At 68.8% G+C, this 82,531-nt stretch carries 44 protein-coding genes and 1 pseudogene; 31 read left to right on the top strand and 14 right to left on the bottom strand.

Annotated elements, in window-relative coordinates; all coding sequences use genetic code 11:
• Together ACN469_RS16000 and ACN469_RS15995 are read right to left on the bottom strand one after the other, a co-directional pair.
• Window positions 1-205 (bottom strand): annotated as a pseudogene (locus tag ACN469_RS16000) (iron-containing redox enzyme family protein); the annotation flags it as partial.
• 84 nt (window positions 206-289) lie between these two features.
• On the bottom strand, window positions 290-1,096 hold the full coding sequence (locus tag ACN469_RS15995; RefSeq protein WP_498768794.1) for a GNAT family N-acyltransferase: 807 nt from the start codon (window positions 1,094-1,096) through the stop codon (window positions 290-292).
• Between the two features lie 269 nt (window positions 1,097-1,365).
• Here ACN469_RS15995 and ACN469_RS15990 point away from each other — a divergent pair, with 269 nt between their 5' ends.
• From ACN469_RS15990 to ACN469_RS15970, 5 genes are read left to right on the top strand one after another with little or no spacing between them, the layout of a single operon-like run.
• Window positions 1,366-1,965 carry an RNA polymerase sigma factor gene (locus tag ACN469_RS15990; protein WP_498768792.1) on the top strand — a complete coding sequence of 200 codons (600 nt, stop codon included), beginning with the start codon at window positions 1,366-1,368 and terminating at the stop codon, window positions 1,963-1,965.
• Window positions 1,952-2,326 carry a hypothetical protein gene (locus tag ACN469_RS15985; RefSeq protein ID WP_498768790.1) on the top strand — a complete coding sequence of 125 codons (375 nt, stop codon included), beginning with the start codon at window positions 1,952-1,954 and terminating at the stop codon, window positions 2,324-2,326. The genes ACN469_RS15990 and ACN469_RS15985 overlap by 14 nt, the downstream gene beginning before the upstream one ends.
• Complete coding sequence (locus ACN469_RS15980; protein ID WP_498768788.1) at window positions 2,323-3,051, top strand: M78 family metallopeptidase domain-containing protein; 729 nt, start codon at window positions 2,323-2,325, stop codon at window positions 3,049-3,051. The genes ACN469_RS15985 and ACN469_RS15980 overlap by 4 nt, the downstream gene beginning before the upstream one ends.
• 2 nt (window positions 3,052-3,053) lie before the next feature.
• Window positions 3,054-4,235, top strand: coding sequence for a hypothetical protein (locus ACN469_RS15975; RefSeq protein ID WP_498768786.1), 1,182 nt, complete (start codon window positions 3,054-3,056; stop codon window positions 4,233-4,235).
• Between the two features lie 11 nt (window positions 4,236-4,246).
• A complete protein-coding gene (locus ACN469_RS15970; protein ID WP_498768784.1) occupies window positions 4,247-6,448 on the top strand; it encodes a helicase HerA-like domain-containing protein in 2,202 nt (733 codons plus the stop codon).
• A 111-nt stretch (window positions 6,449-6,559) separates the two neighbouring features.
• On the opposite strand, the gene ACN469_RS15965 is transcribed toward ACN469_RS15970, so the two are convergent.
• A complete protein-coding gene (locus ACN469_RS15965; protein WP_498768782.1) occupies window positions 6,560-7,012 on the bottom strand; it encodes a hypothetical protein in 453 nt (150 codons plus the stop codon).
• Window positions 7,013-7,303: 291 nt separating this feature from the next.
• Between ACN469_RS15965 and ACN469_RS15960 the strand changes: the two genes are divergently transcribed.
• From ACN469_RS15960 to ACN469_RS15950, 3 genes are all read left to right on the top strand, one after another.
• Window positions 7,304-9,091: an NBR1-Ig-like domain-containing protein gene (locus ACN469_RS15960; RefSeq protein ID WP_498768780.1), complete on the top strand. Its 1,788-nt coding sequence runs from the start codon at window positions 7,304-7,306 to the stop codon at window positions 9,089-9,091.
• Window positions 9,092-9,190: 99 nt separating this feature from the next.
• The gene (locus ACN469_RS15955; protein WP_498768778.1) at window positions 9,191-12,280 is read left to right on the top strand and encodes a S8 family serine peptidase; all 3,090 of its coding nucleotides are present in this window, start codon (window positions 9,191-9,193) and stop codon (window positions 12,278-12,280) included.
• 162 nt (window positions 12,281-12,442) lie between these two features.
• Complete coding sequence (locus ACN469_RS15950; RefSeq protein WP_498768776.1) at window positions 12,443-13,597, top strand: alkaline phosphatase PhoX; 1,155 nt, start codon at window positions 12,443-12,445, stop codon at window positions 13,595-13,597.
• A gap of 67 nt (window positions 13,598-13,664) precedes the next feature.
• Here the strand turns inward: ACN469_RS15950 and ACN469_RS15945 are convergent, their stop codons facing one another.
• Complete coding sequence (locus tag ACN469_RS15945) at window positions 13,665-14,291, bottom strand: hypothetical protein (RefSeq protein WP_498768774.1); 627 nt, start codon at window positions 14,289-14,291, stop codon at window positions 13,665-13,667.
• Window positions 14,292-14,762: 471 nt separating this feature from the next.
• Here ACN469_RS15945 and ACN469_RS15940 point away from each other — a divergent pair, with 471 nt between their 5' ends.
• The 3 genes from ACN469_RS15940 (at window position 14,763) to ACN469_RS15930 (ending at window position 18,150) form a co-directional block, all read left to right on the top strand.
• A complete protein-coding gene (locus ACN469_RS15940; protein ID WP_498768772.1) occupies window positions 14,763-16,481 on the top strand; it encodes a B12-binding domain-containing radical SAM protein in 1,719 nt (572 codons plus the stop codon).
• Window positions 16,482-16,565: 84 nt separating this feature from the next.
• Entirely contained in the window at window positions 16,566-17,453 is an 888-nt protein-coding gene (gene folD / locus ACN469_RS15935) for a bifunctional methylenetetrahydrofolate dehydrogenase/methenyltetrahydrofolate cyclohydrolase FolD (RefSeq protein ID WP_498768770.1), read from the top strand.
• Between the two features lie 142 nt (window positions 17,454-17,595).
• Window positions 17,596-18,150, top strand: coding sequence for a hypothetical protein (locus ACN469_RS15930; protein ID WP_498768768.1), 555 nt, complete (start codon window positions 17,596-17,598; stop codon window positions 18,148-18,150).
• Between the two features lies 1 nt (window position 18,151).
• On the opposite strand, the gene ACN469_RS15925 is transcribed toward ACN469_RS15930, so the two are convergent.
• A complete protein-coding gene (locus tag ACN469_RS15925; protein WP_498768766.1) occupies window positions 18,152-19,039 on the bottom strand; it encodes a cupin-like domain-containing protein in 888 nt (295 codons plus the stop codon).
• Window positions 19,040-19,071: 32 nt separating this feature from the next.
• Complete coding sequence (locus ACN469_RS15920; RefSeq protein WP_498768764.1) at window positions 19,072-21,189, bottom strand: M28 family metallopeptidase; 2,118 nt, start codon at window positions 21,187-21,189, stop codon at window positions 19,072-19,074.
• Between the two features lie 236 nt (window positions 21,190-21,425).
• Here ACN469_RS15920 and ACN469_RS15915 point away from each other — a divergent pair, with 236 nt between their 5' ends.
• From ACN469_RS15915 to ACN469_RS15890, 6 genes are all read left to right on the top strand, one after another.
• Window positions 21,426-22,715 carry an MFS transporter gene (locus tag ACN469_RS15915; protein WP_498768762.1) on the top strand — a complete coding sequence of 430 codons (1,290 nt, stop codon included), beginning with the start codon at window positions 21,426-21,428 and terminating at the stop codon, window positions 22,713-22,715.
• A gap of 123 nt (window positions 22,716-22,838) precedes the next feature.
• Window positions 22,839-24,080, top strand: a complete 1,242-nt coding sequence (locus ACN469_RS15910; protein WP_498768760.1) for a 50S ribosomal protein L11 methyltransferase — start codon at window positions 22,839-22,841, stop codon at window positions 24,078-24,080.
• Between the two features lie 33 nt (window positions 24,081-24,113).
• Entirely contained in the window at window positions 24,114-25,514 is a 1,401-nt protein-coding gene (locus ACN469_RS15905; protein ID WP_498768758.1) for a hypothetical protein, read from the top strand.
• 57 nt (window positions 25,515-25,571) lie between these two features.
• Window positions 25,572-37,298 carry an amino acid adenylation domain-containing protein gene (locus ACN469_RS15900; protein WP_498768756.1) on the top strand — a complete coding sequence of 3,909 codons (11,727 nt, stop codon included), beginning with the start codon at window positions 25,572-25,574 and terminating at the stop codon, window positions 37,296-37,298.
• The gene (locus ACN469_RS15895; RefSeq protein ID WP_498768754.1) at window positions 37,291-44,775 is read left to right on the top strand and encodes a type I polyketide synthase; all 7,485 of its coding nucleotides are present in this window, start codon (window positions 37,291-37,293) and stop codon (window positions 44,773-44,775) included. The genes ACN469_RS15900 and ACN469_RS15895 overlap by 8 nt, the downstream gene beginning before the upstream one ends.
• Window positions 44,772-45,410, top strand: coding sequence for a CmcI family methyltransferase (locus ACN469_RS15890; protein WP_498768752.1), 639 nt, complete (start codon window positions 44,772-44,774; stop codon window positions 45,408-45,410). Before ACN469_RS15895 ends, ACN469_RS15890 begins: the two co-directional genes overlap by 4 nt.
• Window positions 45,411-45,454: 44 nt before the next feature.
• On the opposite strand, the gene ACN469_RS15885 is transcribed toward ACN469_RS15890, so the two are convergent.
• A complete protein-coding gene (locus ACN469_RS15885; RefSeq protein WP_498768750.1) occupies window positions 45,455-46,246 on the bottom strand; it encodes a GNAT family N-acetyltransferase in 792 nt (263 codons plus the stop codon).
• Between the two features lie 50 nt (window positions 46,247-46,296).
• Between ACN469_RS15885 and ACN469_RS15880 the strand changes: the two genes are divergently transcribed.
• The gene (locus tag ACN469_RS15880; protein WP_498768748.1) at window positions 46,297-47,121 is read left to right on the top strand and encodes an aspartyl/asparaginyl beta-hydroxylase domain-containing protein; all 825 of its coding nucleotides are present in this window, start codon (window positions 46,297-46,299) and stop codon (window positions 47,119-47,121) included.
• A 2-nt stretch (window positions 47,122-47,123) separates the two neighbouring features.
• Here the strand turns inward: ACN469_RS15880 and ACN469_RS15875 are convergent, their stop codons facing one another.
• Window positions 47,124-48,131: a zinc-binding alcohol dehydrogenase family protein gene (locus ACN469_RS15875; protein ID WP_498768746.1), complete on the bottom strand. Its 1,008-nt coding sequence runs from the start codon at window positions 48,129-48,131 to the stop codon at window positions 47,124-47,126.
• Between the two features lie 326 nt (window positions 48,132-48,457).
• Here ACN469_RS15875 and ACN469_RS15870 point away from each other — a divergent pair, with 326 nt between their 5' ends.
• Window positions 48,458-48,874: a peptidase inhibitor family I36 protein gene (locus tag ACN469_RS15870; RefSeq protein ID WP_498768744.1), complete on the top strand. Its 417-nt coding sequence runs from the start codon at window positions 48,458-48,460 to the stop codon at window positions 48,872-48,874.
• 59 nt (window positions 48,875-48,933) lie between these two features.
• Here ACN469_RS15870 and ACN469_RS15865 read toward each other — a convergent pair whose 3' ends face one another.
• Window positions 48,934-52,974, bottom strand: a complete 4,041-nt coding sequence (locus tag ACN469_RS15865; protein WP_498768742.1) for a PPC domain-containing protein — start codon at window positions 52,972-52,974, stop codon at window positions 48,934-48,936.
• Between the two features lie 579 nt (window positions 52,975-53,553).
• Here ACN469_RS15865 and ACN469_RS15860 point away from each other — a divergent pair.
• The 9 genes from ACN469_RS15860 to ACN469_RS15820 are packed head-to-tail and all read left to right on the top strand — an operon-like array spanning window position 53,554 to window position 65,043.
• Complete coding sequence (locus ACN469_RS15860) at window positions 53,554-54,396, top strand: enoyl-CoA hydratase-related protein (protein ID WP_498768740.1); 843 nt, start codon at window positions 53,554-53,556, stop codon at window positions 54,394-54,396.
• Window positions 54,393-55,079: a TetR/AcrR family transcriptional regulator gene (locus tag ACN469_RS15855; RefSeq protein ID WP_498768738.1), complete on the top strand. Its 687-nt coding sequence runs from the start codon at window positions 54,393-54,395 to the stop codon at window positions 55,077-55,079. Before ACN469_RS15860 ends, ACN469_RS15855 begins: the two co-directional genes overlap by 4 nt.
• A complete protein-coding gene (locus ACN469_RS15850; protein WP_498768736.1) occupies window positions 55,076-55,903 on the top strand; it encodes an SDR family oxidoreductase in 828 nt (275 codons plus the stop codon). Before ACN469_RS15855 ends, ACN469_RS15850 begins: the two co-directional genes overlap by 4 nt.
• Before the next feature lie 49 nt (window positions 55,904-55,952).
• Window positions 55,953-57,791 (top strand): AMP-dependent synthetase/ligase, encoded by a 1,839-nt coding sequence (locus ACN469_RS15845; RefSeq protein ID WP_498768734.1) that lies wholly within the window; start codon window positions 55,953-55,955, stop codon window positions 57,789-57,791.
• Window positions 57,792-57,823: 32 nt separating this feature from the next.
• Complete coding sequence (locus tag ACN469_RS15840; RefSeq protein ID WP_498768732.1) at window positions 57,824-58,963, top strand: acyl-CoA dehydrogenase family protein; 1,140 nt, start codon at window positions 57,824-57,826, stop codon at window positions 58,961-58,963.
• A 29-nt stretch (window positions 58,964-58,992) separates the two neighbouring features.
• A complete protein-coding gene (locus tag ACN469_RS15835) occupies window positions 58,993-60,141 on the top strand; it encodes an acyl-CoA dehydrogenase family protein (protein ID WP_498768730.1) in 1,149 nt (382 codons plus the stop codon).
• 34 nt (window positions 60,142-60,175) lie between these two features.
• Window positions 60,176-61,387, top strand: coding sequence for an acetyl-CoA C-acetyltransferase (locus ACN469_RS15830; RefSeq protein ID WP_498768728.1), 1,212 nt, complete (start codon window positions 60,176-60,178; stop codon window positions 61,385-61,387).
• Between the two features lie 41 nt (window positions 61,388-61,428).
• Window positions 61,429-63,606 carry a 3-hydroxyacyl-CoA dehydrogenase NAD-binding domain-containing protein gene (locus tag ACN469_RS15825; protein WP_498768726.1) on the top strand — a complete coding sequence of 726 codons (2,178 nt, stop codon included), beginning with the start codon at window positions 61,429-61,431 and terminating at the stop codon, window positions 63,604-63,606.
• Between the two features lie 30 nt (window positions 63,607-63,636).
• Complete coding sequence (locus ACN469_RS15820; protein WP_498768724.1) at window positions 63,637-65,043, top strand: aldehyde dehydrogenase family protein; 1,407 nt, start codon at window positions 63,637-63,639, stop codon at window positions 65,041-65,043.
• A gap of 89 nt (window positions 65,044-65,132) precedes the next feature.
• Here the strand turns inward: ACN469_RS15820 and roxA are convergent, their stop codons facing one another.
• Complete coding sequence (gene roxA / locus ACN469_RS15815; protein WP_498768722.1) at window positions 65,133-67,154, bottom strand: rubber dioxygenase RoxA; 2,022 nt, start codon at window positions 67,152-67,154, stop codon at window positions 65,133-65,135.
• A 122-nt stretch (window positions 67,155-67,276) separates the two neighbouring features.
• Complete coding sequence (locus ACN469_RS15810; RefSeq protein WP_498768720.1) at window positions 67,277-70,375, bottom strand: amino acid adenylation domain-containing protein; 3,099 nt, start codon at window positions 70,373-70,375, stop codon at window positions 67,277-67,279.
• Between the two features lie 322 nt (window positions 70,376-70,697).
• Between ACN469_RS15810 and ACN469_RS15805 the strand changes: the two genes are divergently transcribed.
• Both ACN469_RS15805 and ACN469_RS15800 read left to right on the top strand, forming a co-directional pair.
• Entirely contained in the window at window positions 70,698-71,819 is a 1,122-nt protein-coding gene (locus ACN469_RS15805) for a hypothetical protein (RefSeq protein ID WP_498768718.1), read from the top strand.
• 135 nt (window positions 71,820-71,954) lie between these two features.
• A complete protein-coding gene (locus ACN469_RS15800) occupies window positions 71,955-72,923 on the top strand; it encodes a class I SAM-dependent methyltransferase (protein ID WP_498768717.1) in 969 nt (322 codons plus the stop codon).
• An 81-nt stretch (window positions 72,924-73,004) separates the two neighbouring features.
• On the opposite strand, the gene ACN469_RS15795 is transcribed toward ACN469_RS15800, so the two are convergent.
• Both ACN469_RS15795 and lysW read right to left on the bottom strand, forming a co-directional pair.
• Window positions 73,005-73,868 (bottom strand): family 3 encapsulin nanocompartment shell protein, encoded by an 864-nt coding sequence (locus ACN469_RS15795; protein ID WP_498768716.1) that lies wholly within the window; start codon window positions 73,866-73,868, stop codon window positions 73,005-73,007.
• Window positions 73,869-73,881: 13 nt separating this feature from the next.
• A complete protein-coding gene (gene lysW, locus ACN469_RS15790) occupies window positions 73,882-74,079 on the bottom strand; it encodes a lysine biosynthesis protein LysW (RefSeq protein WP_498768714.1) in 198 nt (65 codons plus the stop codon).
• 218 nt (window positions 74,080-74,297) lie between these two features.
• On the opposite strand from lysW, the gene ACN469_RS15785 reads away from it, so the two are divergent.
• A complete protein-coding gene (locus tag ACN469_RS15785; protein ID WP_498768712.1) occupies window positions 74,298-75,554 on the top strand; it encodes an MFS transporter in 1,257 nt (418 codons plus the stop codon).
• A 7-nt stretch (window positions 75,555-75,561) separates the two neighbouring features.
• Here ACN469_RS15785 and ACN469_RS15780 read toward each other — a convergent pair whose 3' ends face one another.
• Window positions 75,562-82,524, bottom strand: a complete 6,963-nt coding sequence (locus ACN469_RS15780) for an amino acid adenylation domain-containing protein (RefSeq protein WP_498768796.1) — start codon at window positions 82,522-82,524, stop codon at window positions 75,562-75,564.
• Window positions 82,525-82,531: the final 7 nt, after the last annotated feature.

The following is an 82,531-nucleotide window of genomic DNA, read 5'->3' as shown; positions in this document are numbered from 1 at the left end:
GCTCCCCCGCGCCCTTCAGCAGCGGCGTGCTCCAGCGCGCGTAGTGGTACGTCTGCACCAGGTAGTGGACATAGCCCGCCCGGTCCAACGTGCCCGCGAACAGGCGGCTCGCGTCGGGATGCGCATCCAACGTCGCCACCAGCGCGCGCGCCTCCTGCTCCAGCAGGTCCACCCAATCCATCGACTTCGAGCACTCCAGCGTCATCTGCACGGACGTCTCCTGTCCGGGGCTCGCGCTCCCGGCTGTTGCGAGTTGAAGGTGAAGGAAGAAGGCCTGCGCGGCCTGGGGTCAGCCGGCGCGACGCAGGATGCCGTCGACCGCGCGGAACCGCTCCAGGGTGCTGGCGGGAATCTCGTCGAGCGCGGCGATGAGCGGCAGCGTGAAGCGACGGAAGCTCGCGTCGTAGAGCGGCCCCGAGACGAACCGCGCGCCCATCTTCCGCGCGAACAGGCAGGGCGCCCTCGGCATCCGCAGCCCGTCCAGGCGCCCCCGCCGCGCGCGCTCACGCTCCGCGGGCGTATAGAAAGGACTGCTGGGGAGCACCGGCGACTCGCTCGCCTCCGAGACGCTCACCCGCCAGCGTGGGCTCGTCCATCCCCGGTGCGCCGCGACCCGAGCGCTGAGACTCGCGTCCTCCCACGAATCCGTGTCCAGATTCGCCGCCGCAATCCAGTGCGTCACGCCTCGCCGCCGGCTCTCCGCATGGATTGCCGCCTGCAGGTGCGCCACCGCCTCGGAGTGCCGCCAGCGCTCGAGTACGCAGAAGCGCGCCGTCTCCGCGAACACCATGCCCGGCCCGCCCAGGTCCGACAGGTCCAGCTTCTGCTCCAGCTCGATGCCCAGCCGCCCGCCCGTGGCGAGCGCCACCTCGGGGTTCACCATCAACATTCGCAACGTCGCCACCGGCTCACGGTCCGCATAGACGACCAGATGCACCGTGGTCTCCAACGTGTCGAAGCAGCTCACCTCCCGCCTCGACGGCGAGGCCTTCCCGGTCATCAGCTTCAGCTCTCCTCCAAAGACAGCCCAGCGGACGCGAAGCGCGTCATCGAGCTCTCGCTGGGTGGTGGCAACTCGGCAGTGCATGGACGTCATGGTTCCCTCACGAACTCGGGTCGGTCGCGGCGGCTCGCCGTCTCCCGTCCATTCATTCGTCGCCGGGATCCAAAGTGCGCTCGGCGCTCATTTTCACAGCGCAAGCGCGGCGACATACCACCTGGGAGGTACAGACAGAGGGACTGGCCTCCAGCACCCTTCCATGGCGTTTCACAAACCCGCCTCCGTCGAACTCGCCAGAGCGGGAACGAACACACATGTCGATGTCAACCCGAGAGCGGGCAGGAGTTTCCCGGCGAGGAGTGGGGATGAGGTTTCCATCACAAGCGGAGGAACAAGCACTTCACGAGCGCGTCTTGAGACGCGAGCCGTTGGTCTCCGAGGATGTGTTCAGGGTCTTCATGGACCCCATCATCCGGGCCCTCTGCAAGAAGCGCAGTGAGCTGTACGAGGAGGCCCGGGATGCAACCATCGATGTCATCTACACCTATCTGGACAATCCCGAACAGTACGTTGCCCGGAAGAGTCGGTTGTCCACGTACCTGACGCGGGCCGCCAGGATGAACGCCCTGGACCAGTACCGCCGCCATGAAGCCCGGCAACGCAGAGAAAGGAAATTCGGGGAGGTTTTCGTACTTCGGACGCCGGCTCCGAAAGACACGATGGAGATCATCGTGGAGACACGAATCGTCTTGGAACAAGTCGAGCAGGCCCTGCTCGAGGAGAAGGACCGTATCTTCCTCGGGCTCGTCCTCCAGGGTGAGCGCTCCACCCTGGTCCTGGCGGAGGCCATGAACCTGCCGCCGTTGTCGGAGATAGAGCGTCGCCGAGAGGTGAAGCGAAATCGAGACCGCCTCATGAAGTTATTGGGGCGGCTCGGGAAGGAGGACCGAGATGTCAAACCCTGAGTGGCTCGAACATGCGGCCCGGCGAGGCCAGAGCGAGTCCTGGACGCTGGCCCATACCTTCGCGCGATACCGGCAACTGGAGGAGCGGACCGAAGCGGAGCTGGCCCGGGAGTTGGGTTGCACGCGCGAGGTGCTCCTGTGGCTGAGTCTGTGCCGACGCCCCCAGGGCGCTGACTTCGATGCGGAGCTCACCACCATCGCCCAACGTCATGCAGTGGATCTCCTGGCGCTCGTCCGGGTGATTCGTCATGTCGAAATCGTGGAGGCGATGTCCCATTCCACGAGGGATGTCGGCGCGCACGCGCATCCCATCCTGATAGCGGCGAGAGACCGGGTCCGGGACGGAGACAAGAGCTCATGACGGCGCGGTGGCTGGAGGAGGCCGTGGAAGCCAGTGGCTTGACGGCCCCCCTCCGGTTTCCGCGTGACCTGGCCATGGAGATTCCCCGGCGCCTGCCCGTCATCGTGGTGGCGCTGATGGAGCTGACGCCCCAGGCCGTGGGCGACTGGCTCCTGCGCCGGGGCATCTACGTCCCGGTGCCGACAGACGGCCATGACTTCCATGGCTGCATGGTGGCGGATGCCGGGCGCGGCTTCCTCTTCCACGACAGCTCGGAAGGACGGCCCGAGCAGCGCTTCACCGTGGCCCATGAGCTGTCGCACTTCATCCTGGACCAGTGGCTGCCACGCGTCCGCGCCGTGCAAGTGTTTGGCGAGGCCATCCTCCCCGTGCTCGACGGCCAGCGAGCCCCCACGCCCGAGGAGTCGCTGACCGCGCTTTTCGAGAAGCTCTCCCTGGGCCCTCCAGGGGAGCTCATGGCGCGCGATGCCTCGGGGCACTACGCCCGCCGAGAGGTGATGGAGTCCGAGCGGCGCGCGGACCTCCTGGCGTTGGAGCTGCTAGCGCCGGAGGCGCTCGTCATTCCCTGGGTGAAGGACGTGCCCGAGGAGGAGGCCGTCGGCCGGGTGGTGTTCCGGTTCGGGCTCCCCTGGGAAGTGGCACGTGCGCATGTCCACGGACTGCGCCGCCGCCTGCGAGTCCCACGTTTTTCCATGGAGCGATTCCTGGGAGTGGAGGAGGGGTAGATATGTCGAGCGGGTTTCCACCGGATGACGATGAAGAGCTGTATGGGGACGGCGACTACGAAGAGGCCTTCGGGGAGAGCATGGCCTCCACGTTGGACCTCGACCGATGGTCCACCGGGCTCGACCTCGACCAGGTCATGGAGCGCTTTCGCAACGAGATTGCCGGCGCCGTCCACAAGGAAGGGCGCCTGCGCACCCTCGTCCGCAATGAAATCCTTCCCCGGCTGTCCACTCGCCACGCGGCCCTTCCCGAAGCGGGTGTCTACAAAGTCACCCCGGAGGAGCTGTCCCTCATCCACGAGCGACTGCTGTTCCGAGGCAAGGTCGACGCCGTGGCCGGCAGCTCCGCGAACCACGACAGCCTGCCCATCGGCATCTCCCAGATTGGCGTGGGCGTCGTGGGCTACCAGGGGAACTCCGGCGCGTTCTCCACGCGCCTGTTCCGCAAGGAGATGGCCGCACGCAACACGGACCCCATGAAGGAGGCGATGGACTACATCAACATGCGCCAGAACCGCTTCAGGGGACACAAGGACTCCCTGTCCCGGATGGCGCGCCGAGGCATCCGGACCTATGCGGAGCGAGCCGCGCTCCTGAGCAAGTCCACCGCGGAGTGGCGCATGGGTATTGGCAATCCCTGTGCGCATGAGCTGCTCTCAGGCTCCGGGTACATGACGCTGCTGGCGCGCTCACTGTCCGTGCTCCAGCGCCTCATCCATGAGCACAAGAAGTTCGTCTTCGTCTCCGGCGCGCTTCAGGATCGGGGGTTCCTGACGATGGGGTTCGCGCTCGACGCGGGTGAGTACGCCCTGCTCGAGACGCTCCAAGCGGAAGGCGAGTACATCGTCGACGGCTGGGAGTACGGGGGCCGTAGCAAGCGCATGGCCTGGGAGTTCGTGCGCGACTCGAGCTCCTGTGTCGTGAAGGGGCTGTTCCGGATTTCGGACCACTCCCCTCCCCGGCTGTTCTACGCGCACCGCGAGCACGTGCACGAGGCGGCCTGGGTGGCCATGGCCGACAGCGTGCTGCGCCCCGAGCGGGGCTTTCCCCTGCTGCTCGACGTCGCGGAGATGTCCTGCCGCAGCGCCTTTGGCGACGACGGCTTCCTGGGGCTGGTCCACGACGCGTACGCCCAGGCGGGCGCCAACCTCCAGTTCTTCAGTGAGCGCAGCATGCGCCGGTAGGGGGAGACACCATGTCCCATGATGGCAAGGGTCCGAGGTCACCAGCTCCAGGGCTATTCGAGAACACTCCGGGTCGTCCACCGCAAGGCCTGAACGGCCACCCGGTGCCGCTCCAGGGGCTCGGAGGACCTCGAGGAGAGCCGCCGCGTCAGGCCCCGCCGCCCTCCGGCGGTGAGGCTCGAAGGCCGGCGCCCCCGGGACCATCGCCCCGCGCGGCACCGTTGCCGCCGGCCAGACCCCCGGTGTCCCCGCCCCCGGCACCGCCTCCACCAGCGACCGCGCGCGAAGGGCGCGGCGATGTGGCCCGCTCCATACCGCCCGAGGCCCGCGCCGCGCTCGAGGGGCTGAGGAACGACACGACGGCGTCCCAGCTCGACCCCGAGCTGGAGCTGGCCGCGGGCTTCACCCACTTCGACACCGGGTCCAGCGAGGACAACCTCCTCACGGTCCTGCTGGCCCGCGACGACATCCACCTGCTCGCCTCCCAGACGCTGGTGCGGGTGAAGTCGCGCGAGGACAAGCGCACCTACCTGGGCGTCGTCGTCCGAGGCCCCTTCGCGGAGCCCAACGCCGTCCCCGCCAACTCCACGATGGCCATTGGCGTGGTGACGCATGGGAAGAAGCTCACGTACACGTTCGACTACCACGGTCGCGCGGAGGTGGAGCTGCTGGGCGAGGAGGTGGAGGGCACGCTGAAGCCTCCCCGCTTCCGGCCGCGCCCCCAGAGCCCCGTGTTCGTGCTGGATGACAAGGAGAGCGAGCGCGTGCTCGGCGTGGGCGGTGACCTGTGCCTGGGCGTCGTCGTGGGTTACGAGCGAATGGAGGCCCGCCTCAACGCGCGCGACAAGTCCGTGCTGCCCCGCCACACCGGCATCATCGGGACGACGGGCGGCGGCAAGTCCACGACGGTGGCCACGCTCATCCACCGCGCCCAGGCGGAGGGCATCGCCACCGTCATCTTCGACGTCGAGGGCGAGTACACGCACGTGGATGAGCCCACGGACCACGCCGCCATGCTGGAGGCCCTCAAGCGCAGGGGCCAGCGGCCCCAAGGCGTCAGGGACCTGCACCTCCATCACCTGACGGGCCGCTCCAGCCGCAACCCGCACCACAAGAACCTGCACCGCTTCGCCCTGAACTTCTCCAGCCTGTCGCCCTATGCGCTGGCCGAAATCCTGGACATGTCAGACGCGCAGCAGGAGCGCTTCCTCAAGGCCTACGATGTCACCAAGCTGCTCCTGGAGGACTTCAAGATCTTCCCGCTGAGTGACTCGGAGAAACAGCAGGCGCTGGACGTGGACGAGCTGTCGACCGGCTACCCCCGGATGACCATCCAGCATGTGTTGGATGTCGTGAGCGCCTACATCTACAGCCTCAGTGACGAGGGCCGCGCGGAGACCAAGGCACGTCCTCGTGCCGCGGCGCGACGCCAGGAGCCCTTGCTGGACATGATCACGGTGCTGGACGCCCCGGCCCCGGAAGACGCCACGGCTCCGCCGGGCAACGCGCTCACCCTCAGGAGCGAGTTCAAGAGCAACCCGGGCATGGTCATGCGCCGGGTGATGGCACAGAGCAGCCGGCACGAAATCAGTTGGAAGGCCCTGTCCAGCAAGCTCCACCGCCTACGGCGTCTCAACATCTTCGACGTGGGAACTGCTCCAGGCGTGGCCTACGGCTCGATGCTCACGCCGGGCCGGGTGTCGGTCATCGACCTGTCGGACACGGACTCGCCCCAGCTCAACAACCTGGTCATCGCGGACATCCTGCGAGGACTCCAGGAGGCACAGGAGGCGCGCTACGAGAAGGCGAACCACCAGGACCAGGCCGTCACCCCGGTGCTCATCATCATCGAGGAGGCGCACGAGTTCCTGTCGGCCAGCCGCATCAGCCAGATGCCCGTCCTCTTCGAGCAGGTCGCCCGCATCGCCAAGCGCGGACGCAAGCGCTGGCTCGGGCTCGTCTTCGTCACGCAACTGCCGCAGCACCTCCCCAATGAGGTGCTGGGCCTGCTCAACAACTTCATCATCCACAAGATGACCGACAGCTCCGTCATCTCCCGCATGCAGCGCACGGTGGGCAGCATCGACGAGAGCCTCTGGAACCGGGTGACGCGGCTCGCGCCAGGACAGGCCCTGGTCTCCTTCAGCAACTTCGCCCGTCCGCTGATGGTGGCCGTCGACCCCGCCCCCGTGAAGCGCTTGCTCGTCGACTGAGCCGGGACGCGTAGAGCCGAGCGGGAGTTTCCTTTCCCGCTCGCTTCGCGCACCGGGTTCGAGCACGCCTATTCTTGAGTGTCGAACGCACTCCACCCCGGAAGTGAACAGCTATCGGGCACGACAGTATATCACCTGATTGAAGCAGCCATTCGACCAACCCGTGACGATTGAATTATTGGCATCCAGATGCCAGTAACGCTGCCTCCAAGTCCCCGCCAGACAGGTATCATCATCCGTTGCACTGGTTCCCATGTAAAACATGAAACCACCCCACTTCGTACCAATGGTCGGATTATCACTATGGATGAAGTGCGGCTCCTTGTTGTGAATCCTCCAGCCGATATTCCAGCCGAGGCAAGCAACAGGTTGCGGCTCTGGCGTATCATTATAGACCGCCATTCCATACTCGTAACGAGTACTCGGGTAGTTTGGCAACTGGCAGGCCACCAACTGATCCACGCGGCCACAGCCAATCCATTCCGCTGCGCCAGAAACACCAGACAGCCCCACAATCAACAGCGGAACAATCCGAGTCAGCAGACACATCCACAGACCATTCATGCAACCCCCTTGGACAGACGCCGGGTCGAACAGTGCGCCAACTTCACTCCCCTGTAAAGAATTCGCAACCAACCGGCAGCACCGTCCAGAGCGCCTCACTCCTCCGCGCGGATGCGGGTCAATCCCTCATCAACGCCATGATTCTCGCGCACCACCCCGGGTGGCATTCGACTCCCTGACTCCGCGCCTGCCTCCGGAGTCCTGAGTTGCGAGGATTCGGAATTCATCAACCAGGTTCACGGCATCGACCGTAACGGCTCTCGGACACCGAAGTCTTCCGAGGCCACAGCGATGCTTCACCTTCGAAACGTTCTATTGACGGGCCTGCTCCTCGCGAGCCTCGGGCGCGCCGAGGCGGCGCCTCATTCCGAGCGCGGCGGACTCCAGGCCACGGCGCTCGCCGACACACCCTCCCCCACCGCGGCGACGTTGGAGCCGTATCGCTCGCTGGTCATCGTCGACGAAGCGTCGATGGCGACCATCACCCTGCGGATGGTGCTCGACCAGCTCGTCAGCCAGGCCGGCAACACCGGCTTCACCGCCGAGCAGCTCTACCGCCAGCTCTGGGACACCCAGAACCCCGCGCCTGGACAGCCCGACCTGCCGGGTGGCGCGCACTGCACCGACAACAACAACACCCTCCACGGCGCCCCCTACGTCTGTCGCCCGAATGAAGGCACCGAGGCCATCGCCACCCTCGAGCCGACCCTCAACCGCTACTCGCTCGTCGGCCTCTTCAACCGCTTCGACCTGACGCCTCCGGACGGCTCGAACTGTGGCGAGTACCGCCTGGTCTTCGCTCGCGACTCCAGCAGCCGGAACCTCGTCATCTTCGAAGCCGTCCTCCCCAATCCCAAGCCCGAGCTCGGACTGGAGGGCTGCCGCCCCATCGCCCGCACCTGGGAACAGTTCTCCACCCCTCAGGACCCGGTCATCCGCCGCGCCCTCGTGAAGTCGTTCTTCTTCGACGGTCCCAACCCCGTCATCCACTTCAACAACTACGGCGACAACCCCGCCAGCGCGGGACAGGTCCGCACCAACCAGTTCATGCAGAGCCCTCCCGGCGAGCCCTCCAGCGTCTGGATGCTCCGTGAGTTCAAGCTGAAGCGGGAGTGCGGGCTCTCCAGATGCACCCTGCGCTTCGTTCCCACCACCGTGAAAGCCAACCCGCGCGGCGAGTTCTTCAACATCGCGAACACCGACCCGCTCGCCGTCAGCTTCCGGAGCCACTTCCTCAGTCAGGTGGCCAGCCTCGCCGTCGATGACATCAATCGCTTCAATCATGACGTCCCCGACGCCTTCAATGCCGCGCAGAGCGACTCCCAGAACCTCAACGTCGTCGACGACTACGTCGCGCAGTTCCTCAGCGCCCCGTCAAACAACTCCTTCGCCAACGCCATCCGCGTGGAGCTGCAGCGCATCGGCAGCCCGCTGACGCCGACGCAGCTCGTCTCGCGCGCCCAGTCACTCTCCTGCGGTGGCTGCCACAACCGGAGCAGCAACGCCGACATCGGTGGAACCGCCGGGTTCTTCCCGGAGGCAAATCCGAACTTCGTGCATGTCAGCGAGACCTGGGAGTTCGCTCCCTCCATCGGCGAGTGGGTCCACCATCTCTCCACCGCCCTCAAGAGCACCTTCCTCCCGTTCCGCCGCCAGCTCCTGGGCGCCTTCCTCGACACGCCCGCCCTGGCCGCCACTCAGATATCCCTCGACCGCGTTCCCTACGTTTCGGCCGGACAACCCTTCAGCGGCTCGGTCACCGCGAAGAACACCGGAACCACCTCGTGGACCGCCGCCAATGGCCTCCGCGCCGTATCGCTCGACGGCCTGGGTGACCTCGTCCTGGACACGCGTGACGCCATCCACCTGGGGCAGCAGAAGAGCTTCTCTTTCACCGCCACCGCGCCCCCTTACGCCGGCCGCGCGAACTTCCGTTGGCGCATGCAGCGCAACGGCATTCCATTCGGTCCCGAGCTGGTCTTCACCGCCAACGTGAAGTCACCGCCCCTCTCGTGCGACTCCTGCGCGCCCGGGCTCGACTGCCCGCAGTCCTGCGCCCCACCGGCAGAGCAGCAGTAGGCGAACCCCGTCCACCTGTCCTCTCAACACCTCAATCGCAGTCATCCCCAGGAAACACCTGTGAACCCATCTCGACTTTTGCGCTGTCTTCAAGCCTGCTTGTTCCTGGTCCTCTGGGCCAACTGCGGAGAGCCGCCTCCTCCGGACGTAGAGCCCGCGCCCCTGCCCGCGTCCACCCAGAAGCTGGAGGAGTCCCAGGTCGCCCTCCCGCGATTCGTCCCGGGCCGGGTCATCGTGAAGTTCCGGCCGTCCGCTCAGGGAAAGTCCTCCACCGTCAGCGCCCCAATGACGCTCAATGGCCTGACATTCCAGCAGGCGGACGTGCTTCCCGTGGGCGCGGAGATCTGGACCCTCTCGTCCACCGAAGCGCTGACGAACAAGTCCGTGTCCGAGCAGGAAGCCCTCACCACGGCCGCCGTGGAGGCGCTGCGCCTGCGCTCCGACGTCGAGTACGCGCACGTGGACCTCTACCTGCACTACTTCTCCGTACCGACCGACCCCTACTACGGCCTGCAATGGCACTACCCCGCCATCCACCTGCCCGAGGCGTGGCAGACCGTCACCGGCAACGTGAAGATCGCCGTCCTGGACTCCGGGAAGCTCGCGCACCCGGACCTCGCGGACCGCTGGGGTGTGGGCCATGACTTCGGCTACGAGACGCCAGGGGCCTCTGACGCGGACCCGACATCGGAGGGTCGGTGGCACCACGGCCTGCACGTCGCCGGAATCCTCGGAGCGAAGTGGGACCATCAAGGCGTCGCGGGCGTCTGCAAGGACTGCACGCTGTTGCCCGTGAAGGTCTCCTCGACGACCGACGCGCCCATCTTGAGCAACGTGGGCCGAGCCATCGCCTGGTCCGTCCAGAACGGCGCCAAGGTCATCAACATGAGCTTCGGCACGCTGGCCCCTCATGAGGAGAGCTGCCTCGAGTACCCGTCGATTCAGCGAGCCATCACCGACGCCATCAACGCGGGCGTCGTGGTGGTGGCCGCCGCGGGCAATGACAGCCGAGACCCCGGCGTGGTCGTCCCCGCCTCCTGTGTGGGCGTCATCTCCGTGGCCGCGACGATGCCGAACGGGCAACTGGCGCCGTACAGCAACAGGGGCCCCTCGGTGACCCTCACCGCGCCGGGTGGCGGTCCGGAGGCGTTCGGCGATGGGCTGGCCTGCAACGACCTCACCCCCATGGCGCCCTACAGCGGGACGGGCGGAGCCGTCTCCGCCTGGGCCGTGTCCAAGCCCGGCCCCACGGTGTTCGGGCAGGACTTCTGTCACCGCTACCTGTCCGGCACCTCGCTGGCCGCGCCGCACGTCGCGGGCGTCGCCGCGCTCCTCATGACCCAGCGGCCCCATTGGTCCTCGGCCAAGGTCACCCAGCGGCTCCTCCAGGCCGTCAACACCGTCCCGGGCTGCGTGCCCGGAACCTGCGGCGCCGGCATGCTGGATGCCTCCAAGGCCATCATCACCGCCCTGCACCTCCCCACCCCCACGTGCGGCCCGGGCACGCTCCCAGGGACCTTCACCTGCGCCAGCACCCTGGCCTCGGGCGGAGTCAGCCCCTACCACCAGACCTGGTCCTCCCTCGCGAACGCCACCCTCACCACGTCCACCGCGATATCTGCGCAGGGCACCTGCACGGCGGGCGCCGATGCCACCTTGCGGCTCGCCGTCGTCGACGATGAGGGGAGCAGCCAGTCTCGCGACATCAGCTTCCGCTGCCCTGGCCCCGTCCATGACGCGAGCTTCTGGTTCCTGGAGGTCCCCACCACCCTGCAGGCGGAGCGGGTCTACAGCGTCAGCGTGACGATGCGGAACACGGGAACGGAACCCTGGACGGCCGCCTCGGGATTCAGGCTCCAGTCCATCGCTCCCGCGAGCAACACGGCCTTCTGGGGCTCGGACCGCGTGGAGCTGGCGCCCGGAGAGAGCATCGCGCCCCAGACGAACAAGACGTTCCTGTTCACCGTCATCACGCCGTACTCGCTGGGCACCTATCCCTTCCGTTGGCAGATGATGAAGGAGGGGCACGGACTGTTCGGCGCGCCCACACCCGAGCGGCACATCACCGTCACGGTTCCGTTCCGCGACTCGGCCTTCGTCCGGCAATCCGCGCCCACCACGGTGGTGGTCGGAAGCACGTTCCACGCGACCTTCACGATGAAGAACACGGGCAGCGAGACCTGGTCGCCGGCCCAATTCTATCGGCTCGGCTCCCAGCCCGCGGCGAGCAACACGTGGGGACGGCAGCGCATCTACCTCAACCCGACGGACTCAGCGGCTCGCGGTCAGGAGCTGACCTTCTCCGATACGCTCACCGCGCCCACCACGCCCGGCGTCTACACCCTGTCCTGGCGGATGGTTCAAGACGCGTTCGAGCAGCCGATCTACTTCGGCGCGCTCACCGAGCCCGTCACCATCACCGTCACGCTCCCTCCGCGCGACGCCGCCTTCGTCCGGCAGTCAGGCCCCACCACGGTGATGGCGGGCAACGCCTTCACCTACAACGTGACGATGAGGAACACGGGCACGCAGGCCTGGCGCGCGGACACCGGATTCTCCCTGCGCAACCTGTCCTCCGCATGGAGCAACTCGAATGGAACACTCGCCCCCGGAGAGGAAGTCTCGCCGGGCGCGGAGAAGACCTTCATCGTCACCGTCAACGCGCCACTCACCGCCGGGCCGCAGGCGCTCCAGTGGCGCATGTGGCAGAACCAGACCGGGGCCTTCGGACAGGCCACGCAGAGCACGACGGTCCAGCTCATCCCCAGGGCCCACGCGACGTTCGTGAGCCAGATGGTGCCCACCCGCGTGGAGCCCGGGCAGAGCTTCCCCGTCACCCTCCGGATGAGGAACACGGGTGACACGACGTGGGGAGAGCTCCCGGGCGTCCAGTTGGCGCCGCTTCCCGAACTCCGGGGCAACAACTGGGGACACGTGTCCATCCCCCTGGAGCTGGGAGACAGGGTCAAGCCCGGCGAAGAGCGGACCTTCAGCTTCACCGCCACCGCCCCCACCACCCAGGGCCCGCATGCCTTCCAGTGGCGGATGCGCGTGCGGGTCGACGCGACGACGGTCATCGACTTCGGTGAGGCATCGACGCTGGTGAACATCCTCGTGGCGGACCGTTGCTACTGCCCGCCGGGAGAGGTCTGCCAGGACGTCGACTGCACGCCGCCGGTGGAGATGTAGCCCCGCTCGACACCCGATGAACTCCGCCGCACGCGTCCTGTCGTCCAGGTCGCGCGCGGTGCCGTGTCCCCGGGTGGACAGGGCCCTGCCCTCGGAGCGCGCTGTGCGCGGGGCCTCGCACGAACCAGTCTCCAGGGCTTGTCCACGAACTGGAGCGAGCCCATGCAGCGCAGGAATTTCCTTCGACTCACCGCGATGAGCAGCGGACTGCTCGTCCTGGGTCCCGGCTTCTGGCGCTCGGCCTATGCGGCCCCCTCGAGGCCAGGGCCAGGACCGTACGGCGCCCTCTCCGGGACGCCAGATGCGCAGGGCCTGCGACTGCCCGCGGGCTTCACCTCCCGCATCGTCGCGCGGACGAATGAAGTCGTCCCTGGCACGGACTACACCTGGCACGGGAGCCCCGATGGCGGCACGTGCTTCGCCACGGGCGACGGTGGCTGGGTCTACACGTCCAACAGCGAGCTGCCCCTGCTCGGCGGCGCCTCCGCGCTGCGCTTCGATGGAGGAGGCGGCGTGGTGGGCGCGTACCGCATCCTCGGCGGAACCATCGCCAACTGCGCGGGCGGGCCGACGCCGTGGGGCACGTGGCTGTCCTGTGAGGAATGGGACGGCGGGCATGTGTGGGAGTGCAATCCGCTGAGTCCCTCGCAGGGCCTGCGCCGCGCCGCGCTGGGCACCTACGCCCACGAGGCCGTGGCGGTGGACCCGGTGGGACATCGACTGTACCTGACGGAGGACCGCCCCCATGGGCGCTTCTACCGCTTCACGCCAACCCAGTGGCCTTCACTCGCCTCGGGCAGGCTCGAGGCCGCGCGACTGTCTGGCAATGCGCTGGAAGGCACCGCGAGCTTCAAGTGGGTGAAGGTCTCCGCGACGAGCCCCGCCTGGCTCCAGGCCGCGCGGTTCTCGACCACCGCCTTCGATGGTGGCGAGGGCTGCTGGTACGACAGCGGCACCGTCTACTTCACCACCAAGGGAGACAACCGCGTCTGGGCCCACACGCCGGCCACCGACCGGGTGGAGATCCTCTACGACGACAACCTCTTCCCGGACTCGCCCCTGCATGGCGTGGACAACGTCACCGTGTCTCGCGCGGGGGACCTCTACGTGGCCGAGGACGGAGATGACCTCCAGCTCTGCCTCATCACGCCTCAGCCGGAGCGGATTGTGTCGCCGTTCCTCCAGCTCGAAGGCCATGGGGGCTCGGAGCTCACCGGCCCCGCGTTCAGCCCGGACGGACACCGGCTGTACTTCAGCTCACAGCGTGGCACGAGCGGTCAGGGCGTCACCTTCGAGGTGCGCGGGCCCTTCCGCTGAGCCAACAGCCCGACCACCGCGCGGCGCGGTCCTTCCTCGCCGCGCGGGGCCGTCACGACGGGGTTCGTCAGGGCGTGTAGTAGAACGCCGAGCCCCAGAAGAAGCCCGACTTCCCGCTGGGGGGCGAGCCGAGGTAGCAGTTGGCGCCGTCGAACCAGCCCGCCTCACACACGTTGTTCGGGCCGCGCGTCATGTAATAGTTGTTGGCGTGCATGAAGGCCGAGCCGTCCGTCGCCGGCATCGAGGCCACGTAGCAGTTGGCGCCATCGAAGGTCGCGTCGACCATGCCACCCAGCCAGGCGGCGTCGCCCGGGCACGCATCCCCAGCCACCGACACCACGAAGCTCGAGGAGCAGACCGTCTGGCCCGCGGTGTTGACGACATTCATCGAGACAGTCGACGAGCGGCCCGGCTGCGCCGCGGCGGCCAGGATGAAGCTCAGATACATGGTGGTCGAGGAGCCGATGAAGCCCTTCGTGCCATTGCTCCAGGACGCGCCCGGCGCGGCGCTGAACGCCAGGTTGATGATGCCCGCGCTCCCGGAGGAGGTCGCGGTGATGATGTACGTCCCGTAGGCCAGCCCCGAGACATTGATGGTGTCGGCGTAGCCCGAGCCAGGGTTCACGGTGGTGTTGGTCGGCCAGCTCGTACACTGGGCCTCCGCGCGACCGGGGGAAGCGACGACGAGCGCCATGGCGACAGCCGCCGCACACAGCCAACCGCGAGACATACCAACACGAGAGGAAGACGACGAAGACGAGATGCGCATGCAGCCCCCTGATGAGTGAGGACCGCACTTTGCTGTGATTGAAGGTCTACACACAAGCCCAAAGACAAATCATTTACGTCCCCGCCACATCCCACTGTGACTTGCCATGTTACAAGTCTGGCGTCCGCGTCAGGAATGATGAGAAACCGCGCTGTCTTTGTAGCGCCCATTGCTACAGCCGTGGCGAGACTGTCAGATGTGACGCCTCCAGCCGCATCGAAGCCAGGACGCCAGCGATTCGAGTCCGGCGCCTTGAACGCCGAAGTCGCCTTGGGCCCAGGCGGCCCCCGTGCCGCTCGCCCGCCCGCCCGCGCCCGGTGCGGTCCACCATTCCCGAGCCGACAGGGGCCTGAATCGTCTACTGTGCCCCTCCCTGGAAAGGTCGGTGCTTGTCGCATGGGTGTTGGTCGTGAGCTCTCGCCAGTTCTCCTCGTGGGCGCCGGAACGGGCGAGGCCACGTGCGGCATCCTCTACCTGGCGAGCTACCTGCGACGTGGCGGCATCGAGGCCTTCGTACGGCTGTACGACGGCGACGAGACGGAAGCGGAGGTGGTGCGCTCGTTCGAGCGGCTCGTCACCCGCGTACGGCCGCGCCTCGTCGGCATCAGCCTCAAGTGGTTCCACCACGTGGACCGCGCGCTGCTCATCGCCAGGACGCTCCGGAAGATAGACCCCGGGATTCGCATCGTCGTGGGCGGCAACTCCGCGTCGTACTGGTGGAGGGAGCTGCACGCGTTCGACTGCATCGACCACATCGTGCTGGGTGACGGCGAGGTGCCGCTGCTCGCCATCTGCCAGGGGGAGGAGTCCCCGCCCAACTGCGTGTCGCGCTCGCCCTCCGGGACGTCCCGGCGACTGCCCCTGACCTACATCCAGGGGGCCACCAACACCGAGGACATCTACTACTCCCACTTCAACGAGCTGTTCCTGAGCCAGTTGGACCGCAACTCGTTCTCCGGTTGGGTCGCGCCGGGCAAGGGGTGTGGCGAGAACTGCCTCTACTGCGGTGGGGCCCGTGGCAACCAGAAGGCGGCCTTCGGGCGCGCCAAGCCGTTCCTGCGCTCCGAGCAGAGCGTGCGGAGGGACCACCAGGAGATCGCCGGACAGACGTGGCAGATGCGCTACGACTTCGCTGGCAGCACCGCGGAGTTCCTGGGGAGCACCTGGGCGGGCGTGGACCTCTCGAAGCACTGCTGCACGTACTTCCTGTGGGGCGTGCCGCGCCTGGAGCTGGTCGCCGAGCTGGCCCGAACGTTCAAGCGCGTCTACATGGTCATCGACATCGGCTGCTTCTCCGAGCAACAGCGCCTGGACCAGATGGGCAAGGGCCTGCTCAAGCCCTGCGCCAGGGACAGCGAGCTGCTCGACGTCATCGACGCCTGTCGCCGCCATCCGAACGTGGACATGGAGATCTCCGGCATCGGCGGCCTGCCGTTCACCAACACGGCCAGGCTGGCGGAGGAGCTGCGTCTGGTGGAGCGCGTCATCAGCCTCGACTGTGTGGTGGGCTATCAGCGGCTCGAAGCGCAGCCCGGCGCCCTGGTCACCGAGCATCCCGCGCGCTTCGACATGGTGACCGAGGCGAAGACCTTCAAGGAGTTCGTCGACTACTTCGAGCAGCGCGAGCCCGGCGACGTGTCAGTGCCGATGATTCGCTTCCGCGACGCGGCGCTCGAGGCGGCCGTGCAGCGCAACTCCGACCAGGTGGACGCGCTCGCCTGGAAGCACCGCGACACGCGGCGCAGCGTCACCGTCAATGGACGCACGCGGCTCCTGAACACCTCGCCGTCGACGCGGCGATTCACGCTGGGGGAATGGCTGGGCCACCACCGGGCCCCCGCGAAGGTCGCCCAGGAGCCCGTGACGGTCCTCCGCTCGGTCGACGGCATCACCCTGACGTGCGCGCCGACGGTCAGCCCTCGCAAGTTCTCCGACCCGACGCTGGTGCAGGGACAGGACGGGGCCATCCTGCTCGCCGCCCTGGCCGCCTTCGAGCGACCCGCGACGGTCTCCAGCGCGGTGAGCCAGTTGGGGACGCAGGCGCGGTTGGACCCACACTCGGCGCGCGAAGTGATTGACCACCTGGTGGACGGCCGCTTCCTCCAGCCGGCGTAGCCGCGACGCAGGGTCAACAACCGGGCCTCCCACGTCCCAGAAAGGGCGCGGCAACGCCGGGAATCTGGCGTATGGAGCCACCCCATGGCGCGGAACATCGATGGAACCGAGATCAGCCGGGTGATGCGGGCCGAGCTGGCCCAGCAGGTGGCGGAGCTGCAGACCGCCGGAGTCACACCGGGCCTCTCCGTGGTGTTGGTGGGTAACAACCCCGCCAGCCAGGCCTATGTGGCGAGCAAGACACGCGCCTGTGAGACGCTGGGGATGAAGGGTCAGACGCTGAACCTGCCCGAAGACGTCTCCAAGGAAGAGCTGTTCGCGGTCATCGACCGGCTGAACTCAGACGCGACGGTCCACGGCATCCTCGTCCAGCTCCCCCTCCCCGCCCACCTCCCCTACAAGGCCGTCCTGGAGCACATCCACCCGGCCAAGGACGTGGATGGCTTTCATCCGCAGAACGCCGGACTGGCCTTCGTGGGAGATCCGCGCGCCTTCATCCCCTGCACCCCCGCTGGCATCCTGGAGATGCTGCGTCGTGAGAACATCCCGACCCGGGGCAAGCACGTGGTCATCGTGGGGCGCAGCCTCATCGTCAGCAAGCCGCTGGCCTCGCTGCTGATGGCCCCCGGCCCGGACGCCACCGTCACCATCACCCACCGGCACACCCCCGACCTCGCCTCGTTCACCCGGCAGGCCGACATCCTCATCGTCGCGGTGGGCAAGCAGAACCTCATCACCGCGGACATGGTGAAGCCCGGCGTGGTGGTCATCGACGTGGGGCAGAACCGGGTCGCCGACACCAGCTCCGCGCGCGGCTTCAAGATGGTCGGCGACGTGGACTTCGAGGCCGTCAGCCAGGTCGCCGAGGCCATCACCCCCGTGCCCGGAGGCGTGGGCCCGATGACCATCACCATGCTGCTCGCGAACACCCTCCAGGCCGCGCGGGCCCGCGTGGCGCGAAGCCAGCCGTAGGGACGGGGCCGTCTGGCTTCCCCTGGGGCACGGAAGGAGCCCGGTCTCCGGGTGAATATCTCCGTGCGCGATTCGTCGGGAAGTGCACAAAGCTCGCTCCCTGGTCCTCCAGGCGGGCATGTGCCTCCTCGTGAACGTCCCCATGAAGAACCCTGTCTTCGCCGCTGTCGGGCTGTGCCTCTGGCTTGCCACTCCCGGCACCGTCCTCGCTGCTCCCCGCGCCTTCGACTTCTCCTCCCGAGCGCGGTCCACGCGGGTCGCGGAGACCCGTGCCTTCTTCGGGCAGAACCGCATGGCCGAGGGCAACCGCCTCCGCGCCCTCTCCGTCGATGGCCACGCAGCCACGAGCGAGGGGATTCCCACCCACATCTGGCTGGTGCCCTTGATTCTCTCGGGCGCGGGGCTCGCCGCTGGCATCGCCGTCTGCGCCGGCTACGACAAGGGTGGCGATGGCTGTGGGAGCAGCCTCCTGACGGGCATCATGCTGGGGCTCTCGCTCAGCGCGGGCTATCTCAGACTCGTCACCGGTTCCGATTGGGATTGGGAGGACGACGAGGACGGGGCACGCCAAGCCCGGGCCTCACGCAAGGGAGAACCCTCCGCCTCCCGCACCCGGTTCAGCATTCCCCTGGGGCTCACCCCTTCGGTGGGCGTCGTCAATGACAGAGCCGTGCTCGGGCTCGGGGGACATTTCTGAGTCAGTCCACCGGCATGGAGGCGCCCGTCGCGCCCTGCTGACCGAACAAGCGCAGGGCCTGCTTGCGCACGAAATGGTAGTTCACCCGAGCCGTCGTCCCGACCGAGGCGAGCGTCCACCACCAGAAGTTCAATGAGATGGACAGCTCCAACGTCCGCACGTGGTGCCACCACCCCGAAGGGATGAACAGGATTTCTCCCGGCTCCAGGGTCGTCTCATGGGGCTGGGCCTCGGCGAAGCCAGGGAAGCGATTGAGGTCAGGCTCCTCGATATCCACGGGGCTGAAGATCACCGTCGGCATCTCCAGGGACGGATAGTAGAGGTGCCGTGAATCCTCGGGAGAATACAAGGTCCACTTCTTCCGCCCGGTGATCTGGGCATTGAAGTTCTCCTGCCGGTCGAAGTGCGCCGCGGACACAGTCCCCGCGGGGCCAAACCAGAACCCCGGGCGAAGCGTGAGCCGATTCCTCAGCGCCTCCGGATAGTGCGAGGGAATGCCCAACACTCGCGGCAGGACCTCGAAGTCCTGGAGCAACTCCGGGGCCTTCTCGAAGATGGTCGAATACGTCACGTAATACGCGCCCGGCGGGTGCTGCCCGGACATCATCACCCCGACAATCTTCCCCAGCTCCGCATCCTCGTAATAGCGATTGCGGAGGAACTCCATCGGGTCATTCGACGGAAGCTTGGACCGGCTTCGCTCCACGACGATGGGGTGATGGCCGAACTCGCGCTGGAGGAACTCCGGACTCCAGCGCGTCAAGGCCCGCCAACGACTGGCAAGGCCCGTGATGACCGCGGGACGGCGCTTGTCCAGGTATTGCCTTCGAAAGAACTCGGGAGAGGGATTGTCAATCCGCTCGAGGGAGATGGGACGCTTTGCGTTCATGAATCCCCGCCTGGTGTTGCGTCGGGCCCAAATCAAAGTCGGGCATCGCGGCGCATGGTGACGAAGAAGAAAGAGGTTGTCCACGGTGGGAGTTGCTTTCGCAGCTCATCCAAGGCCGGAGTGGACAGGGGCAGGTTCGAATCACATTCCACCGCGACAGGATCCATCCCACGCAGGTGCAACGTGACTTCCCAGCCTCCTTCGCCCGGTGCATAGACGTTGAAGCGCACCGCTTCACCTTCCTGGGAAATGGGAACCGGCTCGGGAAACTCCCACCCCGCGAGTCGTTGCCGGGGAAGCTTGAGATTGAATTCGAGCGCACCCGGGGCCTCGACGCGAAGCCGCACCTTTCGCCCCTCCGGCATGGACTCCGACGAGACCACCCGGAGCTCCGGGGCGGGCACCCGCGTCGGTGGAGCCGCTCGCTCGAAGGCGGGGTCTCCATCCTGGAGGGTGACCCGCCGCCACCCCTCGGAGGGAAGCCCCGCCACCACCTGCGCCAGGTCCGGATGGTCGAAGCCCATCAACAGCACTCGCGCGGGGAGCCCCTCGGACTGCTCATGCGCCACCCAGAGTCGCTTGGGCCGCGCGGGTGAGTAGGGGAAGCGCGACGCCATGGCCCCCAACGACAACAGGGCAACACCCACGGCCACCAGCGCCGTCCCCTTCAGCCCACCCGAGCGGTGCAGGGCCACCACTCCAAACGTTCCACACGCCACCACCGGCAGCGCCACCAGCAAGGCAATCACCGGATCGAACGGAATGCCCAGGAACAGGCGCCCCGACAGCGGCACCGCCAGCTCCATCAACATGACCGCCATCTGGATGCTCACCAGCGCCCCGGGCAGCAAGGACACGAGGAGCGCCATGCCGCTCCGCGCGGGCCACACCACGGCCACGAGCAGTCCCACCGCTCCGGACACCGTCCACCAGAGCGGCACATAGCCCGCCCCCAGCCGCATCCAGGTCGTCAGGCCGAGCAGGAGCATCCACGACAGCAGTCCACCCGCCCAGGCGCCCAGCCCGTGCGCCTCCGAGGTTCCCCGTCGCGCCCAGAGCGCATGCGCCCCGAACTGGCCGGTCAGCGCCGCCGCCCCGAAGCCCATCCAGGCCAGCCCCGGCGTGGCGAACCAACCATGAGGACGCCCGAGCACGGGCCCCAGCACCAGCGACGCGACGCAGGCGAGACCCACCCCCGCGAAGAAGCCCCCGCCCGACACCGCGAAGCCCTCGACCAGACCCCGCCCGGTGAGCCCGCCCCGACGGACCGCCAGCACGAGCGCGCCGCCCGCGAGCAGCAACGCCAGGACAGCCCACAGGCGCGCCAGGTCCCAGCCATACGCCACCATCACCAGCCCCGCGAGGTCGTAGTAGATGGCCGGCTCTTGCTCCGACGCGGCCGGCAGCTCCCCGCTCGCCAGCTCGCGCGCCACCGCGAGCGTATTCGCCCCCAGGTGCTGGACGCTGCCAGGCTCCAGGCGGTCCACCCGGTCCAGGCTCGTATGGTACGCGTAGCCGTCCTGGTACAGCGCCATGTCCAGACCGCGCAGCCCTCCACGGTCCCGGTACACGCGGAAGTCCGTGTCCGAGTGGAGGGCCCCGCTCTGGAAGATGTCCTGCCCCACCACCGAGCCGTAGGGATGGGGCGCCGCGCGGGCATACGCCTTCACGAGCCACGGGTTGCCGGGGCCGCCCTGGAACAAGGCGGCCTTTCCCCCTACTCCCGCCGCCTCCAGGTTGATGAAGGCGCGCACTGGCCGCATCCACGGGTGCTCCACCAGCGCCGCCGAGCCGAGCAACCATCCCTCCTCGGCCCCGTTCAGCCCGATGAGGACGGTGTGCCGAAGCCTGGGGCCGGAGGCGAGCGCGCGGGCCACCTCCACCAACGCGCCTACCGCCGCCGCGTCATCGGCGGCGCCTACGCTCTCCGCGGGTGAGTCGTAGTGCGCGGAGAGCAGCACGGCGGAGTCGGACTCGCCCTGGATCCTCGCCAACACGTTGGTCACCCGCGTGGCGAGAACCAACGTGCCACGGGGGCTGCCCGACAGACGCGCGGGCGCCGTCTGGACTTGCACCTCCACGCCTGGAATGGCTTGCAGCCTCCCGACGAGGTAGTCAGCGGCCCGCTGCTGCCCGCGTGTCCCACTCACCCGAAGACCAATCTCCTCGGAAAGATGCGTCACGACAGGCATCGCGCGGGCCTCGGAGAATTCGTCGCGGGAGAGGTCCGCGGACGCCGGAGCCGGTGGACGCTCCCTCCACTGGACAAAGGCGACAATTGCTGCCAATGCCAGTCCTGTCCCGACGACGGGGAGGGCTCGCCGGACGCAAGCCATTGCCGTTGGTCTGGTCATCCGAATTCCAGCCTCCACTCCAAGGTGCGTCGTTGACCGAGCCAGAACGAGCCGACAGCTCCACCCTGTCCCTGCTCCGGGACCAGCCTGACTTCCGAAGGTACTGGGCGGCGCTCGGCCTCTCCAACATGGGAGATTGGATTCAGACGGTCGCCGGTGGCTGGCTCATCACCCGCCTCACCGACTCCGCCACCGTCATCGGCGCCGTCACCAGCGCGGTGACGCTGCCCATCATGGGTCTGATGTTGATGGGAGGCGTGCTCGCGGATCGCCACGACCGACGGAAGATTATGCTGACCACGCAATCCCTGCTCTGTCTTGTGACATTGGGGGGCGCCGCGGTCGTCGCCATGGACCAGGTGAGCCTGCCCCTGGTCTGCCTTTGGTTCCTCTTGATTGGCGCGCTCGTGGCATTCAATGCCCCCTCCGAACAGGCGCTGCTCGCGCAGCTGGTCCCTCCCCGCCAACTCCAGACGGCGGTGGGCCTGTTCGCGGCCAGCTTCTCCGCCTCTCAACTGGTGGGAACCGCGCTCGCGGCGACGCTGCTGGGGGTGGGGGCACTGCATTGGCTCTTCCTCGCCAACGGGCTGAGCTTCTTTCCGCTCATCATCGTCCTCCTCATCGTCCGCCCCAAGGCGCGCGTGCCCCCGCCCGCCAGAAGCGCGGAGCAAGGCACCCTGCGCGAGGGGCTGCGCTACGCCTGGGGACACCGGCACCTGCGGGCCCTGCTCATGGCCAACGCCCTGGTGACAGTCTGCGTCTACCCCTTCTGTAAAGTTTTCCTCCCCATCTACGTAAAGACAATTCTCAAGGGCTCTGAATTCGAGCTGGGCCATATCATGTTTGGAATGGGCGCTGGCGCTTTCCTGGGCTCATTGCTGATTTCCCGCGTAGCGCGCCGCGTCTATGGAATGACGCTCATCGTCACCTACGGATGTGTCTCGCTCTCACTGGTAGGACTCTCTTTCGCGACCACGTTGGGAATGGCGTTGGCCTTCACGGTGTTGCTGGGCTTTGCCATTTCGCTGGCGTATGGCCTGACGCAGACACTGCTCCAGGTCGCCTCGGAGGACCGCCTGAGAGGACGGGTCCTCAGCTTCAGTGAGTTGATGCAATTGGGCGCCCCGCCCCTGGCGGCGCTCGCGATGGGAGCGCTCGTGGATGGACTCCAGTTCCCCTCGGCACTGCGCGTCGCGGCGTTCGTCTTCCTGATTCCCACCACCGTCTGGCTGGCCTCCGCGCGCCTGTCAGAGCTCCCTGTTCACGACTTCGTTACGGACGCGCTCCTGCCAGAAGCCTTACCAAACAAGCAGGAAAATTGAACGCACAGCAGTCAATCCCGGACAACCTTGCTCGCCACGAGAAGTCTGTGTTAGCAAAAGCCCACCCATCAGGAACCATGACGTCTGTTCTAGAGGGTGCGGTCTTTTCCCTGGGAAAGAGTCGTGCACAAGGAAACCCCCTACATCATCTCCCGCTCCGTCTTCATTCAGCTCGACGGCGCCGGACACTTCGTCGCCACGAACTCCGTGTCCCGCACCCCGTGCGTCCTGCAGGAGGAGGACCTGGCCATCCTGCGGGCCTTCTCCAATGCTTGCACGCCGGAGGCCGCGCTCTCCGCGGTGCGCCAGGAGCGTACGCTGAGCCAGGAAGCCTTCGCCCAGGCCGTCCAGCGGCTGGGGAGCAACAACATCCTCACGCCGGTGCGCGCCGACTACCGCTCGGAGGAAGGCGGCTACGTGCCAGCGGGAGGCGGCTTCGCGTCCTTCGCGCTACACCATTGGATGCTGCGCGATTCGGTCCGCGTCATGGCCTACCGCTCGGCCATCCTCGAACACACCCGGAACAAGGTGGTCGCCGACATCGGCTGCGGCACGGGCATCCTCTCCCTCTTCGCCGCGCAGGCCGGGGCGCGACATGTCTATGCCTTGGAGGAGAGCGAGGTCGCCGCCCTGGCGCGGATGATGTTCCAGGCCAATGGCGTCGCGGACCGGGTCACCCTGCTCACGGGCAACAGCAAGGACGTCCAGCTCCCCGAGCCCGCGGACGTCATCGTCCATGAGATTCTGGGAATCGACCCGTTCTTCGAGAATGTCATTCCCTATATCGAAGATGCCCGCAGGCGCTTCTTCCCCTCGGGCAAGGGCACGCTGATTCCTCACAAGATAGAAGTCTGCTGCGTGGGCGTGGAGCCGGAGTTCGTCCCCTCCATCGCCCAGCGCGCGCGGCTGGAGGCCCGCGAGTTCTCCGGCATGTATGGCCTGAACTTCGGCCCCTACCTGCACGTGCTCGAGCAGGCGGATGAGATCAACGACGACACCACGTTCCCCCGGCGGGCCAATGACTTCCGCGCGGGGTTCTTCGACCAGGCCATCCTCTCCGAGGAGTGCGTGGTGAGGACCATTGACCTGGCGGGGGACCTGGAAGCCCAGACCGCGGGCGAGGTGGAGTCGTCGCTCAAGATACGAACAGGGGGGCGCCTGGGCTCGCTGCTGATGTTCTTCCGGGCGCACCTGGATGATCGGCTGGTGCTGTCGACGTCGCCCTTCTCCCCTCGGACGCATTGGGGCTGGGCCGTCCGAGATCTCCCCCGCGCGTTCGACGTGAAGGCCGGGGACGAGGTCACCCTGGGCTCGAGCCTGCTCACGCTCGCGGGGCGTCAGAAGCTCAAGGTCCAGCCGAAGTAGCGCCGAGTACACCTTCAACAGGGGGAGATTCCGATGAGTCAGCACCGCGACTTGAGCGCCGTGGACGCCCTCTATGCGTCCGGTTACTTCGGCCCCATGGCCCACGAGGCGCCAGAGTTCTACTGGGTGTCCCTGATGGGCGCCCTGCTGCCCTACAAGGACGACGAGGGGCGGCCCCTGGGAGAAGAGATGGCGCCCTCCCATGCGCAGGCCGGCGTGCCGATGGAGATGCGCGAGTGCCCCTACTCGGGCAGTCGCCGCAAGCACGCCAATCCGATGAACGTCTCCTCGCTGCGGCAGTTCAACCAGCACTGGCCCGCGGTGGTGGGCGGGCTGGCGGTGCTCCGCAACGAGTACTTGAGACAGGTGAAGCGCCCCTTGGATGGGCCCCTCACCATGGTGGACCTGTGGAAGATCAGCCGGCTGGGGATTGCTCTCTGCGCCTACCTGGTGCGCCGCGGGGACGCGCCGCTCCAGGACGGGCAGCTGCCCGCCGTGACGGCCATCCTCTACCGCATGCTCCTGGGCATCAACCGGGTGGCCCATCTTCAAGTGCTCATCATCATCTCCGCGGGCCTCTACGAGCAGATGGAGGCGTTGGACCCGGCCGTCCTCTATGAGTTCACCGACGCGAACGACCTCTTCGTCGGGATGAACTCGGTGTGCGCGGGGCCGCGTGGACTCATCGAGGACTCGTTCCGCGTGTTGATCTCCGGCCAGCCACCGGCCATCGCGGACCTGGGCCCCGTCCAGGCGCTCGCGGGCCCCGCCTTCCTCGAGTACGGCAACCTGCTGATGGGGCTGGACGCCCAGAAGTACATCTTCGGTGTCAGGGCCACCTCGCTCATCCACGAGCTGTCGCGCCGGCTCTCCCATCCGCGTGCCTCGGAGCCCGCCCCGGGAGAGCTCGCCGCCGCGTTGGAGGCCTTCCAGCGCAGGACGGAGGACCAGGTGAGCTCGCTCGCGCGAGAGGTCGCCGCCGCCGACGAGGAGGTTCGCGAGCGGACCGTGCGAGACCTGGAGCGCTTCCGGGGGGAGATAGACCAGGAGCAACACGCCCTCTCTGGCGAGGGCCTGGGCCCCGAGATTCGCCGGCTGGAGGGCCAGGAGCTCCCTCCGGACGTGGTCCCCCGCGTCATGGCGTTGCTGGAGAGCGCGCGCCCCGTGGGCCCGGTGCTCCGTCCGTTCACCGAGGCGCTCGTGGAGTACCTGCGCATCGAGCGCGCCAACCTGGCCATCTTCGAGCGCTTGCAGGCGCGCATCGACCGTTCCTCGGGCCGGGCGGCCGAGCCCCTGAGGCTGGGGCCCGCGGACGTGATGAGAGCCTTTGGCCCCAAGCTGCGCGACTTCGCCGCCGAGTTCTTCGACGTGGAGATTCAAAGCCGCTCGGGTGAGACCGTGCTCCGTCGGGGCACTGACACCTACTCCTTCTGAAATTCCAGACGGCTGGCGGTGTTCCGCCCCGTCTGTCTTCCCCGGAGGTTGTCGCAGATGGTCCTCGCGCGCGTGACGGGGAACGCTCCCCATTTCCCTACACTCTTGCAATGCCTGAGACACCGGGCGGCCACCCAGCCGGAGGCGATTGCCTATACCTTCGTGGGTGACGACGAATCCGACGAGACGCAGGTGAGCTATCGCGAGCTGGACCGGCGGGCCCGGGCCATCGCGGCGGCGTTGCAACGGCAGAACGCGGAGGGAGAGCGCGCCATCCTGCTCTACCCGCCAGGGATTGACTATGTCGCCGCCTTCCTGGGGTGTCTCTACGCGCGCGTCATCGCCGTTCCGGCCTATCCGCCGGATATCAGCCGCCTCAATCGCTCACTGCCCAGACTCCAGGCGATTCTCACCGACGCCCGGGCCTCGCTCTTCCTCACCACGGAGATGGTCCTCTCGCTGGTGGATTCGCTCCAGGAGCAGGCGTCACAGCTTCGCGAGCAGCGCTGGCTGGCCACCGACACGCTGGAGGCGGGCCAGGAGGAGACGTGGCGAGAGCCGGAGGTGACGGGAGAGACGCTCGCGTTCCTCCAATACACCTCGGGCTCCACGGGCACTCCCAAGGGGGTGATGCTCACGCACTCGAACCTGGTCCACAACTCGCACCTCATCGGAGGCGGGTTCGAGCTGCGCGAGGGCTCGGTGGCGGTGAACTGGCTGCCGCCGTACCACGACATGGGGCTCATCGGCGGCATCCTCCAGCCGCTCTACAACGGCTTCCACGGGGTGCTGCTGTCGCCCATCACCTTCCTGCAGCGCCCGCTGAGCTGGCTACAGGCCATCATGCGACACCACGGGACATGCGCGGGGGGCCCCAACTTCGCCTTCGACCTCTGCGTCCGGAAGACGAGGCCGGAGGAGCGGGCCCTGTTGGACTTGCGCACGTGGGACGTGGCGTTCTGTGGCGCCGAGCCCATCCGGGCGGAGACGCTGGAGCGCTTCGCCCGGGCCTTCGAGCCCGCGGGCTTCCGCGCCGAGTCCTTCTATCCCTGCTACGGACTGGCAGAGGCCACGCTGCTCGCCGCGGGGGGCCACAAGGAGGCGCCGGTGCGGCTCGCCCGCTTCGACGCGAGCGGGCTCCAGGAGGGACGCGGTGAGGAGCGCGCCACCTCGACGGACGCGGTGACGCTCGTCAGCAGCGGCCTGCAGCTTCCCTGGCAGTCCATCCGGGTGGTGGACCCTGGCACCCGCGCGGCTCGCGAGGACGGAGCGGTGGGAGAGCTCTGGATGACCGGGCCGAGCGTGGCGCGGGGCTACTGGGAGCAGCCCGAGCTGACGGAGCGCGTGTTCGGCGCCCGGCTCGACACCGGCGAGGGCCCCTTCCTGCGCACGGGGGACCTGGGCTTCTTCCGCGACGGACAGCTCTTCGTCACCGGCCGCTTGAAGGACCTCATCATTGTCCGAGGCCGCAACCACTATCCGCAGGACCTGGAGAAGACGACCGAGGAGAGCCACCCCGCCATCCGGCCGGGCTGCAGCGCGGCCTTCTCCGTCGAGGTGGACGCGGAGGAGCGGCTCGTCGTCGCGGTGGAGGCCAGCGCCCGGCTGGAGGGCGACATCGACGGGCTCGCCGCCAGCGTGCGGCAGGCCATCGCCGAACACCATGAGCTCGGCGTCCACGCGCTGCTCGTCCTCAAGGCCGGCGCGCTGCCCAAGACTTCCAGCGGGAAGATTCAGCGCCACGCCTGCCGCGCGGGCTTCCTGAACGGCTCACTCGAGCTGATAGGTGAGTGGCGCGGCCCGCTGTCCACCGAGCCCCCCGTGGCTTCGGAACCGGAGCCCACGGCGACGGGCTCCGTCGAGTGGCTGCGCGCCCGCGTGGCCTCGCTCCTGCGCGTCCGGGCGGAGAGCCTGGAGCCGAGCGCGCCCCTCACCCGCTACGGGATGGACTCGCTCCAGGGCCTGGAGCTGCACGCGGACATCGAGCGCGCGACGGGAGTGACGCTGCCCCTCTCGGCCCTGCTGGGCGGACCCAGCCTGGAGGAGCTCGTCCAGAAGCTGCGAGGCGCGGCGCCCCGGAAGACGGAGGAGGAGGCGCCGAGGACAGAAGGCCTCCAGCCGCTCAGCCATGGACAGCGGGCCCTGTGGTTCCTCCACCAGCTCGCGCCGGACAGCACCGCGTACCACGTGGCGCGCGCGGTCCACGTGCGCTCGGGGCTGGACCTGATGGCCCTGCGTCAGGCGCTCCAGCTCCTGGTGGAGCGACACCCGGCACTGCGCACCCGCTTCACCTCCGAGGACGGCCAGCCGCGCCAGGAAGTGCTGCCCGCCGTGGAGGCACCGCTGGTCCATGAAGACGCCTCCGGGCTCGACACCCTCGCGCTTCGCGACCGCGTCGTCGAGGCGGCGGAGCGGCCGTTCGACTTGCGGCACGCCCCGCTGCTGCGCGTCCACGTGTGGACGCGTCCGGACGAGGCCCCCGTCCTCCTGCTCGCCATGCACCACCTGGTGACGGACTTCTGGTCCGTGGCGCTCATCGCTCACGAGTTGGGCGCGCTCTACACCGCCGCGCGACGTGGCACGTCGGTGGAGCTTTCTCCCCTGCCACTCACGCCTGGAGACGCCGCACGCGCGCGGCTGGAGCTGCTGGCTTCGGAACAGAGCGCCCCGGGGTGGGCCTTCTGGGAGTCGCAGCTCGCCGGCACGCTGCCCGTGCTCGAGCTGCCCACGGACAAGCCTCGTCCGCCCACACAGACCTTCCGGGGGACCTCACGGGGACTGCGGCTGGGGCCCGCGCTCACCGAGCGGCTTCGCGAGCAGGCGCGTCAGCACGACACCACGCTCTACACGGTGCTGGTGGCCGCGTTCCACACGCTGCTGCACCGGTACACGGGCCAGGACGACCTCATCGTGGGGTCGCCCACCTCGGGCCGCACGCGCGCCAGCCTCGCCGGAGTGGTGGGCTACTTCACCAACCCGGTGCCACTGCGCGCACGCATCACGCCGGGACTCACCTTCCAGGCGCTCTTGAAGCAGGTCCGCGCCACCGTCATCGGCGCGCTCGCGCACCAGGACATCCCCTTCCCAGCCCTGGTGGAGCGCCTCCACGTCGAGAGAGACCCCGCCCGCTCCCCCGTGTTCCAGGCGATGCTGGTGCTGCAGAAGTCCCACCTCGACGGGGAGCGGGGACTGGCGGGGCTCGCGCTGGATGAACCCGGCGCCCTGGCGGAGCTGGGCGAGCTGAGGCTCGAGTCCCATCCCCTGCCGCGCCGAAGCGCGCAGTTCGACCTGAGCCTCGCGCTGGCGGAGATGCACGACGGCCTCGTGGCGTCGGTGGAGTACAACACCGACCTCTTCGAGCCGGACACCGTCGACCGGATGCTGGGCCACCTCCGCGTGCTGCTGGAAGGCGCGGTGGCCGAGCCCGAGTGTCCGGTGACACGGCTGCCGCTGCTCACCGCCCCGGAGCGCGCTCAGCTCCTCTCATGGAACGCCACCACCACCCGGTATACGGGCGGCGACACGCTCCACGGCCTCATCGAGGCCCAGGCCGCGCGGACCCCAGACGCGGTCGCCGTGGCGTTCGAGCAGACGACGCTGACCTGGCGCGAATTGGACGGGCGCGCCAACCAGCTCGCCCATTACCTGCAGCGGCTGGGCGTGGGGCCCGAGACGCGCGTGGGCGTCTGCCTGGAGCGCTCGCTCGAACTCGTCATCGCCCTGCTGGGCGTGCTCAAGGCCGGCGGCGCCTATGTCCCGCTGGAGCCGGGCCACCCCAGGGCGCGACTGGAAGGCATGGCGCGCGACGCCGCGGCGCCCGTGCTGCTCACCTCGTCCGCGTTCGAGGGCCTCTTCACCTCGGGCGGCGCCACGCGGGTGTGCCTGGACTCCGACTGGGAGACCCTCGCCCAGGGCTCGTCCGCGCCGCTCCACGTGGAGGTCTCCGGCGAGACGCTGGCCTACGTCATCTACACCTCCGGCTCCACGGGTGAGCCGAAGGGCGCCATGAACACCCACGCCGGCATCCGCAACCGGCTGCTCTGGATGCAGCAGACCTACGGCCTGGGCGCCAAAGACCGCGTCCTCCAGAAGACGCCCTTCGGCTTCGACGTCTCCGTTTGGGAGTTCTTCTGGCCGCTGTTCACCGGGGCGCGACTGGTGGTGGCGAGCCCCGGCGGACATCAGGACCCCGCCTATCTGCGCGACGTCATCGCGGACCAGGGCATCACCACGGTGCACTTCGTCCCGTCCATGCTCCAGGTGTTCCTCGCGGAAGCCGGGCTGGAGCGCTGCACGAGCCTGCGCCGCGTGCTGTGCAGCGGCGAGGCGCTCTCGCCCGAGCTGAGGGACCGCTGCCTGGCGCGCCTGCCGGAAGCGGAGCTGCACAACCTGTACGGCCCCACGGAGGCCGCGGTGGATGTGTCGGCCTGGGCCTGCCGACCCGGGCAATCCTCGCGCACCGTGCCCATTGGCCAGCCCGTGGCCAACACGTCGCTCCACATCCTGGACCCGCGACTGGCGCCCGTGCCCGTGGGCATCCCAGGGGAGCTGTACATCGGCGGCGTCCAGGTGGGGCGCGGCTACCTGGGCCGCCCCGAGCTGACCGCCGAGCGCTTCCTCCCGGACCCGTTCGCCGCGTCCCCGGGCGCGCGCATGTACCGCACGGGCGACCGCGCCCGCTTCCTGCCCGATGGGAACATCGAGTACCTGGGGCGCCTGGACTTCCAGGTGAAGGTGCGCGGCCTGCGCATCGAGCTGGGCGAAATCGAAGCCACGTTGGAGAAGCACCCCTCGGTGCGGCAGGCGGCGGTGCGGGTGCGCGACGACGCGGCGGGCAATCGCCACCTCGTGGCCATCATCGCGCCCGCGGCTCCGGCGCCCTCCCCGGCGGAGCTGAAGGAGTTCCTGGCGGCGCGACTGCCCGCGTACATGGTGCCAGCCAGCTTCGGCTTTCTCGACGCGCTCCCCGTCAACGCGAGCGGCAAGCTGGACCGTCGGGCCCTCGCGGCACTGTACGTTGACCTCCCGGCACCGGCGCGCGCCTGGGTGGGCCCGCGCAGTCAGGCCGAAGCGTGGGTGGCCCAGGTCTGGTGCACCGTCCTCGGACGAGAGCGCGTCGGCGTGGACGAGGACTTCTTCGAGCTGGGAGGACACTCCCTGCTGGCCACGCAGGTCATCTCCCGCCTGCGCTCCGCCTTCGGGGTGGAGCTGCCCATCCAAGCGCTCTTCGAGGCCCCCACCGTCGCCACGCTGGCGGCGCGGCTCCAGGCGGCGCGCAAGGACGTCTTCCAGGCCCCGCCCCTGGTCCGCCGGAGCGAGACGGGCCCCGCGCCGCTGTCCCATGCCCAGGAGCGGCTCTGGCTCTTCGCGCAGGTGACGGGCGACACCGCCGTCTACAACATGCCCAGCGTCCTGCGCCTGAATGGAGCGCTCGACGTCGCGGCGCTGGAGCACGGCCTGAGCGAGGTGCTGCGGCGCCACGAGGTGCTGCGCACCGTGCTGCGCGTCGAGGACACCGGGCCGGTGCAGGTGGTGCTCCCCGCCGAGCCCGTGGTGCTGCGCCCCGTGGACCTGGGTTCGCTGCCTGAAGCCGAGCGCGAGGCCCGAGCGGAGACCCTGGCCCGCGAGGAGGCCGCGCGTCCGTTCGACCTCACCCGAGGCCCCCTCCTCCGCGTGGGCCTGCTGCGGCTGGAAGTGGACCGCCACCTGCTGCTGCTGACGATGCACCACATCGTCTCGGATGGGTGGTCGGTGGGCGTGCTCGCGCGCGAGCTGACCGCGCTGCATCGCGCGCACAGCCTCGGTGAGCCGTCACCCCTGCCGCCCCCCACGCTCCAGTACAGCGACTACGCGGTCTGGCAGCGGCGATGGTTGGAGGGAGGCGAGCTGGAGCGACAGCTCACCTACTGGAGGCGGCAGCTCGACGCGGTCCCCAGGCTCCAGCTCCGCACGGACAGACCTCGGCCCCCGGTGCAGCGCCATCGGGGCCGCGCCCGCCGCTTCCTCTTGCCCCAGCCCATGGTGGAGCAGCTCGAGGCGATGTGCCGCCGCGAGGGCATCACCCTCTTCATGGCCCTGCTCGGCGTGTTCAGCCTCGTCCTGCGGCGCTACTCCGGCCAGGACGACGTCTCGGTGGGCACCGACGTGGCCAACCGCAACCGGCCGGAGCTGGAGGGGTTGATGGGTTTCTTCACCAACCAGCTCGTGCTGCGCACGGACCTGTCGGGCGACCCCACCCTCCGGGAGCTGTTCGCGCGACTGCGCCGGGTGACGCTGGAGGCCTACGACCATCAGGACGTGCCGTTCGAGCGCCTGGTCAGCGCCCTGCGGCCCGAGCGCGAGCCCGGCGTGTCACCGCTGTTCCAGGTGAAGATGGTGCTCCAGAACGCACCAGCGCCCTCGCTGGAGCTGCCCGGGTTGAGGCCTGGCCTGATGGAGCTGGAGGGCGGAGAGACCTCCAAATGGGACCTGCTGCTCGACTTCAGCCCGGGTGACGGCGGGCTGTGGGCGCGCACCGAGTTCGACACCGACCTCTTCGACGAAGCCACCCTGGAGCGGCTGTGGGAGCACTGGCTGCTCGCCACGCGAGCGCTGCTCTCGTCCGCTCCGGAGCGACGCATCTCCACGCTGCCGCTCGTGACGGAGGCGGAGCAGCGACTGCTGACCCGGTGGAACGACACCTCGACGCGCTACCCGCGCGAGGCCACCCTCCAGGGTCTGTTCGAGGCGGGAGCCCAGGCCACGCCCGAGGCCGTCGCGCTGACGTTCGAGGGACAGCACCTCACCCATGGCGAGCTGAATCGCCAGGCCAACCAGCTCGCGCACCACCTGCGCGCGCTCGGGGTGAGGCCAGGAGCCCGCGTCGGCGTGTGCCTGGAGCGCTCGGCGCGGATGGTGGTGGCGCTCCTGGGCATCCTCAAGGCGGGCGCCGCGTACCTGCCGTTGGAGTCGACCCTCCCGACCGAGCGTCTGGAGCACCTCCTACAAGATGCCGGACTGGCGGCGGTCGTCACCCGCGCCGAGCTGGCGGACGAGCTGCGCGTGCAGTGGCTTCCCATGGTGTGCGTGGACACCGACGCGAGCCTCATCGCCGCGCGGCCCGACACCAACCCCGAGGCCCTGGCGACGGCCGAGCACGAGGCCTATGTCCTCTACACGTCCGGCTCCACGGGCAAGCCCAAGGGCGTGGCCGTGCCTCACCGCGCCGTCGTGCGGCTGGTGCGCGAGACGCACTACGTCCGGCTCGGGCCCGACGAGACGCTGCTCCAGCTCGCGCCGCTCGCGTTCGATGCGTCCACCTTCGAGATATGGGGCGCGCTGCTCAACGGCGGCCGGCTCGCCATCTTCCCTCCGCACACACCCTCGCTCGACGAGCTGGGCCGGTTCATCGAACGCGAGGGCATCACCACCCTGTGGCTCACCGCTGGCCTCTTCCACCAGCTGGTGGACCACGCGCTCAAGGCGCTGGGACCGGTGCGACAGCTCCTCGCGGGAGGGGACGTCCTGTCCCCCTCCCACGTGAAGCGGGTGGTGGACCGGTTCCCCGGATGCCGGGTCATCAACGGCTACGGCCCCACCGAGAACACCACCTTCACCTGCTGCTACCCGGTGGTCCCCGACGCCCCGCTCACCGGCTCCGTGCCCATTGGCCGGCCCATCTCCAACACCCGCATCCACTTGCTCGACGAGTTGCTGGAGCCCGTGCCCGTGGGCGCCCCGGGCGAGCTGTACGCGGGCGGCGATGGGCTCGCGCACGGCTACTTGAATGACGCGGCGCTGACCGCCGAGCGCTTCATCCCCGACCCGTTCAGCGCCGTCCCGGGTGCGCGGCTCTACCGCACCGGCGACCGCTGCCGCCTGCTGCCGGACGGGCGGGTGGAGTTCCTCGGCCGCGTGGACCAGCAGGTCAAGGTCCGGGGCTACCGCATCGAGCCCGGCGAAATCGAGACCACCCTCCGCGCGCACCCGAGCGTCCGCGAGGCGCGCATCCTCGCTCGTCAGGACGAGCCCGGAGAGAAGCTGCTCGTGGCCTACACCGTCTGCGAGCCCGAAGCCCCGGTGCCCTCCGCGGAGGCGCTGCGCGCGTTCCTTCAGGAGCGACTGCCAGCCTTCATGGTGCCCTCCGCGTTCATCACGCTCGCGGCGTTCCCTCTCACCGCCAACGGCAAGGTGGACACGCGGGCGCTTCCCGCGCCGGGCACCCACGAGCGCCCCCGACTGGAGACCTTCGTCTCCCCCCGCACTCCCGACGAGGAGGTGCTGGCGGGGGTCTGGACGGAGGTGCTGGGGGTCGACAACCCGAGCGTCCTCGACAGCTTCTTCGACGCGGGCGGCGACTCCATCCGCGCCATCCAGTTCGTGGCGCGTGCCGCCGAGCGAGGCCTGAAGCTGCCCGTCGCGGCGGTGCTCGAGCATCAGACCATCCAGGCGGTGGCGAAGTCCCTGAGCGAGGGCGCCTCGGCCGAGACGCCATTCGAGCCCATCCCTGTCTTCGGCCTCCTGTCACCGGAGGACCGCGAGCGGTTGTCGGCGAGCGTGGAGGACGCCTACCCCGTGGGAGTCCTCCAGGGCGGCATGCTCTTCCAGAGCCAGCTGGACGCCGCCGCCGCGCTCTATCACGACGCGTTCAGCTTCCATCTGGAGCTGGCCTTCGAGTCCTCCACCTTCGAGGCCTCGCTCCAGCGACTGCTGTCCCGACACGCGGCCTTGAGGACCTCGTTCGAGCTCATCCGCTTCACGCAGCCCATCCAGCTCGTCCACCGCGCGGTGGAGTCGCCCTTGGCGGTGCGTGACCTGCGGCACATGCCCTCCGACGAGCAGGACGCATACCTGGCGCAGTGGCTCGAGGAGGACCGGGTCCGACCCTTCGACTGGAGCCACGCGCCGCTGATGAGGGTCACGGTGCACCGCCGCACCGACGCCACGGTGCAGCTCAGCGCCACCTTCCACCACGCCATCCTGGACGGCTGGAGCGTGGCGTCCCTGTTCACCGAGCTGTTGGCGGACTACGTCGCGGCGCATCGCGGTGAGCTTCCGCCCGCGAAGGAGCCCGCGCCACCCTTCCGGGAGTTCATCGCGCTGGAGCGCAGGACCCTCGACGACGCGTCGTCGCGACAGTTCTGGGCGAAGCAGCTGGACGGGCTGGAGCTGACCTCGCTCACGCGTGCGATGCCCCGCGCTCCCGGGTCCCCTTCACGGGGTATCGCGCAGCACCCCGTGTCGCTCCCACGGGCCACGCTCGCTGGACTCCAGCGGCTGGCGCGCGCGGCGGCGGTGCCGCTCAAGAGCGTCCTGCTGGCGGCGCACGTGCGGGTGCTCGGCGCGGTGTGCGGCACACAGGACGTGGTGACGGGGCTGGTCTCCAACGGGCGGCCCGAGGTGAGGGATGCGGAGCGTACCCTGGGCCTGTTCCTCAACAGCGTCCCCTTCCGACAACAGCTGTCTGCCGGCACCTGGGTGGAGTGGGTCTGCAAGACCTTCGCCACCGAGCGGGCGCTGCTCCCCCACCGCCGCTACCCGCTGGGCCGGTTGCAACAACAGCGAGGCGGCCAGGCGCTCTTCGAGGCCCTCTTCAACTTCGTCCACTTCCATGTGTACGAGGGGCTCCTGGGTATCGAGGGCATCCGGCTGGTCAGCCCCGTCCACTCCATCGAGCGACTGGACCTGCCGCTCGCGGCGATGTTCGCCATCGACCCCCTCTCCTTGGAGCTGCAGCTCTCACTGCACCACGACACCCGGAAGCTGGATGAAGAGCGGGTGCGGTGGCTCGCGCGCTGCTACGCGCGAGTGCTGGAGGCCATGGCCTCGCGACCGGAGGAGCACCACGAGCAGCTGTCCCTCCTCACGGACGCCGAGCGTGAGCAGGTGCTGTCGCGGTGGAACTCCACCCGGACGGACCTCCCCGCCGACACGTGCGTGCATCACCTCTTCGAGGCCCAGGCGGCGCGGAGCCCGGAGGCCCCCGCCATCACGTTCGAGGACCGCACCCTCACGTACCGGGAGCTGGATGAGCAGGCCACGCGGCTCGCGCGGCGACTCCAGGCGGAGGGCGTGGGTCGGGATGATTGCGTCGCCGTGTTCCTGGAGCGCTCGCCCGACATGGTGGTGGCGCTGCTGGGCGTGTTGAAGTCGGGCGCCGCGTACCTGCCGCTCGACCCGGAGCTGCCGCCCGCGCGTCTTGGCGCGGTGCTGGAGGAAGCCCATCCCTCGGCGGTGGTGACGCACCGGGTCCTGGAGGCGCGACTGCCTCCGGGCCCCCTGCCTCGCGTGCGGCTGGAGGAAGCCCCCACGCATCCGCTCCCGGTGCTCGACGGGAGCGTGTCGGCGCGCAACCTCGCCTATGTGCTCTATACGTCCGGCTCCACGGGGCGCCCCAAGGGCGTGATGGTGGACCACGGCAACCTGCTCAACCACTTCGTCACGCTCGACCGTCGCGTCGGCGCGGAGCCCCCGGGCACGTGGCTGGCCGTCACGCCCTACACCTTCGACATCTCCGGCGTGGAGCTGGTGTGGACGCTGACGCGCGGCTTCCACGTCGTCATCCACCCGGAAGACCGCCACGCGCGCCACTCCATCGCCGAGCAGTTGGAGCGCCATGGCATCACCCACCTGCAGTGCACGCCGTCCCGCGCCACCCTCCTGCTCCAGCAGCCTGGGATGGCGCGCGCGCTGGGACGACTGCGCACGCTGGTGCTGGGAGGCGAGGCCCTGCCCACGGCCCTGGCGGCGGAGCTGCTGCCGCTGCTCACCGGAAGGCTGCTGAACATCTACGGCCCCACCGAGACCACCATCTGGTCCACCACCCACGCCGTGGAGACGAGCGACGCGCCGGTGCCCATCGGGAGACCGGTGGGAAACACCACCGTGTACCTCGTGGACTCGCACGGCACCCTGGTGCCTCCGGGCGTTCCAGGAGAGCTGCTCATCGGCGGCGAGGGCGTCTCCCGAGGCTACCTGCACCGGCCCGAACTCACCGCGGAGCGCTTCGTTCCAGATGCCTTCGGTCCGCATCCGGGCGCTCGCCTCTACCGCACTGGCGACCTGTGCCGCTTCCAACCGGACGGGACGCTCGAGTACCTCGGCCGCATCGACCACCAGGTGAAGGTCCGGGGCTACCGCATCGAGCTGGGGGAGATTGAAGCCGTCCTGCGCGAGCATCCCGCCATCCGTGACGCGGTGGTGGTGGCGCGGACCGACGACAGGGACCATGCCCGACTCGTGGCGTACCTGGTACCGGGCGCCCTGACGGGTGTCGCGGAGGTGCTGGCGAGAGATCCCCAGTCCCTGGTGGCTCCGGTCCGCGCGTTCCTGCGACAGAAGCTGCCGGAGTACATGGTGCCCTCGGCCTTCGTGCTCCTGGAGACGTTGCCCCTCAACTCCAGCGGCAAGGTCGACCGGAGCCTGCTGCCCGCGCCCTCCTCCGCCCCCGCCGCGGCGCGCCCGGCCAGCACCCCGCCCTCGGGCCTGCTCGAGCTCGACATCGCGGAGGTCTGGCGCAAGGAGCTGCACCTGGACGGCCTGGGCCGCGACGAGAACTTCTTCGACCTGGGTGGCAACTCCCTGCTCGCCGCGCGGGTGCAGGTCAAGCTGACGGAGAAGCTCGGGCGGGACGTGCCCCTGCTGGACCTCTTCACGTTCCCCACGGTGGGCGCGCTCGCCCGCCACCTGACGGAGCAACGCGCCCCCGCCTCGCCTGGAGTGCGGCTGGAGGCGGAGACCCAGCGACAGAAGGAGGGAATGGGCCGGCTCAAGCGGATGGCCAAGAGGGTGAAGGACGATGAGTGACAGCGCGGAGTACGCCACCGAGGGCATCGCCATCGTCGGCCTGGCCGGACGCTTCCCCAAGGCCCCCGACATCGAGACGTTCTGGGAGAACCTGCGCACGGGCCTGCGCGCCATCTCCACGTTCTCCGAGGAGGAGTTGCTGGCGGCGGGCCACGCTCCGGAGACAGTGCGCCATCCCCGCTACGTGAGGGCCCGTGGCGCGCTCGACGACACCGCGCTGTTCGACGCGGCGTTCTTCGACTTCAACGCCCGCGAAGCGGAGCTCACCGACCCGCAGCACCGCCTCTTCCTGGAGTGCGCCTGGGAGGCCCTGGAGGACGCCAGCTACGACGCCAGTCGCTACACGGGGCGGATTGGCGTCTTCGCCGGGGCCAGCATGAGCACGTACCTGCTGGATGCGCTGCGCGGCGGCCAGCCCCTCCCCGAGGGCCTGCTCCAGCTCGCCATCGGAAACCTGAGCGACTTCCTCTCCACGCGGCTCGCCTACAAGCTGGACCTGCGCGGCCCCAGCGTGAGCGTGCAGACCGCCTGCTCCACGTCGCTGGTCGCGACACATCTGGCTTGCCTTCACCTGCTCGCGGGGCAGTGTGACCTGGCGCTCGCGGGGGGCGTGTCCGCTCGCGCCCAGGAGGTCGGCGGTTATCTGCACCAGGAGGGCGGCATCTTCTCCCCCGACGGCCACTGCCGCGCCTTCGACGCGCGCGCGCAGGGAACCGTGGAGGGCAGTGGCGTGGGCCTGGTCGTGTTGATGCGCCTGGAGGACGCCCTCGCCGAGGGCGCGCACATCCGCGCGGTCATCCGAGGCACGGCCATCAACAACGATGGCCGGCGGAAGGTGGGCTTCACCGCGCCCAGCGTCCAGGGGCAGGCGGAGGCCATCGCCATGGCGCAGCGGATGTCCGGGGTGAGCGCCGACAGCATCTCCTACGTGGAGGCGCACGGGACGGGCACCGGGCTCGGAGACCCCATCGAGGTCGCCGCGCTGGGTGAGGCCTTCGGACGGGACGCAGCGCCCAACACCTGCGCGCTGGGGTCCATCAAGGCGAGCATCGGCCACCTGGACGCCGCCGCTGGAGTCGCCGGGCTCATCAAGACGGCGCTGGCGCTCGAGCACCGGCAGCTGCCCCCCAGCATCGACTTCGAGCAGCTCAACCCGCGCATCGACCTGTCCCACTCACCGCTGTACGTGAACACCCGGCTGGCGGACTGGCCCGACCGTGGGACACCCCGTCGGGGATGCGTGAGTTCCTTTGGCATCGGCGGCACCAACGCCCACGCCGTGCTGGAGGAGGCGCCACCGCGACCTCCCTCCGAGCCGACCCGCGCGGCCCAGTTGCTCGTGTTGTCCGCGCGGACGCCCACCGCGCTCGAGGCGATGTCGACGCGGCTGTCCCGGCACCTCACGCTCCATCCCGAGCAGTCCCTGGCCGACGTGGCCTACTCGCTCCAGGTGGGACGCCGTCCCTTCTCCCATCGACGGGCGCTGGTGTGCCGTGGCCGCGAGGAGGCCGTGGCCGCGCTCTCCGGGGAGGAGCCCGGGGTGCTGCTCTCCGGGACCTGCGCCCCGAGCGCGCGGCCCGTCGCCTTCATGTTCTCCGGCCAGGGCGCGCAGTACGTGGACATGGGCAAGGGGCTCTACGAGCACGAGCCCGTGTTTCGCCAGGAACTGGAGCGCTGCGCCCGACTGCTCCAACCCCACCTCGACCTGGACCTCCTCCAGGTGCTCTACCCCAGGGCAAGCCAGCGCGACGAGGCCACGGCCCTGCTTGGCCAGACGTCGCTCACCCAGCCCGCGCTCTTCGCCCTCGAATACTCGCTGGCCCGACTCTGGGAATCGTGGGGAGTCCGCCCCAGCGCGATGATGGGACACAGCGTCGGCGAGTACGTCGCCGCATGCATCGCGGGTGTCTTCTCCCTCGAGGACGCGCTGGCCGTCATCTCCACGCGCGGACAGCTCATCCAACAACTGCCGCGCGGAGCGATGCTCGCGATTCCGCTGCCGCCCGACGAGCTTCGCCCCTTGCTTGGAGACACGCTCTCCCTGGCGGCCATCAACGCGCCAGCGCTCTGCGTGGCGGCGGGCCCCACCGACGCCATGGAGAACCTGGAGCGGCGGCTCACCGAGCGCGGTGTGGCCCATACCCGGCTGCACACCTCGCACGCCTTCCACTCGACGATGATGGAGCCCGCGCTCGAACCCTTCGCGGCCCGGCTCACCGACGTGACGCTGCGAGCCCCTCGAATCCCGATCGTCTCCAACGTCACCGGCGATTGGATGACCGACGCCGAGGCCACCCATCCCCACTACTGGGTGCGCCACCTCCGGGAAGAGGTGCGCTTCAGCGACGGGTTGAAGTGCCTCTTCGCCATGCAGGCCCCGCTGCTGCTGGAGGTGGGCCCGGGCAGGACGCTGTCGACCCTGGCTCTCCAGCACCCGGAGCGCCCCGCGGACTGCGCGGTGCACTCCTCGCTCCGCCACCCGAAGGACACCGTCTCCGACGACGTGCTCTCGCAGCGGACGCTGGGACAGCTCTGGAGCGCCGGGGTGGACGTGAGCTGGGACGGACTGCACGCGAATGCCCGGCGCCGCCGGGTTCCGCTGCCCACGTACCCCTTCGAGCGTCAGCGCTATCTGCTGGGACACGCGCCATCGGCGCCGGCCTCCGCTCCGGTCCTCGGGCCCACGACGAAGCACGAGCGCCCCGGCCTCGCCACCACGTACGTGGAGCCCACCTCGGAGCTGGAGCGTCGGGTGGCCGCCATCTGGCAGGAGTGCCTGGGCTTCGCCCCCATCGGCGCGCACGACAGCTTCTTCGAACTGGGAGGACACTCCCTGCTCGCGACCCAGATTGTCTCGCGCATCCACGCCGAGTTCGGCATCGCGATGCCACTGAGCAAGCTGTTCGAGACGCCCACGGTGGCAGGGCTCGCGTCCCGACTGGACGTCGCGGGCCTCCAGCCGGAGCGCGCGCCAGCCTTCGAGCTCCTGCCACGCGACGGTGAGCTGCCGCTGTCCTTCGCGCAACAGCGGATGTGGGCCTTGGAGCGGTTCGACCCCGGGTCCAGCGCCTACCACCTGCCACAGGCCCTGCGGCTGCGTGGCCCGCTGGACGTGGACCTCCTCCAGCGGAGTCTCGACGCGCTGACACGACGGCACGAGTCGCTCAGGACGGTGTTCCCATCGACGGATGGCAGTCCCGTCCAGCACGTCCTCGCGCCCACGCCCGTCACGGTACGACAGGTCGAGCTCCAGGGGCTCGCCGAGGAACAACTGCTGACGGAGGAAGCCGAGCGACCCTTCGACCTCGCCAGCGGCCCGCTCATGCGAGTCACGCTGGTGCGCCTCGCGCATCAAGAGCACCTGCTCCTGCTGACGCTGCATCACATCATCGCGGATGGCTGGTCCCTCCGGGTGCTCACCCGGGAGCTGGTGGAGCTCTACACGGCCCTGCGACAGGGGCGGCTGGCGGTCCTGGCTGAGCTTCCGCTCCAGTACGGAGACTACGCGCGCTGGCAGCGGCACTGGCTCCAGGGCCCGGTGTTGGAGTCGCGGCTCGACTACTGGAAGGAGCACCTGGCCGGGCTTCCCGCGCTGGAGCTGCCCACCGACAGACCTCGTCCCGCGACGCCCGACCCGCGCGCCGGGTCGCTTCCGTTCCGCCTGTCACCCGAGCTGTGCGCTGACCTGGAGACCCTGGCCCGCCAGGAGGGGGCCACGTCCTTCATGGTCCTCCTGGCGGCGTTCAGCGCGGTGCTCGGGCGATACAGCGGCCAGGAGGACTTCGCCGTCGGCTCGCCCATCGCGGGCCGCAACCAGACGCGGTTCGAGGGACTGATTGGCCTCTTCGTCAACACGCTGGTGCTGCGAACCTCGCTCGCGGGAGCCCCCACTGGGAGCGAGCTGCTGGCCCGGGTGAAGGACGTGGCGCTCGCGGCCTACGCGCATCAGGAGCTGCCCTTCGAGAAGCTGGTGGAGGTCCTGCAACCGACGAGGGACCCCAGTCGCTCACCGCTCTTCCAGGTGATGTTCTCCCTTCAAGAAGCAGCCAGTGACAGCCTCACGCTCGACGAGCTGCGCATCGAGCGATGGGAGCGTGGCGCCCGCTCCACGCAGTTCGACCTGACGCTGTGGCTGCGGCCCGGCTCCCGCGGCTTCGAGGGCGCGCTGGAGTTCAACCGCGGGCTGTTCGATGAGCCCTCTGTCCACCGCCTCTCCGTCGCGCTGACCCAGACGCTCCAGAACCTCACGGACGACCCCGGGCGCGAGCTCGGCGAGCTGACCCTGCCCTCCGGAGCGCAGCGGGCCGAGCTGCTGGCGGCGCTCACCGGCGAACCCGGAGCCTCCACGCCGAGCGGCGGGGTGCACCAGTGGCTCGAGCATCAAGCGCGGCTCTGGCCAGACCGCCCCGCGCTGCGCACCGCCACCGAGACGCTCAGCCATGGCGAGGTCGACCGTCGCGCCCGTCGAGTGGCCCACCTGCTGCGAGACACGGGAGTGCATCCGGGGGACCGGGTGGGACTGTGCCTGGAGCGCTCCACCGAGGCGATTGTCGCCATGCTGGGCGTGCTCAAGGCCGGCGCGGCCTATGTCCCACTGGACTCCACCGCCCCACCCGCGCGGCTGCACTTCCTGCTCGAAGAGGTGGAAGCCCCCGTGGTGCTGACCTGCTCCGCGCTCGCACCCAAGGTGTCGGGCGGCAAGGCGCGCGTCATCCTCCTCGACAACCCGGGGGTGTGGGCGGAGGGGGATGAGCAGGCGTTGACCGTCGACGTCGAGGTCTGTGCCGAGAGCGCGGCCTACGTGCTCTTCACCTCCGGCTCCACGGGGCGCCCCAAGGGCGTGGTGGTTCCGCACCGCGCTCTGATGAACCACCTGCGCGGCACTCATCAGGAGTACGAGCTGTCGCCCGATGACAGGGTGTTGCAGTTCTCCGCGCTCAGCGTCGACGTGGCCGCGGAGGAGATCTTCCCCACGCTCGCGGCGGGCGCCTCCGTGGTCATCCGCGAGATGGGAGCCGCCGAGTCGGTGGCCGAGCTGCTCCAGCTCCTGGAGACCACCGGCGTCACCGTGGTGAATGTCCCCGCGCCCTACTGGCATGAGTGGGTGGATGAGCTGCCTCGGCTGCCCGTGCCGCTCCCTTCGTCCGTCCGGCTGGTGGTGACGGGCAGTCAGGCCCCCTCCGTCGAGCGACTGGCGCGCTGGCGGGAGCGCGTCGACCCACGGGTCCGCTGGCTCAATGCCTACGGGCCCACCGAAGCGACCATCACCGCCACGGTCTTCGAGCCCGAGGCGTCCGTGGAGGCCGCGCGGCTGCCCATTGGCCGACCGCTGGCGGGCGTGCGCCTCTACATCCTCGATGAGCACCTGAGACCCGTCCCACCGGGGGCGTTGGGCGAGCTGTTCATCGGAGGCCGCGGGCTCGCGCTCGGCTACCTGTCGCGCGCCGCGCTCACCGCGGAAGCCTTCCTGCCGGACCCGTTCAGCGGCGAGGCGGGCGCGAGGATGTACCGGACCCGAGACCTGGCGCGGCTGCTTCCGGACGGGAACGTGGACTTCCTCGGCCGCAGGGACCACCAGGTGAAGGTCCGAGGCTTCCGCATCGAACTGGGCGAGGTGGAGGCCACACTCGAGCAGCTCCCAGAGGTGCGCGAGGCGGTGGTGTTGCACCGCCAGGGCCCCTCGGGTGATGCCCGACTGGAGGCGTACGTCGTTCCAGCGGGGGAGGGACTCACCGAGGGCGCGCTGCGCGTCGTCCTCGAGTCGAAGCTGCCACGCTACATGGTGCCCGCGCGACTCGTACTGAGGACGCGGCTTCCAAGACTCGCGAGCGGCAAGGTGGACCGTCAGGAGCTGGCCGCCTCGAGCCCGAAGGGTGAGCCCACGGACACCATCACCACCCCGCCACGCGATGCGATGGAGGAGGCGCTGGTCCGCGTCTGGGCGGAGGTCCTCAAGCGGGAACCGGTCGGGGTCCACGACAACTTCTTCGAGCTGGGTGGCGACTCGCTCATGGCCATCCGCGTGGTGGCGCGCGCGAATCAGGTGGGCCTTCCGCTCACCGCGCGGCAGGTCCTCCAGCACCAGACGGTGGCCCAGCTCGCGGCCGTGGCCCGCCGACCGCCCGAAGCCAGCGGTGCGCAAGCGACGACCTCTGGACACGAGGTGCCGCTCACTCCGCCCCAGCGGCGCTTCCTCGAACAGGAGCATCCCGCCCCACATCACTGGAACCGCTCGCTGCTGCTGGAGGTGCTCGCGCCGCTCCATGTGGAGACCCTCCGCGAGGCGGTGCGACAACTGCTCCACCGACATGACGCCCTTCGCCTGCGCTTCACGCGGGACGAGGAGGGCTGGCATCAGCTCGACTCCCAAGACACGCGGAACGTCCCCTTCTCCACGGTGGACCTCTCCACGCTGCCGGAGTCCGAGCTGCCGACGACGTTGGAAGCCCAGGTGGGCTCGCTTCAACGGAGCCTGAGCCTCACCCAGGGGCCGCTGTTCCGTCTCACCTGGTTCGACCTCGGGCCCCAGCGGCCCGGAAGGCTGCTGGTCCTCTTCCACTTCCTCATCGCGGATGGCGTGTCCTGGGCCCTCTTCACCGACGAACTCCAGGCCCTCTACGCGCGACTCCTCGAAGGCCTCGAATCCGAGGAGCACCTCGCCCCGCTCTCTTTCAAGGCCTGGGCCGAGCACCAGCGCACCCTCGCGGACTCGCACGCGCTCCAGGAGGAAGCGGCGCGGTGGTGGGCACGGCTCAGCCCCGCCTGCGGTCAGCTCCCCTTCGACCACACGGGAGTGAACACCGAGGGCTCGATGCGCTCGGTGCGCGTGGAGCTGACGCCCGAGGAGACTTGGCGGTTGCTGCAGCGAGCTGCCCAGGCGCGCAGCGGGCTGGAGGCGCTCCTCCTGACGCCGCTCGCCCAGGTCCTCTGCCACTGGATGGACGGCGCCGCGCTGCGCGTCGACCTCGGGCGTCATGGTCGCGATGAGCAGGACGGACTCGACCCCTCGGGCACGATGGGCTGCCTGGCCGCCGACTGCCCTGTGCGCCTCGAGCTTCCCGGCGACGGCGGACTCGCGGCGTCGCTCGAAGCCGTGGACCTGACCCTGCACGAGACTCCCGCCCGAGGGCTGGGACACGGACTGCTGTGCACGCGGAACGCCGAAGACGCGTGGGCACAACGGCTGCGAGCGCTCCCACCCGCGCAAGTGAGCTTCGACTACATGAGCCAGCGCATGCTGGGAGCGACCGCGATGTTCCGGCTCGCGCCCGAGCCGAGCGGTCCCGACCGGGACCCCTTCGCGCGACGCAGCCATGTGCTCCAGCTCATCGCCAGCAGGGTGGGCGACCGCCTCCAGGTCGACTGGCGATACAGCGACGCGGTGCACGAGCGCGCCACCGTGGAGCGACTGGCCCAGGCCTACCTGGAAGGACTGCGTGCCCTGGCAGTGCCACCTCGAAAGGAAGTGACGGTGTGAAGCAAGTCATCGACGATTTCCATGCCCTGTACTTCGGAGACCTCGTCACCCGCGAGTACGAGGGTGGCGGTGAGCGCTGGATGGGAGTTCCCATCCGGAAGATTCCCCATGACCTGTGGGTCTATCAGGAGATTCTTCACGAGACGCGCCCGGACCTCCTCATCGAAACGGGGACGATGTTCGGAGGCTCGGCCCTCTATTTCGCGCACCTCTTCGACTTGCTCGGCAAGGGCCGGGTCATCAGCATCGACCTCGCGCCCAAGGAGTCGCTCCCACAGCACCCACGCATCGAATACATGGTGGGCTCCTCCGTGGCGCCAGGGATTCTGGAGCGCGTCCGCGCGCGGATCGCGCCAGGCGACAAGGTGATGGTGGTGCTCGACTCTGACCACAGCGCCGAGCACGTCATCCAGGAGATTCACGCCTATGGCCCGCTGGTCCCCGTGGGCCAGTATCTGATTGTCGAGGACACGAACATCGGCCACCCCCTGCACTCCTTCCACGTGGAGCGCGGACCGATGGAGGCCGTGGAGGAGTTCCTCCCAGGCAACACCCGCTTCGAGCGGGACTCCAGCCGGGAGAAGCTGCTGTTCACGAGCAATCCCGGGGGCTTCCTGAAGCGGGTCCGCCCGTGAAGCGAGGACCCACCTCTCCTGCCCCCGCTCCTGGGACGCGCTCGCTACTTCACGCCCTCCGGCCGGTAGATGCACTTGGAGACCTTCGAGAGCGCCTGGAAGCCAAGTCGCTCCAGGATGGGCCGACTCATGTCCCCGGCCTCGACGAAGAGGTAGGGAATGTCGCGCGAGCGGGCCTCCCGGGCACGAGCCTCGACCATGGCGCGATAGAGGCCCTGGCCCCGGAAGTCAGCGAGGACCGACCCGCCCCAGAGACTCGCGAACGACGTGCCCTCCTCGATGCGCAGCCAGCTGGAGCACACCGGCCGCGCCCCCGCCCAGCCCACGAAGACACTCAACAGCTCCGGCTGCGCTTTCATCTCCGTCGTCAGCGCCTCGAGCAGCCATTGGCAGTCCTGATTCCAGACGGCCTGCTGCACCTCCATGGCGGGAACGAGGCCCGAGGGGTCCTCGACGCGGCGAAGCTCCACGCCCGCGGGCAGCTCCGGAGGCGGCAATGCGCGCATTGTGTCGAGGACCACCAACGTGACGTGCGCCTGCACCTCGAAGCCGGCGCGGAGCAGCCGGGCCTCCAGGTCTCCAGGGGCATCCCGCGAGTAGACCTTCCACATGAAGGCGCGCCCCAGGTCGCGGAAGTACGACACCTGTTCGTGAATGACCGAATCGGCGTTGGCGCCGTCGAGGCGAGCCCAGCACACCGAGTTGTCGAAGGGCGAGGGTGAGGGGCCCATGGCACGAATCACCTCATTCGCCTGTTCGACGCGCCAGGACGAGTCGATGGGGGTGAGCCGCTTGCGGACCTGCCGCTCGAATCGCTCCAAGATGTCTGGATTCATGATGCACCCAGCCTAACACAGACACCCCACCCGCTTTCTGGAATCCACCCATGCTCAATGACATGATCTCCGCATTGGATGCGGCCATGGACCCCTTTCGACGCGGCCATGGCCAGACAGCCCTGGCGCGCGTGGAGGAGACGCTGCTCATCAACACCGGCCGCAAGGCGTTGCCTCCCCTCCCCGACCTGCAACGTCCCGCCCTCTTCTACTTTCCTGGCCTGGGCACCCAGGGCTGGTATTCGGCGTCCGCCTACGAGGAGCTGGCCTCGCTCACGAAGCTGCTGCGCGAAGCGACGCCCATGCTCCGAGAGGAGTTCCTGACCCGCGCGCACCATGGTGAGACGCTGGCCTATGACGCGCAGATGCCCGGGCGCTTTCCGAACATCCGGAGCCAGGACTGGGGCTCCATCTATCTGCTCAAGGATGGCCTGAAGAACGAGACGAACTGCGCGACCTGCCCGCGCTCCGCGGCGCTGATGGAGTCGCTGTACCCGCGCTTCAGCCCGGGCGGGGCCTTCTTCTTCTCGGTGGTGGGTCCGGGCGCGAAGATTCCGCCCCATCACGACACGATGAACCTGAAGCTCACCTGCCACCTCCCGCTGATTGTGCCGCCCGACTGCCGGATTCGCGTGGACGGTGAGACCCGGGAGTGGGTGGAGGGAGAGAGCCTGTTCTTCGATGACACCTTCCTCCACGAGGTGTGGAACCACAGCGACAAGCCCCGGGTGTGCCTGTTGCTGGACATCTGGCATCCGGGGCTCACGGCGCTGGAGCGGGAGGTCATCTCGGCGCTGGGCCGGGTGATGGCGCAGTTCGTGGCCCAGGGCTATACCCCGCCCTGGTCGACGCAGGGGCGGACCATCGAGCACTGAGCTCAGAAGCCTTCCAGCACCAGCTTGCCCTTGGCCTTGTGTGACTCCAGGAGCTGGTGGGCGCGACGCAGGTTCGCGGCATCGATGCGGCCGAAGTGCTCGCCCACCGTCGTCCGCAGCGTGCCCGCGTCCACCAGCTTCGACACCCGCTCCAGCATGTCGTGCTGCGCCTGCATGTCCGGGGTGCCGAACATCGAGCGGGTGAACATCAGCTCCCAGTGGAGCGACGCGCTCTTGCGCTTCAGCTCGCGCACGTCGATGGGGCCCGGGTCGTCGATGACGCCAAGCCGACCCTGGGGCGCCAGCGCTTCCACCAGCTGCGCGTAGTGCCGGTCCGTGTGCGTCAGGCTGGCGATGAACTCCACCTGCGGCACGCCGATGCGCTTCAGCTCCTTCGCCAGCGGCTGTTGGTGGTCGACGACGTGGTGTGCTCCCAGCTCGCGAACCCAGTCCTGCGTCTCGGGACGCGAGGCCGTTCCAATCACCGTCAGCCCCGTGAGCCGCCGCGCGAGCTGCACCAGGATGGAGCCCACCCCTCCCGCCGCGCCCACCACGAGCAGGGCCCCTGCCCCCTTCCCCTCCGGAACCTGAAGCCTGTCGAAGAGCAGCTCCCACGCGGTGACGGCCGTCAGCGGCAGCGCCGCCGCATCGGCGAAGCCCAGCGACGTTGGCATGTGGCCCACGATGCGCTCGTCCACCACGTGAAGCTCACTGTCCGTGCCGGGCCGGGTGATGGTGCCCGCGTACCAGACGCGCTCTCCGGGCTTGAACAGCTTCACCCCCGACCCCACCGCGCGGACAACGCCCGCCGCATCCCACCCCAGCACCTTCACCTCCCCTGGAGGCGGTGACGCGCTCGCGCGCACCTTCACGTCCACCGGGTTGACGGAGATGGCGCGCACCTCCACCAGCAAGTCCCGCTCACCGGGGACCGGGTCTGGCAGCTCCACGTCGATCAGCGCGTTGGAGTCCGACACGGGAAGAGGCTGGCGATAACCGACGGCTCGCATGGGGGGCTCCTGAAGAGACGCGCGGTGACGCGCACCTCGCCATTAATCATCCCCTTTCTCGTGAAAGGAACAGATTTGACGAACACTTCAACGTCATCGAACGCTTGACGCCGCCGTCAGCCCAGGCAGGGCACCCGACGACAGCCTTTCCCGTCCAATCAAAGACGCTCATTCCAGGCGTACAAAACTTCTCCACGCATGTGAACGCAAACAGTTCGCCAGCGGATGGAGTGCTTTTTCGGCCTCCGTCTCCAGGGCACCCCTCCTGTCGCAATGACACCATTCGCGCGCGGTACACGCCCGCGATGGGCAGAGGAGACACCCGCATGAACTGGCTCGCGTTCGGTCGGCAGTCCCGTCGTTCCCCCCGCTCTGCCCTGCTCGGCCTGGGCTCACTCGTATGTCTCGGAGCCGCGTCGGCGGCGCTCCTCCTGGCCCCCGCCGAGGCCTCGGCCGAGGACACCGCCGCATGTCCCTGGTCTGGCGTCCTCTGCCTGTTCGACGGGCCTGACTTCACCGGCGCCGTCTGGAATGTCATGGCGTGGCCGCCGGGAGGCTCGGGGACTTGCGTGGGGCTGCCCGAGCACGGCTGGGAGGACCGGGCCGTCTCCGCCATCAACACGAACGACGAGGCCGCGGCGCTGTTCGCCAACGAGAACTGCGAGGGCTATCCCCAGATGATTGGCCCCGGCGAGCACGTCAGCCCGCTCGACTTCGCGCCCAAGAGCGTCTGGGTCTACTGAGGCACCCGGCGCGCCGCGAGCCACACCTTCAGCTCGCGGCGCACCGGACCTTCGTGGTGCTACAGCGCTTCCACGAACAACCCATGGTCGCGATAGGCCGTCGTCGGCGTCACGGTGACGTACCAGACGCCCGGCGCGGGCTCCAAGACCCAGCAGGACGCTGAGCTCGAAGAACTCGAAACCCCCGACGAGGCACAACCGAACTCCGTGGCCGTCGGCGGGCTGTCCTTCCGGGTCGCGACCTTGACGGAGCCGGAGGGAGACCCCGTGTCCATGGGCCCCGCCTCCACCGCGAGGTGGTCCGCGCCCAGGGGTACGACGACCTTGAAGGTCCTCGCGAGGCTCACCGCGCCGGTGAGCCCCTTCGTGTACGTCCCGCTCCGCACCAGCGGCACCGTGTCCACCTGCCGAGCATGGAAGCCCACGATGCGGGCCGCGCCGTAGGTCGCCGACGAGGACCTCACCATCACGTACCAGGTGCCCGCCGCGGGCGCTGACACCTGACACCGCACGGTGCCCGCGGTGGGCTCCGCGCAGCGCGTGCTGGCCGTGGTGGGCAGCGCGTCCTTCGCCAGATAGACGGCCAGGTCGCCCGTCGTCGTCGCCTGGGCCGACGCCTCGAAGAGCAGCTCCGACTCACCCGCCGGCACCGCCAGCGCGAAGAACTGGGGGTTGCCCGGCTTGATGACGAGGTTGGGGAGGGGCACGCCGCTGGAGAGCGCCGTCACCGTCCCCGCATTGATGAAGCCTCCCGTGAGCGACAGGCCTCGGTACCGCGCCGGGCCCGTGAGCGACACGAACCACGTCCCCTCGCTCGGGTTCGGGATGACACACACCTGCCCGTTGGTGGTGGTGGACCCGGAGCAGTTCACGCTCGCGCTTCCCACCGGCCGCCCCGCGAACTTCACCTTGAGCGCCGGGTTGCCCACGCCGTTCCCCGTCCCGAACCACAGCAGCCCCTGCCCCGGCGGAACCTCCAGCTTCCACACCTGCTGCGAGCCGGCCTCCGCCGTGAGCCCGGTGAGCGCGACATGGGACGTCAGCGAGGGAATGCCCTCTGCCTGCGCCATCGCGTAGGTCCCCGACAGGCGCGCCATGGACGACAGGCTCGAGACCGTCTGCGTCCAGTGCCCCACGTACCACGTGCCGGCGCGAGGCTGGACGACGTCGCAGTTCTCCTCGCTACCCATGGCGTTCCTCGACGCGCAGTCATAGCTCCAGGTGGTGGGAGGAGCGCCGTAGCGAACAAAGAGATTCGCATCACTGGTATTCGTGGTCTCCCCCTTCAGGTTGAAGTTCAGGTGGCTGGCTCCCGAGGGGACCTCCAGCTTGAAGACCGTCATCGTGGACACGGGGACGTTCTGGACGGGCTGCTCCCACATGCCATTGACCAACGCACGAGCTTCCCGGTTCGTCGTGGTGACACGCATCGCGCCGTCGAACGCGGCATTGCCAGACAGGGTGATGAACCAGACGCCCCCCGCGGGCGTGGGGATGTCACAGGCGCGCCAGGCCTTGCACTTGTAGGAGAACTCGGTCGGATGAGCCTGGTGCTGAATCCAGACCTCCGGTCCCACCGACTGGCGATACTGCTTGTCCAACAACTCCACCAGGAGATAGGGCTGCCCCTCGGGGAGCTCCAGGCGGTACGTCCGGAAGGAGTTCTCCGAAGGCAGCACGAGCGTCGCGGAATCGGCGGTGATGGAGGAGATGGGCCCGGTCTCCGAGTGCCGCGCCACGAGGGTGGCGTTGTAGCCCGAGCCCGGAGGAGGCCACATGCTGGTGACCTCCACGAGCACGAACCACGGGCCCTCCTGGGGATCGAAATAGTCGCACCGCTCGTAGGACGTGTTCGACTGGGCAGAAGCGCAGTCGAAGTCCGTCTTTGTCGGCAGGGAGCCTCGCTTGACGTAGAGATTCGCGTCGGCCTGGCTGTAGCCCTGCGTGACGAAGGTCAGCCCGTTGCGTCCCGAGGGGACCTCGAAGCGGTAGTAGTTCTTCTGGGAGCCCTCCGGGAGGCCATTCAGGGTGACGCCGTTGAGCAACGGAACGGGCGCGGTCACCTTCGCCACGAGCGTCCGGCCCTGATAGGCCGAGCGCGCGCGGACGCGCACGTACCAGGTGCCTCCCGCCGGGCGCTCGATGACACAGGTGACGCCCATGAAACAGCCCGAGGTCCCCGTCGCAGGTGGCACGGCGCCGGGCTGCGCATCCACCACGACTTCACCGGGGCCGCTGCTCAGGGTGAACTCGAGCTTCACCTGATTGGGTGGCACCTGGAGGGTGAACAGGCGATCCTCCAACGGGATGCCGGAGAGCGGGGCCGAGGGCTGGTCGAGGACCAGCTCTCCCGTGGAGACAGGCACGGAGCTGGTGTAGCCGGCCGTCAGCGTGTGGCCCGCGAAGTTGTTGTTGCCAGTCGGCTCCACCCAGAAGTGCCACGTGCCCGCCGCCGGCGCGTCGATGACGCAGGAGCCGGGCAAGGGCTTCCTGCACGTATAGGCATCATGCGTGGGCTTGCTGCCACGTCGCGCCGACACAGAGGCCTCGCCCATTCCGCCCTGGGCCCAGATGGCCAGCCGCGCCTGCCCCGGTGGCACCTCCAACGTGTAGTAGAGACGGTCATTGCCAAGACCGCCCACGCCCGTCACCGACTGGAGGTTCGTCAGCGCGGTGTGGCTGACCACGCCCTTGTACTCACCGCGGACCGACAGAGAGTCGAAGTAGTTGTAGGGAGAGTGCGGAGCCACCCGGACGTACCAGGTGCCCGCCTGGGGCTCCTCGTAGGTGCAGCCCGCCCCGGTGCTCGTCTGATAGCAATCGTAGTCAGTGCCCACCGGCGGGCTGCCGTACTTCACCGACATGAAGAAAGAGCCGGCGAAGAGGGACGGCACCTCGAACCGGAGCGTGGCGACGGCTGGAGGGACCTCCAGCTTGAACAGGAACGGCCCGCCCGTGCGGCTGTCGAGCTTCGACACCTCCTGGCCATTGGTCAGCGGAACGGCCTGCTCGGCGCCGCTCACCGTCTGCGCCAGCAGCGTGATGCCACTGAACGCCGCATAGGCACGCACCATGACGTAGTACGTCCCCGCTGGCGGAGACGTCACCGTGCACGTCTCCGCGTTGCCGCTGACCCACGAGCGGCAGTCATAGCTGGTCGTCGAGGGCAGCCCTCCCCGCTTGACGTAGAGGTCCGCGTCGCCGGTTCCTCCCGTCAGCGTCACCTTCAATGAGGTCTGCTGCGCGGGAACCTCCAGCGTGTAGAAGAGCATGACGTCCTTGGCCGCCGAGAGGTTCAAGACGGGCTGGCCGTTGATGAGCGCCGTCACGGGAGGCACCACCGTGCCCACCAGCTTCACGCCGCTGAAGGCCTTGTAGCCGCGCACCATGACGTACCAGGTGCCAGCCTCCGGTGCGGACACCACGCAGCTCTCCGCGTTGCCTCCGTTGCTGGAGCGGCAGGCGAAGTTCGTGAGGTCGGGGGTGGCGCCATGCCGCAGGTAGAGGTCCGCGTCGCCCGTTCCTTCCGAGAGCGCCACGCTCAACTGCGTCTGACCCGCGGGCACCTGGAGCGAGTACATCAGCCAGTCGCCCACCACACCGGACACAGCCGACACGGCCTGGCCGCTGGTGAGCACACGCACGGGGCTGGTGCCCGTGCCCTGGGCAGTGACGGTCCCCGTGAGCGTCACGTTGGAGAAGGCGCTCGTGGCGGTGAGCAGCACGTACCACGTGCCGGCGACCGTGCGGCCGGACACGGCGCAGCGCTCCACGCTGTCCGCTCCCGCCGACGTGCAATCTCCCGTCGTGGCCGTCGGAGCGGCGCCGAAGCCCACCTTCATGTCCAGGTTGCCGGGCCCTCCCGACGTGGTGAAGGTCACCGCGCTCTGGTTGGCGGGAACATCCATCGTGTAGAGCCGCTGTCCGCCCGTCGGGGCCGCGATGAACGGGAGGGGCGTGCCCGGGGTGAGCACCCCGTCCACCAGTCCCTGCTCGCGGCTCTCGGTGGACTCCAGCTTGGACTCGCGCGACTCACCATCGCAGCCGCTCCACAGGAGCAGCGCTCCCGCGAGCAGGAAGATGCGTTGAAGACAATTCACAGGGTCCTCGAATCGTGTCGGGGCCTCGCGGCCAATGCCTCGAAGCCCCAGGTTCGTGCAATCAGGTGACACTTGTTTCCGTCACCATCGAACGTGCCCCGGCACGAGATGTCGCGGTGCGCCACGAGGATTTTTCAACACGGCTTCAGGCAGGAAGACCCGAGAGGTTCCTTCGGCCGCGCGCATGAGAGGCACGAGCGAGCCCTTCGCGATGCGACGGCATGCGGCGCCTGACCACCCCGCATGGTGGGCACGAAGTACCCGCGCGGCTCCACGACAACGGGGGGAACGGGCCGCCACTCACGGCCCGCGCCTCGGACTATCGGGCTTGAGCATTGAAACGCCAAATAGACAGACATTTGAGCTGTCCTCCTCCGTTGCAAGTCTTCATGGGGGGGTGCATTGGCCCCAGCCCGGCTCTAGGCTCGGTCCCACGTGACTCCTCTTCGCACCGCAAGGACACCTCCCCGGATGACGCAACACGTCGAAAGGCACGCGGGACTTCGCAGGTCTCTTCTTGTTGACACCCCGCCAACAAGTTCCCATCATCCTCGTCACAGGAGCAATGAGGCCCCAGCCATGAGCTACCAACACATCCGGTTCTCGGTCGCGGACCGGATCGCCACCGTCGAGCTGAACCGACCTGAATCGCGCAATGGCTTCACGGTGACCATGGCGGACGAGCTGGCGCACGCGCTGTCCGCGGTGGACCTGGACGAGGCCGTGCGCGTGGTCGTCCTCACCGGGGCCGGCAAGGACTTCTGCGTGGGGGCGGACCTGAGCGGACTGTCGTTCGAGGTCGCCAACAGCGCCCCGCCGGAGCAAGGCTGGGTGGAGCCGGCGACGCGCGTGACGCGCCAGCTGTTCGCGCTGCGCAAGCCGGTCATCGCCGCCGTGCGCGGCGCCGCGGTGGGCGTGGGCTCCACCATGTTGCTGCCGGCGGACTTCCGCCTCGCCTCCCGGGACAGCCGCTTCGGCTTCGTGTTCAGCCGACGAGGCATCTATCCGGAGGCGGGCTCCAGCTGGTTCCTGCCCCGGCTGGTGGGCATGGGCCGCGCGCTCGACTGGATGGTGAGCGGCAGGCTCATCCCCGCCGAGGAGGCGCTGAGCGCGGGACTGGTGCGCTCGCTCCATGAGCCCGACGCGGTGCTGGACGCCGCGTACACGCTGGCGCGCGAGTTGGTGGAGACCACCGCGCCCGTGTCCGTGGCCGTCATCCGTCAATCCCTCTACCGGATGAGCGCCCTTCCCTCCCCCGAGCAGGCCTTCGCGCTGGACAGCCAGCTCATCGCGACGCTGGGCCAGAGCCCGGATGCCGTGGAGGGAGTGATGGCCTTCCTCCAGAAGCGGCCACCGTCCTTCGAGCGCACCGTGGCGCAGGACCTGCCCGCGTTCCTTCCCTGGCGGGAGCGTGAGTCATGAGCCCCGCGCCCGCGCCTCGCTGGAAGCGCCTGGAACCGGATGCGCGCAGGGAGCAGATCCTGGAGTGCGCGATGCGCCTGTTCGGCGAGCGGCCCTACGCGCAGGTCTCCACCACGGACATCGCCAAGGAAGCCGGCGTCGCCCGGGGGCTGCTGAACCACTACTTCGGGCAGAAGCGGGACCTCTACCTGAAGGTCGTGAAGAGGATGCTGCTCATGCCCGGCCTCGAAGAGAAAGTCAGCCCGACGGGAACCCTGCGCCAACGCGTGGAGCGCAGCGTCGAGTGGTACCTCGACACGGTGGCGACGCACGGAAAGACGTACGTCGCCGTCACCGGCGCGGGCAGCATCGCGGACCCGGAGGTCGAGCGCATCATCTCCGCGGCGGATGACGTGGCCGCGGCGAAGACGCTCGAGTTCCTCGGCATGAAGGTGGAGGTCGGCAGCGACGTCCGGCATCGCGCGATGATGCGCTCCTACGCCGGCATGGTGAAGGCCACCATCCGCGAGTGGATTCGCGGGGGCACCCTCTCCCGCGAGGACGCGCACCTGCTCTTGAGCGAGGCGCTCATCACCATCATCCGCGACGTCCTCCCCCAGCTCACCTCACCCCAAGGTCGCGCCGAGCGGGGTGACGCTCCTGCCCCCAAGCCAGGAGCCCCGCGCGAAAAGGACGAAGGATGACCTCGAAGCCACTCGCGGGACGCACGCTGCTGATGTCCGGAGGAAGCCGTGGAATCGGGCTGGCCATCGGCATCGCCGCGGGCCGGCTGGGAGCCAATGTCGTGCTCCTGGCGAAGACCGACACGCCGGACCCTCGGCTGCCGGGCACCGTGCACACGGCCGCGGACGAGATTCGCGCCGCGGGTGGCCACGCGCTCGCCGTAGTGGGCGACGTGCGAGAGGAGGCCGACGTGCAGCGCGCCGTGGACGAGGCCGTGGCGCGCTTCGGCGGCATCGACTTCTGCGTGAACAACGCGAGCGCGCTCGCGCCCCTGAAGACAGACGAGCTGCCGCTCAAGCGCTTCGACTTGATGCAGCAGATTCAAGTCCGGGGCACGTTCCTGCTGACGCGCACCGCGCTGCCGCACCTGCGCCGCTCCCCTCACCCGCACATCCTCTCGCTGTCGCCCCCCATCAACCTGGCGCCGCACTGGCTGGGCAAGCATCCGGCGTACACCATGGCCAAGTACGGCATGACGCTGCTCACGCTCGGATGGGCGGCGGAGTTCGCGGAAGCCGGCATCGCCGCCAACGCGCTCTGGCCCAAGACGATCATCGCCACCGCCGCCGTGAAGAACCTGCTCGGGGGTGACGCCTCCATGCAGCGGGCCCGCGCGCCGGAGATCATGGCGGACGCGGCGGTGGCCATCCTCCAGCGCCGGCCCCGTGACTGCACCGGCCACACGTTCATCGACGAGGACGTCCTGCGCGCCGAAGGCATCAATGACTTCAGCCGCTACGGCGGCGGTCCCGACGTGATGTTGGACCTGTACGTCGACCCCTGAAGTGAAAGCCCGCTGAGAGTCGTTGGCCATCACAGTGCTGGAGGTGCCCATGGGTACGTCGCTCGCAGACCTGGAGGCGCAGTGCCAATCCCTGGCGAACAAGCTCACCCTGCCGCTGCTCCTCAAGCGCAACGCGGAGGAGTACGCGGACACCCCCGCCCTCAGCGCCGGTGACTCGACACACACATGGGTCCAGCTTCGAGCGCGCACCGCCGCGCTCACTCGCGGGCTGGGCGCGCTCGGCCTCCAGCGCGGCGAGCGGATGATGATCATGATGTCGAGCCGGCCGGAGCACTGGCTCATCGACTATGCCGCCGTGCACCTGGGCGCCATCCCCTGTACCGCGTACCAGACGCTGAGCACCGAGCAGGTAGGCTATGTCGCCCAACACAGCGCGGCCACCGTCGTCGTGCTGGAGGGCGCGGAGGAAGTGGCTCGCTGGCGGCCCATCCTCAAGGCGCTCTTCTCCCTCAAGCGCATCATCGTCGTCGACGCGGCGGCGGTGCCCGTGGGGGACCCGCGCTACGTCTCCTTCGCGCAGGTGGAGGCCGATGGAGGCAAGCTGCACCAGGAGTCTCCCGACGTCTTCGAGGAGGGCTGGAAGAGCATCCGCCCCGAGGACCCCATCGCGATGATGTACACCTCCGGCACCACCGGAGACCCCAAGGGCGTGGTGCTCAGCCACCGCAACGCCTTCTATGAGGCCATCTCCGTGGACGCCGTGGTGCCCACGCCGATGCTGGCGCCGTCCATCGCCTACCTGCCGCTGGCGCACATCGCGGAGCGGGAGCTGGGCCTGTACCGCTTTCTCTACAAGGCGCTGCACGTACACGTCTGCTCGGACCCCGCGGGCGTGGTGCCGCTGATGGCCAAGGTGCGGCCTCCCGCATTCTTCGGCGTGCCGCGCGTCTGGGAGAAGCTGGCCGGCGGCCTCAAGGCGAAGCTGGGCACCCTGGAAGCGCCCCGGCGCGACGCCATCATGGCCGCGCACGCCACCGTGCTGGAGGCGTTCCGGTTGGAGGGCTCCGGAAAGAGCGTGCCGCCGGAGCTGGCCCAGAAGGTCGCCGCGGTGGAGGAGATGATTCTCAAGCCCCTGCGCGCGACGCTGGGCCTGGACGCGCTGAAGTGGGCGAGCAGCGGCTCGGCGCCCATCCCCGTGGAGGTGCTCGAGTACCTGGGCGGCTTCGGCATCAAGGTGCTGGAGGTCTGGGGCATGAGCGAGACGACGGGCTGCGCCACCATCAACACGCCCACGGAGTTCCGCGTGGGCGCGGTGGGCCGGCCCATCCCCGGCCTTCAAGTCCGGCTGGCGGCGGACGGTGAAATCTTCGTGCGCGGGCCCGTGCTGTTCCTGGGCTACCTGGGCGCGGACGGCAGGATTGAGAACCCCGTGGACGCGGACGGCTGGCTCGCCACGGGCGACATCGGCACCGTGGACGACGAGGGCTACCTCACCATCACCGACCGCAAGAAGGAGCTCATCATCACCTCGAGCGGGAAGAACATCGCCCCGTCCCGCATCGAGGGAATGCTGCGCGCCCACCCGCTCGTCGGACAGGCCATCGCGATTGGCGACGGCTGGTCGTATGTGACGGCGCTCATCTGCCTGGACGCGGACGTCGCGCCCGCGTGGGCCAAGGCGCGCGGCCTGCCGCCCCAGTCGCTCCTGGAGCTCACGCGAGAGCCAGCGGTCCGCTCCGAGCTGGAAGCGCTGGTGGCTTCGGTCAACAACCGACTCTCCCGCGCAGAACAGCTCAAACGCTTCGAGGTCGTCACGGAGACGTGGTCCCCAGCGACGGGCGAGCTGACGCCGACGCTGAAGCTCAAGCGCCGCGTGATTCTCAAGCAGTACGCGGAGCGCATCGCCACGTTCTACGAGAACGCCTGACACACCACCCGCCGCCTCCCTCACGAGTCCCCATGCATGCGAGAACTCCGGAGCAAGCGTCCTTCGCTGCTTCCATCGACGCGTTTTGTCGCGCCAAGACGGGTACACGCGCGCAGCGCGACGCGCTGACCCAGCACGGCGTCGAGGCCCACAACCCCCAGCTCTATGCGCAGATGGCCGAGCTGGGCTGGCTCGGCGTGGGCATCGCTCCAAAGTACGGTGGCTCCGACGGCGGCATGGCCGAGATGTGCCTGTTCGCCGAGCGCACCGCGTACGGGCTCGCCCCGGTGGGCGGCTACATCACCACGGCCGTCGCCGCGAGCCCCTACGCGAAGTTCGGCAGCGAGGCGCAGAAGGAGAAGGTCCTCACCGGCATCACCCGGGGCCGCGTGGAGGCCATCTCCATCTCGGAGCCCGACGCGGGCTCTGACGCCGCCGCGATTACCTGCCGCGCGACGCGGACGAGCGGAGGCTTCCTCGTCAACGGACAGAAGACGTGGTGCTCCAACGCGCACTTCGCCGACCACCTGCTGCTCGTCGCGCGCACGCAGACGTCGGGCTCGCGGCACGAGGGGCTCACCATGTTCTGCGTCCCCACGGGCACGCCGGGCGTGGAGATTCGCGGCATCCCCACGCTCAACGGCAAGGAGGTCAACGACGTCTTCTTCACCGACTGCTTCCTGCCGGAGGACTCCGTCGTGGGCAAGGTGGACCAGGCCTGGCCGCAGCTCATGTCGGGCCTCAACAGCGAGCGGCTCCTGCTCGCCGCGTCCATGCTGGGCCGGGGCCGGCGCGCGTTCGACGATGCCGTCGCGTACGTCAAGGAGCGCAAGCAGTTCGGCAAGCCCATCGGCTCCTTTCAAGCGCTCAAGCACCGCGTCGCGGACCTGGCCACGGAGCTGGAGTGCTGCGAGCTGCTCATCTACCGCGTGGCCCAGATGGCGGATGAAGCGCCCGACCGGATGCTCCCTCGCGAGGCGTCCATGGCCAAGCTGAAGACGACGGAGACCGCCAAGCGCGTGGCGCTCGAGGGTGTTCAGATGATGGGCGGCTACGGCTACGCGACCGAGTACGACATGGAGTCGCACCTGCGCGCCACGGTCATCTCCACCGTCTACGGCGGCACCAGCGAAATCCAGCGCGACATCATCGGCAAGACGTTCGGACTGTAAGAGCGACTCACGACGGAGCGAGACAGACAATGACGGCACGTCCTCGATGGAGCTCTGACGAGCTCGAGCAGGTGCGTGGCCTCGCGGCCACCTACTTCACCAAGGAAGTCCTCCCCAACGTCCCCAAGCACGTGGCCCAGGGCCACCCGGACAAGGCGCTGTACCGCCGGGCGGGCGAGCTGGGCCTCTTGTGCATGTCCATTCCGGAGGCGTACGGCGGAGGCGGAGGCACGTTCGCCCACGAGGCGGTGCTCTGCGAGGAGCAGGTGCGCGCCGGAGACCCGACCATGGGCTTCGCCGTGCACTGCTCCATCGTCGCGCACTACGTCCTCGCGTACGCGTCCGAAGCCCAGAAGCAGAAGTGGCTGCCCAAGCTCGCCAGCGGCGAGTGGGTGGGCGCCATCGCCATGACGGAGCCCGGCGCCGGCTCGGACCTGCAGGCCCTCTCCACCCGCGCCGTGCGTGACGGAGACTTCTACCGGGTGAGCGGCTCCAAGACGTTCATCTCCAACGGCCGGGTGTGCGACTTCCTCATCATCGCGGTGCGCACCAGCGACGTGAAGGGTCACGCGGGCCTCTCCCTCGTGTGCGCGGAGGTCTCCGACACCACGCCCGGCTTCGAGCGAGGCCGCATCCTCGAGAAGCTCGGCGGCCATGGCCAGGACACCACGGAGCTGTTCTTCGACGACCTGCGCATACCCGCCGTCAACCTGCTCGGCGGCGAGGAGGGCAAGGGCTTCGCGCAGCTCATGTCGCAGCTCCCCCAGGAGCGGCTGAGCACCGCCATCCTCGCGCAGGCGAGCATCGAGCGGGCCGTGGACCTCACCGTCGAGTACACCAAGCAGCGCCAGGTGTTCGGTAAGCCGCTTTTCGCTCTGCAAAACACCCGCTTCGAGTTGGCGGAATGCGCGACGCTGCGGCGGGTGGGTCGGGCGTTCCTCGACGAGTGCATCGAGAAGCATCTGGCGGGCGAGCTGGACGTGGCGTCCGCGGCCATGGCCAAGTACTGGCTCACGGACCAGGCGTGTATCGTCGCGGACCGCTGCCTCCAGCTTTTCGGAGGGTATGGGTACATGAAGGAATACCCCATCGCCCACCTGTTCGCGGATACTCGCGTCATGCGCATCTTCGCCGGCGCCAACGAGGTCATGAAAGAGCTCGTCGCCCGTTCGCTGTAGCCCACTCCCACACCAAATCCCAAGGAGGCTCCCGGTGAGCCAGGAAGCATTCATCTTCGACGCGGTTCGTACTCCTCGCGGCAAGGGCAAGAAAGGCGCGCTGCACGGCACCAAGCCCCTGTCGCTGCTCGTCGGGCTGGTGGACGCGCTCAAGAAGCGCCACCCGAACCTGGACCCCAAGCGCATCGACGACGTGGTGCTGGGCATCGTCTCGCCCGTGGGAGACCAGGGCGCGGACATCGCCCGCACGCTGGTGCTCGCGGCGGGCCTGCCGGAGACGGTGGGCGGCGTGCAGCTCAACCGCTTCTGTGCCTCCGGCCTGACCGCGGTGAACATGGCGGCGCAGCAGGTGCGCTCGGGCTGGGAGCAGCTGGTCATCGCGGGCGGCGTGGAGAGCATGTCGCGCGTGCCCATGGGCTCCGACGGCGGCGCCTGGGCCATGGACCCGGCCACCAACTACGACACGTACTTCGTGCCGCAGGGCATCTCCGCGGACCTCATCGCGACGATTGAGGGCTTCACCCGCGAGGACGTGGACCGCTACGCCGCGCAGTCGCAGGAGCGCGCCGCCAAGGCGTGGGCCGGCGGCTACTTCAAGAACTCCGTCATCCCCGTCACGGACCAGAACGGCCTCACCATCCTGGACCGCGACGAGCACATGCGACCGGAGTCCACGGTGGCCTCGCTGGGCCAGCTCAACGCGGCCTTCGTCGGCATCGGTGAGATGGGCGGCTTCGACGCGGTGGCGCTCCAGAAGTACCACGCGGTGGAGCGCATCGAGCACGTGCACACCCCGGGCAACTCCTCCGGCATCGTCGACGGCGCAGCCCTGGTGCTCATCGGCTCGGAGAAGGTGGGCAAGGAGCTGGGCCTGACGCCGCGCGCGCGCATCGCCTCCGTGGCGACGTCCGGCGCGGACCCGACCATCATGCTCACCGGGCCGCTCCCCGCCACCCGCAAGCTGCTCGACCTGGCCGGCCTGTCCGTGAAGGACATCGACCTGTTCGAGCTCAACGAGGCGTTCGCCTCCGTGGTCCTCAAGTACCAGAAGGACCTGGGCATCCCGAGCGACAAGCTCAACGTCAACGGTGGCTCCATCGCCATGGGCCACCCGCTGGGCGCCACGGGCGCGATGATCCTCGGCACCATGGTGGACGAGCTGGAGCGCCGCAAGGCGCGCCGCGCCGTCATCACCTTGTGCGTCGGCGGTGGCATGGGTGTCGCCACCCTCATCGAGCGCGTCTGAACCCCTTTGACTCACCTTTCGACAAGATTCGAGCGAACCTCATGAGCGAGCAGAACACCATCCGCTGGGACAAGGATGCCGACGGCATCGTCATCTTGACGCTGGATGACCCCAACCAGTCCGCCAACACCATGAACGCCGCGTACATGAAGTCCATGCGCGCGACGGTGGACCGGCTGGCCAAGGAGAAGGCCGACATCACCGGCGTCATCCTCACCTCCGCGAAGAAGACCTTCTTCGCCGGCGGCGACCTGAACGACTTGCAGCGCATCCGCAAGGAGGACGCGAAGCAGGCGTTCGAGTTCGGCCAGGAGATCAAGGCGCACCTGCGCATCCTGGAGACGCTGGGCAAGCCCGTGGTCGCCGCCATCAACGGCGCTGCGCTGGGCGGCGGGCTGGAGATTGCGCTCGCCTGTCACCGCCGCATCGTCGCGGACGTGAAGGGCGCGCAGGTGGGCCTGCCGGAAGTCACCCTGGGCCTGTTGCCCGGTGGCGGCGGCGTGGTGCGCACGGTGCGCATGCTGGGAATCGTGGACGCGCTGATGAAGGTGCTGCTCCAGGGCCAGCGCTACCGCCCGCAGGAGGCCAAGGAGGTCGGCCTGGTGCACGAGGTGGTGGACTCCGTGGAGGCGCTGCTGCCCGCGGCCAAGGCGTGGATCAAGGCGAACCCGACGGCGCAGCAGCCGTGGGACGCGAAGGGCTACAAGATTCCGGGCGGCACGCCGTCCAATCCCGGCCTCGCGGCGAACCTGCCCGCCTTCCCCGCCAACCTGCGCAAGCAGATCAAGGGCGCGAACATGCCCGCGCCCCGCGCCATCATGGCGGTGGCCGTCGAAGGCACGCAGGTGGACATCGACACCGCATTCACCATCGAGTCGCGCTACTTCACCGAGCTGGCCACCGGCCAGGTCGCGAAGAACATGATTCAGGCGTTCTTCTTCGACATGCAGCACATCAACTCCGGTGGCGGCCGGCCCAAGGGCTACCCGCAGCACACCGCGAAGAAGGTCGGCATCCTCGGCGCCGGGATGATGGGCGCGGGCATCGCCTACGTCTGCGCCAAGGCGGGCATCGACGTGGTGCTCAAGGACGTGAGCCAGGAGTCCGCGGAGAAGGGCAAGCAGTACTCCGTCAAGCTGGTGGAGAAGGCCATCCAGAAGGGCAAGTCCACGAAGGAGAAGGGCGACGCGCTGCTGGCGCGAATCGTCCCGACGGGAGACGCCGCCGCGCTCAAGGGCTGCGACCTGGTCATCGAGGCCGTGTTCGAGGGCGTGGAGCTGAAGCACAAGGTGTTCCAGGAAGTGCAGGACGTCGTGGCCCCCGACGCGGTGCTGGCGTCCAACACCTCCACGCTGCCGATTACGCTGCTGGCGGAGGGCGTGAAGCGCACGGAGGACTTCGTGGGCATGCACTTCTTCTCCCCCGTGGACAAGATGCCGCTCCTGGAGCTCATCGCCGGCAAGAAGACGAGCGACGCGACGCTGGCGAAGGCCATCGACATCGCGGTGCAGATTGGCAAGACACCCATCGTCGTCAACGACAGCCGGGGCTTCTTCACCAGCCGCGTCATCGGCACGTTCCTCAACGAGGCCATCGCCATGGTGGGCGAGGGCATCGCCCCCGCGTCGATTGAGCAGGCGGGCCTGCAGGCGGGCTACCCGGCGGCGCCCCTGGCGCTGATGGACGAGCTCACCCTGACGCTGCCGCGCAAGATCCGCCTGGAGACGAAGGCCGCCGCGGAGGCCGCGGGCCAGACGTGGGTGGAGCACGGCAGCTACGCCGTCGTGGACACGCTCATCGACAAGCACGGGCGCAAGGGCCGCTCCACCGGGTCGGGCTTCTACGACTACGTGGACGGCAAGCGCGCGAACCTGTGGCCGGGGCTCGCCCAGCACTACACCAAGCCGGGCCACACCATCCCCTTCGAGGACATGAAGGAGCGCATGCTGTTCGCCGAGGCCATCGACACGGTGCGCTGCTTCGATGAAGGCGTGCTGCGCTCGGCGGCGGACGCCAACATCGGCTCCATCCTGGGCATCGGCTTCCCGGCGTGGACGGGCGGCGTGGCCCAGTTCATCAATGGCTACGAGGGCCCCAGCGGCACGGGTCCGCGTGGCTTCATCACCCGCGCGCGCGAGCTGGCGCAGCGCTACGGGAAGCACTTCCTCCCCCCCGCGTCGCTCGTCGAAAAGGCCGAGCGGGGCGAGTTCTTGAAGTAGCCGCGCGAATCTCACGCAAGGAGAAGTCCCATGGCCCAGGGTTCCACCCGCCTCGCCGCCGTCCCGTCTTCGTTCGATGCGAAGGCGCTCGTCGAAAAGCAGCGTGCCTACTTCGAGTCCCGCGTCACGCTCCCGCTCGAGTGGCGGCGGGCGCAGTTGGAGACCCTGGGCCATGCCGTGCGCAAGTACGAGGCGGAGATTCTCGCCGCCCTCAAGTCGGACCTGAACAAGAGCGCGGAGGAGGCGTATCTCACCGAGGTCGGCAGCATCTACGGGGAGATCAAGAACGCGCTCAAGCACGTGAAGTCGTGGATGAAGCCACGCAAGGGCTCGGCGCCCATCGTCATCCAGCCGGCGCGGGCCTATCAGTACTCGGACCCGCTCGGCGTGACGCTGGTCATCGCGCCCTGGAACTACCCCTATCAGCTGTCCATCGCTCCGCTCATCGGGGCGCTCGCCGCGGGCTGCACCGCGGTCCTCAAGCCCAGCGAGCTGGCCCCGGCGACGTCGAGCGTGCTCTCCCGGCTGCTGACCGAGGTGTTCCCGGAAGAGGTCCTGGCCGTCGTGGAGGGGGACGCGGACACCAGCCGCGCCCTGCTCGCGCAGAGGTGGGACCTCATCTTCTTCACCGGCGGCACCCAGGTGGGCCGGGTGGTGGCCGAAGCCGCGGCCAAGCACCTGACGCCCACCATCCTCGAGCTGGGCGGCAAGAGCCCCTGCATCGTGGACCGGAGCGCGGACCTGGAGGTCACCGCGCGCCGCATCGCCTGGGGCAAGTACCTCAACGCGGGCCAGACGTGCATCGCGCCGGACTACGTGCTGATTGCCCCCGAGCTCAAGGAGCGCTTCACCGCGCTGGTCCAGAAGGCCGTCACCGGCTTCTACGGCGCCGACGCGCGCACCAGCAACGACTACGGCCGCATCATCAGCGCCCGGCACTTCGAGCGTGTGTCCGCGCTCGCGGGGCACGGCAAGGTGGCCTTCGGCGGTGAGCGCGAGGCGTCCTCACGCTTCTTCGCGCCCACCGTCCTCACCGACGTCCCCCTGTCCAGTCCGCTGATGCAGGAGGAGATCTTCGGCCCCCTCCTCCCGCTGGTGGACTGCCCCAGCATCGACGAGGCCATCCGCTTCGTGCGCTCGCGACCGAAGCCGCTCGCGCTCTACAGCTTCGCCAAGGACTCGGCCATCAACGAGCGCGTCCTCACGGAGACGTCGAGCGGTGGCGCCGTGGTCAACGACGTCTGCGTCCACTTCGCGGCGGAGGGCCTGCCCTTCGGCGGCGTGGGCGAGTCCGGCCTGGGCGGCTACCACGGCCAGGCGAGCTTCGATGCCTTCAGCCACAAGAAGAGCGTCGTGAAGCGGCCCTTCCTGCTGGACCTGGCCATGCGCTACCCGCCGTACACGGGCAAGCTGGGCCTCTTCAAGCGCCTGATGTAGCAACGGCCCCCGGGGACATTCTCCCGGAGGCCGCCGTGCTTCACCGCCACCCGTGACAGGCCTTGGAGCCCGTCACGGGTGAGTCGTTTTCAGAGCGTCTTCATGTACTCGATGAGGGCATAGCGCTCGGTGTCGGTGAGCGACTGGGTGAAGTCGTGGCCCTCGTTGCCGAGCCCGTACAGGTGCGAGTTGAAGATCATGCGGGAGTTGATCTGCTTCTGGCTGATGGGCGGCGGCGACTGGTACCCCAGCGAGTTGTAGTTGGCGACGATGTTCGCGACGTTGGCGAACAGCACGTCCAGCGTGGCCATCTCGTGGCTGCAGGGGATGAAGGGGTCATTGGCCGGGCGGTCTCCGCACGCCAGCGCCGTCACCTTCCAGCCGAGCTTGTTGAAGTCGTAGGAGGCGAAGCTCGGGTCGAAGCCCGCGTTGGTGCCCAGGTTGTTGGTGGAGGTCTGCAGGCGCTTCCACACCTTGGGACGATCCGACGGCTTCAGCACGCCCCAGAGGGTGGGCACGCTGGAGTTGTGGAAGTACGGGGCGGAGGCCCACGCGCCGTAGAGCGGCGTGGCCACGTAGCCGAACGGCTTGATCCACGCGTTCGGCCCTTCCGGCGAGTAGACGGGCCCCATGCCCGTGTCATACGCGGCGCGCGGCACGCGGCGCAGCGCGCTGGAGATGGGGTCGTCGTAGAAGGGGCCGTGGTTGGGGTGCTCGTCGTTGTAGGCGAGGAAGGACGTGTTCCACGCGCGGCGCTTGCGCTCGTCCGCCATCAAGTCCTTGCGGGCCGGGTCCGTGCGGATGGTCTCGATGGGGGTGATGACGCCGGAGATGCCCTTGAGGCGCGGGTCGGGCAGGTACGCGGGGTTGGCCGCGTAGCGCGGCGAGTAGACGCCGTGGCAGCTCGCGCAGGAGCCGTTGCCCGGAGTCTTGGGAATGGTGGCGTTGGCGCCATTGGCCCACAAGTCGCGCTCGTGGAAGAGGACCGCGCCCTGCTCGGCGAGCGTCGTGTTGATGGGCTTCGGGTAGGCGGGGGGCGACATCGAGACGAAGAAGTTGTCGTTGTCCTCGAACTCGGCGGTCAGCGCGCGGCGCTCGGCCGCGTTGCGCCCCAGGTTGGCGACGGCGAACGCCATCTCCGAGCGGACATTGTCGGACGTCAGCGCGCCGTCCCAGAACTGGCGCGTCTTGAAGGCGCGGTACCACCAGTTGGGGGCGCGGGACATGCCACCGGCGTGGGTGGGGAAATACTCGAGCAGGCTGGGCACCATGGCCAGCGAGTCCATGTCGAAGAGCGCGGGCAGCAGGTCGACGATGCCAATGGCGTCGCTCATGCCGCGGCCCACGCTCCAGGGCACGGGGGCAATCTGGAAGATGTTGCCCACCACGGTGGAGCGGAACATGTCGGACTGGATGAGGCCGGCGTCCAGCGCGTCGTTGGAGCGGCCCCACACGAAGCCCGCCTCCGACTCCGTGCCCAGCCGCGAGTCATGGCAGCCCGAGCAGGTGGAGGCGATGGCGCCCGTCCAGCGGCCATTGGAGTCGCGCTCCTGCACCAGGCCGAGCGGGAGCTGACCGCTGCCGCCGTTGGAGAGGTTGGGGTTCTCCCAGGGCATCGGATAGGGATTGCGGAACGGGGCCTTCATCATCCCGTAGCGCTTGACGACCTGCTCGTCGAAGTCCGAGGGGCGGAACAGATAGCCCCACAGCGTGTACATGCCGTAGTACGCGGTCGCCGTGGTGAAGGGCTGGAAGTACGCCCGCGTCTCGATGTTCTTCTTTCCACGGGCAACGCTCGCGCGGAACTCCCCACAGTTCTTCGGGTTCGGCGCCAGCGTCGTCACGAACGGCGGCGGCGGGTTGTGCAGGTCCACCCAGTACGCGTTGAACTGCACCGCCGCTCCTGGCTTGTTGACGCCCGGGACGACGAGGGTTCGGGGGTCCACCGGCAACAGCGTGGAATCCGGCTGCCCCTGGCACGCCGCCCCGAACGGAGAGCGGTTGGCCGTCAAATCCAACAACGGCGGATCCGCCGCCTCCGCCCGGGTGACGACCAGGGCCAGCAGCAAGGAACTCGAAAAAGCCCACTGACGACTTCGGTGCAGTCGCATGCGCACAGCCCTCCACTTCTTATTGGCACACTGACAACAGCACGATACTTAGGCCCCGGAGTGCGGCCGCACAATACGCAGCGCGTCAGCGAATCCGGGATTTGGAGGGTTTGGGCGCGGTTTCAGAGCAGGCCGCGCTGCTTCCAGTGGTCGAGGTATCGACTGAGCAACACCCGGTCCAGCTTGTGGAACTCGATGCCCGCACCGGCGATGGCGGCGGAGGTGTTTCGCGCGTCGTACACGGGCATGCCTTCGTAGACCTCCCAGCGTGTCGCGCCGCCGCCGTAGACCTGCTCGTAGAGCATGGGCACCAGGGCGCACAGCGCGTTGTCCGCCAGGCGGCTGTCGCGCATGAGCCGCTCCACCCATTCGTCGTAGGGCACCCGCGACAAGGGATGACCGCACTCGGCCAGCAAGCCGAAGAAGTCATTCATCTCCACCGAGTCTCCCGGCGTGGGAGGCACCAGGTGATAGGCCTTGCCCGCCGCGCCCTCGCGCGCGGCGATACCCAGCAGCGCGTGACTGACGAAGTCCACCGGGACGAACTCCTTTCGCTGACGCGGCAGGTCCGGGTAGCAGCCAATCTGGAGGCAGCCCCGGATGAGACGCCCCACGAAGTCATCCGCGTTGCCCGCGCCCGTGCGGCTGTCGCCCATGATGAAACCCGGGCGGTAGACATTCACGGGCAGGCCCCGCTTCACGGCCTCCCAGACGCGCTGCTCCGCCACCCACTTGCTCGCCGCGTAGCCCAGGTCGTAGCGCAGGCCATCGAGGTGCCTGTCCAGCCCCTCCCCTTCCAGGAGGACCTGGGTGCCGGTGAAGTAGCCGGTGGGTCCGAAGACGGCGATGGTGGAGACGTAGTGCACCGGCGTCGCGCCACCGAGCGCGGAGAGCCGCAACACCTCCGTCGTCCCGTCCACGTTCGCCGCCATGTGGCCCTCGTAGGGCTGCACGTAGTTCACGTGGGCGCCTACATGGAACAGGGCCTCGGAGCGCTCGGCGAGCGCCTGATACTCCAGCGCTCCCATTCCGAACCGGGGCGTGCCCAGGTCTCCGAGCACCGGGAGGATGCGAGGGGCGAAGCCCTCCTCCCAGAGCCCGTACTTCTCCAGGCTCCGCCGCAGCCGGGCATGTCCCGTCGCCACGTCCCGCGCGCGAACCAGGCAGTCCACCTGGGCACGGCTCATCCGCAGCAAATCCCGGAGCACGAAGGCGCCCATGAACCCCGTAGCCCCCGTCAGGAAGACATGCTCCATCACCTGGAGCGGACGCGGCCGCTTGATGAGCCGAGGCTCCGAGGGCGGCTGGATATCGCCTGGCAGCCGCGCGTGCTCGCGCCACGTCTCCGGTCCCTCCGCGGCGCGAAGCCGGAGGTCTCCTCCCGCGAGCGCCTGGCGCATCCCGTCGACGAAGCCCCCGAGCGTGCGCGCCTCGTGCAGCGCGTACGCGGACAGCCCCACGCCGAACCGCTCGCGCAGGCGCGTCGCCATGCGCCCCAGCAGCAACGAGTTGCCGCCCAGCCGAAGGAAGTCATCGTCTCGCGAGGTGCCCTCCACTCCGAGCAGCTCGGCCCAGATGGCACTCACCCCCGCCTCCAGCGGATCCACCTGCGCCGCGTCGATGAGGGCGCGGACCTGGGTGTTCGTGGCCGGTTCGACGCGAGGCAGCGCGGCGCGATCCACCTTGCCGTTCACCGTCATCGGCAACCGCTCCAGCTCGACGATGCGTGAGGGCACCATCGGCTCGGAAACCTTCGCGCGCATGAAGTCCTGGAGCTTCGCGGCCAGTCCCTCCATGGGCTCCTTGGGCACCACGAACGCCGCCAGCGACTTCTCCCCGTCCTCGCGCTCCTGGAGCGTCACCACCGCGTCCCAGAGAAGGCCACTCTCCAGCAGCGACCTGGAGACCTCTTCGAGCTCGATGCGATGCCCGCGAATCTTCACCTGGAAGTCGGCCCGCCCCAGGAAGTCGAGCGTGCCGTCCTCGTTCCAGCGCGCCAGGTCTCCCGTGCGGTAGACGCGCACGTCGTCCCCGGGCACCAGGCCGGAGACGACCGGAAAGCGCTCGGCCGTCAGCTCCGGGCGGTTCACATAGCCTCGCGCCAGGCCCAGCCCGGAGATGCACAGCTCCCCCACCTGTCCCTTCGCCACGGGAAGCAGGCCCTCGTCCAGGATGAAGACGTCCGTGCCCCGGATGGGGCGACCGATGGGAATGGCGCCGCTGAGCACGTCCTTCAGTCGCACTTCATGCGCCGTCGCATACGTCGTGGACTCGGTGGGGCCGTAGCCGTTGATGAGGCGGCCAGGCGGCGCGCACTCCAGCACCGCGCGGCAGAGTCGGGGGTTCGCGCGCTCTCCGCCTATCACCACGTAACGAAGGCCCCGGAACGCATCCGGGCACGCCTGGGCAATCATGTTGAACAGCGCCGTCGAGATGTCCAACACCGTGACTCCGGTGTCCCGCACCGCATCCCGGAACGCGGCGGCATCCAGCACGCTCGCCCTGGACAGCACCACGAGTGATGCGCCGTTGAGCAGCGCGCCCCAGATTTCGAACAGCGCCAGGTCGAACGAGTGGTTGGTGACCTGCGCGACCCGGTCCTCGGGCCCGAAGCTCACGTAGTCGGTGTCGAGCACGAGCCGGTGGATGCCTCGCGCGAGAATCTCGATGCCCTTGGGGCGCCCCGTGGTTCCCGAGGTGTAGAGGACATACACCCGCCGCTCCGCGCCGCCCCTCAGCGACTCGAAAGACTCCGGATGGCTCGACACCCGCGCGCCGTCGCGCTCCAGGCACAGCCGCGCCGCCGCGCCGCTCGCGCACCGGGCCTCCTCCGTCACCGTCTCGGTGAGGAGCACGGTGGCGCCACAGTCCTCCAGGATGAAGGCGATTCGCTCCGGCGGGTGCTGCAAGTCGAGCGGCACACACGTCGCGCCCAGCTTGGCGATGGCCACGTGCGCGACGAGCGCCTCGAGGCCGCGCTTCATCCCGACGGCGACAGGCGTCTCTTCGCCGACGCCCAGCTCCTGGAGCGCGTTCGCCAGACGATTCGCGCGCCTGTCCAACTCCGCATACGTGACGCGCTTGACTCCCCAGTGAATGGCCATCGCCGACGGCCGGGCGCGAACCTGCGCCCCCCACAAGTCAGCCAGCCCTGCGTCTCGCGAATACGCCGCACCATGAGGCGACTTCTCACCGTGCACCACCGCTGCATTTCCGGACATGAGGATTTCTCCAGGAAGAAAGACAACCACACCCACGCACGCCACCCAGGGCGCGTGAGATAGATTAACAAACAAACACTCTCAACTCTCCATTTCAAACCAATCCCAATCATCAATCCGTGCGGGGCGGGCCCCGCATGCGCGCCCTGCTGCGGGCCACCCACGTCCACGGGCTTCGCGGTCGGCGCGCACGCTCAGGCCAGCGCCTCACACGCCGGGTGGGAGCGGACATCATCCGCTATTAAGATATTCCGTATTGCGGACTATCTGCGAACCGTCGTATCAAGGAGGCCACACCGCCCCTTCACCGGGGAAGACCTCCGTGCACCTCGACGCTCGCTCCTCGCCCCCTGTCCCCTCGCGGCAAACGCGGTCCTCCCGGAGCGCGGACGACGCGAGGCTTGCGTCCCCCGGAAGCATCCGGCCATGGCGCCCCTGGGTCTGGCTGCTCGTCCTCCTGGGCCTGGCGCCTGGGGCGGAGGCGGGCTCGCGCTTCGAGCTGGACGCGCCCTTCAACGTCGGGCTGGACCGCTCCTACGTCTTCTTCTCGCCCAACCGCATCCGTCGGGTGGGAGACCCGGAGCCCTCGCACCTGGTGTTCGAGGCCCAGGTCGCGCCCAATCTCTTCCTGCCGCAGCTCCACATCGGCCACGCCACGCCCACGCTGGGTGAGTACATCCTGAGCGCGGTGGTGACGCCGAACATCCGGCTGCGCATGCTGGCGCAGGAGTCCAGCCCCGTCATTCCGCCGTCCTTCATGCCCAAGCTGACGCTCCAGGCGGCGCACCTGTGGAAGCCCTGGCTGGATGACCAGGGCAAACCCAGACGCCTCGCGCTGTCGCTCATCAACGTCTCGGTGGGCCACTACTCCAATGGTCAGGCGGGGTGCTTCTACGCCAACCAGAGCGAGGCCGAGGGCGGCTGCGCGTCCGTCGAGGGAGAGCTGCCGCTCAATGAGACGAGCGGCGACTTCTCCACCAACTTCATCCGGCTGGAGGCCCAGTTCCGGCTCGTCGAGAACATCGACCTGCCCCGGCGCTCCTCCTGGAGCTTCGGCGTGGGGGCCTTCATCGAGCGCAACTCCTCACTCGCCTTCGGCGGCATCACCCCGGAGATGCGCGAAGTCTACGGCGACGGGCATGTCGGCTTCGGCCTCCTGGTGGAGCGGCAGTGGTTCGAGCACCGCTTCCGGGTTGAGGGCAACGTCAACGGCCCCTTCGGAGAGACGCCTTCGCAGCGGTGGACCTTCAACGTGGAGGCCGCCGCCCTCCCCCGCTGGGGCGCGGGCTTCGGTGCGTTCGTCCGGTACGTGCATGGGCAGGACTACCTCAACATCCTCTTCCTGGAGCCGGTGAGCCTGGTCCAGTTCGGCCTCATCTTCGAGCTGGGCCCGGGACTGCGCGCCCGGGGCGGCCCTTCCGGAGACCCACTGGGCCCCACGTGAGCGCGCGGGGCGTCAATTCCTCCCACCTTGCCAGACCTGTCCCCACGCTTGCCTTTGACCTTTATGTGTCCTGACAGCTCCTCAATCCCTGCATTCCGCGCCATAATGCCAACATCGCTGTCTGGGAGGCTCGCGATGTTCAACGTCATGCAGGTCGCAAGGCAGCTCAAGAGCGCGGTGCTGGCGGACCCGGAGCGCTTCTACACGAACGAGACGGGCGCCTGGGTGACTGGGCTTCCAACACCGCAAGAGATTCGCGTCAGCACTGGACGGGAGCCCTTCTGGATCAACCTGGGCTACTGGCGGGACGTGGAGCGGGTAGACGAGACGAACTGCGAGCGTGTGGGTGAGCTGTTCATGGCGGCGCAGGCGCAGCTGGCGCACCTGCTGGCGCGGACGGCGAAGCTGGGCGAGCGCGACGCGGTGCTGGACTGCGGCTTCGGCTATGCGGACCAGGACATCCTCTGGGCGGAGGCTTATCGCCCCGCGCGCATCGTCGGCGTCAACGTCACGCCCAAGCAGGTCCACATCGGCCGGGAGCGCGTGCGGCTCACGGGGTTGGACAGTGTCGTGAAGCTGGAGCTGGGCTCGGCGACACAGCTCCCCTTCGGCGCGGGTGAGTTCGACGTCGTCTTCGCCCTGGAGTCCGCGATGCACTTCCGGACGCGGGGCGACTTCCTGCGCGAGGCGTTCCGGGTGCTGCGCCCGGGCGGGCGCCTGGTCATGGCGGACATGTGCCAGAAGACGGACCGCGAGACGGGTACGGGGCTGCGCCGCCGCCTGCGTCACCGCTACTGGCGGGGCCGGATTGCCTTTCCCGAGGCCAACGTCTGGACGACCCAGCGCTACATCTCCGAGCTGAACCAAGCGGGCTTCCAGCAGGCCCGGCTGGAGTCCATCGCCTCGGATGTCTATCCAGCCGTCAACACCGCGCTGGCCGCGCTGCGAGGCATGACGGCCGCCGAGCGACAGCCCGGCAGCGTCACCGTCGCCAAGGTGCGCGAGGACGTGCGGCGCGCGCGGCAGATGGAGTTCGAGCAGCTCCAGTGGCTGACGCTGTTCAACTGCGATGAGTACGCGGTGGTCTACGCGGAGAAGCCCTGAGCCGAGCACGCCGGCACCCGCCGTCCGGAAGGAAGTGACTCCGGACGGTGGGGCGTGGCCGCGCTTCCGGCCCCGCGCTCGTCAGACGAGCGAGGCGACGTAGAAGTGCGTCGGCAGGTGGACGACGAGCGCCGTGTGGATCTCACCACACACCGCCAGGCCCTCGCGCGGGAAGATGCCCGGAGGCGCCTCCGCGAAGCGGATGGAGGAGCGACCACTGTCGAAGATGGTCGCCGCCGCGGTGAAGTCCCCGACGATGACCTGCCCCGGGTCCGCCATGCGCGCGCGGGCGATGCGCACGCCCATGCTCGTGAGGTCGGCCAGCAGTCCGCCGCGTCCCACGAAGTACCGGTAGTAGTCCGCCGGGTTGACGAGGATGCCATCGGCGCTGCCGCCCATCTGCTCCACGCGGTCACACGCGGCGAGCAGTGACGAGACAGGGTCCGCGAGCGCTGGCAGGCGGGCAATCCCTGGCGTCTCCAGGAGTCCGCGCACGCGCTCTCCTCCGCGTCCGCGCGCGAGCGCTTGGTTCTCCGCGGTGCACAGGCGCACCAGCAGCCGGAAGTCGATGAAGGTCGCCAGCGTCTCCGGGTCATCGAGCAACGCCGGGGGCACTTGAATCCAGGCCGTCGTCGGCTTGAGCGTCGCGAGGTCCGTGTGGAACTCGAACGCGGCCTCGGGCCGCAGGCCCACGTCCTCCACCACCACCGTCGGCGCTGTCTTCGGCGGTGTCTCGTGCCAGTACTTCACCTTGGCACCGTCCGCCTTCGCGACCTTGAAGAGGCCGCGCACCGCGATGCGCGGACGTCGCTTGAAGCCCGGGAACGCCTCGGTGATGGTGTGCGGGAAATCCACCGAGGCCTTCGCGCCTTGCGTGGCGACCGCCTGGGCGAAGACCCTTCCGGGCGAGAGGACGGGCTGCTCCACTGTCTCGTTCGTGCTCATGTCGATCCAGGGCCTACTCGCCCCAGTCCTCCTCTACCTCGGGTGCCTCTTCGAGCCGCAGCGGGTTGAGGCCCACCACCTCCAGCTCTCCGTCACAGCCCGTGCACGTGAGAACCTCGCCCTGCACACGGCCCTCGCCATCGATGGGCTGAGAACACGTGGGGCACAGAGCCTGCCCGGTCGCTTCCGACTGCTTCGTCAGTGCATGCATGCCCTTGCTCCTCTTCCAACCGCCGTCGCTTCCGCTGACGGCAACAGGGACACGAGGCGTGATGTTTCACGCCCTCCCTGAGTCCCAGGCGCGTGCAGTCTGGGAGCCTTCTCCGCCCTCGTCAAGACACGCCAGGAAAGGCACGCGAGTGCAGCAAGGCGGCATTTCTCAGCTGTCTCGGCACGAGCGATTTTTGTGCTCCACTGTCGCGACGTCCCATGTCCATTCGGCGACTTTCGAGTCATCCGTCGTTTCGTGCCTTCGGTCATCCGGCCTACGTGAAGGTCTGGTGGGGCGGGCTCATCTCCACGTTGGGGACGTGGATGGAGCTGGTCGCTCTCGGCATCTACGTGACGGAGACGACGGGGCGCGCGGAGTGGATGGGCCGCATCACCGCGCTGGCGTTCCTGCCCTCCATCGTGCTCGTCCCACTTGCGGGAACGCTGGCGGACCGGTTCGACCGGCGGGCCTATCTGGCGGCATGCACGCTGGGTCAGGCGGTGATTGCCGGAGCGCTCGCGGTGCTGGCGGCCACGGGGCGGCTCACGCTGACGCCCCTGGCCATCCTCTGCGTCCTGCATGGGTGCATGAGCGCGCTGACCCTGCCGGTCTTCTCGGCGATGACAGCGGTGATACTTCCGTCCGAGCAGCTTCACAGTGGCCTCAGCCTGGATCTGGCGCAGGCCAACCTGGGGCGCATCTTCGGCCCTGCGCTCGCTGCGCTGGTGCTCACGCGAGGTGGGGTGGCGTGGGCCTTCGTGTTCAACACGGCCTCCTTCCTGGCCGTGCTGATGGCGTTGGCCTGGATGGGGCCGGTGCCTCGCGGGAATCCGAGACCCGGTGAAGGGCTGTGGAGCGGTGTGAAGCGCGGATTGCTCGCGGCGCGTGAGGACGTGGGCATCGCCGCGGCGCTGGGCGGCACGCTGGGTGTGGCCGTGCTCATCTCGCCCTTCATCGCGCTGGTGCCGGTGCTCGCGCTGCGGGTGCTCCACGGCGACGCCGCCACCGCGTCGCTGCTCACCACGGCGCAGGGCGTGGGCGCTGTCACGGCCGCCGTGCTGGCGGGGACGCTGGCCGAGCGCTGGGGGCGAGGATTGCTGCTGGAGCGGACGATGCTCTTGCTGGGACCGGTGGCCGCCGCGTACTGGCTCTCTCCGAACGTGCCCATGGCGGGGGCGTTCCTCTTCGTGCTCGGCGCGCTGTACCTGCTCGCCGTGGGAGGACTGAGGACGTTGTGCCAGGGGCGGGCCAGCGCGGAGCTGCAAGTGCGCGTGAGCGGCCTGTTCAACCTGGTCCTCAACCTGGGGTACTCCGGCGGCGTGTGGTTGCAGGGGGCGCTCGGGGACCGGCTGGGACTGCGCGCCGTCACCGCGTTCGCGGCGCTGCTGTTCTTCGCGCTGGCGCTGAGCGTGCGCGTGCTGCTGCCGGGCCGGCTCGCTTCGCTGGAGGCGCGATTGCCTCCTCCGTCCGCGTGAGCGCGGCTCATGCGGACACGCTCCGAGGCCAGGCCTTCGCATGGGCTCGCGCCAGCGCGTCGCGGAGCAGCGCGGCGAGCTGCTGGACGCCCGGAAGTCGCAACAGCGCGTAGTGGTCTCCGGGAAGCGTGTGGACCTCCACGCCGCCCCTCGCCAGCAGCTCCCACTCGTGAGCCCGGGGCGACTCGCTCGACTCGATGGAGAGCAACGCTCCCGAGGAGGGACGCGGCACATAGCGCCACGCGGCCCGGAGGTTGGCCTCGAACACCTGGCGCAGCGCCGTGAGGCCCGACTCGGGCAGGGCCGCGGCCTGACGCCCCGCTGTCTCCAGGAGGCGCAGCGCTTCCTCTGGCGAGAGTCGTGAGAGCGCCTCCTCGGAGCACGGCAGGTCCGCGCCCGCCGCTCGCAGCAGGTCCCTGAAGAAGAGCGCGCCCAACCTCGCGGGCTCCAGCCACTCGCGGTCCACCACTCCTCCTGGGTGGGCCCGCGCATAGGTGTCGATGAGCACCAGCAGGTCCACCTGCTCGCCTTGCTCCTGGAGTTGCTGCGCCATCTCGTAGGCGAGCGTGCCACCCAGGGACCACCCTCCCAGCAGGTAGGGCCCTCGGGGCTGCACGGTGCGAATGGCGCGCAGGTGGTGCGCAGCCAGCGCCTCCACGCTGTCGTGCGGTGCCACCTCACCGTCGAGCCCAGGAGACTGCAACCCATAGAAGGGCTGGTCGGCGCCCAGCAGGTGCGCGAGCTCCGCATAGGCGAGCACCGTCCCACCCACGGGGTGGATGCAGAAGAAAGGCCGCTTCGCCCTTCCGCTCCGCAGCTCCACCAGCGACGACGATGGCCCCAGCGCCTGCTGCAACACGCTCGCGATGCGCTCCACCGTCGCGCCCTGGAACAGGGTCGACACCGGGAGCGAGCGCCCCGTCAGCTCGCGAATCCGCCCGAGCAACCGCACAGCCAGGAGCGAGTGCCCGCCCAGCTCGAAGAAGTCCTCGCGAATGCCCACGGGGTGCAGGCCCAGCGTCTCCTCCCAGGCACGGACGAGCTGAAGCTCCAGCGAGGTTCGCGGAGGAACACGCTCCACCGAGCGCGCGGTCACCTCTCCCTCCGGAGCAGGCAGCGCACGGCGATTCACCTTCCCACTGGGCGTGAGCGGCAGCGACTCCAGCGCCACGAAGAGGCCGGGCACCATGTACTCAGGCAGTCGCTGCTTGAGGAAGCTCCGCAGCTCAGGAGATTCGGGCGGACCACCCTCCCCGCCCACGACGTAGGCCACCAGACGCGTGAGCCCCAAGCCATCCGCGCGAGCCTCCACCACGCAGTCCTGCAGCGCCGGGTGCCGCGCGAGCACGGCCTCTATCTCCGCCAGCTCGATGCGATAGCCCCGGACCTTCACCTGCGCATCGCGCCGCCCCAGGAACTCGAGCGTCCCGTCCGGTCGATACCGCGCGAAGTCACCCGTGCGGTACAGGCGCGCTCCGGGCGAGAGGTCGAGCGGGTCCGGCACGAAGCGCTCCAACGTCAGGTCCGGACGGTGGAGGTAGCCACGCGCCAGCACGTCACCTCCGAGATACAGCTCCCCCGGGACACCGAGCGGAACAGGTGCCAGTCGCGAGTCCAGCAGGTGAACACGGGCATTCGCGATGGGCCGTCCGATGGAGGGCAAGTCCGGCCACGACTCGGGGTCCCCCGCCAGCGTGTGGGCCGTCACGACGTGCGACTCCGTGGGGCCGTAGTGATTGTGCAGGACGCAGCCGGGCAACCGCCGCGCGAAGCGTCGCAGCGCGGGAGTCACCCGAAGCTGCTCGCCCGCCGTCACCAGCTCGCGGAGTCGTCGCGGCGCGAAGTCCTCGCGGTCCGCCACCTCCGCCAGATTCTGGAGCGCGACGAACGGCAGGAACAAGCGCTCCACTTCACACCGGTCCATCAGCTCCAGCAGGGCATGCGCGTCGAGGCGCAGCTCCTCGGAGATGAGCACCAGCTCGCCGCCCGCGGCCCAGGTGGAGAACAGCTCCTGGAAGCTCACGTCGAAGCTCAGCGGGGAGAACTGGAGCGTCCGAGCCTTCGGCTGAAGGGAGGCACCGAGCTGCCACTGCACGAGGTTGAGCAACGGCCCGTGCGGCATGGCCACGCCCTTGGGCGTGCCGGTGGAGCCCGACGTGTAGATGACATACGCGAGCGACTCCGGTCTCGCCACCGGCTCCAGGTCCGACGAGCGCTCCTCCGCGAAGCGGGCCGTCTCCGTGTCGAGGTCGAGCCCGCGCGCGATTCCCTCCGGCAAGACACCCGCGAGCGAGGACTGCGTGAGCAGCCACGACGCCCCCGACGAACGGAGCATCCACTCCAGGCGTTCACGCGGATAGGCGGGATCCAACGGGACGTAAGCACCGCCCGCCTTGAGGACGCCCAGCACGCCCACGGCCAGGTCGAGCGAGCGGCGGACACACAGCGCCACCGGGACATCGGGGCCCACGCCGCCACGGCGGAGAAAACGCGCGAGCCGGTTCGCCCGCTGGTTCAGCTCGCCATAGGTGAGCGTCTGTTCTCCGAAGCGGACAGCGATGGCCTCGGGAGTACGCGCGGCCTGCGCCTCGAAGAGCGCACTCACGCAGGGCGCCGAGGAGCGAGGCGCCTCGGTGGCATTCCACTCCACCAACAGACGACGCCGCTCCGCCTCTCCCAGCAGCGGCAGCGACGCCACGTCTTGTCCAGGCTGGGAGAGCGCGGCCTGGAGCAGCCGCGTGTAGTGCCCCGCCATCCGCGACACCGTCTCCTCGTCGAAGAGGTCCGTGTTGTATTCCCAGTACGTGACGAGCGACTGAGGCAGCTCGCGCACGAAGAGGGTGAGGTCGAACTTCGCCATCCCCGGCTCGAAGGACACCTCCTCCACTCCGAGGCCGGAGAGCGACAACGGCGCCGTGGGCCCAGGCATGACGAACATGACCTGGAAGAGTGGCGAGCGACTCAAGTCCCGGCTCGGCTGGAGCGCGTCCACCAGCTGCTCGAACGGAAGGTCCTGATGCGCGAAGGCCCCCAGGCACGCGCGCCTCACCCGCCGCAGCAGCTCCCGGAAGCTCGCGCCTTCCGTCTCCGTCCTCACCACCAGCGTGTTCACGAAGAACCCGACCAGCGCCTCCACCTGCCTCCAGTTCCGTCCGGAGATGGGGGTGCCCACCACCACGTCCGACTGTCCGCTGTAGCGCGCCAGCAGGGCCTGGAACCCCGCCAGCAGCGTCATGTACAGCGTCACCCCTTCCTTGCGGCTCAGCTCGCGCAGCGCACCGGCCAGCTCTGGAGGAAGCCGCACCGCCAGGTGACCGCCGTTGAACGACTGCATGACGGGCCGTGGCCTGTCGGTGGGCAGCTCCAACACGGGCGGCGCACCCGCGAGCTGCTGCTTCCACCACGCCGACTGCTTCGCCAGCGCATCCCCCTTCAACCACTCCCGCTGCCATTTCGCGTAGTCCGCGTACCGAATCTCCGTGCGTCGCTCGTCGACCGCCTCTCCGCTCACCTTCGCCGCGTACGCCTCGCCCAGTTCCCGCTCCAGCACTCCTACCGACCAGCCGTCGAACACGATGTGGTGCACCACCCACACCAGCACGTGCTCCTCCTCCCCCACCCTCAGCACCTTCCCCCTCAGCAGCGGTCCGCGCTCCAGGTCGAACGGCCTTCGCGCCTCTTCCTCCACGCGAGCCAGCACGTCGCCCTCAGCCACCTCCTCCACACGCAGCTCGAACTCCACCGTCTCGTGGATGCGCTGCACCGGCCTGCCGTCCACTCCACCGAAGGTCGTCCGCAGCGACTCGTGCCTGCGCGCCACTTCGTGGAACGCGCTCTCCAGCGCCTTCACGTGCAGCGGCCCCTTCAGCCTCACCGCGAAGGGCATGTTGTAGGAGAACCCCTCGGCATCGAGCTGGGAGAGGAACCACAGTCGCTGCTGCGCGAAGGACTGCTCCGCCACGGCACTCGGGGGCCCGCGCACCAGCGGCGGTGGCGTCGCGCACCTGGCATCCTCGAGCACGTCCTCCAGGTGCTCCGCCAACTGCGCCACCGTGGGGGACTCGAACAGCACCCGGACCGGAAGCTCGCGACCGATGACCTCCTTCAAGCGCGACACCGCCTGCGTCGCGAGCAGCGAGTGCCCTCCCAGCTCGAAGAAGTGGGCTTCGACGCTCACGCGCTCCAGCCCGAGCAGGGGACCGAAGACCTCCGCGACCACCCGCTCCATCGCGGTGCGCGGCGCTACGTGGCCACCCCGAGCCTCCTCCGCGCGCGGCACGGGCAGGGCCTTGCGGTCCACCTTTCCCGTGGGCGCCAACGGGAGCGTGGGCAGCGACACGAAGGCCGAGGGCACCATGTACTCGGGCAGCCGGGTTTGCAGTCGAGCGCGCAGCTCCGAGGGCGACAGTCGCTGACCCTCCTGGAAGACGACATAGCCCACGAGCCGACGATCTCCTGCCACGTCCTCGCGGACGACGGCCACCGCGTCTCGCACGCCGGGGAGGGCTCGCAGCACCACCTCCACTTCGCCCAGCTCGATGCGGAACCCGCGCAGCTTCACCTGCCCATCCAGGCGGCCGAGGAACTCCACGTTCCCATCCGCGAGCCAGCGGGCCCTGTCCCCCGTTCGGTAGTAGCGCTCACCGGGCATGACGCCGAGCGTGTCCGGGACGAAGCGGTCCGCGGTGAGGTCCGGTCGACCATGGTACCCATGCGCGAGGCTGGCGCCCGCGACGCCCACTTCCCCTGGGACGCCTATGGGGCAAGGCTCGCCCTTCGAGTCCAGCACGTAGAGCCGCACGTTGGTGATGGGCGCGCCCACGGGAGGCAACGCGGGCCACGACGACGGCGGACCGGAGGCCCTCCAGGCCGTGACGACGTGCGCCTCCGATGGGCCGTATTGATTCTCCAGCACGCAGCCCGGGAGCCGCTCGAAGAAGGCCACCAGCGCCGGAGTCACCTGCAGTTGCTCGCCCGCCGTCACCACCTCCGTCAGCGGCGGCAGCACGTCCTCCGCGCCGGCCGCGTCACACACGGCCTGGAGCGCGACGAAGGGCAGGTACAGACGCTCTACCCGGTGCCGCACCATGTACCGCAGCATGGCGGTGGGGTCCCTGCGCAGCTCGGGGGTGATGAGCAGGACGCGCCCGCCCAGACACCACGTGCCGAACAGCTCCTGGAAGGAGACATCGAAGTTGAGCGAAGCGAACTGGAGCGTGGTGGCATCCGGCTTCACCGTGCGCCGCAGCAGCCACCAGAGCATGTTGCCCACCGCGCGGTGGGACATGACGATGCCCTTGGGCCGGCCCGTGCTGCCCGAGGTGTAGACGAAGTAGCAATGCGTCTCCGGAGAGACGTCGACGGCGGGAGAGGTCGTGGGATGCCGGGCGATGGCGGGGGCCTCATCCTCCAGACACACCAGTCGAGCACCCGTGCCAGGAGGCAACGCGGCGACGAGGTGCGACTGCGCCAGCACCACGGGCGCGCACGTGTCCTCCAGCATCAGCGCCAGTCGCTCGACGGGCCAGGTCGGGTCCAGCGGAAGGAAGGCCGCGCCCGCTTTCAAGGTCGCGAGCACTGCCACGGGCATCTCCAGGCTCCCCCGGTCCAGACACAAGCCCACGGAGCCGTTGGGCGGAACTCCCAGCGCCACCAGCTGGTGGGCGAGCTGGTTCGCGCGCGCGTCGAGCTCCGCATAGGTCAGCGAGCGCGTGCCGTCAGAGACGGCCTCCGCGTGAGGAGTCCGCGCGACCTGCGCCTCCACCCAGCGGTGCATCAGCCCCGGCACATAGGTGGAGTCCTGACGAGCGCCCCAGTCGACGAGCAAGCGCTGTCGCTCGACGTCCCCGAGCAGCGGAAGCTCCGAGACCTGTCGCTCCGAGGAGGCCACCGCCGCGCTCAACAACCGGCCGTAGTGCCCCGCCATCCGCGACACCGTCTCCTCGTCGAAGAGGTCCGTGTTGTATTCCCAGTACGTGACCAACCCGCGCGGCGTCTCCCACGCGAACAGCGTCAGGTCGAACTTCGACACCCCGGGCTCGAAGTCGAGCTCCTCCACCCGAACCCCGTCCAGGTCGAGCGGCGACAGCGTGCCCGGCATGACGAACATGACCTGGAAGAGCGGCGAGCGACTCAAGTCCCGACTCGGCTGGAGCGCGTCCACCAGCTGCTCGAACGGAAGGTCCTGATGCGCGAAGGCCCCCAGGCATGCGCGCCTCACGCGCCGCAGAAGCTCCTGGAAGCTCGCTCCCTCCGTCGCGGTCCTCAGCACCAGCGTGTTCACGAAGAACCCGACCAGCGCCTCCACCTGCCTCCAGTTCCGTCCGGAGATGGGCGTGCCCACCACCACGTCCGTCTGCCCGCTGTAGCGCGCCAGCAGGGCCTGGAACCCCGCCAGCAGCGTCATGTACAGCGTCACCCCTTCCTTGCGGCTCAGCTCACGCAGCTGCCCTTCCAAGCCGGCTGGCAGCGCCACCCGCTTCAGGGCCCCGCGGTAGGTCCGCACCGCGGGACGCGCCCGGTCCGTCGGCAGCTCCAACACCAGCGGTGCTCCCGCCAGCTCCTGCTTCCACCACGCCAACTGCTTCTCCAGCACCTCCCCTTTCAGCCACTCTCGCTGCCATCTCGCGTAGTCGGCGTACTGCACCTCCAGGACAGGTCGCTCCGACGCATCACCGCTCACCCTCGCCGCGTACGCCTCGCTCAGCTCCCGCTCCAGCACTCCTACCGACCACCCGTCGAACACGATGTGGTGCACCACCCACACCAACACGTGTTCCTCTTCACCGACCCTCAACACCGACGCCTTCAGCAGCGGACCTCGCGCCAGGTCGAACGGCCTTCGCGCTTCTTCCTCCACGCGCGCCAGCACCTCCCCTTCCGCCACCACCTCCACCGACAGCGCGAACTCCACCTCCTCGTGGATGCGCTGCACCGGCCCGCCGTCCACTTCATCGAAGGTCGTCCGCAGCGACTCG

This window comes from Corallococcus terminator (assembly GCF_049194865.1).
Taxonomy (GTDB): domain Bacteria; phylum Myxococcota; class Myxococcia; order Myxococcales; family Myxococcaceae; genus Myxococcus; species Myxococcus terminator_A.
Note: the sequence above shows the minus strand (reverse complement) of the source record. Positions and strands in the feature narration are given on the sequence as shown.

Bases quoted from the DNA above. Each gene is read 5' to 3' on its own strand.
- ACN469_RS15995 (WP_498768794.1), bottom strand. From the start codon at position 1,096: ATGACGTCCATGCACTGCCGAGTTGCCACCACCCAGCGAGAGCTCGAT.
- ACN469_RS15990 (WP_498768792.1), top strand. From the start codon at position 1,366: ATGAGGTTTCCATCACAAGCGGAGGAACAAGCACTTCACGAGCGCGTC.
- ACN469_RS15985 (WP_498768790.1), top strand. From the start codon at position 1,952: ATGTCAAACCCTGAGTGGCTCGAACATGCGGCCCGGCGAGGCCAGAGC.
- ACN469_RS15980 (WP_498768788.1), top strand. From the start codon at position 2,323: ATGACGGCGCGGTGGCTGGAGGAGGCCGTGGAAGCCAGTGGCTTGACG.
- ACN469_RS15975 (WP_498768786.1), top strand. From the start codon at position 3,054: ATGTCGAGCGGGTTTCCACCGGATGACGATGAAGAGCTGTATGGGGAC.
- ACN469_RS15970 (WP_498768784.1), top strand. From the start codon at position 4,247: ATGTCCCATGATGGCAAGGGTCCGAGGTCACCAGCTCCAGGGCTATTC.
- ACN469_RS15965 (WP_498768782.1), bottom strand. From the start codon at position 7,012: ATGAATGGTCTGTGGATGTGTCTGCTGACTCGGATTGTTCCGCTGTTG.
- ACN469_RS15960 (WP_498768780.1), top strand. From the start codon at position 7,304: ATGCTTCACCTTCGAAACGTTCTATTGACGGGCCTGCTCCTCGCGAGC.
- ACN469_RS15950 (WP_498768776.1), top strand. From the start codon at position 12,443: ATGCAGCGCAGGAATTTCCTTCGACTCACCGCGATGAGCAGCGGACTG.
- ACN469_RS15945 (WP_498768774.1), bottom strand. From the start codon at position 14,291: ATGGCGCTCGTCGTCGCTTCCCCCGGTCGCGCGGAGGCCCAGTGTACG.
- ACN469_RS15940 (WP_498768772.1), top strand. From the start codon at position 14,763: ATGGGTGTTGGTCGTGAGCTCTCGCCAGTTCTCCTCGTGGGCGCCGGA.
- folD (WP_498768770.1), top strand. From the start codon at position 16,566: ATGGCGCGGAACATCGATGGAACCGAGATCAGCCGGGTGATGCGGGCC.
- ACN469_RS15930 (WP_498768768.1), top strand. From the start codon at position 17,596: ATGAAGAACCCTGTCTTCGCCGCTGTCGGGCTGTGCCTCTGGCTTGCC.
- ACN469_RS15925 (WP_498768766.1), bottom strand. From the start codon at position 19,039: ATGAACGCAAAGCGTCCCATCTCCCTCGAGCGGATTGACAATCCCTCT.
- ACN469_RS15905 (WP_498768758.1), top strand. From the start codon at position 24,114: ATGAGTCAGCACCGCGACTTGAGCGCCGTGGACGCCCTCTATGCGTCC.
- ACN469_RS15900 (WP_498768756.1), top strand. From the start codon at position 25,572: ATGGTCCTCGCGCGCGTGACGGGGAACGCTCCCCATTTCCCTACACTC.
- ACN469_RS15895 (WP_498768754.1), top strand. From the start codon at position 37,291: ATGAGTGACAGCGCGGAGTACGCCACCGAGGGCATCGCCATCGTCGGC.
- ACN469_RS15885 (WP_498768750.1), bottom strand. From the start codon at position 46,246: ATGAATCCAGACATCTTGGAGCGATTCGAGCGGCAGGTCCGCAAGCGG.
- ACN469_RS15880 (WP_498768748.1), top strand. From the start codon at position 46,297: ATGCTCAATGACATGATCTCCGCATTGGATGCGGCCATGGACCCCTTT.
- ACN469_RS15875 (WP_498768746.1), bottom strand. From the start codon at position 48,131: ATGCGAGCCGTCGGTTATCGCCAGCCTCTTCCCGTGTCGGACTCCAAC.
- ACN469_RS15870 (WP_498768744.1), top strand. From the start codon at position 48,458: ATGAACTGGCTCGCGTTCGGTCGGCAGTCCCGTCGTTCCCCCCGCTCT.
- ACN469_RS15860 (WP_498768740.1), top strand. From the start codon at position 53,554: ATGAGCTACCAACACATCCGGTTCTCGGTCGCGGACCGGATCGCCACC.
- ACN469_RS15855 (WP_498768738.1), top strand. From the start codon at position 54,393: ATGAGCCCCGCGCCCGCGCCTCGCTGGAAGCGCCTGGAACCGGATGCG.
- ACN469_RS15850 (WP_498768736.1), top strand. From the start codon at position 55,076: ATGACCTCGAAGCCACTCGCGGGACGCACGCTGCTGATGTCCGGAGGA.
- ACN469_RS15845 (WP_498768734.1), top strand. From the start codon at position 55,953: ATGGGTACGTCGCTCGCAGACCTGGAGGCGCAGTGCCAATCCCTGGCG.
- ACN469_RS15840 (WP_498768732.1), top strand. From the start codon at position 57,824: ATGCATGCGAGAACTCCGGAGCAAGCGTCCTTCGCTGCTTCCATCGAC.
- ACN469_RS15835 (WP_498768730.1), top strand. From the start codon at position 58,993: ATGACGGCACGTCCTCGATGGAGCTCTGACGAGCTCGAGCAGGTGCGT.
- ACN469_RS15825 (WP_498768726.1), top strand. From the start codon at position 61,429: ATGAGCGAGCAGAACACCATCCGCTGGGACAAGGATGCCGACGGCATC.
- ACN469_RS15820 (WP_498768724.1), top strand. From the start codon at position 63,637: ATGGCCCAGGGTTCCACCCGCCTCGCCGCCGTCCCGTCTTCGTTCGAT.
- roxA (WP_498768722.1), bottom strand. From the start codon at position 67,154: ATGCGACTGCACCGAAGTCGTCAGTGGGCTTTTTCGAGTTCCTTGCTG.
- ACN469_RS15810 (WP_498768720.1), bottom strand. From the start codon at position 70,375: ATGTCCGGAAATGCAGCGGTGGTGCACGGTGAGAAGTCGCCTCATGGT.
- ACN469_RS15800 (WP_498768717.1), top strand. From the start codon at position 71,955: ATGTTCAACGTCATGCAGGTCGCAAGGCAGCTCAAGAGCGCGGTGCTG.
- ACN469_RS15795 (WP_498768716.1), bottom strand. From the start codon at position 73,868: ATGAGCACGAACGAGACAGTGGAGCAGCCCGTCCTCTCGCCCGGAAGG.
- lysW (WP_498768714.1), bottom strand. From the start codon at position 74,079: ATGCATGCACTGACGAAGCAGTCGGAAGCGACCGGGCAGGCTCTGTGC.
- ACN469_RS15785 (WP_498768712.1), top strand. From the start codon at position 74,298: ATGTCCATTCGGCGACTTTCGAGTCATCCGTCGTTTCGTGCCTTCGGT.